90 protein-coding genes, 3 tRNA genes, 3 pseudogenes and 1 CRISPR repeat array (1 of these 97 running past the window's edge) are annotated in these 115,343 nt (G+C 72.8%); of the genes and pseudogenes, 52 read left to right on the top strand and 44 right to left on the bottom strand.

Translation table 11 applies throughout. The annotated features are described in order from the left end of the window. Nucleotides 1-328, bottom strand: partial view of a pirin family protein gene (locus Q0994_RS07170; RefSeq protein WP_299530486.1) — the start only. 359 nt of this gene lie to the left of the window's left edge; only the first 328 of its 687 coding nucleotides appear in the window; its start codon is at nt 326-328; the stop codon falls past the left edge of the window. 150 nt (nt 329-478) lie between these two features. Here Q0994_RS07170 and Q0994_RS07165 point away from each other — a divergent pair, with 150 nt between their 5' ends. The 5 genes from Q0994_RS07165 (at nt 479) to fabF (ending at nt 5,349) form a co-directional block, all read left to right on the top strand. After that, complete coding sequence (locus Q0994_RS07165) at nt 479-1,678, top strand: CdaR family transcriptional regulator (protein WP_299530483.1); 1,200 nt, start codon at nt 479-481, stop codon at nt 1,676-1,678. A gap of 89 nt (nt 1,679-1,767) precedes the next feature. Beyond that, on the top strand, nt 1,768-2,682 hold the full coding sequence (locus tag Q0994_RS07160) for an ACP S-malonyltransferase (protein WP_299530481.1): 915 nt from the start codon (nt 1,768-1,770) through the stop codon (nt 2,680-2,682). A gap of 13 nt (nt 2,683-2,695) precedes the next feature. Next, the gene (locus Q0994_RS07155) at nt 2,696-3,697 is read left to right on the top strand and encodes a ketoacyl-ACP synthase III (protein WP_299530478.1); all 1,002 of its coding nucleotides are present in this window, start codon (nt 2,696-2,698) and stop codon (nt 3,695-3,697) included. Nucleotides 3,698-3,760: 63 nt separating this feature from the next. After that, nucleotides 3,761-4,009, top strand: a complete 249-nt coding sequence (locus Q0994_RS07150; protein ID WP_266807180.1) for an acyl carrier protein — start codon at nt 3,761-3,763, stop codon at nt 4,007-4,009. 77 nt (nt 4,010-4,086) lie between these two features. After that, a complete protein-coding gene (gene fabF, locus Q0994_RS07145; protein WP_299530474.1) occupies nt 4,087-5,349 on the top strand; it encodes a beta-ketoacyl-ACP synthase II in 1,263 nt (420 codons plus the stop codon). Nucleotides 5,350-5,525: 176 nt separating this feature from the next. Here the strand turns inward: fabF and Q0994_RS07140 are convergent, their stop codons facing one another. After that, the gene (locus Q0994_RS07140) at nt 5,526-6,020 is read right to left on the bottom strand and encodes a DUF3145 domain-containing protein (RefSeq protein ID WP_299530472.1); all 495 of its coding nucleotides are present in this window, start codon (nt 6,018-6,020) and stop codon (nt 5,526-5,528) included. 381 nt (nt 6,021-6,401) lie between these two features. Here Q0994_RS07140 and Q0994_RS07135 point away from each other — a divergent pair, with 381 nt between their 5' ends. Beyond that, nucleotides 6,402-7,334, top strand: a complete 933-nt coding sequence (locus Q0994_RS07135; protein ID WP_299530470.1) for an SGNH/GDSL hydrolase family protein — start codon at nt 6,402-6,404, stop codon at nt 7,332-7,334. Nucleotides 7,335-7,345: 11 nt separating this feature from the next. Next, nucleotides 7,346-8,338: an aldose epimerase family protein gene (locus Q0994_RS07130; RefSeq protein ID WP_299530468.1), complete on the top strand. Its 993-nt coding sequence runs from the start codon at nt 7,346-7,348 to the stop codon at nt 8,336-8,338. Nucleotides 8,339-8,405: 67 nt separating this feature from the next. Here Q0994_RS07130 and Q0994_RS07125 read toward each other — a convergent pair whose 3' ends face one another. Next, the gene (locus Q0994_RS07125; RefSeq protein WP_299530466.1) at nt 8,406-10,916 is read right to left on the bottom strand and encodes a glycoside hydrolase family 3 C-terminal domain-containing protein; all 2,511 of its coding nucleotides are present in this window, start codon (nt 10,914-10,916) and stop codon (nt 8,406-8,408) included. A 194-nt stretch (nt 10,917-11,110) separates the two neighbouring features. On the opposite strand from Q0994_RS07125, the gene Q0994_RS07120 reads away from it, so the two are divergent. Continuing rightward, nucleotides 11,111-11,731 (top strand): TetR/AcrR family transcriptional regulator, encoded by a 621-nt coding sequence (locus tag Q0994_RS07120; RefSeq protein WP_299530464.1) that lies wholly within the window; start codon nt 11,111-11,113, stop codon nt 11,729-11,731. An 80-nt stretch (nt 11,732-11,811) separates the two neighbouring features. On the opposite strand, the gene Q0994_RS07115 is transcribed toward Q0994_RS07120, so the two are convergent. Beyond that, on the bottom strand, nt 11,812-12,642 hold the full coding sequence (locus Q0994_RS07115) for an EI24 domain-containing protein (protein ID WP_299530462.1): 831 nt from the start codon (nt 12,640-12,642) through the stop codon (nt 11,812-11,814). A 168-nt stretch (nt 12,643-12,810) separates the two neighbouring features. Between Q0994_RS07115 and Q0994_RS07110 the strand changes: the two genes are divergently transcribed. The 7 genes from Q0994_RS07110 (at nt 12,811) to Q0994_RS07080 (ending at nt 20,990) form a co-directional block, all read left to right on the top strand. Continuing rightward, the gene (locus Q0994_RS07110; protein WP_299530460.1) at nt 12,811-13,965 is read left to right on the top strand and encodes a mandelate racemase/muconate lactonizing enzyme family protein; all 1,155 of its coding nucleotides are present in this window, start codon (nt 12,811-12,813) and stop codon (nt 13,963-13,965) included. Then, nucleotides 13,962-14,981 carry a zinc-binding dehydrogenase gene (locus Q0994_RS07105; protein WP_299530457.1) on the top strand — a complete coding sequence of 340 codons (1,020 nt, stop codon included), beginning with the start codon at nt 13,962-13,964 and terminating at the stop codon, nt 14,979-14,981. The genes Q0994_RS07110 and Q0994_RS07105 overlap by 4 nt, the downstream gene beginning before the upstream one ends. Before the next feature lie 198 nt (nt 14,982-15,179). After that, entirely contained in the window at nt 15,180-16,154 is a 975-nt protein-coding gene (locus Q0994_RS07100; protein WP_299530454.1) for a hypothetical protein, read from the top strand. 5 nt (nt 16,155-16,159) lie between these two features. Then, nucleotides 16,160-17,266 (top strand): multiple monosaccharide ABC transporter substrate-binding protein, encoded by a 1,107-nt coding sequence (gene chvE / locus Q0994_RS07095; RefSeq protein ID WP_299530452.1) that lies wholly within the window; start codon nt 16,160-16,162, stop codon nt 17,264-17,266. Between the two features lie 44 nt (nt 17,267-17,310). Beyond that, complete coding sequence (mmsA, locus tag Q0994_RS07090; RefSeq protein WP_299531297.1) at nt 17,311-18,831, top strand: multiple monosaccharide ABC transporter ATP-binding protein; 1,521 nt, start codon at nt 17,311-17,313, stop codon at nt 18,829-18,831. Between the two features lie 6 nt (nt 18,832-18,837). After that, the gene (mmsB, locus tag Q0994_RS07085; RefSeq protein ID WP_299530449.1) at nt 18,838-20,085 is read left to right on the top strand and encodes a multiple monosaccharide ABC transporter permease; all 1,248 of its coding nucleotides are present in this window, start codon (nt 18,838-18,840) and stop codon (nt 20,083-20,085) included. 305 nt (nt 20,086-20,390) lie between these two features. After that, the gene (locus Q0994_RS07080; RefSeq protein ID WP_299530446.1) at nt 20,391-20,990 is read left to right on the top strand and encodes a DUF6313 family protein; all 600 of its coding nucleotides are present in this window, start codon (nt 20,391-20,393) and stop codon (nt 20,988-20,990) included. A 489-nt stretch (nt 20,991-21,479) separates the two neighbouring features. On the opposite strand, the gene Q0994_RS07075 is transcribed toward Q0994_RS07080, so the two are convergent. After that, nucleotides 21,480-21,908, bottom strand: coding sequence for an organic hydroperoxide resistance protein (locus Q0994_RS07075; RefSeq protein WP_299530444.1), 429 nt, complete (start codon nt 21,906-21,908; stop codon nt 21,480-21,482). Nucleotides 21,909-22,051: 143 nt separating this feature from the next. Next, complete coding sequence (locus tag Q0994_RS07070) at nt 22,052-23,071, bottom strand: NADP-dependent oxidoreductase (protein ID WP_299530442.1); 1,020 nt, start codon at nt 23,069-23,071, stop codon at nt 22,052-22,054. 248 nt (nt 23,072-23,319) lie between these two features. On the opposite strand from Q0994_RS07070, the gene Q0994_RS07065 reads away from it, so the two are divergent. Beyond that, on the top strand, nt 23,320-23,769 hold the full coding sequence (locus Q0994_RS07065; protein ID WP_299530440.1) for a MarR family winged helix-turn-helix transcriptional regulator: 450 nt from the start codon (nt 23,320-23,322) through the stop codon (nt 23,767-23,769). A 22-nt stretch (nt 23,770-23,791) separates the two neighbouring features. On the opposite strand, the gene Q0994_RS07060 is transcribed toward Q0994_RS07065, so the two are convergent. Next, the gene (locus Q0994_RS07060; RefSeq protein WP_299530438.1) at nt 23,792-24,472 is read right to left on the bottom strand and encodes a hypothetical protein; all 681 of its coding nucleotides are present in this window, start codon (nt 24,470-24,472) and stop codon (nt 23,792-23,794) included. A 270-nt stretch (nt 24,473-24,742) separates the two neighbouring features. On the opposite strand from Q0994_RS07060, the gene Q0994_RS07055 reads away from it, so the two are divergent. Then, complete coding sequence (locus tag Q0994_RS07055; RefSeq protein ID WP_299530436.1) at nt 24,743-25,309, top strand: hypothetical protein; 567 nt, start codon at nt 24,743-24,745, stop codon at nt 25,307-25,309. On the opposite strand, the pseudogene Q0994_RS07050 reads toward Q0994_RS07055, so the two are convergent. Then, a pseudogene (locus Q0994_RS07050) lies at nt 25,272-26,561 on the bottom strand (MFS transporter); the annotation flags it as partial. The gene Q0994_RS07055 and the pseudogene Q0994_RS07050 overlap by 38 nt on opposite strands. A 491-nt stretch (nt 26,562-27,052) precedes the next feature. Here Q0994_RS07050 and Q0994_RS07045 point away from each other — a divergent pair. After that, nucleotides 27,053-28,090, top strand: a complete 1,038-nt coding sequence (locus tag Q0994_RS07045) for a rod shape-determining protein (protein ID WP_299530434.1) — start codon at nt 27,053-27,055, stop codon at nt 28,088-28,090. 319 nt (nt 28,091-28,409) lie between these two features. Next, entirely contained in the window at nt 28,410-29,930 is a 1,521-nt protein-coding gene (locus Q0994_RS07040) for a GAF domain-containing protein (RefSeq protein ID WP_299531295.1), read from the top strand. Between the two features lie 97 nt (nt 29,931-30,027). Here Q0994_RS07040 and Q0994_RS07035 read toward each other — a convergent pair whose 3' ends face one another. Then, on the bottom strand, nt 30,028-30,459 hold the full coding sequence (locus tag Q0994_RS07035) for an Lrp/AsnC family transcriptional regulator (protein WP_299530432.1): 432 nt from the start codon (nt 30,457-30,459) through the stop codon (nt 30,028-30,030). Nucleotides 30,460-30,630: 171 nt separating this feature from the next. Between Q0994_RS07035 and Q0994_RS07030 the strand changes: the two genes are divergently transcribed. The 3 genes from Q0994_RS07030 (at nt 30,631) to Q0994_RS07020 (ending at nt 35,076) form a co-directional block, all read left to right on the top strand. Further along, nucleotides 30,631-31,842, top strand: coding sequence for a nitrate/nitrite transporter (locus tag Q0994_RS07030; protein WP_299530429.1), 1,212 nt, complete (start codon nt 30,631-30,633; stop codon nt 31,840-31,842). 221 nt (nt 31,843-32,063) lie between these two features. After that, nucleotides 32,064-33,623, top strand: coding sequence for an acyl-CoA synthetase (locus Q0994_RS07025; protein WP_299530426.1), 1,560 nt, complete (start codon nt 32,064-32,066; stop codon nt 33,621-33,623). 190 nt (nt 33,624-33,813) lie between these two features. Next, complete coding sequence (locus tag Q0994_RS07020) at nt 33,814-35,076, top strand: carboxyl transferase domain-containing protein (RefSeq protein WP_299530423.1); 1,263 nt, start codon at nt 33,814-33,816, stop codon at nt 35,074-35,076. Nucleotides 35,077-35,216: 140 nt separating this feature from the next. Here the strand turns inward: Q0994_RS07020 and Q0994_RS07015 are convergent, their stop codons facing one another. The 3 genes from Q0994_RS07015 to Q0994_RS07005 all read right to left on the bottom strand — a co-directional run bounded on the left by Q0994_RS07015 (nt 35,217) and on the right by Q0994_RS07005 (nt 37,533). Further along, nucleotides 35,217-36,521, bottom strand: coding sequence for an MFS transporter (locus Q0994_RS07015; RefSeq protein ID WP_299530421.1), 1,305 nt, complete (start codon nt 36,519-36,521; stop codon nt 35,217-35,219). Nucleotides 36,522-36,624: 103 nt separating this feature from the next. Further along, nucleotides 36,625-36,900, bottom strand: coding sequence for a helix-turn-helix transcriptional regulator (locus tag Q0994_RS07010; protein ID WP_299530418.1), 276 nt, complete (start codon nt 36,898-36,900; stop codon nt 36,625-36,627). Nucleotides 36,901-36,903: 3 nt separating this feature from the next. Next, a complete protein-coding gene (locus Q0994_RS07005; RefSeq protein WP_299530416.1) occupies nt 36,904-37,533 on the bottom strand; it encodes a hypothetical protein in 630 nt (209 codons plus the stop codon). A gap of 390 nt (nt 37,534-37,923) precedes the next feature. On the opposite strand from Q0994_RS07005, the gene Q0994_RS07000 reads away from it, so the two are divergent. Further along, entirely contained in the window at nt 37,924-38,313 is a 390-nt protein-coding gene (locus tag Q0994_RS07000; protein ID WP_299530414.1) for a WGxxGxxG family protein, read from the top strand. 510 nt (nt 38,314-38,823) lie between these two features. Beyond that, nucleotides 38,824-40,161, top strand: a complete 1,338-nt coding sequence (locus tag Q0994_RS06995; RefSeq protein ID WP_299531294.1) for a GH1 family beta-glucosidase — start codon at nt 38,824-38,826, stop codon at nt 40,159-40,161. Nucleotides 40,162-40,305: 144 nt separating this feature from the next. Here Q0994_RS06995 and Q0994_RS06990 read toward each other — a convergent pair whose 3' ends face one another. Further along, entirely contained in the window at nt 40,306-41,256 is a 951-nt protein-coding gene (locus tag Q0994_RS06990) for a discoidin domain-containing protein (RefSeq protein ID WP_299530412.1), read from the bottom strand. A gap of 11 nt (nt 41,257-41,267) precedes the next feature. Then, the gene (locus tag Q0994_RS06985) at nt 41,268-42,866 is read right to left on the bottom strand and encodes an alkaline phosphatase (RefSeq protein WP_299530410.1); all 1,599 of its coding nucleotides are present in this window, start codon (nt 42,864-42,866) and stop codon (nt 41,268-41,270) included. 531 nt (nt 42,867-43,397) lie between these two features. Between Q0994_RS06985 and Q0994_RS06980 the strand changes: the two genes are divergently transcribed. Together Q0994_RS06980 and Q0994_RS06975 are read left to right on the top strand one after the other, a co-directional pair. Beyond that, nucleotides 43,398-45,458 (top strand): DUF4139 domain-containing protein, encoded by a 2,061-nt coding sequence (locus Q0994_RS06980; protein WP_299530408.1) that lies wholly within the window; start codon nt 43,398-43,400, stop codon nt 45,456-45,458. Nucleotides 45,459-45,466: 8 nt separating this feature from the next. Further along, nucleotides 45,467-47,038, top strand: a complete 1,572-nt coding sequence (locus tag Q0994_RS06975; RefSeq protein ID WP_299530406.1) for a mucoidy inhibitor MuiA family protein — start codon at nt 45,467-45,469, stop codon at nt 47,036-47,038. 58 nt (nt 47,039-47,096) lie between these two features. Here the strand turns inward: Q0994_RS06975 and Q0994_RS06970 are convergent, their stop codons facing one another. The 5 genes from Q0994_RS06970 to Q0994_RS06950 all read right to left on the bottom strand — a co-directional run bounded on the left by Q0994_RS06970 (nt 47,097) and on the right by Q0994_RS06950 (nt 53,047). Then, nucleotides 47,097-48,554, bottom strand: coding sequence for a serine/threonine-protein kinase (locus tag Q0994_RS06970; RefSeq protein ID WP_299530404.1), 1,458 nt, complete (start codon nt 48,552-48,554; stop codon nt 47,097-47,099). A gap of 222 nt (nt 48,555-48,776) precedes the next feature. Further along, nucleotides 48,777-49,616, bottom strand: coding sequence for a MerR family transcriptional regulator (locus Q0994_RS06965; RefSeq protein WP_299530403.1), 840 nt, complete (start codon nt 49,614-49,616; stop codon nt 48,777-48,779). Between the two features lie 167 nt (nt 49,617-49,783). Then, nucleotides 49,784-50,617: an alpha/beta fold hydrolase gene (locus tag Q0994_RS06960; protein WP_299530402.1), complete on the bottom strand. Its 834-nt coding sequence runs from the start codon at nt 50,615-50,617 to the stop codon at nt 49,784-49,786. A gap of 94 nt (nt 50,618-50,711) precedes the next feature. Next, on the bottom strand, nt 50,712-51,560 hold the full coding sequence (locus Q0994_RS06955) for an alpha/beta fold hydrolase (protein WP_299530401.1): 849 nt from the start codon (nt 51,558-51,560) through the stop codon (nt 50,712-50,714). A gap of 338 nt (nt 51,561-51,898) precedes the next feature. Then, the gene (locus Q0994_RS06950; RefSeq protein ID WP_299530400.1) at nt 51,899-53,047 is read right to left on the bottom strand and encodes a serine hydrolase domain-containing protein; all 1,149 of its coding nucleotides are present in this window, start codon (nt 53,045-53,047) and stop codon (nt 51,899-51,901) included. A gap of 448 nt (nt 53,048-53,495) precedes the next feature. On the opposite strand from Q0994_RS06950, the gene Q0994_RS06945 reads away from it, so the two are divergent. Further along, nucleotides 53,496-56,609, top strand: a complete 3,114-nt coding sequence (locus Q0994_RS06945) for a BTAD domain-containing putative transcriptional regulator (protein WP_299530399.1) — start codon at nt 53,496-53,498, stop codon at nt 56,607-56,609. Between the two features lie 169 nt (nt 56,610-56,778). Here the strand turns inward: Q0994_RS06945 and Q0994_RS06940 are convergent, their stop codons facing one another. Together Q0994_RS06940 and Q0994_RS06935 are read right to left on the bottom strand one after the other, a co-directional pair. Further along, the gene (locus Q0994_RS06940) at nt 56,779-57,252 is read right to left on the bottom strand and encodes a Dps family protein (RefSeq protein WP_299530398.1); all 474 of its coding nucleotides are present in this window, start codon (nt 57,250-57,252) and stop codon (nt 56,779-56,781) included. Between the two features lie 340 nt (nt 57,253-57,592). Then, nucleotides 57,593-58,147, bottom strand: coding sequence for a sigma-70 family RNA polymerase sigma factor (locus Q0994_RS06935; RefSeq protein WP_299530396.1), 555 nt, complete (start codon nt 58,145-58,147; stop codon nt 57,593-57,595). Nucleotides 58,148-58,236: 89 nt separating this feature from the next. Here Q0994_RS06935 and Q0994_RS06930 point away from each other — a divergent pair, with 89 nt between their 5' ends. After that, nucleotides 58,237-58,428: a hypothetical protein gene (locus Q0994_RS06930; RefSeq protein WP_299530394.1), complete on the top strand. Its 192-nt coding sequence runs from the start codon at nt 58,237-58,239 to the stop codon at nt 58,426-58,428. Nucleotides 58,429-58,534: 106 nt separating this feature from the next. Here Q0994_RS06930 and Q0994_RS06925 read toward each other — a convergent pair whose 3' ends face one another. The 5 genes from Q0994_RS06925 to Q0994_RS06905 form a co-directional block, all read right to left on the bottom strand. Beyond that, nucleotides 58,535-60,727, bottom strand: a complete 2,193-nt coding sequence (locus Q0994_RS06925) for a radical SAM protein (protein WP_299530393.1) — start codon at nt 60,725-60,727, stop codon at nt 58,535-58,537. After that, nucleotides 60,724-62,112, bottom strand: coding sequence for an MFS transporter (locus Q0994_RS06920; protein ID WP_299530392.1), 1,389 nt, complete (start codon nt 62,110-62,112; stop codon nt 60,724-60,726). Before Q0994_RS06920 ends, Q0994_RS06925 begins: the two co-directional genes overlap by 4 nt. A 27-nt stretch (nt 62,113-62,139) precedes the next feature. Then, entirely contained in the window at nt 62,140-62,733 is a 594-nt protein-coding gene (locus Q0994_RS06915; RefSeq protein ID WP_299530391.1) for a flavoprotein, read from the bottom strand. Then, on the bottom strand, nt 62,733-64,097 hold the full coding sequence (locus Q0994_RS06910) for a radical SAM protein (RefSeq protein ID WP_299530390.1): 1,365 nt from the start codon (nt 64,095-64,097) through the stop codon (nt 62,733-62,735). The genes Q0994_RS06915 and Q0994_RS06910 overlap by 1 nt, the downstream gene beginning before the upstream one ends. Before the next feature lie 96 nt (nt 64,098-64,193). Next, on the bottom strand, nt 64,194-64,391 hold the full coding sequence (locus Q0994_RS06905) for an aroma-sacti cluster domain-containing protein (protein WP_299530389.1): 198 nt from the start codon (nt 64,389-64,391) through the stop codon (nt 64,194-64,196). A gap of 212 nt (nt 64,392-64,603) precedes the next feature. Between Q0994_RS06905 and Q0994_RS34130 the strand changes: the two are divergent. The 6 genes and pseudogenes from Q0994_RS34130 to Q0994_RS06880 form a co-directional block, all read left to right on the top strand. After that, a pseudogene (locus Q0994_RS34130) lies at nt 64,604-64,759 on the top strand (helix-turn-helix transcriptional regulator); the annotation flags it as partial. Nucleotides 64,760-64,762: 3 nt separating this feature from the next. Beyond that, nucleotides 64,763-65,140: an aroma-sacti cluster domain-containing protein gene (locus Q0994_RS06900; RefSeq protein ID WP_299530388.1), complete on the top strand. Its 378-nt coding sequence runs from the start codon at nt 64,763-64,765 to the stop codon at nt 65,138-65,140. Nucleotides 65,141-65,175: 35 nt separating this feature from the next. Next, on the top strand, nt 65,176-68,286 hold the full coding sequence (locus tag Q0994_RS06895; RefSeq protein ID WP_299530387.1) for an adenylate/guanylate cyclase domain-containing protein: 3,111 nt from the start codon (nt 65,176-65,178) through the stop codon (nt 68,284-68,286). Next, nucleotides 68,283-69,158, top strand: a complete 876-nt coding sequence (locus Q0994_RS06890; protein ID WP_299530386.1) for a S8 family serine peptidase — start codon at nt 68,283-68,285, stop codon at nt 69,156-69,158. Before Q0994_RS06895 ends, Q0994_RS06890 begins: the two co-directional genes overlap by 4 nt. Continuing rightward, entirely contained in the window at nt 69,142-69,696 is a 555-nt protein-coding gene (locus Q0994_RS06885; RefSeq protein ID WP_299530384.1) for a GAF domain-containing protein, read from the top strand. The genes Q0994_RS06890 and Q0994_RS06885 overlap by 17 nt, the downstream gene beginning before the upstream one ends. Continuing rightward, nucleotides 69,689-70,690: a RimK family alpha-L-glutamate ligase gene (locus Q0994_RS06880; protein ID WP_299530383.1), complete on the top strand. Its 1,002-nt coding sequence runs from the start codon at nt 69,689-69,691 to the stop codon at nt 70,688-70,690. Before Q0994_RS06885 ends, Q0994_RS06880 begins: the two co-directional genes overlap by 8 nt. 312 nt (nt 70,691-71,002) lie before the next feature. Here Q0994_RS06880 and Q0994_RS06875 read toward each other — a convergent pair whose 3' ends face one another. Together Q0994_RS06875 and Q0994_RS06870 are read right to left on the bottom strand one after the other, a co-directional pair. Continuing rightward, nucleotides 71,003-74,272, bottom strand: a complete 3,270-nt coding sequence (locus tag Q0994_RS06875; RefSeq protein ID WP_299530382.1) for a S8 family serine peptidase — start codon at nt 74,270-74,272, stop codon at nt 71,003-71,005. Between the two features lie 632 nt (nt 74,273-74,904). Then, entirely contained in the window at nt 74,905-78,654 is a 3,750-nt protein-coding gene (locus Q0994_RS06870; RefSeq protein WP_299530381.1) for a S8 family serine peptidase, read from the bottom strand. 193 nt (nt 78,655-78,847) lie between these two features. Here Q0994_RS06870 and Q0994_RS06865 point away from each other — a divergent pair, with 193 nt between their 5' ends. Next, complete coding sequence (locus tag Q0994_RS06865; protein ID WP_299530380.1) at nt 78,848-79,669, top strand: helix-turn-helix transcriptional regulator; 822 nt, start codon at nt 78,848-78,850, stop codon at nt 79,667-79,669. A 24-nt stretch (nt 79,670-79,693) separates the two neighbouring features. On the opposite strand, the gene Q0994_RS06860 is transcribed toward Q0994_RS06865, so the two are convergent. After that, nucleotides 79,694-83,788 (bottom strand): S8 family serine peptidase, encoded by a 4,095-nt coding sequence (locus Q0994_RS06860; protein WP_299530379.1) that lies wholly within the window; start codon nt 83,786-83,788, stop codon nt 79,694-79,696. 524 nt (nt 83,789-84,312) lie between these two features. Here Q0994_RS06860 and Q0994_RS06855 point away from each other — a divergent pair. The 3 genes from Q0994_RS06855 to Q0994_RS06845 all read left to right on the top strand — a co-directional run bounded on the left by Q0994_RS06855 (nt 84,313) and on the right by Q0994_RS06845 (nt 86,450). After that, nucleotides 84,313-84,690, top strand: a complete 378-nt coding sequence (locus Q0994_RS06855) for a hypothetical protein (protein WP_299530378.1) — start codon at nt 84,313-84,315, stop codon at nt 84,688-84,690. Between the two features lie 326 nt (nt 84,691-85,016). Continuing rightward, entirely contained in the window at nt 85,017-85,610 is a 594-nt protein-coding gene (locus tag Q0994_RS06850; RefSeq protein WP_299530377.1) for a TetR/AcrR family transcriptional regulator, read from the top strand. Nucleotides 85,611-85,712: 102 nt separating this feature from the next. Beyond that, on the top strand, nt 85,713-86,450 hold the full coding sequence (locus Q0994_RS06845; protein ID WP_299530376.1) for an NADPH-dependent F420 reductase: 738 nt from the start codon (nt 85,713-85,715) through the stop codon (nt 86,448-86,450). A 257-nt stretch (nt 86,451-86,707) separates the two neighbouring features. Here Q0994_RS06845 and Q0994_RS06840 read toward each other — a convergent pair whose 3' ends face one another. Continuing rightward, nucleotides 86,708-86,995 (bottom strand): cation:dicarboxylate symporter family transporter, encoded by a 288-nt coding sequence (locus Q0994_RS06840; protein ID WP_299530375.1) that lies wholly within the window; start codon nt 86,993-86,995, stop codon nt 86,708-86,710. Between the two features lie 33 nt (nt 86,996-87,028). Here Q0994_RS06840 and Q0994_RS06835 point away from each other — a divergent pair, with 33 nt between their 5' ends. Genes Q0994_RS06835 through Q0994_RS34125 form a run of 3 tightly spaced genes read left to right on the top strand, consistent with a single transcriptional unit; the run spans nt 87,029 to nt 88,068 of the window. Beyond that, a complete protein-coding gene (locus Q0994_RS06835; RefSeq protein ID WP_299530374.1) occupies nt 87,029-87,310 on the top strand; it encodes a type II toxin-antitoxin system Phd/YefM family antitoxin in 282 nt (93 codons plus the stop codon). After that, a complete protein-coding gene (locus Q0994_RS06830; RefSeq protein ID WP_299530373.1) occupies nt 87,307-87,570 on the top strand; it encodes a Txe/YoeB family addiction module toxin in 264 nt (87 codons plus the stop codon). Before Q0994_RS06835 ends, Q0994_RS06830 begins: the two co-directional genes overlap by 4 nt. A 36-nt stretch (nt 87,571-87,606) precedes the next feature. Further along, on the top strand, nt 87,607-88,068 hold the full coding sequence (locus tag Q0994_RS34125; RefSeq protein WP_363325533.1) for a hypothetical protein: 462 nt from the start codon (nt 87,607-87,609) through the stop codon (nt 88,066-88,068). Nucleotides 88,069-88,264: 196 nt separating this feature from the next. Here the strand turns inward: Q0994_RS34125 and Q0994_RS06825 are convergent. From Q0994_RS06825 to Q0994_RS06815, 3 genes are all read right to left on the bottom strand, one after another. Next, a tRNA-Ile gene (locus Q0994_RS06825) sits at nt 88,265-88,338 on the bottom strand. Between the two features lie 246 nt (nt 88,339-88,584). Then, nucleotides 88,585-88,657 (bottom strand) — tRNA-Asn (locus Q0994_RS06820). Nucleotides 88,658-88,662: 5 nt separating this feature from the next. Next, nucleotides 88,663-88,735 (bottom strand) — tRNA-Asn (locus Q0994_RS06815). A gap of 180 nt (nt 88,736-88,915) precedes the next feature. Between Q0994_RS06815 and Q0994_RS06810 the strand changes: the two genes are divergently transcribed. From Q0994_RS06810 to Q0994_RS06795, 4 genes are all read left to right on the top strand, one after another. Further along, nucleotides 88,916-89,236: a YtxH domain-containing protein gene (locus Q0994_RS06810; RefSeq protein ID WP_299531291.1), complete on the top strand. Its 321-nt coding sequence runs from the start codon at nt 88,916-88,918 to the stop codon at nt 89,234-89,236. A gap of 142 nt (nt 89,237-89,378) precedes the next feature. Then, on the top strand, nt 89,379-90,965 hold the full coding sequence (locus Q0994_RS06805) for an FGGY family carbohydrate kinase (RefSeq protein WP_299530372.1): 1,587 nt from the start codon (nt 89,379-89,381) through the stop codon (nt 90,963-90,965). Between the two features lie 258 nt (nt 90,966-91,223). Continuing rightward, entirely contained in the window at nt 91,224-92,957 is a 1,734-nt protein-coding gene (locus Q0994_RS06800; protein ID WP_299530371.1) for an ABC transporter ATP-binding protein, read from the top strand. Continuing rightward, complete coding sequence (locus Q0994_RS06795) at nt 92,957-94,885, top strand: ABC transporter ATP-binding protein (protein WP_299530370.1); 1,929 nt, start codon at nt 92,957-92,959, stop codon at nt 94,883-94,885. Before Q0994_RS06800 ends, Q0994_RS06795 begins: the two co-directional genes overlap by 1 nt. Before the next feature lie 168 nt (nt 94,886-95,053). Here the strand turns inward: Q0994_RS06795 and Q0994_RS06790 are convergent, their stop codons facing one another. The 6 genes from Q0994_RS06790 to Q0994_RS06765 all read right to left on the bottom strand — a co-directional run bounded on the left by Q0994_RS06790 (nt 95,054) and on the right by Q0994_RS06765 (nt 104,139). After that, nucleotides 95,054-96,313 carry an RNA polymerase sigma factor gene (locus Q0994_RS06790; protein ID WP_299530369.1) on the bottom strand — a complete coding sequence of 420 codons (1,260 nt, stop codon included), beginning with the start codon at nt 96,311-96,313 and terminating at the stop codon, nt 95,054-95,056. 323 nt (nt 96,314-96,636) lie between these two features. Beyond that, a complete protein-coding gene (gene dnaG / locus Q0994_RS06785) occupies nt 96,637-98,565 on the bottom strand; it encodes a DNA primase (RefSeq protein WP_299530367.1) in 1,929 nt (642 codons plus the stop codon). 175 nt (nt 98,566-98,740) lie between these two features. Beyond that, the gene (locus tag Q0994_RS06780) at nt 98,741-100,000 is read right to left on the bottom strand and encodes an NAD(P)/FAD-dependent oxidoreductase (protein WP_299530365.1); all 1,260 of its coding nucleotides are present in this window, start codon (nt 99,998-100,000) and stop codon (nt 98,741-98,743) included. A gap of 353 nt (nt 100,001-100,353) precedes the next feature. Continuing rightward, nucleotides 100,354-101,772, bottom strand: coding sequence for a deoxyguanosinetriphosphate triphosphohydrolase (locus Q0994_RS06775; RefSeq protein ID WP_299530363.1), 1,419 nt, complete (start codon nt 101,770-101,772; stop codon nt 100,354-100,356). A 272-nt stretch (nt 101,773-102,044) separates the two neighbouring features. Beyond that, complete coding sequence (locus Q0994_RS06770) at nt 102,045-103,034, bottom strand: sirohydrochlorin chelatase (protein ID WP_299530361.1); 990 nt, start codon at nt 103,032-103,034, stop codon at nt 102,045-102,047. A gap of 220 nt (nt 103,035-103,254) precedes the next feature. Continuing rightward, nucleotides 103,255-104,139: an HAD family hydrolase gene (locus tag Q0994_RS06765; RefSeq protein WP_299531288.1), complete on the bottom strand. Its 885-nt coding sequence runs from the start codon at nt 104,137-104,139 to the stop codon at nt 103,255-103,257. 313 nt (nt 104,140-104,452) lie between these two features. Here Q0994_RS06765 and Q0994_RS06760 point away from each other — a divergent pair, with 313 nt between their 5' ends. After that, complete coding sequence (locus Q0994_RS06760; protein WP_299531286.1) at nt 104,453-105,175, top strand: vancomycin high temperature exclusion protein; 723 nt, start codon at nt 104,453-104,455, stop codon at nt 105,173-105,175. A gap of 280 nt (nt 105,176-105,455) precedes the next feature. On the opposite strand, the gene Q0994_RS06755 is transcribed toward Q0994_RS06760, so the two are convergent. After that, the gene (locus Q0994_RS06755; RefSeq protein WP_299530359.1) at nt 105,456-105,797 is read right to left on the bottom strand and encodes a beta/gamma crystallin domain-containing protein; all 342 of its coding nucleotides are present in this window, start codon (nt 105,795-105,797) and stop codon (nt 105,456-105,458) included. Nucleotides 105,798-106,037: 240 nt separating this feature from the next. Between Q0994_RS06755 and Q0994_RS06750 the strand changes: the two are divergent. Continuing rightward, a pseudogene (locus Q0994_RS06750) lies at nt 106,038-106,399 on the top strand (hypothetical protein); the annotation flags it as partial. A gap of 407 nt (nt 106,400-106,806) precedes the next feature. Beyond that, nucleotides 106,807-108,542: a CRISPR direct-repeat array (repeat unit 28 nt; unit sequence GTGCTCTCCGCGCGAGCGGAGGTGGGTC). A gap of 118 nt (nt 108,543-108,660) precedes the next feature. Here the strand turns inward: Q0994_RS06750 and Q0994_RS06745 are convergent. Both Q0994_RS06745 and Q0994_RS06740 read right to left on the bottom strand, forming a co-directional pair. Further along, nucleotides 108,661-109,134, bottom strand: coding sequence for an NUDIX domain-containing protein (locus Q0994_RS06745; RefSeq protein ID WP_299530357.1), 474 nt, complete (start codon nt 109,132-109,134; stop codon nt 108,661-108,663). Nucleotides 109,135-109,376: 242 nt separating this feature from the next. Then, complete coding sequence (locus tag Q0994_RS06740; protein ID WP_299530355.1) at nt 109,377-109,607, bottom strand: hypothetical protein; 231 nt, start codon at nt 109,605-109,607, stop codon at nt 109,377-109,379. Nucleotides 109,608-109,710: 103 nt separating this feature from the next. On the opposite strand from Q0994_RS06740, the gene Q0994_RS06735 reads away from it, so the two are divergent. The 4 genes from Q0994_RS06735 to Q0994_RS06720 all read left to right on the top strand — a co-directional run bounded on the left by Q0994_RS06735 (nt 109,711) and on the right by Q0994_RS06720 (nt 113,443). Then, on the top strand, nt 109,711-110,541 hold the full coding sequence (locus Q0994_RS06735) for a helix-turn-helix transcriptional regulator (protein ID WP_299530353.1): 831 nt from the start codon (nt 109,711-109,713) through the stop codon (nt 110,539-110,541). Next, the gene (locus Q0994_RS06730; protein ID WP_299530351.1) at nt 110,538-110,744 is read left to right on the top strand and encodes a DUF397 domain-containing protein; all 207 of its coding nucleotides are present in this window, start codon (nt 110,538-110,540) and stop codon (nt 110,742-110,744) included. The genes Q0994_RS06735 and Q0994_RS06730 overlap by 4 nt, the downstream gene beginning before the upstream one ends. Before the next feature lie 230 nt (nt 110,745-110,974). Beyond that, entirely contained in the window at nt 110,975-111,181 is a 207-nt protein-coding gene (locus Q0994_RS06725) for a DUF397 domain-containing protein (protein WP_299530349.1), read from the top strand. Between the two features lie 171 nt (nt 111,182-111,352). Beyond that, entirely contained in the window at nt 111,353-113,443 is a 2,091-nt protein-coding gene (locus tag Q0994_RS06720) for a molybdopterin oxidoreductase family protein (RefSeq protein ID WP_299530347.1), read from the top strand. Here the strand turns inward: Q0994_RS06720 and Q0994_RS06715 are convergent. Both Q0994_RS06715 and cutA read right to left on the bottom strand, forming a co-directional pair. Beyond that, nucleotides 113,403-113,909 carry a gamma-glutamylcyclotransferase family protein gene (locus Q0994_RS06715; protein ID WP_299531284.1) on the bottom strand — a complete coding sequence of 169 codons (507 nt, stop codon included), beginning with the start codon at nt 113,907-113,909 and terminating at the stop codon, nt 113,403-113,405. The two genes, Q0994_RS06720 and Q0994_RS06715, sit on opposite strands and share 41 nt — an antisense overlap. A gap of 131 nt (nt 113,910-114,040) precedes the next feature. Continuing rightward, nucleotides 114,041-114,379, bottom strand: a complete 339-nt coding sequence (cutA, locus tag Q0994_RS06710) for a divalent-cation tolerance protein CutA (RefSeq protein WP_299530345.1) — start codon at nt 114,377-114,379, stop codon at nt 114,041-114,043. Between the two features lie 263 nt (nt 114,380-114,642). On the opposite strand from cutA, the gene Q0994_RS06705 reads away from it, so the two are divergent. Beyond that, a complete protein-coding gene (locus Q0994_RS06705; RefSeq protein WP_299530343.1) occupies nt 114,643-115,101 on the top strand; it encodes a DUF5990 family protein in 459 nt (152 codons plus the stop codon). Nucleotides 115,102-115,343: the final 242 nt, after the last annotated feature.

Here is a 115,343-nt window from a genome sequence, read left to right as displayed (position 1 = left end):
CCTTGTCGTTGCGTTCGACGTGCCGGACACCGGCGGCGGCGCTCAGGTGCTGGACGTCTCCGGCGCGTACGCGGGTGGTGTGGCCGGCCGAGTCGCGGTGGGTCAGCTCGCCCTCGGCCACCCACGTGACGATCTCGGTGTGGCTGTGCGGGTGTTCGTCGAAACCGGCCCCCGGGGCCAGGCGTTCCTCGTTGCAGGCGAGGATCGCGCCGAAGCGGAGGTTGTCCGGATCGTAGAAGGAGCCGAAGGAGAAGGCGTGGCGGGAGGAGATCCCGGCGTCCTCGTCCCCGCCCGCGTACCGCTCGTCGGCGCGATGTACGGAAATCACACGACCACGGTAGTCCTGTCCCGCCCGGCCCGTCCGGCCGCCCGCGCACCGGGGGGGCGTACGGCGGACCGGGCGCGTCCGGGCCCCGCTCCCCCGGCCCGCGTCGCCCCGCCCCACCGGACCGCCGGACCGATAAGGCAGTCTTGTGCTGTGCCCCGACCCGATCCCGCGCAGCCCGCTGCCAACAACACCCACCCGCATACCGCGACCCTGAAGCGGCTGGAGCAGTCCTCCGGCCGGCTGGCCGCGAACGCGATCGCCCGCATGGACGAGACGCTGCCGTGGTACCGGGCGATGCCGCCGGAGAACCGGTCCTGGATCGGCCTGGTCGCCCAGGCCGGTATCGCCGCGTTCACCGAGTGGTTCCGGCATCCGGAGACCCCGCAGGCCATCTCCACCGACGTCTTCGGCACCGCGCCCCGCGAGCTGACCCGGGCGATCACGCTCCGGCAGACCGTGGAGATGGTGCGGACGACGATCGAGGTCATGGAGACGGCGATCGACGAGGTCGCGGCGCCCGGCGACGAGTCGGTGCTGCGCGAGGCGCTTCTCGTGTACGCCCGTGAGATCGCCTTCGCCACCGCCCAGGTCTACGCGCAGGCCGCCGAGGCGCGCGGAGCGTGGGACGCCCGGCTGGAGTCGCTGGTGGTCAACGCCGTGCTGTCGGGCGAGGCGGACGAGGGGGCCGTGTCCCGCGCCTCGGCGCTCGGCTGGAACGCCCCCGAGCACGTCTGCGTGGTCCTCGGCACCGCCCCCGACGGGGACAGCGAGCTGACCGTCGAGGCGATCCGCCGGGCCGCGCGCGGCGCGAAGCTCCAGGTGCTGACCGGGGTGCTCGGCAACCGCCTGGTGGTGATCGCCGGCGGCAGCGACAACCCGCTGCGGGTCGCCAAGAGCGTGATCGGCCCGTACGCGGCGGGGCCGGTGGTTGCCGGGCCCGTGGTGCCGGACCTGCTGGCCGCGACCCGGTCCGCGCAGGCCGCCGCCGCCGGGATGAAGGCGTGCGCGGCCTGGCAGGACGCGCCGAGGCCGGTGCTGGCCGACGACGTGCTGCCGGAGCGCGCGATGGCCGGCGACCCCGCCGCCCGCGACCAGTTGGTGGAGGAGATCTACAGACCGCTGGAAGAGGCGGGGTCCGCGCTGCTGGAGACGCTGAGTGTCTACCTGGAACAGGCCAGCAGCCTGGAGGGCGCGGCGAGGATGCTCTTCGTCCACCCCAACACCGTGCGCTACCGGCTGCGACGTGTGACTGACGTCACCGGGTGGTCGCCGTCCGACGTGCGGTCCGCCTTCACCCTGCGAATCGCCCTCATCCTGGGGCGCTTGGCCGCGGCGGAGACGCAGTCCTAGACTTTTGTCGGTATTCAACAATTCCCCCGACGGTTCTTCGTCCCTGTCCCCACGGGCATGCGGGCCCGTCCGCAAGAGAGAGTGTGAGGGTGCTCGTACTCGTCGCTCCCGGCCAAGGCGCTCAGACGCCCGGCTTCCTGACTCCCTGGCTCGAACTGCCCGGCGCCACCGACCGCGTCGCGGCGTGGTCCGACGCGATCGGGCTCGACCTCGTCCACTACGGCACCAAGGCCGACGCCGACGAGATCCGTGACACCGCGGTGGCGCAGCCGCTGCTGGTAGCCGCCGGTCTCCTGTCGGCCTCCGCCCTCGACGCCTCCCCCGGTGTCGTCGCAGGTCACAGCGTCGGTGAGATCACCGCTTCGGTGTTCGCCGGCGTCCTCGGCGCCGAGGCCGCGCTGCGCTTCGTGCGGACCCGCGGGCTCGCCATGGCCGAGGCCGCCGCGGTGACCGAGACCGGGATGGCCGCACTGCTGGGCGGCGACCCCGAGGTCACCGTCCCGCACCTGGAGAAGCTGGGGCTGACCCCCGCCAACGTGAACGGCGGCGGGCAGATCGTGGCCGCCGGGACGGCCGAGCAGATCGCCGCGCTCGCCGAGGACAAGCCGGAGGGCGTGCGCCGCGTGGTGCCGCTGAAGGTCGCCGGCGCGTTCCACACGCACCACATGGCCCCGGCCGTGGAGCGGCTGCGCGCCGCCGCCGCGGACCTGTCGCCCGCCGACCCGTCCGTGACCTACGTGTCCAACGCCGACGGTGAGACGGTGGCCACCGGCGCCGAGGTCCTGACGCGGCTGGTCGGCCAGGTCGCCAACCCGGTCCGCTGGGACCTGTGCATGGAGACCTTCCAGCGGCTGGGTGTCACGGCACTCATCGAGGTGTGCCCCGGCGGTACCCTCACCGGGCTCGCCAAGCGCGCGCTGCCCGGTGTCAAGACTCTCGCGCTCAAGACCCCCGACGACCTCGATGCCGCCCGCGCGCTCGTGTCCGAGCTCGCGGGCGCCTAAGGAGCACGCGAGCATGTCGAAGATCAAGCCCAGCAAGGGCGCCCCGTACGCACGGATCATGGGGGTCGGCGGCTACCGCCCGACCCGTGTGGTGCCCAACGAGGTGATCCTCGAGACGATCGACTCGTCCGACGAGTGGATCCGCTCCCGTTCCGGCATCGCGACCCGCCACTGGGCCTCCGAGGAGGAGACCGTGTCGGCGATGTCGGTGGAGGCGTCGGGCAAGGCCATCGCCGACGCCGGGATCGACCCGGAGCAGATCGGCGCCGTCGTCGTCTCGACGGTGTCGCACTTCGCGCAGACCCCGGCGATCGCCACCGACATCGCGCACAAGATCGGGGCGGGCAAGCCCGCCGCCTTCGACATCTCGGCCGGCTGCGCGGGCTTCGGCTACGGCCTGACCCTCGCCAAGGGCATGATCGTCGAGGGCTCGGCCGAGTACGTGCTGGTCATCGGCGTGGAGCGGCTGAGCGACCTCACCGACCTGAACGACCGTGCCACGGCGTTCCTGTTCGGCGACGGCGCGGGCGCGGTCGTCGTCGGCCCCTCCAAGGAGCCGGCCATCGGCCCGACCGTGTGGGGTTCCGAGGGCGACAAGTCCGGGACGATCAAGCAGACCGTGGCGTGGGACGTGTTCCACGCCGAGCGGCCGGAGAAGTTCCCCGCGATCACGCAGGAGGGCCAGGCGGTCTTCCGCTGGGCCGTCTTCGAGATGGCGAAGGTCGCCCAGCAGGCGCTGGACGCCGCCGGGATCTCGCCGCAAGACCTGGACGTCTTCATTCCGCACCAGGCCAACATGCGGATCATCGACTCGATGGTGAAGACCCTGAAACTGCCGGAGCACGTCACCGTCGCACGCGACGTGGAGACCACCGGCAACACGTCCGCCGCCTCGATCCCGCTCGCGATGGAGCGGCTCCTGGCGACCGGTCAGGCGAAGAGCGGCGACACCGCGCTCGTCATCGGCTTCGGGGCGGGTCTCGTGTACGCCGCGACGGTCGTTACTCTCCCCTAGGCACAACCGGACCTTCCGGTCCGGACGTCCGAACCCAGCAGATAAACACCGAAGGAGCGCCACATGGCCGCCACCCAGGAAGAGATCGTCACCGGTCTCGCCGAGATCGTCAACGAGATCGCCGGTATCCCGGTCGAGGACGTCAAGCTGGACAAGTCCTTCACCGACGACCTGGACGTCGACTCGCTGTCCATGGTCGAGGTCGTCGTCGCCGCCGAGGAGCGCTTCGACGTCAAGATCCCCGACGAGGACGTCAAGAACCTCAAGACGGTCGGCGACGCCGCCGACTACATCCTGAAGCACCAGGGCTGACCCCAGTCCGTCGTGTGTCGCCACCCGGCGGTGGCGCCGCTGATTCACGACCCTCTACACGTGGAGAAGATTTTCCAGTGAGCCCGACCAATCGCACCGTGGTCGTCACCGGTATCGGCGCAACCACTCCGCTGGGTGGCGACTCCGCATCGACCTGGGAAGGGCTGATGGCCGGTCGCTCCGGCGTCAAGCCCCTCGAAGGCGAGCGCTTCGCCGAACTGCCCGTCCGGATCGCCGCGACCGCGGCCGTCGACCCGGGCGACGTCCTGCCCCGGCCGCTCGCCCGCAAGCTGGACCGCTCGGCGCAGTTCGCGCTGATCGCGGCCCGTGAGGCGTGGGCGGACGCCGGTTTCACCGGCAAGGCCGGTGAGGACGAGAAGATCCGGCCCGAGCGCCTGGGGTCGGTCATCGCCTCCGGCATCGGCGGTGTGATCACCCTGCTCGACCAGTACGACGTGCTGAAGGAGAAGGGCGTACGCCGCGTCTCCCCGCACACCGTCCCCATGCTCATGCCGAACGGCCCGGCGGCCAACGTCGGCCTGGAGGTCAACGCCCAGGCCGGCGTGCACACTCCGGTCTCCGCGTGCGCGTCCGGCGCCGAGGCCATCGGCTACGCGGTCGAGATGATCCGTACGGGCCGTGCCGACGTGGTCGTCGCCGGTGGCACCGAGGCGGCCATCCACCCGCTGCCGATCGCCGCGTTCGCCAACATGATGGCGATGTCGAAGAACAACGACGATCCGCAGAAGGCCTCGCGCCCCTACGACACGGGCCGTGACGGCTTCGTGCTCGGCGAGGGCGCCGGCGTGGTCGTCCTGGAGTCGGCCGAGCACGCCGCCGCGCGCGGCGCCAAGGTCTACTGCGAGGTGCTGGGCCAGGGCCTGTCGGCCGACGCCCACCACATCGCGCAGCCGGAGCCGAGCGGTCGCGGTATCGCCGCCGCCCTGCAGAACCTGCTGGACTCCACCGACCTCAAGCCGTCGGAGGTCGTGCACCTCAACGCGCACGCCACCTCGACGCCGCAGGGCGACCTGGCCGAGGTGAAGGCGCTGCGCCAGGTCCTGGGCGACGACCTCGACCACATCGCGATCTCGGGCACCAAGTCGATGACGGGTCACCTGCTGGGCGGCGCCGGCGGCATCGAGACGGTGGCGACCGTCCTCGCGCTGCACCACCGGATGGCCCCGCCGACCATCAACATCGAGAACCTGGACGCGGACGTGGACGCCAACATCGTCCGCGACGCCCCCCAGGCGCTGCCGGAGGGATCGATCGCCGCGATCAACAACTCCTTCGGCTTCGGCGGCCACAACGTGGTGCTGGCCTTCCGCAGCGTCTGACGGTGCACGGCACCTCACGGTGCACGGCGCCCGACCGTTGGTCGGCGTCCGGTTCCAGCAGAACCGTTTGAGCCCGCCCCTCCCGGATCGTCTCCGGCAGGGGCGGGCTCGGTCGTGTGCGCGGGGCGCGGCGGACGGGCCGCCCCGGACGAGCCGGTGCCCGGACGGCCCGGCCCTCAGACGACCTGGTGGAGCCAGCGGACCGGGGCGCCCTCGCCGGCGTGCCGGAAGGACTCCAGTTCGTCGTCCCATGGCTTGCCGAGCAGTCGGGAGACCTCCGCACCGAGGTCGCTCTCGCCGGCCGCGGAGCGGGCGAGTGCGGCCCGCAGCCGGTCCTCGGGGACCAGGATGTCGCCGTGCATGCCGGTGACGGCGTGGAAGATGCCGAGCGTGGGGGTGGAGCTGTAGCGCTCGCCCTCGGCGGCGGGGGTGGGCTCGGCGGTCACCTCGAAGCGCAGCAGGTCCCAGCCGCGCAGCGCGGAGGCGAGCTGGGACGCCGTGCCCGCCGACGCCTGCCAGGAGAACTCGGACCGCCAGGTGCCGGGTGCGGCGGGCTGTCTGGTCCAGTCGAGCTGGACCCGCACGCCGAGCACGCCCGCCACCGCCCATTCGACGTGCGGGCACAGCGCGCGGGGTGCGGAGTGTACGTACAGGACTCCACGTGTCGTCACCGGAACCTCCCGTGTGGGACGAGGTACGCCTTCCCCAGCGGCCTCGCGCCCCTACCGCCTCTGCCTGGCCGTATCCCGGGTCTGTCCCCAGGGAACAGCATCGCGATTTGATCTCCAGGAAGGTGACAATATGTGACATGAGGTGATGTATCGCACTTACCACGCGGGGTGGGCGCGCTTACGTCACTGGTTCGACGGGAAAAAGCTACCGTGCCCGAGGGCCGGTTGGGTGACGTACGGTCGTCCTGGCCCCTTGAATCCGGCGCATTCACCCGCGGGTGCGCATCGCCGCCCCGACCTGCGGTTGCGGGTCGGCCGGGGGCACGGGCCATGGGCATAGACCAGGGAGTACGGAGGTCCGGAATGCCGGGCAGGACTGGAATGCCGGAATCGACCGGGCGGGCGGGGCGGCTGACGGGGCGTCGGCGCGGGCGCGTCGCGGCCGTGACGGCGGCGGCGCTGTCGCTCGCGGTGCTGGCGGGCTGCACGAGCGGCGGCGACGACGGTCCGAAGAGCGCCCCCGGAAGCGGCCGTCAGTCCGCCGGCGCCGCCGCCCCCGCCTCCGCGTGGAACCGGGAGCCGGCCTCGGTCGCGGCGGTCGGCGATTCCATGACCCGCGGCTTCGACGCCTGCTCGGTGCTGGCCGACTGCCCGGAGGTGTCGTGGGCGACGGGCACCGACGCCTCGGTCGACAGCCTCGCGCTCCGGCTGCTCGGCCCGGCGCACATCCGGACCCACAGCTGGAACCACGCGGTGTCCGGCGCGCGCATCGCGCAGTTGCCGGAGCAGATGGCGGCGGCGGCGAAGGACCGGCCCGGCCTGGTGACAGTGATGATCGGCGCCAACGACGCCTGCCGGGCCTCGGTGGACGTGATGACCCCGGTGGAGGACTTCCGCGCCTCCTTCGAGGCGTCGATGCGCGCGCTGCGGTCGGCAGCGCCGAAGACCCAGGTGTACGTGGCGAGCGTGCCCGACCTGCACCGGCTCTGGTCGACGGGGCGTCAGCACGACCTGGTCAAGAAGATCTGGGCGCTCGGCATCTGCACCTCGATGCTGGGCGACGCGGACGACCTCGGCGAAGCGGCCACGGCCCGCCGGTCGGCGGTGCGGGACCGGGTGATGGCCTACAACCAGGTGCTGCGCGAGGTCTGCGCCAAGGACGAGCTGTGCCGTCACGACGGCGGCGCGGTCTTCGACTACCCCTTCACCGGGGCGCAGCTCAGCACCTGGGACTGGTTCCACCCGGGCCGGGCCGGCCAGGCCCGGCTCGCTGAGATCGCCTACCGCGCGGTGACGGCGAGGGACCCGGCGTAAAGTCCGTGATCATGGAGACGAGTACGACCACGGACACGGACGGCTTCGGCGAGACGGCGGACGGCACGGCCGTCGAGCGCTGGACCCTGGAGCGGGAGGGCACCCGGGTGCGGGTGCTGACCTACGGCGGCATCCTGCAGTCCGTGCGGACGCCGGGCCGGGACGGGACGGCGGACGAGATCGCGCTCGGCCTGCCGGACCTCGCCGGGTACGTCGCCCACGCCGCGCCCTACTTCGGCGCGACGGTGGGCCGGTACGCCAACCGGATCGGGGGCAGCGCCTTCGAACTGGACGGGCGCACCTACGAGATCACCGCGAACGAGGGGCGCAACCACCTGCACGGCGGCGCGCGCGGCTTCGACAAGCGGGTCTGGGACGCGCGGGCGGTCGAGGACGGCGTGGAGCTGTCCCTGGTCGCCGAGGACGGCGAGGAGGGCTTCCCGGGGCGCCTCGCGGTCACGGTGACGTACCGCCTGGAGGCGGGCGGGGCACTGCGGATCGACTACCGGGCGACGACGGACGCGCCGACGGTGGTCAACCTCACCGACCACTCGTACTGGAACCTGGCGGGCGCCGGCAGCGGCAGCGCGCTCGGGCACGAGCTGCGGATCGCCGCCGGGCACTACACGCCGGTGGACGGCGAGTCGTTGCCGACCGGCGAGATCGCGCCGGTGGACGGGACCCGCTTCGACTTCCGCGCGGCGCGGCCGGTGGAGGCCGGGTACGACCACAACTACGTGCTGGACGCGCCCGGCGAGGGCGTCGCGGCGGAGCTGTACGACGCCGGGTCGGGCCGGGTGCTGACGGTGCGGACCACCGAGCCGGGTCTCCAGCTCTACACCGCCGACCACCTGGGCGAGGAGACGTTCGGGCCGTGCGGCGGGATCGCGCTGGAGACCCAGCACTTCCCCGACTCGCCGAACCGACCGGCGTTCCCGAGCACGGTGCTGCGGCCGGGCGAGGAATTCGCGTCCACGACGGTGTACGGCTTCTCGGTGCGCTGAGGGGGCCTGCGCCGGGGTACGGGCCGCGCGCCGGAGCGCGGGGCCCGTACCTGCGTGCGCCCGGCGGCTATCCCTTGACGTCCAGGGCGGCGGTCAGGGTGACGTCGGTGAGCGAGCGCGCCGCCCGGACCTCGTAGGTGCCGGGGACCAGCGTCCAGTCGCCCGCGGCCTCGTCCCAGATCTCGAAGGAGCGCCGCTCCAGCGGGACGGTGACCTCGACGCTCTCGCCGGGCGCCGCCTCGACCCGCGCGAATCCGGCGAGCCAGCGGGCCGGGCGGTCGGCGTCGGGGCTCTGCGGGGCGAGGTAGATCTGCACGATGTCGCCGCCGGGCCGGGTGCCGGTGTTGCGGACCCGGACGGTGGCCGACCCGGGCGTGAGGTCGAGCGCCTCGTGCTCCCAGGTGGTGTAGCCGAGGCCGTGGCCGAAGGGGTACGCGGGCCTGGCGCCGGCCTTGTCCCAGGCGCGGTAGCCGATGAAGACACCCTCGTCGTAGGGGAGTCGGCCGTCCGTGGGGGCGGTCCGGCGCACCGGGGCGTCGTCCAGGGCGACGGGCCAGGTGGTGGGGAGCCGGCCACCGGGCTCGGCGGTGCCGAGCAGGACGTCGACGAGTGCGGCGCCGCCCTCCTGGCCGGGGAACCAGCTCAGCAGCACGGCGGCCACCTCGTCGCGCCAGGGCAGTTCGACCGGTGACCCGGCGTTGACGACGACCACGGTGCGCGGGTTGGCGGCGGCCACCGCCCGTACCAGTGCGTCCTGGTGGCCGGGGAGCCGCAGGTCCTTGCGGTCGAAGCCCTCGGACTCCACCTGCTCGGTGGTGCCGACGACCACGACGGCGGTGCCGGCGGCGCGGGCGGCCTCCACGGCGTCGGCGATCAGCTCCCTCGGGTCGCGCTGCGGCCCGAGGTGGACGAGGGAGAACGCCACGCCCCGCAGAGGGAGTCCGCCGGTGGGCGGGACGACGCAGTGCAGCGAGACCGGGACCGGTTCGCCCGCGGTCAGGGTGGCCCGGCCGCGTTCGGCCAGCGAGCCGAAGATGGCCTCCATCGGGTCGTCGGCGGAGGCGGGGGTCTGGACGCCCTCGAAGAGGGTCTGGCCGTCGACTGCGAGCGTGAAGCCGCCGATGCCGCGGGTTCCGAAGGTGTGCTCGCCGCTCTCGCGCGGGGTGAAGGTGCCGGTGACCTCGACGCTGTGCAGCGTCTCGTAGTCGACGCCTTCGGGCAGGTCGGCGCCGATCCACTGGATCTGCCCGCCGTACAGCGGGGTGCTGCCGAGGACCGCCCCGGAGGCGTCGCGGCAGACCGCGGTCAGCTCGAAACCCTGCTCGGCGACGGCCAGTTCGGTGGCGGGGTCGGCTCCGACGGTGTAGCTGAGCGCGCCCTCGGGGAGCGCGGCGGTGAGTCCGTCGAGCGGGGAGACCACGTGGTCGGGGAAGACCTGGGCGGAGCCGCCGCCGAGGATCCGGGCGTCCCGGGCGAGCGCGCCGATCAGGGCCACGGAGCCGTCCGAGTCGGCGGAGCCGCCGGAGCCGCCGAGCGGCAGCACGCCGCCGGCGTTGCGGACCAGGACGAACGAGCGGCGGGCGATCTCGCGGGCCAGCGCGTCGCCGTCGACGGCCGCGGGCAGGTCTGCGGGGTCCACGGCGGGCGGCGCGCCGTCCAGGGCGCCGACCCGGGCGGCCAGCACCAGGATGTTGCGTACGGCGGTGTCGACGTCGCTCTCCTCGACCTCGCCCGCGCGGACGGCGGCGGCGAGCGCCGGTCCGTAGACGGTGTCGGGGCCGGGCATCGCGGCGTCGAGGCCGCCGCGGATCGCGGCGGCGGTGGAGCGGGCAGCGAGCCAGTCGGAGACGATGAAGCCGTCGAAGCCCCATTCGCCGCGCAGCACGACATTCTGCAGGTACCGGTGCTCGGTCATCGTGGAGCCGTTGACCTGGTTGTACGCCGCCATGATGCCCCAGGGGTGGGCGTTCTTGACGATCCGTTCGAAGGGGGCGAGATAGAGCTCGCGCAGCGGCCGGGGGGCGACGATGTTGTCGACGGTGAAGCGGTCGGTCTCGGCGTCGTTGGCGACGAAGTGCTTGACGGTGGTGCCCACGCCCCCTTCCTGCACGCCGCGCACGTAGCCGGAGCCGATCTCACCAGTGAGGAACGGGTCCTCGCTGTACGCCTCGAAGTGGCGTCCGCCGACGGGTGAGCGGTGCAGGTTGACCGTGGGCGCGAGGAGCACGTCGACGCCCTTGCGGCGGGCCTCCTGGGCGAGCAGCCGGCCGGCCCGGCGGGCGAGGGCCGGGTCCCAGGCGGCGGCCAGCGCGGTGGGCGAGGGCAGGGCGACCGACGGGTCCTCGGCGGTCCAGCGCACGCCCCGGACGCCGATGGGCCCGTCGGACATGACGAGGGAGCGCAGCCCGACCGACGGGGCCGCGGGCAGCGACCACATGTCCTGGCCGGCCAGCAGCCGGGCCTTGTCGTCGAGGCCGAGGGCGGCGAGCGCCGCGTCGACGGCCGCCTGCCGGGCCGCCTCCGCGGCACCGGTGTCGCGGGCGTTGCTGGGGTCACTGGATGTGGACGCGGCTGCCACGGCCGTACCTCCTGGTCATCGCGGGTGGGCAGGGGGGTGCCTGCCGGCCGGTCCACCGTCGGCGGTGGACCGGTCTCCATGGTGACTCGTTCACCAGTAGATCGGTAGGTTTCGTGACTGTTACGTAATATTCAGAGGGCCGGGATACCGTACGGTCCTGCCGACGGGGATCCACTGCGGGGAAGGAACGGGACATGGCACGGGCCAGGAGCGAGGAGCGCCGGGCGGAGATCCTGGCCGCCGCGCTCACGGTGATCGCGGAGCGGGGCTACCGCGGCGCGACGCTGGGCGCGGTCGCGGAGCGGGTGGGGCTCAGCCAGCAGGGGCTGCTGCACTACTTCCCCACCAAGGAGGCGCTGCTGGTCGCGGTGCTGGAGGACCGGGACCGCTGGGACACCGGCGGCGGCGCGGCGCGCGGCGGCGGCGCGTGGCGCCCCGACCTGCTGGCTTCCCTGGTGGAGTACAACGCGATGCGCCCCGGCGTCGTGCAGACCTTCTCGGCGCTGCTCGGCGAGAGCGTCACCGAGGACCATCCGGCGCGGGAGTTCTTCACCACCCGTTACGTCCAGGTCCGCGCCGACATGGCGGCCTCGCTGCGCGCGGAGTACGGCGAGGTGCTGCCCGGCGGGCTCACGCCGGAGCGGGCGGCGGTGCTGATGGTGGCGGTGCTGGACGGCTTGCAGTACCAGTGGCTGCTGGACCCGTCGGCGGTGGACATGCCGGCCGCGTTCCGGGACTTCCTGGAGCTGCTGGAGGGGCCGGGCGCGGCGGGGCGGGCGGCACGGCGGGACGGGGAAGCCGGAACGCGGGACTGAGCGGCCCCGAGACCCACCCCGCTCTCGCCCCCGCCCCGCTCTCGCCCCCGCCCTGTTCCCGCGTCAGCCCTGTTCCCGCGTCAGCCGGAGACCGGCCGGAACGGGCTCCCGGCGTCCGGCCCGCCGCCACGGCGGGTGTCGGCGTCCGCGTCGGCGTCGGCGTCGGCGTCGGCGTCCGCGTCGACCAGGTCGCGGACCAGCAGCGTCGCCCCGGCGACCGCTCCCGGCATCAGGAACACCGCGACCACCGGCACCAGGAACGCGAGGGTGAGCGGTACGCCGAAGGAGAGCACCAGCAGCTTGCGGCCCCGGAGCAGGGCGAGCCGTTCGCGCAGTTCCACCCCGCGCCGCTGGAGCGCCACCGAGGTCAGCTCCTGGGCGAGGAAGTAGCCGGAGACGCAGAAGCCGAGGACCGGCACGACCGTCTGGCCGATCACGGGCACGAACCCGAGGGCGAACAGGACGATCCCGTACAGCGCGACCCTCAGCAGCACGCGGACGGAGTCGCGGGCCGAGATCCAGATCTCGCGTCCGAGCGACAGCCCCGACTCGGGGACCTCGCCGCCCCGGTCGCGGTCGACGTCCTCGGAGAGCGACTCGTAGAACGGCTGCCCCACCAAAAGCGTCACGGCGGTGAAGGTGATGACCGCGAGGAATATCCCGAACACGAAGACCAGCGCGGTCAGCGTGTTGCGGATCAGCCCCTGCCAGGGCGAGGACCAGTCGTCGGCGAACGGGGTCGCCCAGCCGGCCAGGTCGTCGGCGCCGTAAGCCAGCCCGACCAGCGCGCCCGCGTAGACCACGAGCGTGATGAGCCCCGGCAGCAGGCCGAAGCCGAGCTTCCGCCCGCGGCGGACGACCCACCGCTGCCCCTTGACCAAGTACCCGAAACCCGCCGCGAGATCGCTCATGGCGCCAGCGTACGTGGGCCCGCCGACGGTCCGCGCCGGGACCGTGCCCGGGTGCCGGGAACCGCTCTCTGCGCGAACCATTGACATGCTCCGGACCTCGTCCTACGGTCACGCCCAGCATTTCGAACGAGTGACGGTATTTCGAACAAGCCTGGAGGGCCAACTCCCGTGCGCATCACCGGAATCACCACCCATGTCGTCGGCACCCCGTGGCGCAACCTCACCTACGTCCAGGTGCACACCGACGAGGGCCTCACCGGTGTGGGCGAGACCCGGATGCTCGGCCGGACCGACGCCCTGCTCGGCTATCTGCGCGAGGCGTCGGCCAACCACATCACCGGCTCGGACCCGTTCGCCGTGGAGGACCTCGTGCGGCGGATGAAGTACGGCGACTACGGCCGGGCCGGCGAGATCGTGATGTCCGGCATCGCGGTGGTGGAGATGGCCTGCTGGGACATCAAGGGCAAGGCGCTCGGGGTGCCGGTCTGGCAGCTCCTCGGCGGCAAGGTGACCGACCGGGTGAAGGCGTACGCCAACGGCTGGTACACCACCGAGCGGACCCCCGAGGCGTACCACAAGGCGGCCACCGCGGTGCGGGAGCGGGGGTACCGGGCCCTGAAGATCGACCCGTTCGGGACCGGGCACTTCGAGCTCGGCCAGGAGGAGACCCGCTACGCGGTGTCGCTGATCGAGGCGGTCCGTGACGCGATAGGCCCGGACGCGGAGCTGATGCTGGAGATGCACGGCCGGTTCAGCCCGTCCACGGCGGTGCGGATCGCCCGGGAGATGGCGCCGTTCCGGCCCGCCTGGCTGGAGGAGCCGGTGCCGCCGGAGAACCTCAAGGCGCTGGCGAAGGTCGCCGGCAAGGTGGACCTGCCGATCGCCACCGGTGAACGCATCCACGACCGGATCGAGTTCCGGGAACTCTTCGAGTCGCAGGCCGTCGACATCATCCAGCCGGACGTCGGCCACATCGGCGGCATCCTGGAGGCGCGCAAGCTCGCGGCGACGGCCGAGACGCACTACACGCTGATCGCCCCGCACAACGTCGGCGGTCCGGTGCTCACCGCGGCCAGCCTCCAACTGGCCGGATGCACACCGAACTTCAAGATCCTGGAGCACTTCAACGACTTCGCGGACGCGGAGATCAAGAAGGTCGTGAAGGGCGCGCCCCAGGTCGACCCCGCCACCGGCTGTTTCGAGCTGTCGCACGCGCCGGGGCTCGGCGTGGAGCTCGACGTGGACGCCGCCGCCGAGTTCCCCCAGCAGCAGGCGAAGTTCGACCTGTGGGCCGAGGGCTGGGAGAAGAGGCAGCCGAAGTGAGCGCTCCGTCACGGGCGTTGACGGTGGAGCGGCCGGGCAGCCACCGGCTCGACCACCTGCCGGTGCCGGAGCCCGGCCCCGGCGAGGTCCGGGTGCGGGTGGCGGCGGCCGGGATCTGCATGAGCGACCGCGAGGTGTACGACGGCCGGCGCGCCCCCGGTTACGTCACCTATCCGGTGGTGCCGGGGCACGAGTGGGCCGGCACCGTCGAGGCGGTGGGCGAGGGGGCCGATCCCGCCCTGCTGGGGCGGCGGACCGTCGCGGAGGGGTTCCGCTCCTGCGGGCGGTGCGACCGGTGCCGGGAGGGCGAGACCTCGCTGTGCACCGCGGGGTACGACGAGACGGGGTTCACCCGGCCCGGCGCCTTCGCCGACCACGTGGTGGTGGCGGAGCGGCTGCTGCACCCGCTGCCCGACGACGCCGACCTCCGTGCCGCCGCGCTGCTGGAACCGGCCGCGGTGGTGGCCGCCGCCGTCCGGGCCGGCGCGCCCGAACCGGGGGCGCGGGTCGCCGTGGTGGGGGCGGGAACCCTCGGGCTGCTCGCGGTGCAGTTGCTGGCCGCGGTGTCGCCCGGCGAGCTGACCGTGATCGACCCGCGTGCCGAACGGGCTGTGCTGGCCATGGAGTTCGGGGCGGACGCGGCCCGTTCGCCGAAGGAGGCGGAGGAACTGCACGGCCGGTTCGACCTGGTGGTGGAGACGGCCGGGGCCCCGACGACCGCGGCGGACGCGTGCCTGCTGGCGCGGCGCGGTGGCCGGGTGGTGCTGACGGGGATGTTCGGCGCGGGCTCGCTGGGCATCGACCCGGTCCACCTCTCGGTGAGCCAGCTGACCGTGCGGAGCGTGTTCGGGGCACCGTCGTCGGCCTGGTCGTACGCGGTGCGGGCGTTCGCGGCCGGGGTGCTCGATCCCGCGCCGCTGATCACCCACACCTTTCCGCTGGAAGGGTTCGCCCAGGCCCTGGCGCTGGTGGGCAGCGGGGACCCGGCGACCGGGAAGGTGCTGCTGTGCCCGTGAACGGGACGGGGCCCCCGCCCCTCCTTCCGCCCCCACCGCCCTGATCAGGGACGCCGCGCCACGTCGCCGTACCCGTCCACGCACACGCCCGCGCACCCCGTCCGGTGTCCCGGACGCGCCGCGCACCCGAAGACGACCCGCCGGCCGTCGACCCGGCCCCCGCCGGACCGCTGACCGGCCGAACGCGAAGGACCAGCCGTGACCGACGCCCCGACCACCCTCCCCCGCCGTCCGGGGGAGGCCGCGCTCACCCCGCTGGGGCTGGGCGGACCGGCCCTCTGCCCCGAGGACGCCTCCCCGCATGCGTTCCCCGACGGCGGCCGCTGGCGCACCGAGGTGCCCTCCGTGGAGGGCCCGGAGGTGCTGAACACCGTGCTGGAGGAGGCCGGACGGCTCGGTGTCCCGGTGCACCGGATCAGCCAGGGCAGCGGCGTGTGGATGCTGACCGACGACGAGATCACCGAGATGGTGGGGCGCTGCACCGAACGGGACGTGGAGCTCTGCCTGTTCACCGGCCCGCGCGGCACCTGGGACGCGGGCGCCTCGGTCCGCACCGACTCCGGCGGCGCCGGACTGCGGGCGCGCGGCCACGACGCGCTGGCCGGCTGCGTCGAAGACGCCCTGCGCGCCGCCTCGTTGGGGGTGAAGTGCCTGCTGGTCGCCGACGAGGGGGTGCTGTGGACCCTGCACCGGCTGCGCGAGGCGGGCACGCTGCCTGCCGACACCACCTTCAAGGTGTCGGCGCTGATCGGGCCGGTCAACCCGGCCGCGTTCGCCGTCTTCGAGGGGCTGGGCGCGGACTCGGTCAACATCCCCTCCGACCTGACCCTCAGCCACTTCAGCGAGATCCGGCGGGTGTCGCGGGCCCCGATGGACCTGTACATCGAGGCGCCCGACGACCTCGGCGGCTACGTACGGATGTACGAGGTCGCCGAGCTGGTCCGCCGCGGCGCCCCGCTCTACCTCAAGTTCGGTCTCGCCAAGGCCCCCGGCATCTACCCCTACGGCCGCCACCTGCGGGACCTCGCGCTGAACACCGCCCGGGAGCGGGTCCGGCGCGGGCGTCTCGCCCTCGATCTGCTGGCGCGGCACGGCGCCGACGGCGACATGTCGCCGCTCGGCTCACGCCTCCCCGGCGCACTGAACCGGTTCCCTCTCACCCCGAAGGACTGACCCCCATGCGCAGCACACGAGCCGCCGCCGTGCTCACGGCCGTCACCCTGTCCCTCGCCCTCGCCGCCTGCGGCCAGAGCGGCGAGGGCGGCAGCAAGCAGGACAAGAAGGGAGCCGAGGGCGCCACGGTCGGCATCGCCATGCCCACCAAGTCGTCGGAGCGCTGGATAGCCGACGGCAGCAACATGGCCGCCGAATTCAAGAAGCTCGGCTACAAGACGGATCTGCAGTACGGCGAGGACGACGTCGACCAGCAGGTCTCCCAGATCGAGAACATGATCACCAAGGGGGTCGACGTCCTGGTCGTCGCCGCGATCGACGGCCGCGCGCTCGGCGACGTGCTGCGGCAGGCCGGCGAGCAGGGCATCAAGGTCATCTCGTACGACCGGCTGATCCTCGGCACCGAGAACGTCTCCTACTACGCCTCCTTCGACAACGAGAAGGTCGGCGAGCTGCAGGCCGGCTACCTGGTCGAGAAGCTCGGGCTGAAGGACGGCAGCGGAAAGGGGCCGTTCAACATCGAGCTGTTCGCCGGCTCGCCGGACGACAACAACACGCGGTACTTCTTCGAGGGCGCCTGGAAGACCCTCAAGCCGTACATCGACAGCAAGCAGCTCGTGGTCCGCAGCAAGCAGACGAAGCTGGACCAGATCACCACCCTGCGCTGGGACGGCGGCACCGCCCAGAAGCGCATGGACGACCTGCTGACCTCCGCGTACTCCTCGGCCGACGTGGACGCGGTGCTCTCCCCGTACGACGGGATCTCGATCGGGATCATCTCGGCGCTGAAGTCCGACGGTTACGGCACGAAGGCGAAGCCGTACCCGCTGGTCACCGGCCAGGACGCCGAGGTCGCCTCGGTGAAGTCGATCATCGCGGGGCAGCAGACCCAGACCGTGTACAAGGACACCCGTGCGCTCGCCAAGCAGGCCGTGCAGATGGCCGACGCGGTGCTGAACGACAAGAAGCCCGAGGTCAACGACACCACGACGTACGACAACGAGAAGAAGGTCGTGCCGGCCTTCCTGCTCGACCCGGTCAGCGTCGACAAGTCCAACTACCGCGCCGAGCTGGTGGATTCGGGCTACATCAAGGAGAGCGACCTCTCGTGAGCGGTTCCGCCCAGACAGTGGCCGGCGCTCCGCCCGTGCTGGAGATGCGGGCCATCGGCAAGACGTTCCCCGGCGTGCGCGCCCTCAGCGACGTGACCCTGACGGTCGCCGAGGGCGAGGTGCACGCGGTCTGCGGGGAGAACGGGGCCGGCAAGTCGACGCTGATGAAGGTCCTCAGCGGCGTGCACCCGCACGGGAGCTACGAAGGGGAGATCCTCTTCCGGGGCGATCCGTGCGCGTTCAAGGACATCCGGGCGAGCGAGGCGCGCGGCATCGTCATCATCCACCAGGAACTCGCCCTGGTGCCCTACCTCTCCATCGCGGAGAACCTGTTCCTCGGCAACGAGCACGCCCGGCGCGGCATGATCGACTGGAACGAGACGCTCCGTCACGCCGCCGAGTTGCTCGCCCGGGTCGGCCTGGACGAGCATCCGCAGACCCGCGTAGCCGATCTCGGCGTGGGCAAGCAGCAGTTGGTGGAGATCGCGAAGGCGCTCGCCAAGAAGGTGCGGCTGCTCATCCTCGACGAGCCGACGGCCGCGCTCAACGACGACGACAGCGAGCGGCTGATCCTGCTCATCAAGGAGCTGAAGCAGCAGGGCATCACCTCGATCATCATCTCGCACAAGTTGGGCGAGATCGCCGCCGTCGCGGACTCCGTCACCGTGATCCGCGACGGCCGCACGGTCGAGACGCTGGACGTGCACGCCGAGTCGGCGACGGAGGACCGGATCATCCGGGGCATGGTGGGCCGCGATCTGGACCACCGCTTCCCGCCCCGGACCCCGTACACCGGGGACGCGGGCGCGCATCCGGCGCTGGAGGTCCGCGACTGGACCGTGCACCACCCCATCGACCAGCACCGCAAGGTGGTCGACCAGGTCTCCTTCGAGGTCCGGCGCGGCGAGATCGTCGGTCTCGCCGGCCTGATGGGGGCGGGCCGCACCGAGCTGGCCATGAGTCTGTTCGGGCGCTCCTGGGGCCGCAACATCAGCGGCACGGTCCTGCGCGACGGCCGTGAGATCCGCACCCGCACGGTCCCCGAGGCCATGGGCCACGGCATCGCGTACGTCACCGAGGACCGCAAGCAGTTCGGTCTCAACCTCATCGACACCATCGGCCGCAACATCACCCTCGGCGCGCTGCCCAAGGTGGCGCGGCGGGGCGTGGTGGACGGGCACGAGGAGACCCGGGTCGCCGAGTCGTACCGGAAGTCGATGAACATCAAGGCCCCGAACGTCTTCGAGCAGGCCGGCCGGCTGTCCGGCGGCAACCAGCAGAAGGTCGTCCTCAGCAAGTGGATCTTCGCCGGTCCGGACGTGCTGATCCTGGACGAGCCGACGCGGGGCATCGACGTCGGTGCGAAGTACGAGATCTACACCGTCATCGACCGGCTCGCCGCGGAGGGCAGGGCGGTGGTCCTGATCTCGTCGGAACTGCCCGAACTGCTCGGCATGTGCGACCGCGTCTACACGATGGCCGCCGGGCGGCTCACCGGGGAGGTTCCGCGTGCGGAAGCCACCCAGGAGCTCCTGATGCGCCACATGACCCGCGACAAGAGGTAACGCCAGATGTCCCCCACGACCACCACCGCGGGCAAGTCGCCCGGCCCCGCCGACGCCCGTCCGGGGAGCGACGGCGCCCGGACCACCGGCGCGCTGCTCCTGGAGTCGGCCCGGCGCAACATGCGCCAGTACGGGATGCTCATCGCGCTCGTCCTGATCGTCGTGCTGTTCGAGATCTGGACCGAGGGCGTCCTGCTCCGGCCGAACAACGTCACCAACCTGGTCCTGCAGAACAGTTACATCCTGGTCCTCGCCATCGGCATGATGATCGTCATCATCGCCGGGCACATCGACCTCTCCGTCGGCTCGCTGGCCGCCTTCGTCTCGGCGGCCTGCGCGGTGATGATGGTCGAGCACGACGTGCCCTGGGTGCTCGCCCTCGTCCTGGCCCTGGTGCTGGGCGCGGTGGCGGGTGCGTGGCAGGGGTTCTGGATCGCGTACGTCGGCATCCCGTCGTTCATCGTCACCCTCGCCGGGATGCTGCTGTTCCGCGGCGGCACCCAGATCCTGCTGGGCAGCCGCTCGCTGGGGCCGTTCCCGGAGGGGTTCCAGAAGATCTCCACCGGCTATCTCCCGGAAGTCGGGCCGGAGACCAACTACCACAACCTGACCCTGCTGCTGGGGCTGGTGGTGCTCGCCGTCGCGCTGCTCCAGGAGGTCCGTGACCGCCGCCGGCAGCGCGCGTACTCCCTCGAAGTCCTTCCGAAGGGCCTGTTCCTGGCCAAGTGCGGGGCCATCGTGGCGGCGGTGCTCGCCTTCACGATGACCCTGGCGAGCTACCGGGGCGTCCCCGTCGTCCTGCTGCTGCTCGCGGCGCTGCTGATCGGCTTCGGCTACGTGATGCGCAACGCGATCATCGGCCGCCACGTCTACGCGCTCGGCGGCAACCAGGCGGCGGCGAAGCTGTCCGGGGTCAAGGACAAGCGCGTCATCTTCCTGGTCTTCGTGAACATGGGGGTGCTCGCCGCGCTGGCGGGCGTCGTCTACGCGGCCCGGCTGAACGCGGGCGTCCCGCAGGCCGGCACCAACTTCGAGCTGGAGGCCATCGCGGCGGCGTTCATCGGCGGTGCCTCGATGAGCGGCGGCGTCGGCACGGTCTTCGGCGCGGTCATCGGCGGCCTGGTGCTCGGCGTGCTCAACAACGGCATGTCCCTGGTCGGCATCGGCACGGACTACCAGCAGGTCATCAAGGGACTGGTGCTGCTGGCGGCCGTCGGATTCGACGTGTGGAACAAGCGGCGCGTGGGCGCCTGACCATCCGGCGCCCGGCACCGCACGGCCGCAGGGCCTCTCCCCGAATCGACTCGGGGAGAGGCCCTGCGGTGTTCCTGCCAGGCAGTCGCCGAGCTGGCCTCACCGCCTGAGTCTGAATTTCGCACCGGTGTGAGAGAGTTGGCGACGCCTTCGGTCCTCGTGGTGCAGAATTCCAGCCAGCCTTGAGGGCATGGCGCCCAGGGGGCGGCTGTGCGGACAAACGGGGGGCGCGCGTGTTCGGAGGACCCATACCGGTCCCAGGAGATCTGAAACTGGCCTCGGGAAAAGGCGGAGTCCGCCGCACCGTGCGACGGGCGTGGCGTTCCCGCAAGGCACTCAAGGGAGTCACCCAGTGGCTCATCGACTGGGGAGTCCCACTGGTGGCGGGCGCCACCGCTCTCTACGTGTACGCAGCGAGCGCCACCTCCCCGAGCTCCGTCTACCGGTCTTTCACCTTGATAGACGCCCCGGCGAAGCTCCCGCTGTGGTTGTCCTCCGTTGTCGGGTGGCTTCTCGTCCCGGCGGTCATCGGCGGCGTGGCAGGCCAGGTGATATCGCAGCGCATCAGCAATGTGAAGGCCACTCCGACCGCGAGGCTCTTCCGCAAGCGCCGGTGGGGGCAACGCCTTCGGCCCCCCGGAGTCATACCGGATCTGCGGAGGTATTTTCACGGTACGTACGCACAGCAGAATTTCGTCGACGCCTGGGTACGCGTCGCGCACCGCAACGACTGGTCGAGAGCACAGGACCACTGGGAAGTTTTCGTCCGAGACATGCTGTCCACACCGCAGTACGCGCACCTGGACAGGCATGAATGCCTCAAGCAGGCGAAAGACACCGCTCACCTGGGCCTGGTGATCACAGCCCAAGCGGGCATCTGCATCGTGTGCGAAAGGCGGCGCTGAGTGCAGTCCGAAGACGCTGTCGAGATAATCCGTGCCTCACTCGCTCTGGCGTTCCCCGGCGCGACCGTGGACGGCCTTTCGAAAGCGGCGGAACTCGTAGTCAGATGGGGCAGCGAAGGCGTGGCCGAGGACCTCGACCGGGCTCTCACGCGGCGCATGCTGGCAGACCTGACCGCAGTGACACAGAGCCCTGACATCGACCTCGCCGATCCGTACTGGGAACGCGGTGGACCACCCGCTCCCTATCGCACGTGGTCACGTCCCGCAGAGTCGGAGAACCTGCCTTTCCGTCGCCGCCCCCCGGGCCCGGACGATGTCATTCCGCCAGGTGGTCACCGGCCCGCCCCGCCCGCATCCGGCTCCTGAACTCGTCCCGCCCCTTCCTGAAGGGCAAGACGAGAAGCGCCGACCGGAAGAGACAACACGGCAGGGCCGTCGTCCCAGCTTTCCGGGACGGCGGCCCTGCGGTGCTCCTGAGGGTGCGGACGGTCAGCCGACCGTCAGCTCCACGTTGATGTTGCCGCGCGTGGCGTTCGAGTACGGGCAGACCTGGTGGGCCTTCTCGACGAGGGTCTGCGCGGTGGCGGTGTCGACCTCGGGGATGGTGACGTGGAGTTCCACGGTCAGACCGAAGCCGCCGTTGCCGTTCTTGCCGATGCCGACGTGGGCGGTGACCCGGGAGCCGGCGACGGACACCTTCTCCTGGCGGGCGACGACGCCGAGCGCGCTCTGGAAGCAGGCCGCGTAACCGGCCGCGAAGAGCTGCTCGGGGTTGGTGCCGTTGCCGCTGCCGCCCATGGACTTCGGCGGGTTGACGACGACGTCGAGGTTGCCGTCGTCCGAGGACACCCGGCCGTCCCGGCCGTTCTCGGCGGTGGCGACGGCGGTGTACAGGGGTTCGATGTTCTCGATGGCCATGCTGTTCTTTCCTCCTGCTGATGCGCCGCGGTTCGCGCCCACGGACCGCGGCGGCGTACGGACGAGTCTGCCGGGCGCCGGGCGTGCGGGGAAGACCCCGTACGCTCCGCCGCCCGCGTCGGACGGGGCGGGGGACGGTCGGACTAGGCGAGGGAGACGATCATCTTCCCGGTGTTCTCGCCGCGCATGAGACCCGCGAACGCCTCGAAGCCGTTCTCGATGCCCTCGACGAAGGTCTCGTTGTACTTGAGCTCGCCGGAGGCCAGCCAGCCGCCGACCTCCTCGACGAAGCGGGGGCGCAGGGCGGTGTGGTCGCCGACCAGCATGCCCTCCAGCCGCAGCCGCTTGCCGATGACCAGCGCGAGGTTGCGCGGGGCCGGGGTGGGCTCGGTGCTGTTGTACTGCGCGATCATGCCGCAGATCGCGGCGCGGCCGTGCACGTTGAACGACGAGATGGCCGCTTCGAGGTGCTCGCCGCCGACGTTGTCGAAGTACACGTCGATGCCGTCGGGGGCCGCCTCGCGGAGCTGGTCGCGGACCGGGCCCTTCTTGTAGTTGAAGGCGGCGTCGAAGCCGTACTCCTCGATGAGGACCTTGACCTTCTCGTCCGACCCGGCCGAGCCGATGACGCGGGAGGCGCCCTTGAGCTTGGCGATCTGGCCGACCTGGCTGCCGACGGCGCCGGCCGCGCCGGAGACGAAGACCGCGTCGCCCTCCTTGAACGAGGCGACCTCCAGCAGACCGGAGTACGCGGTGAGGCCGGTCATGCCGAGCACGCCGAGGTAGGCGGAGAGCGGCGCGACGCCGGAGTCCACCTTGGTCGCGTACTGGGCGGGGACCTCGGAGTACTCGCGCCAGCCGAGACCGTGCAGCACGTGGTCGCCGACCGCGAAGCCGTCCGCGTTGGTGGCGACGACCTCGCCGACCGCGCCACCGTCCATCGGGTGGTCCAGCTTGAACGGCGGGGTGTACGACTTCACGTCGTTCATCCGGCCGCGCATGTAGGGGTCGACCGAGAAGTACAGGTTGCGCACGAGGATGCGGCCCTCGGCGGGCTCGGACACCGGCGCCTCGCGCAGCGCGAAGTCCTCGGCCTTCGGCTCGCCGTGCGGGCGGGCGACGAGGTGCCACTCACGGCTGGTCTCGGGAAGTGCTGCAGACATGGGCTCGGGGTCTCCTCAACGTCGTGCGGATGGAACGTCGTACGGATGGCGTCGTGCGGATGAAGCCCTCCCCGGCGGGTAGGGGGTCGCGGAACGACCCCGTCCGGGCCGGTGGCGGACGCCCGGCGGGCCGCCGGGAACAGGGGTCCCGACGGGTGCCGGAAGCAGTGCCGAAAAAGCTTCATGACGTGAAACAACCATGCTCCTGCATATTTCACTTTGTCAAGTAACTGGGTATCCTGGCTTCCATGGCCACCCCGCGCACGGACCCCGTCACCCTCGAAGTCGTCGAGCTGATCGGCACCGTCGTCGCGCGCTACTACGAGGAGTACGACCGGGCCGCCGCCGCCCACTCACTGACCGGCGCGCAGGCCCGCGTGCTGGGCCTGCTCTCCCTCGAACCTATGCCCATGCGGAAGATCGCGCAGAAGCTGAAGTGCGAACCGTCCAACGTCACGGGGATCGTCGACCGGCTGGAGGTGCGCGGTCTCGTCGAGCGGCGGCCCGACCCGTCCGACCGCCGGGTGAAACTGGCCGCACCGACCGAGAAGGGCTCCCGCACCGCCCGCGAGCTGCGCGGATCCCTGCACTTCGCACGGGAGCCGCTGGCCGGCCTTACGCACGCCGAGCGCACGGTGCTCCGCGATCTGCTGCGGCGGATGGTCGGGGACGACGCCCCGGACGCGGTCGCGCCCTGACTCCGACGGCCCGTGCGGACCGTCAGCACCACCACTCGAACCAGGAGCACGAGGGCTCCGCCGGTGACACGGCCGGGGTCGGGGTGGGGCTCGGCGCGGCAGAGGTGGGCGGGGGCGTGGCGGAGGTGGTGGCCTCGGTCGGCGCGGCGGTCACCGGCGTACCCGTGGGGGCCGGGGGCGCCGGGGGCGGGGCCGTGGTCGTCCGCACGGCGGGCGGGGAGGAGCCGGCCGCGGGGCCGGTCGCCGACGACGGGGAGCCGGTCCTCTGTGCCGGGCGCGGCGCCGAGGCGGACGGCGCCGGGCCGGTCGCGGACGCGGAGACCGGGACCGCGGAGGGGCCGTCGGCGGGGGCGGAGCTCCCGGTCCGCCCGCTCGGCGGGGGGACCGGACCCGGCGCGGCGCTCTCCTCGGCGGTGTCGTCGTGCAGCATCTCGCTGATCCCGCCGCCGTCCGGCTCCACCGCCAGTTCGGCCAGGCTGAGGGCACCGGCGGCCAGCACGACCCCGACGACGGACAGCAGCACGGTGCGGCGCCGCCGCCGGTGCGCCCGGCGCGCACGCCTCCTCGGCGGCTTCTCCCGCTCCGGCCGCCCGCCGGGCGGCACGGCGGCGGACCCGGCGGTCAGGGCTTCGGCGGGGGTGCCGCACCCCGCGCAGGCCAGAGCGCCGTTGAGATGACGTCGGCACGGGGTGCAGTAGTCCATGGCGTCCGAAGCGTAAGCGGGCCCGCGGCGCGCGAAACCGTCACCGGCGTGAGGATCCTGTGAGAAACCGACGGCCGTCCCCGTGCCGTCGCCCCCCGAACGCACCCCCGTCCCACCGCCCCCGCCCGCCCCGCCCTCCGCACGGCCTGCCCACCGCACGGCGGGTCCGCCCGGCCGCCGCACGGGGCCACCGCCGTACGGGGACCGCCGCCCGCCGGAGCGTTCGCCGCACGCGGGCCGACCGCTCCGGACACGGGGAAGATGGACGCCATGACCGCCCACGCCCCGTTCGGGCCGCTCCAGTTCCAGCTCGTCCTGCTCCGTCGGATGGCCGACCACCAGCCGGATCTGGTCGAGGACGCCCGGCACGAACTGAGCGCCTCGCTCGCCGACATGCGCGAGGCGAACCGCCGGTGGCAGGCGATGGTGCGCGGCCCCGGCGGACGCGGCGTGCTGCGCCGCTACCGCTCGGTCCTCGGAGAGCCCGAGCGGTCCGTACGACGGCGGGTCGGGGACCTGGAGTGCGACGCGCTGACCTGGCGGGTGCCGCTCTGGTCCGACCTCCGCTTCGAGGTGATGGCCGGACCGGGCGGCGCGGTGTGGAACGCCTGGCTGGTCCGCGCCCCGGGCGCCCCCGCCCCCGCACTGCGGTCGGCGGCCGACCTCGCGCCCTGGTCGTGCACCGTGGACGAGGTGGCGCGCGCCTTCGACCCGGTCCGGCCGATGGAGGGCAGCGCCCCGACCCGCTGGGCGCTCGCCTTCACCGACCCGGCCACCGGCGCGCCGCACGTCGCGGAGTTCACCTGGGGTCTGTTCCAGCGGCTGCTGCCGGGCTGACGGACCGTGGCGGCAGCGTCCTGCCCAACCGGGCGAGCGGCGACAGGAGCATCAGCAGCGGCGACAGCATCATGCCCGCGGCCGCTGCCAGGAGCCCGGCGCGCAGGCCCCACTCCAGCCCGAGGAACCCGCCGAGCAGCGAACCGAACGGCGTCAGCCCCATCCCGAGGCAGGTGATCGTGGCGGCCACCCGCCCCTGCATCGCGTGCGGGGTGACCGCCTGCCGGATGCCCATGACGGTGACGTTGACCAACTGCCCGAAGGCGCCGAAGACGAGGTTGACGAGGACGAGGACGGCGATCGTCGCCGTGCCGGAACCGTGCAGGGCGGGCACGGCGAGCAGCGCCCCGTCGCCGATCGCCGCCGCACCGACCAGCACCGGTCCGTGTCCGAGCCGGGCCGGCAGCCGGGCGGCGAGCAGCGAGCCCGCCAGCGCGCCGGGCCCGGTCGCCGCGAGCACCAGCCCGACCGTGGAGCCGGACAGCCCCAACTCCCTCGGCAGGAAGAGCAGATAGACGGTCATTGTGGCCGCCAGGAAGAACTGGAAGGCCGCCGAGGCGAGGCACACGGTCCGCAGCGAGCCATCGCCGACGACCAGCCGGACCCCCTCGGCGATCCGCCGCCCGACCCGCACGGGCCGCCCCGCTGCCCGCTTCCCGCCGGCCGCGCCGGGGACCGGCTCGGTGCGGCGCATGGAGCGGGCCGACAGGTACGACCCGGCGAAGAACAGCGCCGCCGACCCGAGGGCGACCGGCGCGGTCCCCAGCGAGACCAGTGCGCCGCCGAGCGCCGGCCCGCCGATCTGGGCGGCGGACCGGCTGCCCTCCAGCGCCGCGTTGCTCCGGGTCAGCCGGTCCGGCGCCACCAGCCGTACCGCCGACGCCTGGTAAGCCACGTCGAAGTAGACCGACAGGGCGCCCACCGCGAAGGCGAGGGCGTACAGCACCGGCAGCGACGGCCCGTCGAGCCCGCCGACGAGACAGCCGGCGGCGACCACGATCAGCAGCAGGGCGCGCCCGGCGTCCGCCGTCATCATCACCGTGCGGGTGCGCCACCCGTCCACCCACGCGCCGACGAACAGCGCCAGCAGCAGCACCGGCGCCTGGCCCACCGCCCGCAGGACGCCCAGCTCACCGGGACCGACGTGCAGGGTGACGACGGCGAGCAGCGGAAGGAGGACCAGCGTCGCGTGCTCCCCCACCTGGGAGGCGGTCTGGCAGGCCCAGAGGCGACGGAAGTCACGGTCCCCCCACGGGCCCCGTGCTCCGCGGGAACGGAACGGATGGGCGGAGAGTCGCGGATCGGGTACGGCACCGGGCACGGGCGGCACGGAAGACCCCTTCGGTCGCGGGAACGAGGGCCCGCCGGCCCGCGCGCACGCCGGAGGGACGCGCCGGTGACCGGGCGGGAAAGGACTCGCTGTGCCGCGCTGCGGAGGCGGCACGCGATGACGGGCCGCGCAGTGCGGCCCTCGATGTCAACGCGCGCCGGGACGACCGGGCATGTTCCGCTCCTCGGGGGTCTGGTCCGCACACCCTAGGGCCGGCCGGACCGCCGCGGAACCGAATTTCACCGGCTCCCGCACGACAACCCCGGCAGCCCTCCGCGGGCCCCCGGCCCCCGCCGGTTCCGGGCCCCCGACGGCGTACCCCAACGCGCGCCGGGGCCGGGGCCCCGCGACGATGCGAAGGACAGCCGGCTGCCGCCGGTCCGCCCCCTCCAGCGCTCTCGGGAGACCCTGCCGTGACCGTCAGTCTTGAGCAGTTGCGCCGTTGCCACGTCGCCGTCGACCTCGGGGCCGCGAGGACCCGTGTATACGTCAAGGGGCTCGGGCTCGTCGTCGACGAACCGAGCGTCGCCGCCGTCAACACCCGTACCGGCTCACTGATCGCGGTCGGGGCGCTGGCCGAGCAGATGACCGGCCGTACGCCGGGTTACATCCGGGTGGTGCGCCCGGTGTCCGGCGGCACCGTCGTCGACATCGAGATGGCCCAGCGGATGCTGCGCCACCTGCTGGGCGAGAAGCTCCGCAGGCAGTTGCGGCGCAAGCCCCGGCTGCGCGCGGCCGCCTGCACCCCCCACGACAGCGACCCCCTGGCGCAGCGCGCGACGGTCGAGACGCTGGTCGGGCTCGGGGCCCGGCGGGTCGAGTTGGTGGACACCCTGATCGCGGCGGCCGTCGGCTGCGGGCTGCCGGTCGAGCAGCCGACCGCCACCATGATCATGGTGTGCGGGGCGGCCGCCACGCAGATCGCGGTGCTCTCGCTCGGCTCGATCGTGACGGCGGTGCGCATCCCCGTCGGCGGCGAGGCGATCGACCGCGCGGTCATCCAGCACCTGCGCCAGCACCACCAGTTGATGCTGCCGAGCCAGTCGGTCCGCCCGCTCCAGCTCGCCCTCCGCGGCAACGGCCTGACGCTCCAGGGCCCGGCGTTGACCGAGATCCACGGCCGCGACGTGGCGACGGGCCTGGCCCGGACGGTGCAGGTGGACACCGCCGCCGTGCGGCAGGCCATCCACACCCCCCTCACCGCCGTCCTGGACGGCCTCGGCAAGGTGCTGCGCGACTGCCCGCCGGACCTGGTGGCCGACCTCGCGGACCGGGGCATCATGATGGTCGGCGGCAGCGCGCTGCTTCCAGGGTTCGACCAGATGCTGCGCGACGCGACGGGGATGCCGGTGCACATCGCGGAGCGGCCCGACGTCTGCTCGGTGCTCGGCCTCGGCGCCATGCTGGAGGGCAAGATCGAGCCGATGGTCCTCAACCCGCTGGCGGGCTGACCCTCCGGATCGGGCGTTACCCATGACGGACGACCGCGTGCCTCCCGAAAACCACCGGAACGCCGAGAACGCCGCGAGCGCTGAGAACGCAGAGCACGCCGAGAGCGCCCAGCACGCCGAGAGCGCCGGGAACACCGGGAGCGCCGCCGGCACCGGGAACACCGATGACCCCGGCGCCGACAGCGCCGGGGTTTCCGGCCGCCGCCCCGGCCCCCCGGAACGTCCCGGCACGGCCGCGGACGATCCGCCCGGCTCCGCGGCGGAGCGCCGCACCGACGGGGGCCCGGCGGACGACGAGGCGTCGGGGACCCGGCTGGCGATGCTGCTGGAGGCGATCCTCACCGTAGGCTCGGACTTGGATCTGCCCGGCACGCTCCAGCAGATCGTCACCACCGCCGCGGCCTTGACCGACGCCCGCTACGGGGCTCTCGGGGTGCTGGACCAGGAGCGCGGCCGGATCACCGAGCTGTACTCGACGGGGATGACCGCGCAGGAGCGGGAGCGGATCGGCCATCTGCCCGAGGCCCGCGAGGGCGTGCTCGGCGTCCTCCTGCGCGACGCCCAGCCACTGGTCGTCAAGGACCTCGCCACCGACCCCCGTTCGGGCGGGATGCCGCCGGGGCACCCGCCGATGCGCACCTTCGTCGGGGTGCCGGTCCTGGTGCAGGACGAGGTCTTCGGCAACCTCTACCTCGCCGAGAAACGTCACGGCCACTTCACCACCACCGACCTGGCGCTGCTGCGGTCGCTCGGCACCAAGGCGGGCATCGCGATCGGCAACGCCCGGCTGTACGGGACGGTGCGACGGCGGGAACGCTGGATCGAGGGCGCGGCGGCGGTCACCACCGCACTGCTGTCCGGCACCGACGCGGGCGAGGCGCTGCTGACGGTCGCCGAACGCGCCCGGGTACTGGCGGACGCGGTGGCCGGGGTGATCCTTCAGCCCACCGAGGCGGGCGGGATGAAGATCGTGGCCGCCTCCTCACCCGACGACCCGGACGGCATCGTCGGCGCGGTCATCGAACCCGGCACCCCGGTCCTCGAACAACTCCTGCGCGGCGAACCCGTGTTCATCGAGGACTCGGCCACCGACCCCCGCATGACGACGCCGGTGCGCTCGCGCTTCGGGCCCAGCATGATGCTGCCGCTGCACGACGACGGGCGTCTGCTGGGCACGCTGGCGCTGCCCCGCCGCCGCGGCGACCGCCCGTACACCTCCGCCGACCGGCTGCTGGCCACCCAGTTCACCGCGCACGCCGCCCTGGCCCTGGTGATGGCGGGCGCCCAGCACGACCGGGAGCAGCTCGCGGTGTACGAGGACCGCGACCGGATCGCCCGCGATCTGCACGATCTGGTGGTGCAGCGGCTGTTCGCCACCGAGATGCTGCTCGAGTCGGCGCGCCGCAGGTCCGGGCCGGGCGCGGCCCACGACCTGCTGGGGCGGGCGGTGGACGAGCTGGACTCGACGATCCAGGAGGTCCGCACCGCGATCTTCACCCTGCAGCAGCCGCCCGCCGAGGCGCCGGCGACGCTGCGCGGACTCGTGCTGCGCGAGACGGCGGGCGCGGGGGCGGTGCTGGGGTTCCAGCCCTCGGTCCACTTCACCGGCGCGGTGGACGCGCTGGTGAGAGAGGAGGACCGGCAGCCGCTGCTGGCGGCGCTGCGCCGGGCGCTGGCCGCCGCCCACCGCAGGCCGGGGGTGTCGGCCATCGAGGTCGAGGTGGACGTGACGTCGAAGCTGGCCGACGGGCGGGCCGCGGTGCGGCTGATGGTCGCGGACGACGGCACCGAGGAGGACGGCACCCCCTCGGCCACCGTGACCTGGCAGGCGGCGCTCTGAAAGGGCCCCCTCCGTGGGCAGATCGCGCCCTCCGGCACAGATCCGGGCGTGCGGGTCCGGGCGCGCGGGTCCGGGCGCGCGGGTCCGGGCGGGTGGGTCAGCGCGACGGTGCGGCCCGCAGTGCCACCCGCGTGTTGGAGTGCGCGACGCCCGCGTCGCGTTTGAGCCGCTTCAGCAGGGCGTCCAGGGCACCCGGGTCGGCGGCGGTGGCGCGGACGAGATAGTCGTGCGGCCCCGTCACGTGGACCAGCTCGGTGATGCCGGGCAGCATCAGCACGGCCCGTTCGAACTCCTCGTTGGTGGTGTCCAGCCGCAGCGACACGTCGATGAAGACGACGAGTCCCGACCGGGTGTCGGCGGCCGGGTCGATGATCACGGTGAATCCGCGGATCACGCCGTCGCGCCGCATCCGGCGCACCCGGTCCCCGGCGGCATTGGCGCTGAGGCCGACGCGAAGGCCGAGGTCGCGGTACGAGATCCGCGCATCCTCCTGGAGGATGGCGAGAATTTCCCTGTCCAACCGGTCCATACCGCGATTGTCGCAGCATTTGGTGGTTCGTGACGGTGGAGCGCCCGCGGGAGCGGCCATTGCGACCGCCCCGGCCCCGTGCGGCGCACCGGGCTCCGGGCCTCCGCGACACGTCCCCCGTACGGCGCAGTCCGACGCGCAACCGTCTTCGGCCCGCCCTTGACTGACCCTGTGGACACCACCGTGAAGGCCCCCGCGCCCCGGGCCGACAAGCCGTCGGCCGCTGCCTACCGGAATCTCGTCGTCGCGACGGTCGGTTTCGCCCTCACCTTCTGGGCCTGGAACCTCGTCGCACCGCTGTCCGGCGAGTACAAGGACGGGCTGGGGCTCAGCTCGTTCCAGCAGTCGTTCCTGGTGGCGGTGCCGGTGATCGTCGGCTCACTGGGCCGTATCCCGGTGGGCGCGCTGACGGACAAGTACGGCGCGAAGATCATGTTCCCGGCGGTCTCCGCGCTGACGATCATCCCGGTGCTGCTGCTGATCCCGGCCCGGGACACCTACTGGGCGATGCTCGTCGTGGGCTTCTTCCTGGGACTGGGCGGCACGACGTTCGCCATCGGCATCCCGCTGGTCAACTCGTGGTTCCCGCCCTCCGACCGGGGGCTGGCGCTGGGCGTCTTCGGCATGGGCATGGGCGGCGTGGCCCTGTCGGGGTACTTCACGCCCCGCCTCGCCAAGCACTTCGACAACCTGCCCAACTTCGTCGTGGCCGGAGCGCTGGTGGTGTTCGCGCTGCTCGCCGCCGTGATGCTGAAGGACCGCCCGGACCGGGCGGTCCCGCAGGACAGCCTGGGCCACCGGCTGGGCGAGGCCGGCAAGCTGCGGGTCACCTGGGAGCTGTCGGCGCTGTACGCGATCGGCTTCGGCGGCATCGTCGCCTTCGGCGTGTACCTGCCGACGTATCTGAAGACCTGGTACGAGATGTCGCCCACCGAGGCGGGCACCAAGGCGGCCGGGTTCGCACTGGTCACCGTCATCTTCCGGCCGATCGGCGGCTGGCTGTCGGACCGCATCCACCCGGCCGTGGTGACCGCGGCGGCCCTGCTGATCTGCGCGCTGATGGCGATCGTCCAGGCGTTCGACCCGGACCTGAATCCGCTCGGCACGATCGCACTGCTGGTCATGGCGGCGGGGCTCGGCATGGCCAGCGGCAGCGTCTTCGCCCTGGTCTCCCAGGTGACCCCGCAGCCGAAGGTGGGCAGTGTGACCGGCATCGTCGGCGCCGTCGGCGGCCTCGGCGGCTTCGTGCCACCGCTGGTCATGGGCGCGATCTACAGCGCCAAGGACAGCTACTCGATCGGCTTCATGCTGCTGTCCGACCTGGCGCTGGCGGGCGCGGTGTACTCGTACGGGCGGATGCGCTCCCTCAAGCGCGACGCCTGACGCCGGGCCCGCCCCGCGCCGGGACACCGGGCCGGCGGGCCCCGGCGTGGCCTCCGACCGCGGAACCGTTCACCCGGCACGGGCGTCGTGGCGGGATCAGCCGGGCACCTCGCCTTTCCCGACCGGAGCAGCCAGGCAGGCGTCGCACCACCTCACACGCGGCTCGGCGCTCGCGCGGGAACGGATGTACGGCGGAGGGCTCGGGCTCTATGGTCGGCGGTGTGACCCCACTTCTTCCCGCACTCCAGGACCCCTCCCACCCGGCGGCCGCCCGCGAGGCGGTCCGCTTCGGCGGACTCTCCCTCTCGTACGCCGGGCTGGCCGCGCTGTCCGGCGGGCTCGTGCCCCGGATCGCGGGCGCGGGCCGGGTGGCCGTCTGGGCCACGCCCACCGCCGAGACCGTCGTCGGGGTGGTGGCGGCGCTGCTGGCCGGCGTACCGGCCGTGCCGCTCAACCCGAAGACGGGCGCACGGGAACTGGCCCACATCGTGGCCGACAGCGCGCCCGCCCTGGTGCTGGCCGCGCCGGACGTCGAACTGCCCGAGGCACTGGCCGGCGTCGAACGCGTCGATGTGCTGGTGGAAGGTGAGCCGGCGGATGGCACGTCGGTGGCAGGCGTGTCGGCGGATGGCACGTCGGTGGATGGCCAGCCGGTGGAAGGCGGCTCCGGGCCGTCGGGGGCGACGGACGCGGTGTTCGCCGAACCGTCTCCGGAGTCCGCCGCGCTCGTCGTGTACACCTCCGGCACCACCGGCCCGCCGAAGGGCGCGGTCCTCCCCCGCCGGGCGCTGGCCGCCAGCCTGGACGCTCTGGAGGACGCGTGGCAGTGGACGGACGACGACGTCCTCGTGCACGCCCTGCCGCTGTTCCACGTGCACGGCCTGATCCTCGGCGTCCTCGGCCCGCTGCGCCGGGGCGGCTCGGTACGCCACCTCGGGCGGTTCAGCGCCACGGGCGTGGCCCGGGAGCTCGCCACCGGCGGCACCATGCTGTTCGGCGTGCCGACCATGTACCACCGGCTGGCCGAGGTGCTGACCGCGCCGGATGCGGACGAGGAGACCGCGGCACTCACCAAGGCGCTGGCCGGGGCCCGGCTGCTGGTCTCCGGCTCGGCGGCGCTGCCGGTGCACGACCACGAGCGGATCGCGGCGGCCACCGGGCGCCGGGTCATCGAGCGGTACGGCATGACGGAGACGCTGATGAACACCGGCGTCCGGGCCGACGGCGAACCCCGACCCGGCACCGTCGGTCCGCCGCTGGCCGGTGTCGAGCTGCGGCTGGTCGAGGAGGACGGCACGGTACTGACCGGCACCGACGTGATCGGTGAGATCCAGGTACGGGGCGCCAACCTCTTCAGCGGTTATCTGAACCGGCCTGAGGCCACTGCCGAGGCACACGCCGAGGGCGGTTGGTTCCGTACCGGCGACATGGCGACGCTCGACGCGGACGGCTACGTGCGCATCGTGGGACGCAAGGCCACCGACCTGATCAAGAGCGGCGGTTACAAGATCGGCGCGGGCGAGATCGAGAACGCGCTGCTCGACCACCCCGGGGTCCGCGAGGCGGCCGTGACCGGCGAACAGGACCCGGACCTGGGTGAGCGGATCGTCGCCTGGGTGGTCCCCGCCGACCCGGCCGCGCCTCCGGGCGAGCAGGAGCTGGCCGACCATGTGGCGGGACTGCTCGCGCCGCACAAGCGGCCCCGGACGGTGCGCTACCTGGACGCGCTGCCCCGCAACGATCTCGGCAAGATCATGAAGCGGGCCCTCGGTGGCGGCTGAGGGGACGGCGCGGCGGTGGACGGCCCGTGAGGCCGTCGCCGCCGTCGCCGACGCCGGGTCCTTCACCGAGCAGCGGCCGGAGGCCGGTGGAGTGGCCGGAGGCGGCGGAGTGGCCGGAGGCGGTGCGCGCGGCGTTGAGGGTGGCGGTGCGCGCGGCGTTGAGGGTGTTGGTACGCGCGGCGGTGACGGTGTGGATGGGCCGCTCGCCTGGGCCGGTTACGGCGGGTCGCGGGAGCGTGCCGCCGCCCGGACCGGTGAGGACGAGTCCGTGCTGTACGGCACGGCGACCGTCGGCGGGCACCGTGCCGTACTGCTGGCCTTCGAGTTCGGCTTCCTCGGCGGCTCGCTGGGCCGCGCCACCGGCGACCGGCTGACCGCCGCCTACGCGCTGGCCGAGGCCGTACGGGCGCCGCTGGTCTCGCTGGTCGCCACCGGCGGCAGCCGGATGCAGGAGGGCATGGTCGCCCTCACCCAGTTGCAACGGGTGGCCGCCGCCTCGGTTCGGCTGAGGGCGGCCGGTCTGGCCCAGATCGCGGTGGTGCGCGACCCGACCACCGGGGGCGGCTGGGCCACCGTGGGCGCGGGCGCCGACGTGGTGCTGGCCCTGCCGCAGGCGCAGGTGGGCTTCGCCGGTTCCCGCGTGCGGCCGGCGGACGCCGATCCACGCGCCTACTCCGCCGAAGGGCAGCTGGCCGCCGGTCAGATCGACGCGATCGTGGCGCCGGACGAACTGGGGACGGCGCTGGCGGGGTGGCTGGAGGTGCTGGACGCGTCCGCCGTAGCCGGAAGGCCCGCTCCGGTGCCGGACGCAGTGTCGGACACGGCGCTCCCGGCGACCGGCTGGGACGCCGTCCAACAGGCGCGGGACACCGCCCGGCCGCGCGCCGAGGCGTATCTGGACGTCTACTTCCGTCGGCGGATGCCGCTCGTCGGCGACCGGTGCGGCGCCACCGACGCGGGGGTGCTGTGCGGGTTCGGGATGCACGGAGACCTGCCGGTGGCGTACGTCGCGCAGCGCGGCACCCCGACCCGCCCGGCCGGCTACCGGACCGCGGCCCGGATCGTCCGGCTCGCCGACCGGCTCGGCATCCCGGTGCTCACCCTGGTCGACACCCCGGGCGCGGCCAACGACGCGGAGGCGGAACGGGCCGGTGCGGGTGCGGCCATCGCGGACGCCTTCGGGGCGGTCGCCGGGGCACGGGTGCCGATCACCACGCTCGTCATCGGCGAAGGCGGCTCGGGCGGGGCGCTGGCGCTGGCCTCGCCGGACAACACCCATGTGACCCCGGACAGTTACTTCTCGGTCATCGCGCCGGAGGCGGCGGCAGCCATCCTGAAGCGCGGTCCGGACGAGGTCCGCGCCACCGCCGACCAACTGCGGTTGCGACCGCAGGATCTGGTCGAACTGGGCATCGCCCGCTCGATCGTGGGGGTCGAGGACCGGGAACGCTAAGGTCCGGGGGCGGCGGGGTCCGGTCCCGATCCCCGCAGTCCCGCCGCGGCCCCCCTGCCGTGCCGTCGCGGCTCCGTCTCCGTCCCGTCGTGCCGCGTCTTCGTCCCGACCGTGCCGCCGCCTCCGGCCGCAGCGGGTTCCTACGGCTGGGGGGCGCGGGCGTCGTAGTGGAGGAAGGAGCGGCGGCGGAGGGTCAGCAGGGTCACCGCCAAGACGCAGGCGACTCCGCCGCCGGTGACGGCCACGGCGGGGGACGTCAGGTCCGCGACCGATCCGGCCAGGAAATCGCCGAGCCGGGGGCCGCCGGCGACCACGACGATGAAGACGCCCTGGAGCCGTCCGCGCAGGTCGTCGGGGACCGCGGCCTGGAGCATGGTGTTGCGGAAGATCATCGAGATGGTGTCCGCACAGCCGGCGAGGGCCAGGAAGACGAGTCCGAGCCAGAGCTGGCGGGTCAGGCCGAAAACCGCGATGGCCGCTCCCCAGGAGCCGACCGCGAGCACCACCGCGAGCCCGTGCCGGTGGACGCCGCCCAGCCATCCGGAGAACACTCCGCCGAGCAGCGCGCCCAGCGCCGGGGCCGCGACGAGCAGTCCGGTGGTCTTTGCGTCGCCCCCATACCAGACGACCGCGACGACCGGGAAGAGCGCCCGCGGGTGGGCGAGGACCATGGCGCAGAGGTCGCTGGCGAACGTCATCCGCAGATGGGGGCGGGCGGCGAGGAAGCGTAGTCCGTCCCGCACGGAGGCACGCTTCCGCTCGGCACCGCCGACGCCCTCGCCGCTGCCGTCGCCGTCGCCACTGCCCCCGGACTGGTCGGGCAGCATCGCCGGGAGCCGCCACATCGCGTAGAGCGAGGCGGTGAACGTGACGGCGTCGACCGTGTAAGCGGCCCGGTAGCCCCACCAGCCGACGATCAGGCCGCCCAGCATCGGACCGACGAGTGTGCCGGTCGTACTGGTCATGGAGGAGAGCGCGTTGGCGGCCGGCAACTGCTCGGGCGGCAGCAGCCTGGCGATCATCGAACTCCGGGCGGGTGAGTTGAGCGCGAAGCAGACTGCCTGAAGCGCGACGACGGCGTAGAGGAACGCGACCTGCTCCACCCCGGCGACCGTCGCCGCCACCAGCGCCACCGAGAGCACGAACGAGCCGAAAGCGCTGACCAGACCGAGCTTGCGGCGGTCCACGCTGTCGGCGACGGCACCGCCGTAGAGGCCGAACACCACGAGCGGGACGAACGAGCAGAAGCCGATGAGTCCGACCGAGAAGGCGGATCCGGTCAGGTCGTAGACCTGGAGCGAGACCGCCAGCGCCGTCATCCCCTGACCGATCCAGGAGACGGTGTTCCCGAACCACAGCCGCCGGTAGTCGGGCGAGGCGCGCAGCGGGGTCAGGTCGGCGAATATACGCGTGCGGGGTACAGCTTGTTTGCTCGTTTCGGTCACGCAGGATGGTAACGGCCCTCCCGCGAGGATCGGCAGGCCGGGTGACCAGCGCCCTGACCACCCGGACCGTGCCCCCGGTGGGGGCAGCGGTGCGGCGAGGTCCTCAGGAGAGCTGGTCCGGCCCGTCGGGCGCCGGCGGGGCGTGACGGTGATCGGGGACGTAGCCGAGGAGGTCGCCGGGCTGGCAGTCCAGGACCTCGCATATCCGGGTCAGGGTGGTGAAGCGGATCGCTTTGGCGCGGCCGTTCTTGAGGATCGAGAGGTTGACGTTGGTCACGCCGACGCGGTGGGCCAGCTCGGTCAGCGTCATCCGCCGGCTCACCAGCAGGGCATCGAGGTGCACCTCGATGCCGTGTCCGGCCTCCGTCTCTTCAGTCATCCGTCACACGGTCCCCTCAAGGTCTTCCCGCATCGCCGCGCTCGCCCGCATCATCCGGGCGAAGGCCAGAAGCCCGAGCGCGGAGAGGACCGGGTAGTAGGGGAATGCCCAGAAGGCGCTCCAGGAGGACCGGCCGTAGGGCTCCTCGGCGAGCGTCCGCAGCAGTGCGGTGCGGGTGATGGTCTGCACGATCTCAGCGACGACGCTCACGGTCAGTATCCACCAGCCCAGCGCCCGGAGGCCGTTCGCCACCCGCACCGTGTGCATGCCCTCCCTGGCGGCCGAGCGCAGCAGGCGGTGCACCAGATACACGCCGCCGAACACCAGGACGTACGAGGCGAATGCGCCCAGCCCTTGCAGCAGGTGCTGGTGGACGGTGGGATCGGAGGCGCAGTAGCGGGGTATGACGTCGGTCTCCGCGCCGCCGGCGCCGGGGTACAGGCGCCTCACGCCGTCGAGCGAACCGCCGGCCCAAGGGGTGGCGAGACACACCGCGCCTCCCAGCCAGCCGGGGCGCACCCCGGTGCCGAGAACGGCCAGGAGCAGCGAGGCCAGCAGCAGGCCCACCATGATCAGCCACACCCCGGACGCGAGTCCTGACAGCCGTCTCAGCACCCTCATGTTCTCGTTCATGTGCGCCCCCGTATCGTTTATCGTTGTTATCGAAAAACGATACACAGGCGGAACGCGGTCCGCCAGCCCCTCGACCGGGTGACCTCCCGAAAGCGGCATTGACCACGGCCGCCGTCAACGCCGCGGGTCGCAGGGCGAGGGGCGGCGGGGCGCCCCACCCCATGGACACGCCCGGCGGGGCGCCCCGCCCCGCGGGCGCGCCCGTCGGCCCGCGGACACGTCCGACGACCGTGACGGCCCCCGGAGCGTCGCCCGCTCGTCACCCGTTCGGCCCCGCCCGGAGCGACCCGGAAGGCCTGCGGGCCTTCACTGGGACGAGGGTCAGCAGACCCCCGGCCACGCATCCGCCCCAGGCGGACGACGAGGCCCCCGCCCCGAGAGGAAGCCGCCATGCGCAGGACCGCAGCAGCCCTTTCCCTGACCGCCGCGCTCACGCTGGCACCCGCGGCCCCGGCACTGGCCGAGGCGACCGCGGCCGCCCGGACCCCGGTCTCCACGTCGGCCGTCACGGCCGCCACGCCCACGCCGAGCGTCCCGAGCGCGCCGAAACCCGAGAAGAGCAGCGGGGGATGGGGCCTGTGGGGCCTGGCCGGCCTACTCGGACTTCTGGGGCTGATCCCCCGGAAGCAGAAGACACCGTCCCCGTCGCGTCGTCATGCCAGCGGCCCGACGGGGACGGTCAACTCCGCGCAGACGACCGACACCACGGACACCGGGCCGGGTTCGCCGGGCAACGACACCCGTGGGTGGCCGGGCAACGAGCCGCGCGGCGACCGCTGACCCGGCTCCCCGCACCCCTCGGGCCGCCCCGCCACGGGTTGCCCGGCCGGCCCGCATCGGCGCCCGGCGACCGGACCTCCCCGGGTCCGGTCGCCGGGCGCCGTCGCGCGCACCCCACTGCCGGTGGCCGCGGGAGTGACCGCGCGAAGGCGGCTCCGGCGGCGGCGACCGCCGCCGACCCACCCCGCGACCACCGCCGCACCACCCCGCCCCGCTCCCCCGCGACCGCTTCCGAGACCTTGACGCCACTTTCTTCGCGACTTAACTTACGACCTGAACTAGCGCGTGTCGCGCACCGGTTGTCCCGTGCGCCGCTGAACCCGAGCCGGGCCGTCACCGATGCCGGCCCACTTTCGAACCGTTCACGAAAGGCCGCCCGTGGCCCACTCGACCGATCTCTCCGCCGACCCCGCCCCCGGCTCCGCATCCGATACCGCCGGGACGCCCGCCGCCGCTTCCACCGCTTCCGCCGTCGCCACCGCCCCCGGTCTCCCCGAGGAACTCGCGGCCCTGCCGCACGACTTCGCCTGGGGCACCGCCACGTCCGCGTACCAGATCGAGGGCGCGGTGGCGGAGGACGGCCGTTCCCCGTCGATCTGGGACACCTTCTCGCACACCCCCGGCAAGATCGACAACGACGATCACGGCGACCGGGCGTGCGACCACTACCACCGGTGGCGTGAGGACATCGGGCTGATGCAGCGGCTCGGCGTCAACGCCTACCGCCTGTCGGTCGCCTGGCCGCGGGTGGTGCCGGGCGGCGACGGCCCCGTCAACGAGAAGGGGATCGCCTTCTACGACCGCCTGGTGGACGGCCTCCTCGAAGCCGGCATCACCCCGTCCGTGACCGCCTACCACTGGGACCTTCCGCAGGTGCTCCAGGACCGCGGCGGCTGGGTCTCGCGCGACACCGCGTACCACTTCGCGGAGTACGCGTCCGTCCTCGCGCAGCGCCTCGGCGACCGGGTCCACCACTGGGCGACGCTCAACGAGCCGCTCTGCTCGGCGTGGATCGGGCACCTGGAGGGCAAGATGGCCCCCGGCGTCCAGGACATCGCCGCCGCGGTGCCCGCCTCGTACCACCTGCTGCTCGCCCACGGGCTGGGCGCCCAGGCCATCCGCGCCGCCGCGCCCGGGGCCAGGGTCGGCATCGTCAACAACCTGTCCACGGTGGCCCCGGCCTCCGACCGGCCCGAGGACGTCGCGGCGGCCCGGCGGATGGACGGCCACACCAACCGCTGGTGGCTGGACCCCGTCCACGGCCGGGGCTTCCCCGCCGACATGGTCGAGGTCTACGGGGTGCCGCTGCCCGAACGGGCCGGTGACCTGGAGACCATCGCCGCGCCGCTGGACTGGCTCGGCCTCAACTACTACTTCCCCGCGGTGGTGGCCGACGACCCGCAGGGCCCCCACCCCTTCGCCCGGCAGATCGAGCGCCCGGACCGGCCGGCCACCGGCATGGGGTGGGAGATCGACGCGAACGGCATCGAGGAGCTGCTGCTGCGGCTCACCCGCGAGTACGGGGCGCGGTCGATCTACGTCACGGAGAACGGGTCCTCGTTCCCCGACACCGTGCTGCCGGACGGCACGATCCGCGACGAGGGGCGCACCCGCTACCTGGAGGACCACCTCGCCGCGTGTGCCCGCGCCGCCGCCCAAGGAGCGCCGGTGGAGGGGTACTTCGCCTGGTCGCTGCTGGACAACTTCGAGTGGGCGTACGGCTACGACAAGCGGTTCGGGCTCTACCACGTGGACTACGCGACCCAGGAGCGCACCCTCAAGGCCAGCGGCCACAGGTACGCCGAGATGGTCCGCGCCCACCGCGGCGGTTCGGGCGGCCCGGCCTGACCGGTCCCCGCGCCGGACTCCGCCGGCCGCCCGCGCCGTTCACCGGGCGCGGGCGGCCGGCGGGCCCCTGCCCATGAGGCCCCCGTCGGGCGGTCCTGCCGCCCCGGTGGGAGAACCGACCGGCGGGAGAACCGACCGGCGGCCCTACTGGGGTGCGTAGGCCTCCACTTCGAGTATCCGTGAGTAGTCCGCGCTGTTCGAGGCGTGGACGTAGATCCGGATCGCGTCCGTGGCGACCGGGTCGAAGGTGGTCACCACGCGTTCGAGGGTGTTGGCGCGGTAGGAGCCGACGGTCAGCCAGTCGCCGCCGGACCTCACCTGGACGTCGAAGTCCTTGATGCCCTGGAGCGCCGCGGGCCGCGCCGGGGTGCCGTAGGTCACGGTCTCTATCCGGCCCAGCTCCACCGGCTCGGGCCACTCCACGGCCAGCCAGTCGGGGAAGACCGCCTTGTCACCGTCGTTCCAGCCGTAGCCGGAGCCCCAGTGGCGGTAGTCGCTGTCCCCGTCCACGGCGGCGCAGGTGGTGAAGTTGCCGTGGGTGGAGGACGCGGTCACCTTGCGGCCGAAGGCGAGGTCGACGCCGGGGCCGGGCTCGGGCACGGCCTCGACCGTGAGGGGGACCACGACCTTCTGCCGGCCGCTGACCGCGGTCAGGTCGTAGGAGCCCGCGGGCGTGCCCGGAGGCACCCGTACGGACACCTGGCGGGTCACCGGGCGGTCCGGGTCCGCGGCCGGCAGGTAGGTGGAGAACACCTGGTCGGACAGGGTTATCGGGGCTTCGGCGGTCAGCGTCGCGTCGGCGAACACTCCCGCCGTACCGGTGTTGGTCATGCTGACGCCCCACTTCGTCGGGCGGCAGGCGAGTTCGGATCCGGTGAGGCTCGTCGGGGACGCCGACAGCACCACCCCGCCGGCCGCCTTCGCCGGCGCCTTGCCGACGGCGGCCGCTCCGGTGCGTCCGGCGGCGGCCGGGCGGGGGGACGACGGGCCGGTGGCGGCGCTCGCCTTCTGCGCCGAGCCGCCGGTGGCGAGGGTGCCCGCCGCGATGACGATGAAGGCGACCGCGGTCACGGCGCCGTTTCTGCTGCTCTTCACGTCCGGCCTCCTCAGGCCTGCTGCACGGCGGGGACGCCGTCCTCGACGGCCAGGACGGTCCTGCTGCTCACGGTGCCGTCGGGCACGGTGACCCGGTCGCACACCCGGTGATCGGCCAGCCAGAGGTCCGGCGTGATCTCACAACTGACGTATCCGCGCTGGACGTTGCCGAACTTCATGTGCGGGTTCTCGTCCAGCAGGACCTGCCCGCCGGCGTCCAGGTCCTGTCCGTCGAGGCCGGAGGAGATCGACGTGCCCACGAACTCGGTCGCCACCACGCGGGAATCGGGGTCGTGGAAGTCGAGGGCGAGGTCGCCGGCGACGCTGCGGTGGAGGTCGCCGGCGAGGCTGACGACGTTGCGGACCCCCCGGTCGGCGATGCCGCCGAGCAGCCGGTCGCGGGAGGCGCTGTAGCCGTCCCAGGTGTCCATCGGAACGGCCACGTTCGGGCCCGACACCGTGTCGAGCAGGGTGATGGCGGTCTGGTGCCCGAGGACGTTCCAGCGGGACCGGGAGCCGGCGAGCCCGTCCAGCAGCCAGCGCTCCTGCGGGAAGCCGAGGAGGGAGCGCGCCGGGTCGGCGGTCGCGTCGTTCGGCGCCTTGGTGCCGTCACCGTTGGCCTGGTCGTCGCGGTACTGGCGGGTGTCGAGCATCGAGAACTCGGCGAGCAGCCCGTAGTTCAGCCGCCGGTGGAGCTGCATGCCGGGCCCCTGCGGGAGCCGGGAGGCGCGCAGCGGCATGTTCTCCCAGTACGCGCGGAAGCCGTTGGCGCGGCGCACCAGGAAGTCGTCCACGGTGCTGCCGTCACCCGCTGCGGCGCCGGCCCAGTTGTTGACCACCTCGTGGTCGTCGTAGACCACGATCCAGGGGGCGGAGTGGTGGGCGGCCTGGAGGTCGGGGTCGAGCTTGTAGTAGGCGTACCGCTGCCGGTAGTCGTCCAGGGTCATCGCCTGGCGGGTGTTGTGCTCGTCGCCGTCGCCGGGCCGGACACCCCGGTCGATGCCGAACTCGTAGATGTAGTCGCCGAGGAACAGCACGACGTCGTGGCGGCGGGCCGCGAGGTCGCGGTGCGCGGTGAACCAGCCCTCCCAGATCGCCTGGCAGGAGGCGAAGGCGAGCGAGAGGCGCGGCACCATCTGCCGGGGACCGGGGGCCGTCTTGGTGCGTCCCACCGGGCTGACGAACTTTCCGCAGCGGAACCGGTAGAAGTACTCGCGCCACGGCTGCAGACCGCGGACGTCCACGTGGGCGGTGTGGTTGTACTCGGGGACGAGCTGGGCCGTACCGCGCCGTACGACCTTGGCGAACCGCTCGTCGGAGGCGACCTCCCACTGCACCGGGTAGGTCCTGCGGTCCATGCCGCCGAACGGGGCGAGGGGGTCGGGCGCCAGCCGGGTCCACAGGACGACGCCGTCCGGCAGCGGGTCGCCCGAGGCGACGCCGAGGGTGAACGGGTCGTCCCTGAGCGGGGCGGCGGGGGCGGCGGAGGCCTCGGAGGCACTGGGGAGGGCGCCGGACAGGGCGAGGGCGGCGGCGGCAGCGGTGACGGTGACGAACCGTCGACGTGTGGCTGCCGTGAGCGCCGGGGGTGGAGCGAGTCTGGAAGTCACTCGTTCACCACAGCGGAGCCTCGTGAACACGGGGCGTCCGTCAAGGATCCGTCGACGGGCGATGAGCCGACTCCTTGTTGTCAGGGCCCCGACACGCGGGGTAACGGTGGGCGGACACGGCCGACATCCCGGCGGACCGGGCGGAACGACGGCCGGACGGACCGGAGCACCGGTCCGGGGAATCCTCGGTCCTCCTCGGGCAGGGCGCCACGGAACCCGGTGAGGCGTGCGGACGCCGTACGGCACCGGAAGGCTTGCGCCCCCGGAGTCTGGTGGAAGTCTGCCGGGATCGGACGGCGAGATCGTCGGGCACGGCGACTTTCCTCCGTCCGCTGAGCCGTACGGCCTACCGGCAGCGGTGCCGGACCGTTTCCGCAGGTGCCGAACCGGACGCGGCGGCAAGAGCCGTCGCGGCGACACCACCTGACGGGCCGTCAATGCCGTCCGCGGCCGCCCCTGTGATCCGGCCCCCGTTCCCCGGCCCTCCGGGCGTAGGCTTCCCCCGACATGGACGCGGCGGGGGCGGAGCACATGACGGCAGATCCGGCACGGTGGGATTCGACTCTCGACGCGGTCGTGGTGTACGCGCAGGGCGCGCTGTGCCGGCGGCTGGCCCGCGGCAGCGTGCCGCCGGACGGCCGGGTGCGGATACCGGGACTCCCGCGCTCGATCGACCCCGGCTCGCTGCGGGCCACGGTGCTGGGCGCGCCGGGCGTACGCGTCACCGAGGCTCGGGTGGAGGTCGAGGCCGGATCGGCCGGCGCGGACGCGCCCCACGAGCTGCGCCGCGAGGCCGAGCGGCTGAACGAGGTGTGCGCGGCGGCGCGCGGACGCCGGGACCGGCAGCTGGTCCGGATCGAGGAGGCGGGGGCTCTGCGCCCGGTGCCACCGCCCCGCGAGCCCGAGGATCCGCACCGGCGCACCCCGGTCGACGCGTGGCTGGCGCTCGCCGATTTCGTCGACGAGCGGCTGACGGCGCTGCACGACCGCTTGGACGAGCTGGAGGAAGCCCTCCGCACCGCCGAGCACGCGTACGCGGTCGCCGCCGACCGGCTCGCCCGCGCCTCCACCGACGCGCCCGCGGCCCACGTGGAGACCGCGGTCTGCGCGGTGCTGACCCTCACCGGGCCCGCCGACGGCTCCGGCGGGGCCGACGCCGGGGCCGAGGCCGGAACCGGGGCCGAGGTCGAGGTCGAGGTCGAAGTGGAGCTGGAGTACGGGGTGCCGGGCGCGGTCTGGGCGCCCGCCTACCGCCTGGCGCACCGGCAGGGCGACGGCGAGGGCCGGCTGGTACTGCGCGCCTCGGTGGCCCAGCGGACCGGCGAGGACTGGACCGGGGTGCGCGTCGCCCTGGCCACCGCCGACCTCCGTCGTCGCACCGGACTCCCGCGCCTGCGCTCCGTCCGGATCGGCCGGGGCCAGCCCGCACCGGCGCCCTCCGGCTGGCGCGAGCCCCCGGCCGGGCTCGCCGACCTCTTCTCCGGGTACGACGCGGCGGGTCCCGGGCCGGCCGCACCCCCTCCGCTCGCCGCCGGGAAGGCGCAGGCGTCCGTCGCCGCCCGCGCGGTGCCGCCCCCGGCTCCCCGGAGCCCGGGCGGTCCGCCGCCGCCCGCCCCCGTGGCGGGCGGCCCTCCTCCGTCCTTCGCCGGCGCCGCGCCCGCACGGGCCGCCGCTCCGCGCACGGCCGCACCCCTCTCCGCGGCCCCCGCGCCTCCCGGCCGCGCGCCCACGCCCCCGCCGCCCCCGGCGGACGGGCCGCGGCAGCCGAGCGACATGCAGCTCGACTACGCCTCCCTGGTCCTGCGGGGAGCCGACGAACCCGCCGGGCGGCGCGGCCAGTTGTTCCCCGCGGCGGCACCCGACCCGGTGACCGCCGAACACCGGCGCCGGGCCGAGGCGGTGGCCCGTACACCGCTGCCGGGACGGGCGGTGCGGCCCCGCGAGTCGGCGGGCTCCTTCGACCACCGGTTCGACGCCGCCGCCCGCGCCGACATCCCGTCGGACGGAACCTGGCACACCGTCACCGTGGGCGAGATCCCGGTCGGCCTGCGTACCGAGTACCTCTGCGTCCCGTCCGTGGAGCCGACCGTGTACGCCACGCTGGTGCTCACCAACTCCACCGGACAGGCCCTGCTGGCCGGCCCGGTGGAGGTCACCCTCGACGGCGAGTTCCTGCTGACCGCCGCGCTGCCGACGCTCGCCCCCGGCGGCACCCGCCGGGTCGGCCTGGGCCCGGCCGAGGGCATCCGGGTCACCCGGCGCACCCAGGTGCACGAGTCGACCGCGGGCCTGCGCAACCACGTCACGGTGCTCGACCACCGCGTCCACGTGGAGCTGGCCAACCGGCTCGCGGCGCCGGTCACGGTGGAGGTGCGCGAACGGGTGCCCGTCACCTCCGACCCCGACGTCCGGATCGAGGAACGGCCCGGATGGAGCGTGCCCGACGAGGGCGCGGGCCCCGACCGGCACGCCCCGGGCACCCGTGTCCGACGGCTGGAGCTGCCCTCCGGGGCCACCGCCGCGCTCGACGGCGGCTACGAGATCCGCATCCCGGCCGGCAAGACCCTGGCCGGCGGCAACCGCAGGAGCTGACGCACCCCATGTCCACGCCCCCGAAGCCGATCGCCCTGCCGGTCACCGCCGTCACCTGCCTGGAGGACCGCGCCCACGTCGAGCGCACCGCCGCGCTCGACCTGGCGGCCGGGGTCCAGCGTCTGCGCCTGGGTCCGGTCAGCGCCCTGGCCGTCGACCGGACCCTGCACGCCGAGCTGACCGCCGGATTCCCGGCGACCGTGCTCGACGCGCGGATCGTACGCACCTGGACACCGCGCGGCCCCCGGCCGTCCGCGGACGACGACTCCGCCCTGCGGCTGCGGGCGCACGCCCTCGAAGAGGAGCGGCGGGCCCTGGAGCACCGGTGCGACCGGCTGCGCACGCGCCTCGGTCTGCTCGGGCGGCTCGCCGACGACCTGCTGCGGGACATCGCCGAGGGCGCGGGCCGCGGCGCGTGCGAACCGGAGCGCTGGACCGCCGAACTGGACCGGCTGGACGCCGAGCGCGACACGCACGGCGAGCGGTTGCGGGCGCTTCAGGCGCGTTCCGCCGAGCTGACGGCCGAACTCGATGCCACCGGACGGGCGATGGACCTCGCCGAGGAGGAACCGGCGGAGCTGCTCGGCCACATCGAGCTGACGGTGGACGCGGCGGCGGCCGGTCCGGCCGGGCTCCGGCTGAGCCATCTCACCCCGTGCGCGCTCTGGCGCCCCTCCTACCGGGCCGCCCTCGTCGGCGACTCGCTCACCCTGGAGACCGACGCCACGGTCTGGCAGCGCACCGGCGAGGACTGGACCGGCGTACGGCTGACCCTGTCGACGTCCCGCTCCGCCCTGGCGGGCGATCCGCCGCGACTGGACGAGGACCGGCTGACGCTCCAGGACCGTACCCCGGCCGAACGCCGCACGATCCAGGTGGAGTCGCGCGAGGTGGAGCACGCCGACCCGCTCTCCCCCGAGCCGCCCGGAGCGCGCACGCTGCCCGGCGTGGAGGACGGCGGCGAACCGCGGGTGCTGCGCCCCGCCGCGCCGGTCTCGGTGGCGGCCGACGGGCGCGCCCACCGCATACCCGTGTCCGTGTTCACCACCGCCGCGCCCGGCGAGTACGCCTGCGCGCCGGAGCTGTCCCCGCTCGTCACACGGGTGGTGCGGTTCGACAACCTGTCCGGCCACGCGCTGCTCGCCGGGCCCGTGGACCTCGTCCGGGGCAGCGGTTTCGCGGGGCGGTCCACGCTGGACTTCACCGCCCCCGGCGCCCGCGCCGAGCTGGCCTTCGGCAGCGGCGACGACCACCGGGTGGTGCGGGAGACCGAGGAGACCCGTGACTCCACCGGCCTCACCCAGCGCACCGTGATCACCCGCACGGTCCGGCTGCACCTGTCCCGCTTCTCCGCCGCCGGGGAGCGGGGCGAGCGGACCGTGGTGGTGCGGGAGCGGATCCCGGTGTCCGAGGTGTCGGCGGTGGAGGTGCGCGTACGCGAGGACGCCTGCTCCCCGGTGCCCGACGCGGTCGACGCGGACGGCATCGCCCACTGGTCCGTGCCCCTCCCGCCCGGCGGGCGCCGGACCCTGACCCTGGTCTACGAACTGTCCGCGAGCGCCAAGGTGTCCGGCCTCTGAAGCCCCCGTGCGTGTCCTCCGCGGAGACCCCCGCGCGGGCAGGCTGATCAGGCCCTCGCTACGGGCGGGGGCCGCACGCCGGGACGCATCCGGAGCGGTCCCGCCCCGGATGGTCCGCCGTGTCCCCGGCCGCCTTCTTGGCCAGGCCGGGCGGCAGATGCGGGGTGGCGGACGCCCCGGCGTCCTGCGTCGCCGCCGTACCGTCGGGCACGCCCCGCTCCGGCGTGACCGGGGGACCGGTCGAGCCCATCGGCTCCGGCAGGGCGCCCCCGGACGCGTCCGCCCATACGTCGACGGGGGCGTCCGGACGCGGGGAGGACGCCGCCGGGGACGCCGTGTCCACCGCTCCCCCGCCCGCGGACGCCGCCGTTCCGTTCTCCGACCGCTCTGCCTGCTCCGTCTGCTCCGTCTGCTCTGCGGCGGGGGTGTCCGAGGCGCTGGACGCGCTCCGGCCGTCGCCGCCGGGTGCGGAGGCGCCGGTGGCGGCGAAGGCGGTCACCGCGACGGCAGCCAGCGCGGCGGCCACACCGGCGAGCGCCAGGCGCCCCCGCACGGGCGGCATCCGGCGGGTGGACCCCGCCCCGGCGGGCGCCGGGCTCCGGTGCGTGTGCTCGGCCGTGCGCGGCGCTCCCCGCCCGGCGGCGACCAGACTGGTGGCAGGCGCTTCCGGCGCGAGCACCGTGCGCTCCTCGTCGGCCAGCGCGGACAGCGCGCGGGCGCAGTCCCGGGCCGTCGGCCGGTCCTGCTCGTCCAGGCTGGTCATGTCCCGTAGCAGCGAACCGAGTCCGCCGGGCAGGCCGGGGGGCAGCACGGGCGCCCGGTGCAGCCGGGCGATCGCGGCCTCCAAGGGGATGCCGTCGTACTCCAGCCTGCCGGTGAGGCATTCGAGGAGCACCAGGCCGAGCGCGTAGACGTCGGCGGCCCGGCCGACGGGGCGGCCGAGGACCTGCTCCGGAGCGAGGTAGGCGGCGGTGCCGACGAGCGTCCCGGACGTGGTGCGGGAGGTCTCGTCCAGCATCCGCGAGATGCCGAAGTCGATGAGGTGCGGGCGTCGGGCCGCGTCCAGGACGATGTTGGACGGCTTGACGTCGCGGTGCACGATGCCCGCTCCGTGCGCGTGGTCCAGGGCGCGGGCGACGCCCGCCCCGACGGAGGCGGTCGCGCCGGGGAGCAGTGGCTCCTCGGCGATCCGCTTGCGCAGGTTGTCGCCGTCGATCAGCCGCATGACCAGGAAGGCGCGTCCGTCGTGCTGCCCGGTGTCGTAGGCGGTGACGAGGCCGGGGTGGTCCAACCGGGCCAGCATGACGGCCTCGTTGTGCAGGCTCTCCTCGAAGTCGACGCCCGCGTCCGGCCGGAAGACCTTGACCGCCACCGGCCGCCTCAGCCGCAGGTCGAACCCCCGGTGCACGTACGCCGCACCGCCCGAGCCGAGCATCCCGTCCAGACGGTACCGGCCGCCCACCACCTCGGCGGTGCACCGGGACGCGGCGTTCTGTGCGAAGTCCCGAAGCCTCATTCCCTCTCCCACTGCGTCGAGGGCGGGTGCCCTGGCCGGGCCGTTCCCGGCGTGCCTCGGGACGCGGGTACCCCTATGTGGCGGGAGTACCCCTGTGGTGGTGCCGGCGGGTTCCGGGGACCGGGTTACCGGGTCCTGCAGCGGTGGTAGGGGTTCCGGGCCACGTACACGCCCGGACCGCCGAAGCCGACGATGTCCGGCAGGCCGCCGAAGATGCGGTCGTCAGTCGTCGCCCGACTCGTGGAACTCCTCGACGGCCATGGCGGTTTCGACTCCCTCGGGGTGCAGCAGATGGCGGGTGCGCGAGGTGTCGACGTAGGCGGCGTGCAGGGGGTGGGTGAGCAGGCGCGAGAGCGCGGTGGCGTGCTTGGCCATCGAGCTCCTGCCCGGCACGAAGACCGCCAGTTCGTTCCGGGACTCGAACGTCTCCACCGCGAAGCCGGCGGGCAGCGCCGCCAAGGCGCCCTCGCGTGCGGTGACGGGGACCGTGACCAGCCAGTGCGGTCCCTCGCCGGCGAGCATGCGGCTCCTCTGCTCCGGCGTCCCGGCGGCCAGGGTCCGCCACGGCGTCCCCACCGCCCCGGCCCCGCACGACTCCAGCGCCCCCACCACGTCCCGGACGGTGGCGGCGACCGTGGCGTCGGCCGCGTCCCAGTCGTACCGGGCGCCCCCGGAGGACGGGCCCGGCACGGGCTTCGACACCACGGTCGTCCCGTCCACGTGGCGCAGGACCGGTTCGGGGGGCGAGGCGAGGAGCGCGCTCACGTCCGCGATCGCCTCGTCCTCGGCCCGGCGTCGGAGCCGTACGTCGGACACGTGCTCCCGCAGGAGGGCCGCCGCCTCGTCCGGACGGTCGAGCGCGCGTCGGACGAGCGGCACGCCCATGCCCGTGCCGCGCAGGGCGGTGATCAGCATGGCCCGCTCGACCTGCCCGAACGCGTAGGAGCGGTAGCCGGTCCGCCCGTCGACGCCGGCCGGGACGAGCAGGCCTTCGGCGTGGTAGTGCCGGAGTGTCTGCGGCGTCAGGTCGCACATCTCGCTGAACTCACTGATCGACAACATGACGCCATCCTCGGCTTTGCGGCGACTGCAAGGTCAAGTGCCGGACGCGCGTCCGGGGAACGGTGTGCGCGAGGGGCCCCGCACGGCGGGCCCCCGGTCCCGAGGGCCCGCCGACGGTCCGGGCGCCCACGTCCACGCCCGGCGGCGGGCAGGACGTGGGCCGGGTGTCACTTGGCCAGGAACGCGAGGAGCGCTTCGGAGACTTCCCGGGCGTGGGTCCACAGCAGTCCGTGGGGCGCGCCGTCGATGACGACGTACTCGGCCTGCGGGAGCGCCTGGTGGAAGCGTTCTCCGGTGGCCTCGATGGGCAGGATGCGGTCGGCGGTGCCGTGCAGGATCAGAGCCGGGACGTCGATCTCGGAGACGTCGGCGCGGAAGTCGGTGGACCAGGTCGCCACGCAGGCGAGGGACGCGTACGAGGAGGCGCCGGCGGCGACGTTCCAGCTGTTGCGGACCGCTTCCTCGCTGATGCGGGTGCCGAGGTTCTCGTCGAGGTTGTAGAAGTTCTCGTAGAACGCGGTGAAGTAGGCGTAGCGGTCGGCGGTGACGGCCCTTTCGATGTCCTCGAAGACGGCGCCGTCGACGCCGCCGGGGTTGTCGTCGGTCTGGAGCAGGAACGGTTCGAGGGAGGCGAGGAAGGCGGCCTTGGCGATCCGGCCGGAGCCGTAGGTGCCCAGGTAACGGCCGACCTCACCGGTGCCCATGGAGAAGCCCACCAGGACGACGTCGTCCAGGTCGAGGGTCTCCAGGACCGTGTTCAGGTCCGCGGCGAAGGTGTCGTAGTCGTAGCCGGTGGTCGGCCGGCTGGAGCGGCCGAACCCGCGCCGGTCGTACGTGATCACGCGGTAGCCGGCCGACAGGAGCGCGGCGGACTGCTTCTCCCAGGAGTGGCCGTCGAGCGGGTAGCCGTGGATCAGCACGACCGGCTGCCCGCTGCCGTGGTCCTCGTAGTAGAGCTCGACGCTGGTGGAGTTTTCCTGGTCGACGGTGATGAACGCCATGGTGGTTGCTGCCTTCCGGTGGAACTGCGGCTGAGGGTGGGTGCCCGGTCGGGCACGGTGGTGCGGTGCGGGGTGCGGCAGGCGGAGCCGCGGGTCAGCGGACCGTGCGGGCGGCCTGCTCGACGATGCGGGTGACGGCCTCGGGGCGGGACACGGACACCGCGTGGGACGCGTCGACGGTCGTCGTGCGGGCCTTCGCACGGGCCGACATGAAGCGCTGGGCGGCCACGGGGATGTTGCGGTCCTCCGTGGTGACCAGGGACCAGGAGGGGATCGTCTTCCAGGCGGCGCCGGTGGACTTCTCCTCCAGTGCGGCGGCGGCGATCGGCCGCTGCCCGGCCGCCATGAGCCTTGCCCTGTTTGCGGGCACGTCCGCGGCGAACTGCGCGCGGAACTTCTCCGGCTCGATGTACACGTCCGCGCCCCGGCCGCCGTCGGGCAGGGTGTAGTCGACGGACTCGATGGCCTGGCCGAGGGTGCTGCCGGGGAACTTGTCCGTCAGTCCGAGCGAGCTCTCGCCCGCGTCGGGCAGGAACGCCGCGATGTAGACCAGGGCCTTCACCTTGGTTTCGAGGCCGACGGCGGCCTGGCTGATGACGGTGCCGCCGTAGGAGTGGCCCACCAGCACGACGGGCCCGTCGACGTGGTCGAGGACGCTGCGCAGGTAGGCGGCGTCGGTCGCCGGACCGCGCAGCGGGTTGGCGGCGGACACCACCGGGTACCCCGCGCGCTGCAGCCGGGAGACGACACCGTCCCAGCTCGCGGCGTCGGCGAACGCTCCGTGTTCGAGCACGATCGTGGGACGTGCCGAGGGGCGGGGCTCGGGGGACTCCGCGGCGGCCGCACCGGGCAGGGCGACGGCGGCGGCGGACAGCCCCAGGACCGCGGCGATGCCGAGCAGCGTGGATCTGCGGCGGGGACGGGCGAGGCGGGTGATGCGCATGGGTGGAGTCCTTCTGGTCGGTTCGACGGCCTCGACGGGCCGTGTGAAGGGGTGAGTGGCTGCGTGCGGAAGACGACGGGGCACCGCGCGGGTGGCTCCGCGGTTCCGTGCGTCCGTCCCGGACAGCGGGCCGGGGAGCGGAGCGGCCGGGCCGGCGGGCTTCCGGGGCCGGCGGGCTTCCGGGCTACCAGCGGCTGCTGCTCGCGGGTTCCGCAGGACGGCCCCGTCCGGTCGCGGGAGCGGAGCGCCTTCCGTCCTGTCCTACGAGGGGAGGGCCGGACCGGTTCACCGGGCAGCGGGCCGGGGAGCGGAGCGGCCGGGCCGGGACGCGTGCGCCCTCAGTCGGAGGACGCCAGAGAGTCGTAGACGTGCCTGAGGTAGCTGTGGGTGCGCTCCGAGCCGAGGATTCCGTCGCCCACCCGGTTCATCGTGTAGGCGAACGTGACACGCCGGTCGAGGTCCATCATGACGATCGAACCGCCCCGGCCGACCCAGAAGCAGATCTTTCCGGTGGGCATCTGCGGCATGGTCCTCGGGTCGGCGAGCGCGTAGCCCAGACCCCAGCGGACGGGGACGCCCAGGAACAGGTCGACGCCGTCGGACTGCACCTCGAACACCTTGTCCACCGTCTCCGCGGAGAGCAGCCGGAGGCCGTTCACCTCACCGCGCCGGGAGAGGACGGACAGGGCACGGGCCAAGCCCCGTGCGTTGCCGTGTCCGTTGACGGCTCCGAGTTCGGCGGAGCGCCACCGCGGGGTGTCCACGTGCTCGTCACGGGCAGGGCTCCCGAGGAGCGTCCTGGTGAAGATCCCGTCGGGATCGAGGCCGGCGGGGAGGCCGGAGAGCTGCGGCGGCGCCACCAGATCGGCGATACGCGGCCAGTCGGCCGGGCGCGCGCCGATCTGGACGTCGGCCCGGGCCGGCCCGGCGATCTCGGTGTCGACGAACTCCGTCAGCGTACGGCCGCTGACCCGGCGGACGAGCTCTCCCACCAGTTGTCCCTGCGTCTGCACGTGGTAACCGGAAGCCGAGCCCGGCTCCCACCAGGGCGCCTGAGCGGCGAGCCGGGCGCTCGCGGTGGGCCAGTCGTAGAGGTCGTCCATGGTGAAGGGCTGCTGCCAGCCGGAGAGTCCCGAGGTGTGGGCCAGCACGTGCCGCACCTCGATGTCCTGCTTGCCCCGGGCGGCGAACTCGGGCCAGTAGTGGGCGACCGGACGGTATAGATCCAGCGCCCCCCGGTCGACGAGGACGAGGGCCGCGAGGTTGGTGAGCGTCTTGGTCGTCGACCACATGCTGACCAGCGTGTCCCGGTGCCACGGCACGGTCCGCGCCGCGTCCGCGTGGCCGCCCCACAGGTCGACTTCCATGACCCCGTCCACGTCGACGGCGATCGACGCCCCCAATTCCTCCCCGGCTTCGAGGTGCGCCGCCAGCGCCGCCCGCACCGGGGCGAACCGGTCCGTGCTCGTTCCCTCTACGACGACCATTTCTTCTCCACTCCGGACGACAACCGTACGACCGTTCGACGGAAGGAACCTCGCACCGGTTCACGTATCGCAGCAGGTCATGACATCTGTTCACCTGCCGCTTCCGGGCACGGACCGGTTGTTCGCGCCGCCGTGCGACCCCGCGCGGCCCGGGGCGGAGGCGTCGGACGGGCGCCTCACGAGCCGTCCGGCCCGGTCCCCGTCCGGCCGGCGACGCCTGCCGGACGACGACGCCCTGCTAATGTCCTGTCCGATATGCGGGAAGCGGACAACGGGGTCCTCGTCACCCCGTCCCCCGCGCCACCCCGGCGGACATGCCCCGGTCGGCGGGGCCGGAGCCGGTTTCCTGCACCGCGCGCCCCGGCCTCCCCGTGCCGGGCTCCGGCCGGGTGCGTGCCCCAGGGGTGACGCCGCGTCGTGCGAGGTTCTGGTGGGTACGGTGACAGCTGTGGGGCAAGGTCTCGACTTCGGCGTGCTGGGTCCGCTGGAGGTACGGCGGGCGGGAGCCCTGCTCGACCCGGGCCGGCGCAAGCAGCGGCTGCTGCTGATCCGCCTGCTGCTCGCCGACGGCCGGGCGGTCTCGACGGACACCCTCCGTGAGGACCTCTGGCCGCAGCAGCCGGAAGGGGAGCCGGTCGCGGCTCCCGCCTCCTTGCACGCCCACGTCAGCAAGGTGCGCGCGGTCCTGGAACCCCAGCACCTTCGCCGGCGGGGAGTCTTCGAGACGCTGGTCACCGAACCGCTGGGCTACGCCCTGCGCGTGCCGCCCGAGAACCGCGACACCGTCCGCTTCGAGCGGGCCGCTGCCCGGGCACACCGGTTCCTGGACCAGGGCCGGCCCGACCGGGTCGTGGAGGAGGCCGGCCACGCCCTGGACCTGTGGCGCGGCACGGCGTTCGCCGACGCGGCGCACCACCTGTTCGCCGCCGACGAGACGGCCCGCCTGGAGGAACTGCGGCAGACGACGCGCGAGATCCGCACCACCGCGCTCCTTCTCCAGGGCCGGATCACCGAAGCCCTCACCGCGGCGCAGGAGATGACCACGCGGCACCCTCTGCGGGAGACCGGCTGGGCCCTGCTGCTGCGCGCCCTGTACCTCGCCGGCCGCCACCCCGAGGCGCTCCAGCGCTACACCGATCTGCGCCGGCACCTCGACGACGAACTCGGCCTCGAACCGGGCCCGCCGCTGCGCGCCCTGCACCAGGGCATCCTCCACCACGACCTGCCGCCCCTGCACACGGCCGGCCGGTCCACCGGCACGATGACCGGGCACGGCCACCGCCCGGCCGGGACCACCGCGTCCGGGGCGCCCGACGGGGGCGGTGCGACCGCGCCGGACGGTCGGCAGGCCGACGGCCGGCCCGACCGCGCGGACGCCGGGTCCGACGCGGGCGGCACGACGGCCGCGCACGCCGAGGGAGCCGTGCCCCGGCGACCGGCGCGCCCCGCGCAACTGCCCCGGAGCCTTCCGGTGTTCGCGGGACGGGCCGCCGAGGGCGCATGGCTGTCCGCGGTCAGCGGTGCACCGGGCCGCCCCGGACCGGTCACCGCGCCGGCCGTGGTCATCAGCGGTGCTCCCGGCGTCGGCAAGACCACTTTCGCCGTCCACCACGCGCACCGGGCGGCGTCCTCGTTCCCGGACGGGCAGCTCTTCGTCAACCTGTGCGGATTCCATCCGCACGCACCCGCCGTCGATCCGGGCACCGCACTCCACGGCTTCCTCACCGCCCTCGGCGTCCCCGCCCCGAGCATCCCCGAGGACACGGACGACCGGAGCACGCTCTTCCGCAGTCTCCTCGCCGACCGGCGGGTCCTCCTGGTCCTGGACAACGCCCGCGACGAGCAGCAGGTGCGCCCGCTGCTTCCCGCGGGAGCGGGCTGCCTCACCCTGATCACCAGCCGCAACCAGCTTCCCGGTCTCCTCACGACCGACGGCGCCAAGCCCCTGAGGCTCGCGCTGCCGTCGCAGGCCGAAGCGCACGAGGCACTCGAACGACGGCTCGGAACCGAACGGCTCGCCGCCGAGCCCACCGCCACCACCGACCTCATCCGCCTGTGCGGGCGGCTCCCCCTGGCCCTGGCCGTGGTCGCCGCCCGTCTGGAACTCGACCCCTCGCTGCCGCTGCACGCCGTGGTCGGCGACCTGCGGCACACCGACGGCGGCCTCGAAGCGTTCGCAGGTTCCGACACCACCACCGACGTACGCGCCGTCTTCTCCTGGTCCTACCGGTCGCTGGACGAGCACTCCGCCCGGCTGTTCCGCCTGCTGGCGCTGCACCCGGGCCCCCACATCACCGCCCCCGCCGCCGCGAGCCTGGCGGGTCTGCCCCTGGCTCCGACCCGCCGCGCACTCGCCGGACTGCTCGGCTCCTGCCTCGTGGAACAGCCGCTGCCCGGCCGCTACGGCCTGCACGACCTTCTGCGCGGCTACGCCACGGAGCTCACGCACACGCACGACACCGGCGAGGGACGCCGGCACGCCACTCTCCGGGTTTTGGACCACTACATGTTCACCGCCTGGGAGGCGAACCAGTTCCTCCGGCAGGACACGTCGCCCGACCTCGACCTCGGCGTCCCCCACCCGGGCGCCACGCCGGAACCCCTCACCACCGTCACGCAGGCGACCGGATGGCTCGACGCCGAGCACCGGGTGCTGTCCGGGCTGCTCGACACCGCCGTGGGCCAGAGGCTCGACCACCGGACCACCGGTCTCGCCTGGTCGCTGAAGGAGTACTTCAACCGACAGGAGTTCTGGCCCGAGGCCATCGCGGCACTGGCCCCCGCCCTCGACGTGGCCCGACGTCGCGGCGACCGTCTCGAAGAGGGCCGCTGCCTGCGGCACCTGGGCGGCGTGCACGGTTACCTCGGCCACCAGGAGGAAGCCCTCCAGCAGTTGCGACGCGCCACAGAGATCTTCGAGGAGCTCGACGACGTCGGCGAACAGGCACGCGCCCACTACGTCACCGCGTGCGCGCTCTTCCTTTTCGGGCGGACACCGGAAGCCGTGGCGTTCTGCGAACGGGGGCTGGAACTGTCCCGCGAGACGGGCGAAGAGCTGTGGCTGGCGGAGTGCCTCCTCGAACTCGCCTGGTTCCACTCCAACCTGGGGAACCTCGAACAGAGCCTCCGGTACAGCGAAGAGGGCATCGCCCTGTTCCGGCGCCTCGACGCCCCCTGGCAGCTCGCCCAGGCGTGGGACATCCTGGGCCACACCCTCCGGCTGCTCGGCCGCTACGAGGATTCAGCGGCCACCTACCGGCGGGCGACGCGGGCGTTCGCCGGACTGGGCGACCACCGGAACGCCATCGGCACGCTGATGCGGCTCGGCGACACCCGGCTGGCCATGGGCGACCAGGAAGGCGCACGCGCGCACTGGGCGGACGCCCTGGAGGACGCCGAGGCACGCAAGATGTCGCACAGCGCCCAACAGGTCCGCGACCGGCTGACCGCCCTCGACATGGACGAGGACCCGGTGCCCCCCGTGCCGGAGAGGGTGGTGGGGAACCACAAGGTCCCGGTTCCGAGGGGCGCCAGCCCCGCACTCCAGCGCACGCACGGGTAGCGGCGCGGTCCCTGTCCCGCGCTCCCGGAGGGCTCCGGCGACGACCGGACCGTCCGGGACGGCAGCGGGAGCGGACCCGCGCCCGGTCCGGGACGGCATCCCGTCCGGGACCTGAGCACCGGTCCGTGCGACAGGGGCCTCCCGCCCGGCACCGTCCCGCCCGGACCGGTCAGATCTGGTTCTCCGCCCGGAACATCCAGTTCTGCTTCTCCAGTTCGGCGGTGAGTCCGATGAGGAGGTCCTGCGTGACGACATCCACCTGGCCGGTCTCCTCGATGCGCCCGCGCACTCTCCCGATCACCGCGGAAAGCGCGTGCACCAAAGCCTCCACGGCATCCGTGTCCTTGATCCAGCCCGACGCCGAAGCGGGCACGCCACTGGTGGCCGCGACGGTCGAGGCCCGTCCGTCCGGGCTGACGCCCAGGGCGGCCGCCCGCTCGGCCACCGCGTCGGCGTGGTTGCGAGCCGTCGTGGCGACCTCGTCGAGCTGGACGTGGACCGAGCGGAAACGCGGGCCGCGCAGGTTCCAGTGAGCCTGCTTGGCCACCAGGGACAGGTCGAGAAGGTCGGCCAGGGTCGCCTGCAGAGCAGCCCCCGCCCTCTCGCGGTCGCTCGTCGTCGGGTGGTTGCTGATGACCGTCACAGGAGTGCGGTCCTTTCGTGAGTGGCGTCGGCGTCCGGGTAAGGACGCCGACGAACGCGGTCCACGGAGACGTGCCGCAGCCCGTGTCCGTGCGGGCGCCGACGGGCCCTCAAGGCTGAGAACGGCGGTGAGCCCGGCTGAGTTCAGCTCACCGGCACGCAATCCCGTACGCCGCGAAGTCCGGGCACGCCACACCGGCCGCTGCCCGCTGAACCCGAAGGCGGCCGCGCGGGCGGGGAACGCGGGGCCGCACACCTGCCGCACCGACCCACCGCCGGCGTCCGCAGCGGCGGCGACAACGGCTCGCGGAGCCCCGGACGTCCACGTCGTCGCGGTGCGGCTACACCCCCACGATCCCCTGTTCCGCCAACACCTTGCGCAGGGCCCGCGTGGCGTAGAAGGCACGGCTCTTGACGGTGCCGGCCGGTATGCCGAGGTGCTCGGCCGCCTGGGTGACGCTGCACTCCAGGTAGTACATGAGGCGGATGACGGTGCGCTGCTGCTCGTTCAGCTCGCCCAGTGCCTGCCACACCACGTGGGAGGTGAGGGTGGACGCCGTGCTGTCCTCGGAGGCGTCCAACTCCTCGACGGGCAGCAGTTCCAGGGGCCTGACCCGGCGTGCCCGCTGATGGTCGATGACCAGGTTCCTGGTCACGGTGAACAACCACGGACGGAGGCTCTCGCTGCGGGTGCCCAGGAACCGGGCGTGCTTCCAGGCGCGGGCCGCGGTCTCCTGGAAGATGTCCTCCCCCTTGTGCCAGTCACCGTCCAGCAGGCGCGTGGCGTACCGGACGAGCAGGGGGCCGTACCGGTCGTAGATGTCCCGTACGAAGGCGTCGCAGTCGGCGTCCGGTACGAGGTCGCGGGCATCCGCCCGCGTGGTGGTCCCGTTCATGCGTGGAGCTCGATCCTGTCAGGGGTTCCTCGGCGTGCTCACACACTCGTCGGAACCCCTTGGCGGGACCTTGTCGTTTCCTTGCCGCTGTGCCCGACGATCTCCGGGAAGTGGTGGGACGGGATCTGGTGGTGCCGGCCGGGGTACTCGATCAGCTCCTCGGGGTCGGGACATCGCTGACGCGGCGGGGTGCCGCTCCGGGCGGGCGGATCGGCAGAGCCGGATCCGGCGGTCAGCACGACGACGACGCCATTCTCGCCGTGCGCCGCGTGGCCGGCTGAAGCGTCGTCCCCGCGGGTACGCGCACCGGCCAGGACGCCTCACGGCCGGGCGGAGACGTGCGGCCCAGCGCCGACCGCGGTGCCCGCCCGGCCGCCCCGGGCGTTCTCACACCCGGGCCTGCGTCGCGAGCATCACGCGCAGGGCGCGGGTCATGGCGTTGTCCGTGCCGAAGTCCACCCCGGCGGGCACCTCGACGAGGCCGCCATGGGCCAGGACCAGGACGCCGCAGGTCCCGGGGCGGGCCGTGCCGGGGCCGTCCAGCCAGTCCTCGTACGCGCCGGACGTGGTGTCGAGGTGCGCCCTGCTCCTGCGGCTCACCTCGGCCATCAGCTCGTCGACACCGGTCAGTCCGTCGACGGAGGCGAACGGGACGCTCACCACGGGCTCCTCGACCAGGCGGACACGGGGCTCCTTCCCGCGGCCGGCCTCCTCGGGCGCCTCGGGCAGCAGTCCCCGGCCGAAACGCGCGAAGTAGAGCAGGGTGTGCGCGGAGTCGATGCCGCCGAGGAAGGGGCGATCGAAGTTGGTCCTGCGGTTGCCGGTCGTGTACTCGCGGGGAATCCGCGGGTCGTCCGGCACCGGCCAGTGGACCTCGCCCGTCTCCCGGTCCCGCCAGGGCACGTAGCGCCGGATGTCGTCGGAGGCGGACAGCGGCATCAGCTCGATCCCGAAGCGGCCGGGGTCCTTGGCCACGATGGAACCGGGCGTCAGCGAGAACACCCCGATGCCCGAGGTGGTCCACAGCTTCTCGTGCTGGTGGAGGAACTCGTACGTCGCCAGCGCCTCCGTCCGGGTTTCGGTGGGGAAGCCGGTGAAGCCCATCATCTGGGCGGCGATGCCGTTGCGTGCCAGTTCGCTCAGGACGTCGGGGACGACGTCGATCCCGACGCCCTTGTCGATGAGGTCGAGGATCCGCTGGGTGCCGGACTCGTAGCCGAAGGAGATCGCGACGCAGCCGGAGGCCGCGAGGAGTTCGCCCACGGCACGCTTGGGGAACGTGCGTTCCAACCGCAGCTCGGCGGCCCATCGCAGGTCCAGGGCCGACTCCGCGAGGGCGGCGGCGAGGTCGCGCAGGTAGCGGGGGGACATGGCGTCCACCGCGAAGTACAGGGTCCTGCCGTAGCGGCTCGCCTCCCGCAGGTCCTCCAGTACGGCGGCGACGGGGCGTTCACGCGACGGCGAGGTCGGCCGGTCGGTGTTGAGGCCGTAGTCGCAGAAGGTGCACTTGTTCCAGTAGCAGCCCCGGGTCGGGCTGTAGAGGATCACCGGCTCGGGTGCCCAGTAACGCTCCCAGTCCCACACGTCGTACGCCGGGGAGGCGAGCGTCGCCACACTGCCGTACGCGATGTCGGGGGTGGGCCGGCGCCTGGTCATCACACCGGCGATGGCCTCGAAGGCGTCGCCGCCCCGGACCGCGCCGTCGCCGACCGCGTCGAGGATGCCGATGAGGGCGGTCTCGCCCTCGCCGGGGACGATCAGGTCGGCGTCCTGGAAGACCCGCCACGGGGCTGCGGCGTCCGGGGCGTACTTGACCACGTCGCCGACCTCGGTGCCGCCGAACACGATCACCGTGTCGGGCAGCACGCTGCGGATCAGGCGGGCCATCCTCAGGGCGACGGGCAGCTGGCTGGTGTAGTTGACCGACAGGCCGACCACCGCCCAGGGGCGTTCGCGCAGCTTCGGGACGAACTCGTCGGCGAAGTACCCCTCGAAGGGGCGGGCGACGGCCGCCGGGACCGCCGGGTCGGAGAGGTCCGCCGTACTGCACAGGTTGACGACGGACTTCGCCCGCATCGAGAAGCCGTCCGCCGCGCCGGGAGGCATTTCCAGGGCGATCAGGTCCCACCACCGGCTCATCACCGCGACCGCCTGGGCGTAGGTCGGGGGGTGGTAGAAGTCCTCGGGGTCCTGGAACACGCCGATCGCGTCGCGGGCCGATGTGGCGGTCAGGCCCTCGGCGGCCAGCGCCTGCCGGTAACGGATCTCGTCGTGCCGGCGCGGGGCGGCGGACCTGGCCTCGATCGCGGCGCGGGCGCGGCGCGCGGCGGCGAGCACGGCGCCGAAGCGCTCGGGGTCGGCGAGGTAGGTGAAGGCGTCGATGTTGGCGTCCACGCAGCCGTACTCGGTGTGGCCGGCCTCGCGGGCGGCGCCCACGAGGTACGGGATCGAGTGGTAAGCGGTCGTCGGGTCCGTCACCGGCGGGTTGACCAGCAGGTAAGCGGTGGACCCGCCCGGCCGCCGACCGTGGTCGGGCTTTCCCTCGAACCGCGGCATGCCCAACGGGACGAACACGCTCATCGCTGTGACTCCTGACTGTTGTCCTGCCGTGGATGCGTGGCGCGGGCGGCCGGCACGCCGGGCGCGGGGCCGCTCGCCGGGACCCCCGGCGGTACGGGGAACGGCGGTACGGGGAACGGTGGGGCGTACTCGGTGCCGGAGCGGTGGTCGCGGAAGGCGCGCTGGGTGAGCGCGCCCAGCACGGACAGGGCGATGGCCGCGCCCGCCACCGGGAAGAACGGGGCCGCGCCGAGGTGGCGGACGCCGAAGCCCGCCACGGCCACGGAGATCGGGAAGGTGCCCATGACGGCCAGCATGACCAGGCTCATGACCCGGCCGATGAGTGCCGGGGGCGCCCAGACCTGGAGCAGCGTCACCACGACGATGTTCTGCCAGCCACTGGCCAACGCGTAGACGCACACGCACACCGCGGCGCCGACCAGGCCCCCGGCGTACGGGACGGCGCCCAGGGCGATGCCCATGACGACCGCGAGGGCGGCGAAGAGATAGGCGGGCGACTCCACCGGCCGGCTGCGGGCGGCCACCAGCGAACCGGCCAGACCGCCCAGGCTCAGGCAGGTCAGCAGGACGCCGTAGCCGGTGGCGCCCATGCCCTGGTGGGCCAGTTCGGGCAGGGCCACCTCGATCGTGCCGTTGAAGGCCAGGTTGCAGACGAGTGCCACCACCAGGACGACGTGCAACAGCCTTCCGTGGCGCAGCAGTTCCATGAAGGGGATCTCGCGGACCGGGGGTTCCTCGGCGCCCGCGGGCCCGTCCTTCTGCGGCGCGTCCGTATCCGCGCCGGAGCGTATCCGGGCGAGCACCAGCGCCGACACGAGGAAGGACGCGGCGTCGACGGTGAGCGCCAGGCCCGCGTCGAAGGCGGCCACCAGGGCGCCGCCCGCCGTCGGCCCGAGGAGTCCGCCGACCTGGTTGACCATGGTCGACAGGGCGTTGCCCCGGCCCAGGTCCTCCTTGGGCAGCAGGGCGGGCAGAAGGGTGTACGAGGCGGGGATGAAGATCCCGGAGCAGGCGCCCAGGACGACGGCGATGGGCGCGAGCTGGGCCAGGGTCGGGGTCCCGGTCGACGCGAGCACCGCGAGGATGCCCACGGCCACGGCCCGCACCAGGTCGGCCGCGAGCATCACCCGCCGGCCGCCGATCCGGTCGGCCACCACGCCGCCCAGCGGAATGGTGACGACGCGGGGGATGCCGTAGCAGGCCAGGACCGTGCCGAGCAGGACGGGGCCGCCGTCACCGGAGAGAATCAGCCACGGCAGCGCCACGGCGTAGCAGTAGTCGCCGACCGTGGAGGAGAGCTGCCCGGCGAGCAGCAGCCGGAAGCCGCGCACCGACATCGGCCCGCTCGTCACTGCCGTACGGAACCTCTGTCTGGCTGGTGCCACGTGTCCTCCTCCTGCTGATGCCGGTGGTCAGCCGCCGAGCGGGCCTACGTCCAAGTCCAGGAACTCGCGGATCACGGCGGTCACGGTGGTCGGCGGCGGCAGCCCGAGGTCCTTGCGCACTTCGCCGGCGGCGATCTGCCAGGCGGGGGCGAGCACCGGGTCCACCACGGCGTGGCCGTCGGCGCGCAGCCGGGCCACGTTGCGGCGGACGGCGGGGCGCTCCCACATCAGGCTGTTCATGCTCGGAAAGAACAGCACCGGGCGCTCATGGGCGAGCAGCGCCGAGCTGAGGAGTCCGGAGGCGAGTCCGTGGGCGGCCTGGCCGAGCATGTTGGCGGTGGCGGGCAGGACGACGAACCGGTCCGCCCAGACGGCGGGGGCGACATGGCCGGTCGTCAGTTCGTCCTCACCGTCGCAGGTGACGTCCCGGCACAGCAGCCGCATGGTGGCGGCCGGGACGAGCACGGCGGCGGAGCGGGTCATGGCCATGCGGATCTCGACGCCGGGTCCCAGGCCGGTGCGCAGGGCCATGAGGTACTGCGGAACGGCGAGCACGTTGGCGGAGCCGCACACCCCGATGAGCAGCCGGCGAGGGGGGTCCGGGACTGCCTCCGCCGTCATCACCGGGCTCCGGCGGGCTCACCGGCCGCTTCGCGCAGGCCGCATTGGGCGGCGATGAGATCGAGCCTGTCCTGCACGTTGTACTTGTAGCTGGGGCAGGGCGGATGGCCCTCCTGCCAGGCCTTGGGGCAGGCGCCGCCGCAGGTGGGCATGAAGACGCAGCCCTTGCACCAGGTGGTGCCCGCGGCGATCTCCTCGTTCCAGCCGTCGAAGGGACCCAGCGGCCGGACCGGTTCGGTGCCCGCCCGGTCGATGTGCGTCAGCGGGAGGGTGCGCTCGGCCTCGGGGACGAGGGGGTACTCGCTGCACGAGAAGATGTTGCCGGTGCTGCTGATGATCTCGGACGAGCGGGTCGTGGCGGGGCACAGGACCTCCCGCGCGGTGGTCGGCATCAGCTGCGTGTGCAGCCCGTGCCCGGCGAGCAGCCGGAGCCACCCCGTCTCGCGCTGGGCGAACTCGTGCTTGGACACCTCGATCGCCGACACGTCGTTTCCCCACGAGTGCACGGGAAAGATCGCGAAGGAGACGCGGGGGTGGCTGAAGCCCAGCTCCGCCATCAGCTCGATATAGCGGGGCACGGCGTCCTGGTTGTGTACATCGACATTCGTCCGGAACGCGAAATGGGTGGTGCCCAGATCCGGTTCGTCGAGTACGGAACGCACGGCGCGCACGATGTTCCAGAAAGATCCTCGTCCGCTTTTCAGCGGCCGGTGTTCATCGTGTATGTCCGGCGGCCCGTCGATCGTGATCTCGAAATGGGTGACCCCGCAGGAACGGATGAGCGTGATGATTTTCTTCGCGGTGAGGAGGGAGCCGTTGGTGACGATCACCGAGGAGTAGGCGACCCCGTTTTCGGCGGCGGCGGCGACAAATTGGGGGGCGAGGTCGCGGATGACCGCGTAGCCCATCATCGGTTCGGCCCCGAACCAGTCGATGCGGGCGCTCCGGGTCTCCGGGGCGGTCACGGCGCGCAGCACGCGGTCGCGGACCCGGCTGCGGTGGTCGCGGGACAGCCCGCCCCGGGTGTGCTCCTGGCCGCAGTAGGCGCAGCCCATGTTGCAGTAGGAGGTCGGCAGGAGGGCGATGTGCACGGCCGAACGTTTCGCCGACGCGCTCCGGTTGCGGTCGAGCACGGCGGACAGTTCGTCCTCGCCGGCCGGTACGAGCACCTGCGCCGCCCGCAGGGCGCCGGTCCAGGCCGGGGTGAGCGCACCGACGTCGCCGGCCTCCAGGGCCCGCGCGGTGGGGAGGTCCACCGCGACGGTGCTCGCGGTGCGGGTGCTGTAGGCGAGCCTGACGGGGACGCCGGTGGTGTCGGCGTACGCGCGGTCGCTCAGCACCAGGTATCTGCTGACTTGGTCCATCATCACGCTCCCACTGGGTGTCCTGGCGCTCGGCGGTCCGGCGCGCCTTGTCCGGCGGGTCCGGCGGTCGTGCCGCCGGACCCGCCGGTTCTGGAATCAGCAGAGGACGTTGACCTGGTTGTCCTTCACCTGGCCCTCGACCGCGGCCGACACGGCGTTGAGCCGGGCCTGGATGGAGCCGAGGACCGCGACCTCGTCCGGGCTGAGGGCACTGAAGACATCGCGCTCGGACTCCGACAGCAGGTCGACCGGGGTGCCGGCGCTGCGCAACGCGTCGAGGGGTGCTTGCGACATGGGTCACTCCTTCAAAGGGGCGGTCACGGGCTGTTACAAGGGCAAGGCTGCTCCGGCGCCCCCCGGGTCCACATCCCTCGAATGACTATGAATCCGGTGGCAAGTGATCCATTTAAAGGCATGCTTGTCCGGAGCATGGCCCGCAGCTACTCTCGTTTCCCTGAAGCGCGGTGTTTCACGGCCGGTCAACGCTTCGCTCACCGAATTGAGGGGTGAAGAGTTTGACCAGACGTGAAATTCTGATCGCTTCGCTCGTGGCCGCCGGCTCCTCGAACCGGGATATCGCTGCGGCCCTGTGCATCAGCCCGCACACGGTGGCGGCCCACTTGTGCAACATGCTCCGGAGAACGGGCGCGTCGAATCGTACGGAAATGATTGCGCGACTGTACGCCCAGGGTGCTCTGCTCCAGGGGATCTGGCCGCCGCTGCCCGCGGACGAGCGGAAGCGGCAGGAGGCCCCCGTGGCCGTCGGCGCCCTCGCGGCGGCAGCGGTCGCGGAGCACTCCATCGGACCGGCCGGCGTCCGCCTCGACTGGCCGCACTACGAGAACGAGGTACCGGTAGCCATGCCCTTCGACGCCCTGCACGCACTACGTGAGGCCGGCCACCCGGTGGACCTGCTGGCGGTCGAGCAGCGCTCGGTCCTCTCGGCGCTCAGCGAGCACGAGGTCCAGATCCTCAACTCCGTCAAGGAGCGGCTGGAAGCGGTCTCCGGTGAGGTGGAGGGACAGGACCTCAAGCTCCTGTGAACGGCGCCGCGCGGTGCGGCGGTTGCCGTACCGCGGTGCCGGACGCAGCCCGGTTCTGCCCGGAGTGCGGCACACCGGTCGTGGGGGCGCCCACGTCGGACAGCCGCAGAATCGTCACGGCGCTCTTCATCGACCTCGTCGGCTCGACGGTGCTCGCCGAGACCCTCGACCCCGAAGCGCTGCGGCGCACGATGGACCGGTACTACCGGGCCTGCACGACGGCCGTCACCGAACACGGGGGCGTGGTCGAGAAGTTCATCGGTGACGCCGTGATGGCCGTCTTCGGCGCGTTCGTCACCCACGAGGACGACGCGTTGCACGCGGTCCGGGCGGCGTGCGCCGTCCGGGAGGCCGTGACGGCCATCGGGTCCGGTGCGGGAGGGACCGGTGCCGGAGGGTCCGGTGCGGGGGTGCCGCTGGACACCCACTGCGGGATCGCCTCGGGAGAGGCCGTGGTGGCGGGCGCACTCGGCGGCGCGGCCAGGGTGGTCGGGGACGTCGTGCACACCGCCGCCCGCCTCCAGTCGCACGCCGGGCCGCACGAGATCCTCGTCGGCGAGGAGACGGCCCGCCTGGTCGGCGGCCGGGTCCGCATGGAGGCTGTCGCACCGCTGCGGGTGAGGGGCAAGCGCGAACCGGTCGCCGCCCGGCGGGTCCTGTCCGTCCTCGACGCGGCGAGCCGGGAGGACCTGGTCCCGCTCGTGGGACGCGACGGTGAACTACGGCTCCTGCTCGCCGAGTTCGCGGAGATCCGGGGCGAGCGCCGCAGCCTCCTCGTCACGGTCGCCGGTCCCCCGGGCATCGGCAAGTCACGCCTGGTGCGGGAGTTCCTGGGCCGCGCCGGGGAGGAGGCCGTCGTCCTGAGGGCCGGCTGCCAGGCGTACGGGGCCGGCCCCGCCCACCGCCCGCTGGCCGAGGCCGTCCGGTCGCTGCCCGGCGGCTGGGAGGAAGCGCGGGAGGCGCTGGAGACGCTGCGCCCCCGCGCGGACCGCGCCGTCACCGCCCTCGCCGTCGCCCTGGGCATCCGCACCGAGAGCGGGCTCCCGGTGAGCGTCGACGAGATCGGGTGGGCGTTCCGGCGGCTCCTGGAGGCCCTGGGCCGCGACGCCCCGGTGATCCTGGTCCTGGAGGACTTCCAGTGGGCGCAGCCGACCCTCTCCGAGATGGTCACCGATGTCGGCACAGGTGCTCGGGACACCCCGCTGCTGGTCATCCGCGTGGCGCGCGCCGAGCCGGGCGCGGTGCCGGCCGGGGACCTCGTCCTGCGTCTCGACGCGCTGCCGCCCGCGCAGACCGGGCGGCTGGTGGGACTGCTCGCGGACCGGGCGGAGGTCGCCGCGCAGGAGGCGGTCGCCACCGAGAACGACCTGGCACGGGTCGTGCGGGAGTGCGACGGCAACCCGCTGTTCGCCGAACTCCTTCTGGAGAACCTGGCCGGCCACCGGAGCCTGGACCAGGGCGTTCCCACATCGATCCGGGTCCTGTTGACGGCGTGGCTGGACCGGCTGCCGACCGCCGACCGGGCCGTGCTGGAACGAGCGGCCGGGGTGGGCGGGTCGTTCTCCGTCGAGGACGTGCGCGCACTCGCCGCGAACGAGCCGACGCTGGCGGGCGCCGCCCTCGACGACTCCCTGGCCAGGCTGCTGCGTTCCCGGGTGATCCACCTGTCCGGCCCGCCCGGCACGTACCGGTTCACCCGCGCACTGGCCCGGGACACGTTGTACGAGATGACCTCCAAGGCCCGGCGCGCGGCCTGGCACACCGTGCTCGCGGACCGGCTCGAAGGCCGCTCGCCCGACCCGTCCGCGGAGGGCGACCTCGCCCATCGTCTGGAGTCCGCGTGCCGCCTGCTGTCCGAAGCCGATCCCGGCGATCCCGGGCTGCCCGCGCTGACCGGGCGGGCGGCCCGCGCCCTGGTGGCCACCGGGTACCGGGCGCTGCACCGCCGGGACCTGCCCGCGGCCGTCTCGCTGATGGAACGCGGGCGCGGTCTCACTCCGGACGGCGACCCGCAGCACCGGGTGCTCGCCGCCCGCATCACCGACACGTATGCCGCGCTGGGCCGTTGGGACAGCGCCCGGCAGGCCGTGGCGGAGGCGGAGCGCAGAAGCGGGGACGACACCCCGACCCGGGACACCTGCGCCATCCTGCGGCAGCTGATCGCGCTGCGCTCGGGCGGAGCGGAGCCCGCCGGCACCCCGTACGCCCCGTACGCCCCGGGTGCCGCATCTGCCGTGCCCGGTCCGGCGGACGACCTGAGCTGGTGCAGGCTGCACCAGCTGTGTTCACTGCGGAGCTTCGCCGAGGGCCGGGTCGGCGCGGCGGAGGGCTCGATGCGTGACGCGCTCTCCCGGGCGCGCGGCCTCGGCGACACCTACGAGGGGAACCGCATCCTCGCGTCGATCTGTGAGCTGACGCAGTGGTCGCCGACCCCCCTCACCCGGGCCATCGAGCTGTGCGAGGAGCTGGTCCGGCGGTTCGACGGCGACCGGAGCCTGCTCGTGCCGGTCCTGCTGACCAGGGCCCGGCATCTGGCCCTGTCGGACCGGGTGGACGCGGCCCGCGAGGACATCGCACTGGTCCGCAGGCACTGCGACGACCTGGCACTGGCCCTCGGAACGTTCGCGGCCGCCCAGACGGCGGGGTTCGTCGAGTCCCTCGCCGGGGCACACCTGCCGGCCGCCGGCCACTACACGGCCGCGGCGGACGGGCTCGCCGCTCTGGGGCAGACGCGGACGGCGGCCACCCTGCGCCTGTACGCGGCCCGGGAGCGGTTCTGCGCCGGGGAGAGCTTCGGTCCGGACGCGGCCGAACTCGCCGGGCCGCCCGCGGACCGGCCGGAGGAGACCCGTACCCGTGCCGTCCGGCTGGCGCTGCGGGCACGGGTCCGGGCGCGGGCCGGGGCGTACGCGGACGCGGTCGGGGATGCCGAGCGGGCGACCGCCGCCCTCGACGGCACCGACGACCCCTGCCTCATCGGTGACGTCTGGTTCGAGGCGGCCCGGGTGCTGGACGCCGCCGGTGAACCGGAGCGCGCCCGGCACGCCGCCGGGCGGGCGCTGGACGCCCTGACGGCGAAGGAGGCCGTGCTCCCCGCCCGGACGGTACGGGCGTGGAGCGCGGCAGGACCGGGGGCGGACCGATGAGCGATCCACCCTGGAGACGGCCCTCGCGGCCCTACACGCCGGGCGTGCCGGCCTGGGGCGTGACGAGGGCGCAGGCGCACGAGACGTTCGCGTCCGTCCCCCTGGAATCGGTCTCCCCGGAGTGGGCGTGGGGCGGATCCGACGGTTCCGGGGTCCGGGTGTGCGTCGTGGACAGCGGGGTCGAGAGCGGCCACCCGATGATCGGCCCCGTCGACCTCGCCGTGACGGCCGTCACGGCCGAGGACGGAGAGGTGCAGATAGTGCCGTGCGAGGCCACCGACCACGCCGGACACGGCACCGCCTGCGCCGGGGTGATCCGGTCCCTCGCACCGGGGGTCTCCCTCTCGTCCGTCCAGGTGCTGACCGACGGCAAGACGGGCAGTGGCCCGGCGCTCATCGCCGGACTCTCCTGGGCCGTCGAGCAGGACTTCGACATCATCAACCTGAGCCTGGCGACGACCCGGCCGGCCCTGACCGCGCAACTCCACGAGCTCGCCGACCGGGCCTACTTCCGCCGGTGCGCCCTCGTCGTCTCCGCGCACAACCGGCCGGTGCCCAGCTATCCCTGGTCGTTCTCGTCGGTGATCTCCGTCGCGAGCCACGACGAGGACGATCCGATGACGTACTACTACAACCCCGCGCCGCCCGTGGAGTTCCACGCGCGCGGTGTACGCGTCCCCGTGGCGTGGCCCGGCGGCGGGACCATCCGCTCGACCGGCAACAGCTTCGCCGCCCCGCACATCTCGGGCCTGTGCGCGCTGATCCTCGGCAAGCACCCCTGGCTCACACCGTTCCAGCTCAAGACGGTGCTGTTCCTCTGCGCCGGGAACACCACCGGTCGACTTGGAGGTGCGCATGACGAAACCCGTTGACGCCGCGACGCCGGTCGAGCGTCGCCTGCTGCAATCCATCGTGGAGGTCGCGCGCCATGCCTTCGCCGCCGCGGCATCCTCGATCTTCCTCATCGATCCGGAGACCGGCGACCTGGTCTTCGAAGCCGTGGCCGGCGAGGGCGACGGCCAGCTCGTCGGTACGCGTTTCCCGGCGGGGACCGGCATCGCCGGCTGGGTCGCCTCGTCCGGTCAGTCGATGCTCGTCGACGACCTGCGCGAGTCGCGGCACTTCTCGGGCGAGGCCGCCGCGTCCACCGGGTACGTGCCCGACAGCATCATGGCCGCGCCGCTGTTCGGCGACGACGAGTGCGTGGGTGTGCTGGAGGTGCTGGACAAGGGCGCCGGCGGCGCACGGGAGATGGCGGACGTCGAACTCCTCGGCCTGCTCGCCGACCAGGCCGCCATCGGGCTCGAACTGCTCACCCGACTGCGCGCCGCCGAGCCGAGCAACCGCTCCGACAAGGCCCTGCGGCTGCTGGAGATGGCGGAATCGCTGCTGGCCCCGACCCATGGCTGAGCGGTGCGTCCTGCTGCTCACCCGCCGGGACGACGGGGAGGCGACCGAGGCGTCCGCCCTGCTGCGCCGCATCGGGGTGCCCGTGCACCGGCTCGACGCGGACGGCCTGGCGGACGTCCGGGCCGTCCACGGGCCGGACGGTGTACTGACCCTGGACGGACACCGGTTCGCCCCGACGGTGACCTGGCTGCGCCACTATTCGCTGCGGGCCGCGCCGGACGGCCCGCCGGACGGTCCGGCCGGCGGGCGGATGGTATACCGGGACGCGTGGACCGCGCTGGCCCGGCAACTGGCCGACGTCTCCCCGGCCGCCATCGGCGCCGCCGACCCGGGGCAGTTGGTGCAGCGTGCCCGAGCGCGGGCGCTCGGTGTACGCGTCCCGCGCGGACTGGTCACCACCGACCCGGCGGACGCGGCCGGGCTGCTCCCGGCCGAGCGGTACGTGCTCAAGGTCCTCGACCGGCACTACGTGGAACCGGAGCCCGGCCGGCTCGACTGGTACCTGCCGCGGGTCCTGGACGGGGACCGGCTCGCCGGCCTGCCCGGTGTGCCCCGGGGCACCCCGGTGATGCTCCAGGAGTACGTCGAGCACGACGCCGAGTACCGGGTCTACCTCGCCGGGGACGAACTGCACGCCTTCGAGGTGGTCAAAGAGCACCCGGAGGACATCTGGATCCGCCCGGACGAGGTGGTGGTGCGCCAGGTCCGGCCCCCGGCCGCCGTGGCCTCGGCGACACGCGCCATCGCCCGGGAGACCGGTGCCGCCTTCGGGGCGTTCGACTTCCTCCGGGCCCGGGACGGGGGCGAGCCGGTCTTCCTGGAGATGAACGCGCACGGCGACTGGCACTGGTTCGAGCGCAGAGCCGGCGTCGACGTGGTGACCCGTGCCGTGGTGCGGACCGTACGGGACCTGCACCGGGCCGCCGCCGGTCACGCGCGCCCGGCCGCGGTCAGCCTGCTTGCCTTCCTCGGCGCGGGCCGGGTGCACGGGTGACGCAGCCGGCCGCCACCCCGGAACGAGGGCCCAGGACTGCTGGTCGTTGACGCACGACGCGGGGTTACCCGCCGTGCGGAGCCCGCAGACGCAGGAGGGGCAGGACTCTGCCGGTGCGGGGTCCTGCCCCAGCGGGGGCTGATCCGCCGCGTCGGTACTGGCCCGGAAGGGCTTCGCCGCCCACCTGAACGGGGCGTGGCGTACGTACGTCATGTCGTGTCCTCGCCACTCCGGGAGGACCACCGCCCCTCAGGCCCCGGAGGCGGGCGGACCGGGCCCCTGACGAAGGACCCGATCCGCTCACCGCCTGTTCTACCCTCGGGACTTGTTGACCTGGAAGGCCCGGGTGACGGTCTGCTTGACCGCACTGCCGTCGCTCGCCGCGACGGTGGCCCGCAGGGTTGCGTACGAGGCGCCCTCGGGTGCGGTCAGATCGGCGTGCGAAGGCGCTCCGTGCCGGCCCGGTGTGATCTTGACCGCTCGCCAGCTGGCACCGTCGTCCCAGCTGACCTCCAGGTCGGCCCGACCGATCGTGGCCTCGACGGCACCCGGTGCACGCTGGACATCCACGTCCACACGCGTCGTGGCCTGGCGGGGGGCGCCGCCGGAGGCGTCGAGGCCGTGCGGGGTGAACCGGACGGCCATGAGCGGCAGGACGGTTCCGGCGCCGTCATCGGTGTCCGAGTCGAAGCTCCACTCCGACTGCACCCGCGTGGACAGTGCAGCGTAGGGCTGGTCCCGGGTGATGTCCGCGTCGAGCGTGCAGCGACCGGGGCCCGCGGGGGCCGGGATCGTCCTGGCGCTGCCGATGGCATTCCACTCACTCACCCTCTGGCCGTCCTTGGCCAGGGTGAGGGTGCCCGAAGCACCCCAGTCGGACCCGCCGCGGCTCCCGTCGCCGTCGACGAACCACGGCGTGCCGGCCCAGATCACGGAATTGTTGACCCGGCGGGCGGGCGCGGCCGGGAGCGCCGGTCCGACCACCGCGGCTGCGAAGTCCAGGCGGCGCAGGGCGCGCGGGCCGAACGTCTGCGTCGAGGTCGCGAGGGACTGCCGCCCGGCGATCGAGGCCCGGTCGAGCCATTCGCCCGGTGTGCGGTAGTCACGCACGGTCGAGGGGAAGCGGACCGCCTGGTCGACGAAGAGAGGGAGCAGGACGTCGTCGTCCGGGGTGGCCGCGGTGGTGCCTGCGGCGGGGGCGCCCTGGGCGTTGAGGTGGACACGCACCTCGGTCAGGTCGCGGCGTTGGACCGAGAAGGCGGGCCGGGCCGGGACACCGCCGTGCCAGGTGCGGGCCACGTGGTAGAAGAAGGGACTGGGTGCCTGCGACGAGGCGCCCTCGGCCGCGAACACGGCGAACGTACGGTACGTGGCGTCCGCCTCGGCGAACGGCGTGGCGTACAGGGTCTGTCCGGCACGCTCGCCGGTGGTGACCACGCTCAGCGTGTACGTCCCGGTGCCGGCGGGCAGTGCGAGCGCGGCCTGTACGGCCGTGGCACGAGCGGCCGGGTCGTGGACGTCGACGGCGACCGGGACGGCGGTGCGGGCGTCGAGGTCGACCGTGGTGTCCCCGACCGGGGTGACGGAGGCGGCGGCCATGGTGGTGGTGCGCTCCGTGCCGGTGCCGCTGTTGATCGTCATGCCGATCCAGTACTGGGCCTCGGGCACGGTCACCGCTCCGGTCCCCGCGGTGAGGCGGACCGGGTAGCGGTCGCCGGTCCAGCGGTTGACCAGCAGGGCCGTGCCGGTGGCCGGCGTGCCGTCGCGCTGCTCCGCGTGGAGCGTCACCCGGTGGCTGGGCACGGGGCTGTTGACGGCGAGGATCGTGCGGGTGACCGGCGTGCCACCCTGCGAGGCGGTGAGGACCGCGGACCAGGGGCCGTGCGGCAGCAGGGTGGCGCGGGTGGTGACGGTCGCGGTCGCGGTGCCGTGCGCGGGGACGGTGACCTGGTCGCGGTCGACCGAGAAGTGCTCGATGTTGCCCGGCTGCGCGGTGGGCGACAGGGGCTTCTCGAAGGCCAGGTCGAGCGTCGTGTCGCTGTCACCGGCGTTGGTGAAGGTGACGGTGCGCTCGGTGTCCTTGCCCGCGCCGTCGGACCAGCCGGCCGTCGTCGTCAGGTTCGCCGGGGAGGCGAGGACCGTCTGCCGCGCGGCACTGCCCACGTCGACCCGGCCGGTGCCCTGCTGGTACGGCGAGCGCTTCGCGTTCGGCTCGGCGCTGTTCATGAGCGCCGTCTTGATCTGCTCGCCGCTCCAGTCGGGGTGCGCCTGCGCGACGAGTGCGGCGGAGCCCGCCACGTGAGGGGTCGCCATCGACGTCCCGCTCTTGGCGGTGTGGCCGCCGCCCGTCTTCGCGGCGACGATGCTGACGCCGGGTGCCGTGATGTCGGGCTTGACCGCGTTGTCGCTGGGGCGCGGGCCGCGGCTGGAGAACGCGGCGAGTTCGTCGTCGGCGTCGACCGCGCCGACGGCGAGGGTGGCGTCGGCGATGGCGGGGGCCCCGACCGTGCCGGTGCCGTACTCGCCGTCATTGCCCGCGGCGACGACGAACAGCGTGCCGCTGCTCGCCGACAGGTCGTTGATGACCGCGATCGCGGGGTCCGTCTCGTCGGCCGGCCCGCCCAGGCTCATGTTGACGACCTTGGCGTGGACTGTGTTGACGGCCCAGTCGATGCCGGCCAGAACCGCCGAGGTCGGGCAGGAGCCGGTGTTGTCGCACACCTTGCCCACGGCGAGCGACGCGTCGGGGGCCACACCGCGGTAGGTGCTGTCGACGCCGGCGATGGTGGAGGCCACGTGGGTGCCGTGGCCGTTGTCGTCCTCGGCGGTGTCGCCGCCGAGGAAGTTGGACGAGACCGTCACTCTGCCCGCCAGGTCCGGGTGGTCGGAGTCGTAGCCGCTGTCGAGGACGGCGACCGTGACGCCCTTGCCGGTGTATCCGTCGGACCAGGCCTGCGGAGCGTTGATCTGCGGAACGCTCCGGTCCAGGGCGACATGCATCCGGCTGTCCAGCCACAGCTTGTCCCCGCCCCCCGCGAGCGAGCGGCCGGTGCCTGCGGTCAGGCGCTTCCAGGTGCTGACGGCGTCGGTGCCGTCGTGCGGGTCGAGTGCGGTCAGACCCAGGCGGGGTATCGCGCGTCCGGGGTGGGCGGCCGCGCCGACCGCATCGCGGGCCCTGCTCGCGGCGCCCGCACCCTTGGCATGCTGAACGATCATCCCCACGGCGCCGGAGGCGGTGGTGCCCCTCGTGCCGTATCCGGCGTCCAGCAGCGCCTTGACCTCGAAGAGGCGGGAGTCCAGCCGGCCCGCGGCGAGCAGCGGCTCGGCGTCCGCGGGCACGACACCGATGTCGCCGTTCCCCACGGAACTGGTGGTGAAGGTGACGTTCTCCCGGCCGGGCCCGGGGGTGACGGTGGCCGAGCGGATCTCGGCACCGGAGCGTTCGACCGTCACGGTGTCGCCGGTGGGCAGCGGCACGGTGAACGTGGTGGCCGCCGGCGTACGGGCTTCGGCGGCCGGTCCGGACGGGTCTGCCGCGTGGGCGGCAGTGGCGGGTAGGGCGGGTATGAGCGCTGCCAGCATGCCGGCAGCGGCTGCGGCGGATCTGACGTGCACGGAGAGGACCTCCAGAGATCGCAGAGCGAGGACGGGTCGAATCCTCGCAGCGCGGGGGCCGCCAACCCGGCCTGCTGCGTGGCGACTTGACGACGCGTCGTAGACCCGCCACCGCCCGCCGCAAGGGCCTGGGCGCAGAAGGGGGGTGCCGCGCGGTCAGTCCTTGCAGTCCGGTGGGCGAGCTCGGCGCCGTCCCGGTCATGCACCCCGCAGCACCATCTGCGTACCGACGACGGCACCTGACCGCGATCGGCGAGACGGGTCGCCGGTACCACCCGGCGGGCCGCTGCCCGCAGGCGGGTGTCCCCGTCGTCTTCTCCTCGGCCGCGCCCGCCGCACCGTGCTGGGCACGGTCCCCGGGGACGAGTCGCCGCGCCTGCCGGTCGAAGCCGGTCTCCACCCCCGCACCGCGCGGCGGCCCCGCACGTCCGCCGCACCGGCATCTCCCTGTCGTACCGGGTCCGCAACCTGGTCTTCGCGGGCTTCGCGCCGGTCACCGCCGTGCGGCTGTCCTCGCTCGGGGGCGGTGCGTACTGGCCGCCCGCCGTCGCGTCGCACGCCGCGGGGCCGGCCCGGACGGGCCGGCCCCGCGGCGTCCCTCAGCGGACTTCGTACGCGCGGACCATGGTCTGGCCGACCCGCGCCCCGTGCCCGTCGGCGAGCGTGACGCGCAGATGGACGAAGGTGCCCGCGGGCGCGTCGCCCGGCACCGTGGCACGCCACGCCCCGTGGGACCGTCGCACGTCCGCCGTACGCCAGTCGGTGACCGTGTCCGTGGTGGTCTGGTCGCCGTAGGCGTACCGCACCTCGACGTCCTCCAGCGCGACCGGGCCGTCCGCTCCGTCCACGACGGCGCCGATGCCCATCGTGGTGCTCTCGCCCGCCGGTCGCGTGTTGCGGAGGTCCGACGGGAGGTCGAGGACCGGGACGAGCAGGCGCTGGGCGCCCTGGTCGGCGGCGCCGGAGCGGAAGTCCCACTCCGTGCTGTACGCCAGTCCGGTGCGGTCGGCGGCCGACGCGGGGCGGCGCCAGGTCTGACGGAACGTCACGTCGGCGCTCTCCCGCGGCAGCTGGAAGGCGCCCGACACCAGAGGCTGCGGTTCACCGTTCACCAGAAGCTGCCGGGTGCCGTAGTCGTTGCGGGCGAAGGTGGAGTCGTGGCCGCCCGCGTCGCCGAACGGGGCGACGGTGAAGCCAAGCCGGTTGCTGTCGCGGGACATCATCGCGGCGCTGTAGGTGTTGCGCACGGAGCCGTACGGCGACTTGTACCAGTACGCCGTGGAGCCGCCCTGGCGCATCGTGCGCGGCCCGTCGTACGCGGTGCCGCCGGTCGTGCCGAGGTCCCGGCGCATCAGGGTCGTCCAGGTCAGGCCCTCGCTGCCCGACGGGGTGAAGAACTCCGTGCGCTGCTGCGGGGCGTGCAGCGGCAGCGTCGTGCCGCCGGCCCACAGGCCGGCCATACCGGGCAGCCCCACCTGCACGTCGGACCAGTACGTGGCGTCGGCGGTGGCCTGCTGCACGTGGTAGCGGGCGTCGATGACGGCGAGCCTGCTGTCGCGTATCCGCTGGGTGCCGGGCCGGATCGCGCCCTTCGAGACGTGCGCCAGGTTGTAGACGTACGGGCTGCGGGCGATGGCGGTGCCGGACCAGCCGACCTTCGCCGAACCCGACGGCCCGGCTTCGGCCTTGAGGGTGAGCGCGTCGTCCCAGGTGATCGTGGCCTGCGGGACACCGCCCTCGGGGCCGGTGATCTGGAAGCGGCCCTCGCTGTCGGGGACGGCGGCCAGGACGCCGACGGCGCCGGCCTTCGCCGCGGCCGTGTCCCAGGCGTAGGCGTTGCCGCCGCCCGGACCCGCGTCGACCAGGACGACCTTGTCCTTCAGGTCGTGGGCGGCGAAGTTGGCGTCCGTGCCCTTGCCGATCGCGACGACCTCGGCTGCGCCCTGGCCGTCGAACTCCGTCGCCTTCTGGACCGGCAGGGAGTCCAGGACCCGCCCGCCGCCCGACGTGAGCCGGGCGGGCGGAGCCGTCTGCCGTGCCGAGGCGAGGAACGTGACCTTGTCGGCGTGCCGGACCGGCTGGGCGTAGATCGCCTTGGCGTACGACGGGACGGAGGTGGCGTATCCGGCGAGCACACGGCCTGCGCCGTCCAGGCCGTAGGACAGCCCGATCGCGAACCCGCTGGGCCGGCTCGCGCGCTCGGTGTCCCACGCGACGCGTTCGGCGTCCCGTGCGTCGAGGGTGACCGTCGTGTCGCCGGAGACCGTGAGCTCCGGCCGGTAGAGCTGCGACACCGAGGCCACACTGCCGACGTTGCCCGGCTCGTCACGGGTCATGATCAGACCGCTGAGGGAGTACGTGCCGAGCGGCACCCGGATCGTGGTACTGCCCGCGGCCGGATAGCCCAGGGTGTACCGCTTCGCGCTGTCACGGTGGTCGTCGAACAGCTGGAACGCCGACGGGGACACCGCCGGCTCGCCGTGCCGGTCGAGGCCCTTGACGGTCAGGTCGGCCGACGGCACCTCCAGGTGCACGCCGAACGGCACGGTGACGCGCACGCCGTGCGCGCCCGTGCCGACGAGGCGGCCGGTGAGGGTGCCGTAGTCACCGGCGTCGAGCTTCGCCGCGGGGTCGATGCGCACCGGCACGTCGGCGGTGCCGTTCGCGGGGACGGTGACCCGGGTACGGGCGGCCGAGGCGAAGCCCCGGACGCGGGAGCCGTCGTCGCCGCGGATGTCGCTGACGGCGAGGGTGAGCGTGACGTCCTTGTCCGTGACGTTGGTCAGCGTGACCGCGTGGTCGACCGGGGCGAGGCCGGCCTGCGGGTACGCGAAGTCACCCAGCAGTGGATTCGGGTCGCCGACGACCGGCTGAGTGGTCGCCCGGGCCACGTCCATCGGGCCGGCGCCCTGGTCCAGGACGGGGGCGTCGGTGTCCTTGGCCGACGAGGTGAGCAGTGCCTTGAGACGGGCCGGCGCGAGGCCGGGGTGCTGCTGGAGAAGGAGGGCGGCGGCGCCGGCCACGTGCGGGGTGGCCATCGAGGTGCCGGACATCGACCGGTACGCCTGGGCGCCCCGCCCGCCCGAGCGGGCGGCGACGACGTCGACGCCCTGGGAGGCGATGTCGGGCTTGGCGTTGATCCCGTCGGCGGAGGGGCCACGGCTGGAGAAGGGCGCGGTCTCGTTCGTGCGGTCGACGGCGCCGACGGTCAGGGCGCTCGGCGCGCAGCCGGGCGTGGAAACGGTGCCGCGCAGGGAGGCGTTGCCCGCCGCGATGACGAACAGGGCCTTGTCGCTGAGCCGCTGGACCGCTTCGACGTCGGGGCCCGAACAACTGGTGGAGCCGTCGGCGCCGAGCGACATGGAGACGACCTGCGCGCCTTCGGCGACGGCCCATTCCATGCCGCTGACGATGCCGCTGAGTGTGCCGGAGCCGTCGTCGCCGAGCACCTTGCCGACGAGCAGCCCGGCACCCGGCGCCATCCCCGCGTACTGGCCGTCGGACGCGGCTCCGGTGCCGGCGATGGTGGAGGCGGTGTGGGTGCCGTGACCGGTGCGGTCCTCCGCGTCCTGGCCGTGGACGAACACCTTGGTCTGCGTGATCCGGCCGGCGAGGTCGGGGTGGGCCGCGTCCACGCCTGTGTCCAGGACGGCGACCTTGACGCCGGAGCCGTCGAGCCCCGCCCTGTGGGCGGTGCCCGCCCCGGTAAGCGGGACGGTCGGGGTGCCGAGCGGGTCGGCCGCGGCGCCCTTGACCTTGGCGTCCAGCCAGATCTTGGTGACGCCGCCTGCCGAGCGTGCCGAGGCCTTCGCCGGGGTCAGGTCGCGCCACGCGTCGGCGGTGGACTTCTTGGTGACGTCGAGGCCGGCGCCGCCGATGGATTCGAGCGTGACGGTGGTCCGCGTTCCGGGGCGGGCGGTACGCGGCGCGCGTCCGCCCGCGTACTCGACGATCACCGGCACGGTGGCGGAGTGCGTGTCGTCATAGCCGTCGGCGACGAGCTTGCCGATGTCGAAGAGCTGTGCGTCGACGAGGCCGGCGTCCACCAGCTTCTCGACGCCCTGCGGGAAGACGTAGGTGCGGGTTCCGTCCTGCCAGACGGCGGCGGGATGGTCGGTGCCGTCCACGGGACGGGGCGCCGCCGACAGGATCCGGCCGTCGGGGGCCAGTCGCGCGTCGACCACGTCACCGGTGACCAGGGTGACGGTCACGGTGCGGGCGACCGCGTCGGCCGTGCCGGCCGCCGGGGTGGCCTCGGCTCCGGCGTGCGCCGCGGGTATGCCGACGGCCATCAGGGCGACGGTCGCGAGGCCGGCGGCCGTGGACCGCCATGGTCGGGTACGTCTCACAGAACAGCTCCTGCCGAAAGGGACGGTGAACCAGCAGCGTCGCCAATGTGGCGCGTGTATGGGCGTGTTCGGGCTGGCGAGTGGCCGCCATGACGTAATCCCGACATCGGCGCCACCTCGGTTCCGCGGACCCGGGAAGCCCTGATGAGGGGGCCCATGGCCCTCCGCTTCCCGCAGCGGCGAGACTGGGGGCATGTCGTCCGTCCCAGAGAAACCGTCCCCCCGGCCCACGGGCACCGCCGCGTCCGCCCCGGACATGCGCGCGTCACTCGTCGAGCTCCAGGACCAACTGCGCGGAACCGACGCCACGCTGAGCCGGCTGCTGAGCCGGTGGCACCCGGGCGGGGGCGGGGACGAGGAGTACGTCGTCCGGGTCTGGGAGAGCCGCGAGGAGCAGGCGCGCCGGATCTACGACATGGAGTACTCCGCCCGTACCTCGCTGTTCGGCTTCCAGTCCGGGGCCAACACGGTGGCCCCCGTCCCGACGACCCTGCCCGACGGGCCCGAGGGACAGGGGGCGGACGGAGCCGGGCCGCCGATGCGCAAGGACGGCAATCCGGATGCCTCCTACCGCATCGTCGTGGACCGCGACTTCCTCTCGGAGCCGGCCGCGCTGCGCGCGCTGGACCTGCGGGTGGAACGGGGTCACCATGTCCGGGTCGTCGACCAGCCGTTGATCAAACTGCTCATCGCGGACGGCGAGACGGCCATGGTCCAGGTGGAGCCGGGACGGTCGCTGGAACTGCGGCCTCCGCTCGTGGTGCTGGCGACCGAGCTGTTCGAGTCGGTGTGGCGCCGCTCGCGCCCGTATCTGCGCGAGGACGGCGACCTGAGTCCCACCGACCGCCGCATCCTGCAGCTGATGCTGTCCGGGCTCACGGACGCGGCGACGGCCCATCAGCTGGGCACGTCGCCGCGTACGGTGCAGCGCCGGGTCCGGGCGCTGATGGATCTGGCCGCCGTGACGTCACGTGTCCAGCTGGGCTGGTACGCGATGCGCAACAACTGGGTGTGAGCACCCGTCGCGACGGCCGTCCGGCTACATCAGGTCCAGGTAGTCCTCCAGCGACTTGCCGCGCAGGCGCTTGACCGGGTCGGTGTACCGGTCGGACCTGCTGTTCTGCGCCAGGTAGTTGTCCTTGACCCAGGCGAGGTCCTTCGCGCCGACGGTGCCGTCGTGGTCGATGTCGGCGGCGCGGCCGGCCGTCCCGCGCGCCGCGTACACGGCGGCGGCGTCCCTGACGTCGACCACGTCGTCGCCGTTGACATCACCGGCGACGAGGGCGGCCGCCGAGCCGGCGGTGTTGCCGGCCACACCCCAGGTGCCGTCCAGGCCGAGGTCGATGTCCTCGGTCCAGGTGAAATGGCCGGGCACCGTCACCCGGAACCGGTACGGCTTGTCGGACGGCGTCAGCCCGCTGACGGAGATCCGGCCGGTCTTGTCCAGGGCCACCTCGCGGCTGGCGCCGTCGGGTGCGGTGAGGGTCGCCTCGATGCCGTCGGCGGTGTGGTCGCGGACGTTGTCGTACGCGCCTTCCCGGGTCAGCAGGGCCTGGACGGCCGGGCGGGCGACGAAGGTCGACGTCGGGTTGAGCATCCGCACCGCACCGTAGAACTGGATGTTGAGGTTCGTCTTGGTGCCCGCCGTGTCGACGGCCGAAGTGCTGCCGGTGCTCAGACCCGCGTTCGACGTCACCGTGCCACCGGTCACCTCGTACGTCACCTTCAGCAACGGCATCGAGTCGCCGCTGAGGCCCGCGCTGTCGGCCACGTCGAAGGAGAGCGTGCTGTACGAGGACGATCCGGCCGGCACGTCGGTGCGGCGGATCTCGGACGGGCCGTGTGCCTTCAGTTCGTCGGTCGGTTCGATGCCGACGAGCTTGACGTTGCGGTCGTCGTAGCGGAACTGCGAGGTGAACGTCTTCCAGTTCTTGAGCTCGTGGGCGGTCAGCGTGTACGTGACACGGTCCCCGGCCCGCGCCGAGGACGCGCTCGCGTCGCCGACCACGTAGGGCGTGCCCTTCCTCATGATGTTGATCTGGCGGATACCGCTGATGTTGCCCGCGGCGTCCGTGGGCCACAGCTTGAGATTCGCGACAGGCGGGCCGACGGGCAGCTTGACCTGCCCGTTCACGGTCCCGTCGGACCCCACCGGGAGACGGTTCTCGGGGGCGTTCGGGCTGTAGAGCGAGTAGTACAGACGGTTGTCGGCCTGACCGATGTCGAGGCCCGCGTCACGGATGTCGTCGGCCTGGGCGTCCAGCAGGGAGCCGGTCACGTGGAACGACGTGGCGTCGGCGGCCCGCTCGATGACGGTGGGGTGGGCGGAGTCCCAGGCTCCGTAGGCGTCCTGGTACACGGGCAGTTCGGAGTCCACGTACACGTCGCGCATTTCGCTGTCGGTGCCGCCGGCGGCGTCCGTGCCGACGATGCGCAGCTTGTAGTGGCCGTCGGCGATGAAGCGGCCGCGCGGGTCGAACGGGGTGGCCTTGTCACCGGTCGACGGGAAGTACCAGGGGCCGACCGTCGCCGGGCCGTAGAGGACGCCCTCGGTGAGACCGACGGTGTTGATGCCGCCGATGTACCCGAGGTCCTTGCCGTCGGCGTCGGTGAGGAAGATGTCGACGCTGCGCAGCTGTCCGGCCATCCGCAGGTTGAAGGTGGCCGCCCCGGAGCCGACGGCTCCCTGGTCGGAACCCCGCCCGGTCGACATGACGGACTTGGTCATGTCGACCTCCGCGAACCCGGACTCGGCGACGCGCATGCCGAACGGGACGTGCAGCGCGGGCAGCCGGCTGCCGCCGCGCGGTGTCAGCGTGACCGTGCCCTCGTAGTAGCCGGCCGCGGCCCCGGCGGGCACGCGCAGGACGGCGGTGACGGACTTCTTGGCGCGGGCTCCGACCGTGATCCGGTCGCCGGTGGTCAGGGCGATGTGCGCGGCGTCGGCGTCCGCGGAACTGCCGGAGCCGCGGCTGAAGGCCGTGCGCACGTCGTACGTGACGGGCCTGCCGCTGTCGTTGACCACGCGCAGGGTGCGCTTGAGGTTCGTGGCGCGGCCCACCGGGAGCACGCCGAGGTCCAACGCGCCGGTGACGGCGTCGACTTCGGTCTGCGTGCCGTCGACCGTGACGTGCGGGGTGGTCTCCGGGACCTGTACGGCGGTGGTGGCGTGCACGGCCGCGTACGGGTCGATCGCTCCGGCGCCGGCCTCGAACACGCTGACGTCGCCGGGCAGGGCGGTCGCCGTGTTCATCAGCGCCGTCTTGATGGCGTCGGGGCTCAGTCCGCGGTCGTGCTGGAGCATCAGCGCGGCGGTGCCGGCGACGTACGGCGCGGCCATCGAAGTTCCGCTGAGGCGGGCGTACGCATAGGTGTAGTCGTCGCCGGCCGGGTCGACGATGTCGGCCGGGACGGACGACAGGACGCTGACGCCGGGCGCGGTGACCTCGGGCTTGATGGCGGCGCTGCCGTAGACCGGGCCGCGCGAACTGAATTCGGCCAGCGTCCCGTCGCCGAGCCGGAAGGTCCCGGCCGGGGCGAACGAGACCTCGGCGCCGGCGGCCGTCAGTGCGGCGCCGTCCGCCGCGGTCAGCGAGAACGCCGGTACGTAGTTCGGGTTCTCACCGATGTAGTGCGGGATGTGCCCCTCGGTGGCGTTGTCGTTGACGAGGAGAACGGCCGCGGCACCCTTGTCGTTCGCACGCCGCACCTTCTCGTCGAGCGGGATGCCGCCGCGGCGGATCAGGACGGCCTTGCCGGTGACGTCCTTGCCGGTGTATCCGGCGGCGGTACCTGTGCCCGCGTCGACGACCGCGAGGGATCCGTCCGCCAGCTTGTCGAGGGCGTCGCCGTAGGGCTGGGCGAGCAGCCGGCCCTGGGCGGTCGCCGATCCGGCGGTCAGCGTGTACGCGGGCAGGGTCAGCGGTTCGGAGTGGGCGCCGACCGTCAGCGGGAGGGCGGCGGCGGCCGGCGTGGCGACGGTGCCTGCCTTCGGCCCGCTGTTGCCGGCGGCGATGACGGTGGTGACGCCCGCGAGGACGAGGTGGTCGGCGGCTATGGACTGCGGGCTGAGCGGGTCGTTGATGGCGGCGCCCAGCGACATGTTGACGACGTTCATGCCGTCGTCGAGCGCCTGGTCCATGGCGGCGATGATGTTGCTGGTGCGGCCGCTGCCGTAGGGGCCGAGGACGCGGTAGGCGTGGACGGAGGCACCGGGTGCGACGCCGTGCGCGGCGCGCGCCTTCGACTCGGCACCCTGGCCGGCGATGATGCCGGCGACATGGGTGCCGTGCTCCGTGTAGTACGTGGAACCCTGGCTGGTCTCGGCCTGGCCGGACTCCTTCCAGTCCTCGTACGTGGTCTCCATCGGGTCGGCGTCGTCGTCGACGAAGTCGTAGCCGCCCTCGTACACGTTCTCGAGATCGGGGTGCCGGTAGTCGATCCCGGTGTCGATGATGCCGACCTTGACACCCTTGCCGGTGATGCCCTCGGCGTACAGGCGGGCCACGCCGTCATCGGCGCCCTCCGTCTGCGGGCCGACGGATCCGGTGGCCTGCGGGTCGGAGAGCGCCTTCACCGTGCTGTCGGGCCACACCGATGCGACCTCGGCGTGGTCGAGCAGCTCGGCGACCCGGTCACCGGGCAGGCTGAGGCTGACGCCGTCGAAACTGTGGGTGTAACTGCGGTGCAGGCGAGGCGCCTCGGACTTCCGGCCGGACTTCCCCGCGGCTGCTTGCTTTTCGGGGAACATGTTCTTCAGCACGTCGCGGAACGTGCCCTGTGCCTCGGTCACCGCAGCGCGCGCGTCCGTCTCGCTGAGACTGCGCCCCTCGGCGGCCGCCAGCAGACGCGCGGTCCGGGCGGGCGGCGTCCGCAGTTGCACGATGACGTCGACGGGGTCGGCGGACTTCAGCGCCGCCTTGTCGGTGACATGCAGTCCACCCATGTCGAGCGTCGCCATGCGGTGCAGCGCCTGTCGCTCCTCGGCATCCAGGGAGGCGAGCACGCTACGGGCGCTCGGTACGGTGCCCGGGTTCGGTGCGGCGACGGCCGCGGGCGCCACGCCCGCCACGGCGGCAAGGACAGCGGCCGCCATCACCAGGGACAGGTGTCTTTGTTCCGGGACGTGCGTCATGTCTGCCTCGCTCCGCTCTGGGCTGCGCCGGGGACGTTCGCACGATCATCGGTGCGTGACGGAGCCACACGGAAGGGCGACCGGTGGCGGAATCACGACGTGTCGTCAAACCGCCATCACCGGGTCGGCACCCGCATCAAGGGCGGTCGGACCGAAGCGCCAGGCGTCGGACGACGCTGTGCGGACGGGCAGGGCCCTTGGGGTGACCGGTCGGCCCCCGGAGGGCGGCGGCATGGGGCGGCCTCTTGCGGGAGAAGCGCGCCGCAGCTGTGTACCAATCTGGTGCCGACGCCCCGATGGCAGAGGTGACGCGGGTGTCCACACGGGATGATCACCTTGTTCTTTACACCTGCTTGGCTTCTGAGTGCACTTCGGGGGACCTCTTGTACCGCTTCACCCGCCGCACTGGCAGTTCTCTGACTGCCGTCGCGCTGATTGCCTGCATGGCATCCGCTTGTTCTGACTCGCCTCCGGCGTCCAAGGCTTCGCAGCCTGAGAAGGCGGCGAGCTCCACCGCGGCTCCCATGGCGCAGCCGCCTTCCCGGGCCGGCAGGGAGCAGCTGAACGAGGAGGCCCGCTCCTTGCTCACCATGGCGGAGCGCCTGGCGTCGGGCGATAAGGGGTTGGTCTCGGCGGGAACCCTCGCAGTGCCCGGGCAGAACCTGGACGAGACCATCGAGTCCGGTACGGCCCTGCGGGTGGAGGTGGCGTGTGCAGGGGAAGGCTCGGTCACCTTCACGGTCTCCTCAGGCGCCGCCAGGACAGCTGAGCGCGTGGACTGCACGCAGCCGATGACGAACGGGTTCGACTTCACTGCGGCCGGGCCGAGTCTCGCGATCCAGGCGGACTCACCCGAGGAAGACAAGGTAGGCACCGCCTACATGGTGAGCCACGTTTCCTGAATCGATCAGGCTGCGGCCCTGGATCCGGATTCGGAGCACGTCCCGCAATCCGCTGGGCGGTTGTCCTGACGTGCGTGTGGGTTGCGGCGAGATCACGGGCAGGCCCCTCAGTGCGTACGTGCACCACAAGATCGCGCACGGTGCTTCACCGAAGACACCGGTCGGCTTCCTCCGCCGAGGGGCCCCAGATGCGGGCGAGCCTCCTTCCCGCTCCTGGAAGACGTCGACCATTTGACCGGATGCCGCCTCCGCTTTACGCTCGAAGGCATGCGGAGGCCGCTTCCGTTTTTGATGCGGCCACGGGGTTATCGTCATGAGGAGGGCACATGAACGTTGGCGAGCAGCCGGGGCGTAAGCCCCGCGCGGACGTCCAGCGCAACCGCGCGGCCCTTCTCGAGACCGCGCAGCGTCACTTCCTGCAGCATGGGGTCGGCACCTCGCTCGAGGCGGTGGCCAAGGAGGCGGGCGTCGGGCCCGGCACGCTGTACCGGCACTTCCCCACCCGGGAGGCGCTGCTGGCAGCGGTGCTGCAGACGCGCTCCGAGGAACTGGTAGCTCGCCAGGCGGACATTGAGCGCCTGGGCGATCCGGCCGAGGCGCTGGAGCAGTGGCTGCGGGCGATGGAGGAGTACTTCAGCGCCTTCAGTGGGCTGCCGGACCCGCTCATGGCTGCGGCCAGGGCTCAGGAGCCGGACAATCCGCTCACGATCCCCTGCGGCATCCTCGTCACCGCCACCGATCAGTACGTGGAAGCGGCGCAGGGCGCGGGGCGCGTACGCGCGTCGGTGCGGGGGCACGACCTGTTCCTCGCTGCCTGTTCCGTTGCCTGGATCAAGGGCACCGGCATGGAGGCAGAGTCGCTCGATCGCCTCCGTAACCTCATCGCGAGCGGCTACCGAGAGCGCGACGTCCAGGCGTAAACCGCCAACCCTTCACCCCACCCCACACACTCTCAAGCGGCCACCCCGGCCATTGCGCGTGCGCTGCACCCGGACGCAGCGCAACCTCCTCAAGGACAAATCATGAAAATAACTGTTATAGGCACTGGTGCCATTGGTGGGAACCTCGCCGCCAAGCTCGCCGCAGCCGGTCACGACGTCCAGGTGGCCAATGCCCGCGGCCGCGAGGCCGTTCGAGCGGAGGTGCTGGAGTCCGGGGCCCGCGTGGCGGACCTCGCCGACGCTGTCCAGGGCCGGAACGTCATCGTCCTGTCGATCCCGTTCGGGGTGGCGGGGAAGCTGGCGGAGTTGTTCGCGTCGGTGCCCGAGGAGACGGTGGTCATCGACACCTCGAACTATTACCCCGGCATGCTCAGCGAGCCGATCGAGGCGGTGGACAACGGCCAGGTGGAGAGCGTGTACACCGCCGAGCTGCTCGGCCGCCCGGTGGTCAAGGCGTGGAACGCCGCCCTGGCCGAGACCCAACGGACCAAGGGCGTTCCGGCCGGAACCCCGGGCCGTATCGCCATCCCCGTCGCGGGCGACTCCGAGAAGGCCAAGAAGGTGGCCATGCAGCTCGTGGACGACACCGGCTTCGACCCCTACGACGCCGGTGCGCTGGCCGACTCCTGGCGCCAGCAGCCCAACTCCCCCGCCTACTGCACCGAGCTGTCCCTGGACGAGCTGCCGACGGCCCTGGCCGCGGCCGACCGCGTCAAGGACGTGGCCGTCCGCGACAGCCTGCCGGAACGCTTCGCCGCCCTTCCGGACGACCCCACCGTCGACGACGTCGTCGAGATGAACCGCGCCGCCCACCGCTGAGGCAGCCGACGCGCCTCTCGTGTCCGCAGCGGCACGAGAGCCGCATCGGCACACCGCGAACACACACGACGAGCACGAACAGCGGCGCTCACTTCTGCAAGGTCGTGGGCGCGTCGGGCCGCGCCTGCTCAGAACCGTGCGTGCCTGATCCATGTCGATGTCCTTCTCCCACTTGCCGATCACGGTGGTGGCGACGGCGTTGCCGAGGACGTTGATGAAGACGCGGCCCTCGTTGAGGATGAGGTCGATGCCCACCATCAGGGAAAGCGCGGCCAGGGGCACGTGCCCGACCGCGGTGACGGTGCTGGCGAGCACGATGAACCGCCGCCCGCGATTCCAGCGGTCCCCTTGCTGGTGAGCATCATGACGCCGACCATGATCAGCTGCTGCTGCCAGGAGAGGTCGATGCCCATGGCCTGGGCCAGGAACAGGGAGGCCATCGTCAGGTAGACGGCGGAGCCGTCCAGGTTGAAGGAGAACCCGGAGAGGATGACGATGCCGACCACGGGCCGGCCGATGCCGAGCGGCGGATCGCAATCAGCCACACGGGGATAGCGCTGTACGTTATCGTGTACATCATGAAGACGATGAGTGTCACCGAGCTGCGCGCGGGCATCGCCGACGCCCTCGACGCGGTGGAGAACGACGCCGAGGAGCTGGTCATCACCCGGACTGGCCATGAGCCGATGGTCGTCGTCTCGCTCGCCGAGTACGAGGCACTGAAAGAGACCGACTACCTGCTGCGGTCGCCCGCGATGGCCGAGCGCCTGCGCAGGTCCATCGAGCAGGACCGGGCCGGCCACGGCGCGCTCCGCGAGCTGGTGGATCCCGATGACGAGGGCGGGCGGGGCGCCGCGTGAAGGTGCTGTTCGTCGGCGACGGCTGGAACGACTACCTGTGGTGGCAGGAGAACGACCGCAAAATACTGAAGCGCGTCAACCAGCTGATCGCCGACATCGACCGGGGCGGCCACGAAGGAATCGGCAAGCCCGAACCGCTGAGGAACGACCTCTCCGGCTACTGGTCGCGGCGCATCAACTCCGAACACCGACTGGTGTACAGCATCGATGAGAACGACATCATCCACGTGGTGGCGTGCCGCTTCCACTACGAACGGTGAACCAGGGCATACCCATGGGCCAAGCCTCGGCTCTCGATGGCGCCCGTCAGCCTTCGCAGGACGCAGGCACGGGCTCACGATCCACGTGACCAGGGCGCGACCGTTCGCTCGGGGTCGTGTCTGACGCTGAGCACGGTCGTGACCCCCTGCTCCATGATGACCTCGCGGGCATACGCTCCTGAGAGCGAGCATCGCCCCTACCCACCGCACGAGGTCAGGAATCCAGGCAACGCACGCTCAGCCAGGCGACCTCCAGGTCGCGGTGGTCGAAGAAAAGCTACGTGCCGACTTCCGGGGTGGCGATGGCGTCCTCTGGGCCTCGGTGAGCTCAAAGCCGAGGGCGCCGATGTTCTTCGGCGCCCAACGAGACCCCCGGTCGGCAGGAGGCTGTCGACAACCGCAGGCATCAAAACCCTCACCGGTCACACCGGCGAGGTGCATTCAGTGGCGGTCTCGCCTGACGGAACCCGGCTCGCCACTGGCGACATGGGCCGGTAGGTGCGGCTGTGGATCGCCCGCAACGCTCCCACGATCACGAGGGCATCAAAAGACCAGGTCACAGCCGTGCAATACCTGCTTGGAAAGACCGAAGCCCCGTGTTCGCCGTACTTGCGTGCGGCGAACACGGCACGCGGAACGCCCCCCGGAAAACGCGTTTCCCCAGGTCAGAACGATTCTGCCTGGGGATGCTGGGTGGGGCGGGTGGGACTCGAACCCACGGCCGACGGATTATGAGTCCGCTGCTCTAACCGGCTGAGCTACCGCCCCTTTTCGGCGTGGCGCGCACATGTGTACGCGCCGTCTGCCGCAGCATAGCCGGTCATACGATCTCTCGCTCCGACCGGTCCGCATCTCTCGATCATGAGGACCGCGCTGCGTGCTGCCCGGTTCCGCCGGAGCCCGTCACCACCCGAACGTGTCACGGCCGGGGTCCCGGAAGGGGCCCTGGAGGAGGTGCCGGAAGACCGGGGACGAACACAGAAAGAGGACCCCGAGGGGCCCTCTTCCCGACCGCTCCCCCGACTGGACTCGAACCAGTAACCCTCCGGTTAACAGCCGAATGCTCTGCCAATTGAGCTACAGGGGATCGCGCTCCCCCGACTGGACTCGAACCAGTAACCTGCCGGTTAACAGCCGGCTGCTCTGCCAATTGAGCTACAGGGGATTGCTGCGTACACCGAATCGAACCTACCTGGCGGCTGCCGGGCGGCGCGCGTTCGCTGCGACACATACATTAGCGCAAGCAGGGGGGTGCTTTGCCAATCGGTTCCGTGCGGGGTGATCTCGCGTGGTCGCGGGTAGGCGAGCAGCACACGTCCCATGCAGCGAAGGAAGGGTGACCGCCATGCGGTACCGGCTCACGTTCATCGCCGGCCTCGCTCTCGGCTACGTGCTCGGCACGAAGGCCGGGCGCGAGCGTTACGAGCAGCTGAAGAAGACCGCGCGGCAGGTGGCGGGCAACCCCGCCGTGCGCAACGCCACCGAGACGGCCGCGCAGAGCGGCCGCGAGTTCGCCGGCAAGGCGTACCACTCGGTGAGCGAGAAGGTGGGAGACAGCCACTGGAGCGACCGGGTTCCCGCCTCGGTCGCCGACCGGGTCCGGTCCCTGCGGGGCCGGGCCGGGCACAACGGCGTCGAGGACGACTGGGGCACCACCAACACCTGACCCAGCACTTCGCCCGCCGCGGCCGCGGGGCGCACCGGCAGTCACCAGACGCCCGGTGCGCCCCGCGGCCGTCGTGCGTCCCGGACCGGACCACGCGGCACCGGTTACGGGAAAGGGGCCTGGGTGCGGCAGAATCCTGGGTATGGGCATAGTCGCCGGCTTGGACAGTTCTTCCGCCTACACGCACATCGTCGTCTGTGACTCGGACACGGGAGCGGTCCTGCGGCAGGGGTACGCCGCGCACCCCGGTGAGGCGAGATCGACCGAGGTCGATCCGCAGGCATGGCTTCTCTCGCTGGGCGAGGCGGCCGGCGGCGGGCTGCTCGAAGGCGTCTCCGCGATCGGCGTGGCCGCGCAGCAGCACGGTCTGGTGCCGCTGGACCGGCAGGGCAACGCGGTGCGTCCGGCGCTGGTGGGCAACGACCGGCGGGCGCAGGTCGCCGCCGCCGATCTGATCGACTCGCTGGGCGGCCGGGAGGCCTGGGCCGAGGCCGTCGGGTCGGTGCCGCAGGCCGCGCAGGCGGTGGCGAAGCTGCGCTGGATGGCGCGGAGCGAACCGGAGAACGCCGAGCGGGTCGCCGCCGTCCTCCAGCCGCACGACTGGCTGGTGTGGCAGCTCCTCGGCCGTCCGGCCCGGCGCACGACCGACCGGGGCGCCGCCTCCGGTACGGGGTACTGGTCCGCGCACACCTCCTCCTACCGCCCCGATCTGGTGGAGCTGGCGCTCGGGCACCGGGCGGCCCTGCCCGAGGTGCTGGGTCCTGCCGACGCCGCCGGGACCACGCCGGAGGGCCTGCTGATCTCGGCCGGTACCGGCGAGACGATGGCCGCCGCGTTCGGGCTGGGCGTCGCCGCCGGGGACGCCGTGGTGTCGCTGGGGGCCTCCGGCTCCGTGATGGCGGTCCACCACGAGGCGCTGACCGACCCGTCGGGCATGATCACCTCCTTCGCCGACGCCACCGGCATGCACCTGCCGGTCGTGCACACCTCCAACGCGGTGCGGGCCCTGCGCGGGACCGCCGAGATGCTGGGTCTGGAGGGCGGGTTGGAGGAGTTGTCGGAGCTGGCGCTGAAGTCGACCCCGGGCGCCTCCGGACTGGTGCTGCTCCCCTATCTGGAGGGTGAGCGCACCCCGCGGCTTCCGCACACCGCGGGCACACTGTCCGGGATGCGGCGCGAGTCGATGAAGCCGGAGCACCTGGCGCGGGCGGCGTTCGAGGGGATGCTGTGCGCGCTGGCCGACGCGCTCGACGTGCTGCGCGGGCGGGGCGTCGAGGTGCGGCGGGTGTTCCTGCTGGGCGCGGCGGCCGAACTGCCCGCGGTGCAGGCGATGGCCCCGTCGGTGTTCGGTACGCAGGTCGTGGTGCCGCAGCCCGCCGAGTACGCGGCGATCGGCGCGGCCCGGCAGGCGGCGTGGGCGCTCGGGGTGTCCGAGGGCACCCTGGACCCGCGCACTCCCCCGGCCTGGCGCGGGGCCGCCGCCCAGGTGCTGGAGCCGGGCGAGGAGCTGGCCGTGGGCCGTGCGGTGCGTCAGCAGTACGAGGCCACGCGGGACCAGATCCATCCGGGGGCGTTCGACGGGGTGGAGCGGGGCGCGGGGGCACCGGGCGGATCCGTTCGGGGCACCGGCGGGGAGCCCGTCGCGCCGCCCGCTCCGAGGGCGCCCGCGGGCGACCACCCGACGCTGATGGGCGGCCCGTCGTGGGCGGGCGAGGTCACCGGAGGCTGAGTGAGGCGTACGGCTGGGGCGCGCGCCCACGGTTGAGGCGCGTTGCCGGGGCTGAGGCGTACGGCCGGGGCGCGTTCCCAGGGCTGCGGCGCGCGGCCGGGGCTGAGGCGTACGACCGGGTCCGCCGGGGCGCACGACCGGCGGGTCCGGTCCGCTCCCCGCGTTTTGACCGCAGCTTGGGGAAAAACGTTCGCGGTCGTGGTGGAGCGTGCCCGAAGATGGGTCGGCCTCTGCCGACAGCCGACCCGAGAGTTCCGAGTGCTCATAAAAATTCTGCGGGCCCGCCTGGGTCCGTACCGAAAAGCCATCGTGCTGCTGGTCTTCCTCCAACTCCTCCAGACCTGCGCCTCGCTGTACCTGCCCAGCCTCAACGCGGACATCATCGACAACGGCGTCGTCGAGGGTGACACGGGGTACATCCTGAGGTTCGGCGCTCTGATGATCGCCGTGAGCGTGCTCCAGGTGCTCTGCAACGTCGGCGCGGTGTACTACGGCGCCCGGACCGCGTCCGCGCTCGGGCGCGACCTGCGGGGCGCGATCTTCGACCGGGTGCAGTCGTTCTCGGCCCGCGAGGTCGGGCGGTTCGGCGCCCCTTCGCTGATCACCCGTACGACCAACGACGTCCAGCAGATCCAGATGCTGGTGCTGATGACGTTCACGCTGATGGTGTCGGCGCCGATCATGTGCGTGGGCGGCATCGTGATGGCGCTCGGGCTCGACGTGCCGCTGTCCGGGGTGCTGCTGGCGGTGGTGCCGGTCCTGGCGATCGCGGTCAGCCTGATCGTGAAGCGGATGCGCCCGCTGTTCCGGGCCATGCAGGACCGGCTCGACGCGGTGAACCGGGTGCTGCGGGAGCAGATCACCGGCAACCGCGTGATCCGGGCGTTCGTGCGCGACGGATACGAGGAGGAGCGCTTCCGCGGCGCCAACACCCACCTCACGGACCTGGCGCTGTCCACCGGCCGGCTGATGGCGCTGATGTTCCCCGTCGTGATGACGGTCGTGAACGTCTCGTCCGTCGCCGTGGTCTGGTTCGGCGCCCACCGCATCGACAGCGGCGGCATGGAGATCGGTGCTCTGACGGCGTTCCTCGCCTATCTGATGCAGATCGTCATGTCGGTGATGATGGCCACCTTCATGTTCATGATGGTGCCGCGCGCCGAGGTGTGCGCCGAGCGCATCCAGGAGGTGCTGGGGACGGATTCCAGTGTCGTCCCGCCGGTCGCCCCGGTGCTGGAACTGCGCCGGCACGGCCATCTGGAGATACGGGGTGCGGAGTTCCGCTTCCCCGGTGCGGAGGAGCCGGTGCTGCGTGACGTGGCGCTGGAGGCGAGGCCCGGGGAGACCACCGCGATCATCGGTTCGACCGGCAGCGGCAAGTCGACGCTGCTGGGCCTGGTGCCCCGGCTGTTCGACGTGACCGCGGGCGAGGTGCTGGTCGACGGCACCGACGTGCGGGAGCTGGAGCCGGCGCTGCTGGCGAAGACGGTGAGCCTGGTGCCGCAGAAGCCGTACCTCTTCTCGGGGACGGTGGCGTCGAACCTGCGGTACGGGAAACCGGACGCGACCGACGAGGAGCTGTGGCACGCGCTGGAGGTGGCGCAGGCCAAGGACTTCGTGGAGCGGCTGGAGCTCGGCCTGAACGCGCCGATCGCGCAGGGCGGGACCAATGTGTCCGGCGGGCAGCGGCAGCGGCTGGCGATCGCCCGGACGCTGGTGCAGAAGCCGGAGATCTACCTCTTCGACGACTCGTTCTCGGCGCTGGACTACGCGACGGACGCGGCCCTGCGCGCCGCACTGGTGCGGGAGACCGCCGGGGCGACCGTGGTGATCGTGGCTCAGCGGGTCTCCACGATCAGGGACGCCGACCGGATTCTGGTGCTGGACGAGGGGCGGGTCGTGGGTTCGGGTACGCATCGCGCACTGATGGACGGCAATGAGACCTACCGGGAGATCGTGCTCTCCCAGCTGACGGAAGCGGAGGCCGCGTGATGGCGGGCCCGGGTGGACGTATGGCGGCGGGCCCGACCGAGAAGTCGATGGACTTCAAGGGCTCGGGGAAGCGGTTGCTCAAGCGGTTCGGCGTGGCGAAGGGCGCGCTGTACCTGATGCTGTGCGCGGGCGTGGTGAGCGTCGCGCTGTCGGTGGTCGGGCCGAAGATCCTCGGCGCGGCGACCGACCTGATCTTCGCGGGGGTCGTCGGCCGGCGGATGCCGGAGGGGACGACCAAGGAGCAGGCGATCGCGGCCCTGCGCGACAAGGGCGACGGCGGTCTGGCGGACATGCTGTCCGGCGTCGACTTCACGCCGGGCCAGGGCATCGACTTCTCCGCGGTGGGCACCGTCCTGCTGTGGGTGCTGGTGATCTACGTCGGCGCGGGGCTGACGATGCTCGTCTCGACCCGGCTGTCGATCAGGATCATCAACCAGGTCGTGTTCCAGCTCCGCGAGGACATCCAGACCAAGCTGGCGCGGCTGCCGCTGTCGTACTTCGACCGGGCCAAGCGCGGCGAGGTGCTGAGCCGGGCGACGAACGACGTCGACAACATCTCGCAGACGATGCAGCAGACGATGGGCCAGCTCATCAACTCGGTGCTGACGATCGTCGGCGTGCTGGTCGTGATGTTCTGGATCTCGCCGCTGCTCGCCCTGGTGGCGCTGGTGACGGTGCCGCTGTCGGCCGTGGTGGCGGCGCGGGTCGGCAAGCGGTCGCAGCCGCACTTCGTGGAGCAGTGGAAGGTCACCGGCAAGCTCAACGCCCACATCGAGGAGATGTACACCGGGCACACCCTGGTAAAGGTCTTCGGCCGCCACGAGGAGTCCGCGGAACTGTTCGCGGAGCAGAACGAGGCGCTGTACGAGGCCGGGTTCAAGGCGCAGTTCAACAGCGGGATCATGCAGCCCCTGATGATGTTCGTGTCGAACCTGAACTACGTGCTGGTCGCCGTGGTCGGCGGGCTGCGGGTGGCGTCGGGCACGCTGTCGATCGGTGACGTGCAGGCGTTCATCCAGTACTCCCGGCAGTTCTCGATGCCGCTGACGCAGGTTGCCTCGATGGCCAACCTGGTGCAGTCGGGCGTCGCCTCGGCCGAGCGCGTCTTCGCGCTGCTGGACGCGGACGAGCAGGGCGCCGACCCGGCGCCGGACGTCGCCGAGCGTCCGGCGGAGCTGACCGGCCGCGTGACGCTGGAGAAGGTGTCGTTCCGCTACGAGCCGGAGAAGCCGCTCATCGAGGACCTCTCGCTGGACGTGGAACCGGGCCAGACCGTCGCGATCGTCGGACCGACCGGCGCGGGCAAGACCACGCTGGTCAACCTGCTGATGCGGTTCTACGAGGTGACGGGCGGCCGGATCCTGCTGGACGGCGTCGACGTGGCGAAGATGTCGCGCGACGAACTGCGGTCCGGCATAGGGATGGTGCTCCAGGACACCTGGCTGTTCGGCGGGTCGATCGCGGACAACATCGCGTACGGCGCTTCGCGCGACGTCGACCGGGAGGAGATCGAGGAGGCGGCGCGGGCCGCGCACGCCGACCGTTTCGTCCGCACGCTCCCCGACGGCTACGACACGGTGATCGACGACGAGGGCACCGGGGTCAGCGCGGGCGAGAAGCAGTTGATCACCATCGCGCGGGCGTTCCTGTCCGATCCGGTGATCCTGGTGCTGGACGAGGCGACCAGTTCGGTGGACACCCGGACCGAGGTGCTGATCCAGAAGGCGATGGCGCGCCTGGCGCACGGCCGGACCAGCTTCGTGATCGCGCACCGCCTCTCCACGATCCGGGACGCGGACGTGATCCTGGTGATGGAGAACGGTTCGATCGTCGAACAGGGCTCGCACGCCGAGTTGTTGGCGGCGCAGGGTGCCTATGCCCGGCTGTATTCAGCCCAGTTCGCCCAGGCGCTGGCCGAAGTGGACTGACGCGTCCGGCCCGTCCGGCCCGTCCGGCCCGTCCGGCCCGACTGATCCGTCGGGCCCGTCGGGTCCGTCGTGGCGTGGTGACACCGGCCCGGTCCGTGCTTCGCGCACGGGCCGGGCCGGTGCCGTTCCCCCCGGCGTGCGGGATGTCCGTCCGCCCCCGGTCCGGTCTCAGTCGAGGTAGCCGCGGAGCTGGTCCGCGTAGGCGTGGCCGCGCAGCTTGCTGAGGGTCTTGGCCTCGATCTGCCGGATGCGTTCACGGGTGACGCCGAAGAGCCGGCCGATCTCCTCCAGGGTGCGGGGCTCCCCGTCGTCGAGGCCGTAGCGGAGCTGGACGACCTTGCGCTCGCGTTCGTTGAGGCAGGAGAGCACCGCTTCCAGGTGTTCGCGCAGCAGCAGGAAGGCGGCGGACTCGGGGGGCGAGGGGGCGTCGCCGTCCTCGATGAGGTCGCCGAACGCGACTTCGTCCGCCTCCCCCACCGGCGCGTGCAGTGAGACGGGTTCCTGGGAGAGCCGCAGCACCTCGGTGACGCGTTCGGGGGTGAGGTCGAGCTGGGCGGCGACCTCCTCGGGCGCCGGCTCGACACCGCGCTCCTGGAGCAGGCGGCGCTGGACGCGGACGACGCGGTTGATCAGCTCGACCACGTGCACCGGCACCCGGATGGTGCGGGCCTGGTCGGCGAGGGCGCGGGACATGGACTGGCGTATCCACCAGGTCGCGTACGTGGAGAACTTGTAGCCGCGGGCGTAGTCGAACTTCTCGACGGCTCTGATCAGGCCGAGGTTGCCCTCCTGGACGAGGTCCAGCATGGTCAGCCCGCGGCCGACGTACCGCTTGGCGACGGAGACGACCAGCCGGAGGTTGGCCTCGATGAGGCGGCGTTTGGCCGCGCGGCCGAGCACCACCAGCCGGTCGAGGTCGTGGGCGTCCCGGAGGCCGGGTTCCGGGGTGCGGGCGAGCCGCTCCTCCGCGAAGAGACCGGCCTCCACCCGGCGTGCCAGCTCCACTTCCTCGGCCGCGGTCAGCAGCGGGATGCGGCCGATCTCGCGCAGGTACTGCCGGAACAGGTCGGACTGGGGGCCGTACCGGTCGGCGCGGGTCCGTGGCTCCGGGGCCTCGGCGTCCTCCGCCGCCTCCTCCAGCACGGCGTCCGGGGACGGGGACAGCGGCGGGGACGGGGAGAGGGGCGGGGACGGGAACGACTGGCGGTCGGACCACTCCCCCGGCTCGGGCTCCGGGTCCGCGCGGACCGCCTGCGGGCCGCCCTCCGGATGGTGCGCGGCCCGGCTCTGGGAGGGGATGGCCGGCGCGTGCTCGGCGTGCAGGGCCGGTGCGGCGGGCAGCGTCGGCGCGGGGTGGGGCTGCGGCGCGTGGGGCTGTGCGGCCCTGCGGGGCTGCGCGGTCCGGGTCTGCACGGTCCAGGTCTGCACGGAGGCGACCTCCAGTCGTTCGCTGCCGGAAAGCGGAAGGGGGCCCGCCGGAGCGGACCGGTGCGTTCCGTCCGCCCCCGTCGGGGCCGACGCGTTCCGTTGGGGCTCCGGACCGGCCCGTGGGACCCGCCCGACACCGCCGTCCAGTGTGGCGTACGACACATCACCGCCACGAGGGGTCGGCGGTGACTTTTTGCAAGCGGGAGGTGACGCGGTGATCGCGAAAGCACGCGCGCGTGCCACGGCGTCGTGCCGCCCGAGGCGGAGCGGGTGTGGGACTGCGAGCCGGCCGGGTGTGGGTCGGAGAGGGGAAACGGTGGGGGTCAGAGGGCGTCGGTGCCGTGGGCGCGGAGCGCCTGGGCGTACTGCTGGAGGACCCAGACCTCGTTCTGCGCGGCGGCGAGGTGGTCGGGGGCGACGTTGCTGCCGAGACGGGCCAGGCTGCTCTGCACGTCGTCGATCCTGCGGTCCACGGCCCGCACCCGGACCTGGACCAACTGCATGCCCGCGTACGTCTCGTCGATGGACTTGCCGTGGAAGACCTCGACGGCCAGCTCGGTGACGAGGTTGCGCACGGTGTCGTTGGGCGCGGCGTCGAGGACGGCGGCCAGGTAGTCGCGGGGCTCCACGGTGCCCTGCTCGGCGCCGCCCGCCTGCGCGATGCACTCGCGCACCGCCGCGTAGGGCGGGGCGGTGAACTCGTCGGAGCCGTACGCGTCGAACGCCGGGGAGACCAGGGCGGGCTTCTGGAGGGCGAGCTTCAGCAGTTCGCGCTCGGTGCGGTGGGCGGGGCTGCGGAGGTTGAGCGCGGGGCCGGACCGGGCGGCGGGGGCCGGGATGTCCTCCGGGCGACCGCCACGGCCCTGTACCTGCCCCTGCCCCTGGCGGCGCTGCCCGTTCTTCCCGCCCCGGTCGCCGCCGTCGCGCGCCCACCGGGCGAGCTGGGCCACGCGGTGCACGACGTACTCCTGGTCGAGAATGCCGACCAGACCGGCGAGCTGGACGGCGACCTCCCGCTGCACGCTGCTCGTCTTGATCTTGGCGACGACGGGCGCCGCCTCGTCGAGGGCGGCCGCGCGGCCCGCCGGGGTCTCCAGGTCGTACCGGGCGACGATCTGGCGCAGCGCGAACTCGAAGAGCGGCGTCCGGGGCTCCACCAGGTCGCGCACCGCGTCGTCGCCCTTGGCCAGCCGCAGGTCGCAGGGGTCCATGTTGTCCGGGGCGATGGCGATGTAGGTCTCGGCGGCGAACTTCTGGTCGTCCTCGAACGCCCGCAGCGCCGCCTTCTGACCGGCCGCGTCACCGTCGAAGGTGAAGATCACCCGGGCGCTGCCGTTGTCCATCAGGAGCCTGCGCAGGATCTTGATGTGGTCGTTGCCGAAGGCGGTGCCGCAGGTGGCGATGGCGGTGGTGATCCCCGCCAGGTGGCAGGCCATCACGTCGGTGTACCCCTCGACGACGACGGCCCGGCTGACCTTGGCGATGTCCTTCTTCGCCAGGTCGATGCCGTAGAGCACCTGGGACTTCTTGTAGACCGGCGTCTCGGGGGTGTTGAGGTACTTCGGGCCGTTGTCGTCGTCCCGGAGCTTGCGCGCCCCGAAGCCGACGATCTCCCCGGAGGTGTCGCTGATCGGCCACATCAGCCGGCCGCGGAAGCGGTCGATGGGCCCGCGGCGGCCGTCCTGGGACAGGCCGGAGGTGATCAGCTCCTTGTCGCTGAACCCCTTGCCGCGCAGATAGCGGGTGAGGTGGTCCCAGCCGGCCGGGCTGTAGCCGATGCCGAAGTGGGCGGCCGCGGCCTGGTCGAAGCCGCGCTCGGCAAGGAACCTGCGGCCGATCTCCGCCTCGGGCCCTTCGAGCTGCTGGACGTAGAAGGCCGCCGCCGCCTGGTGCGCCTCGATCAGCCGGATGCGTTCGCCGCGCTGGTGGGAGGGGTTGTAGCCGCCCTCCTCGTACCGCAGGGTGATGCCCGCCTTGGCGGCGAGGCGCTCGACCGTCTCCGAGAACGTGAGGTGGTCGATCTTCATCACGAACGCGATCGTGTCGCCGCCCTCCTGGCAGCCGAAGCAGTGGAACAGCCCCTTGGACGGGCTGACCTGGAAGGAGGGGGACTTCTCGTCGTGGAAGGGGCAGAGTCCCTTGAGGTTGCCGCCGCCCGCGTTGCGCAGCTGGAGGTACTCGGAAACGACGGCGTCGATCGGGACCGCGTCCCGTACCGCCTTCACGTCCTCGTCATTGATCCTGCCTGCCACGCGTGAAGTCTACGGGGGACGGGAGGCGTCCGGACCCGGCGGCCGGGGCGGGCCCCCGGCCGGACCGTACGGGCCCCGCCGGGGCGGCCGGGGCCGCGCGCCGGGACGGTCCGCACCGCCCCGGACGGCGGCCGGGGCCGGTGCGGCACGGTCGCCGGGGCCGGTGCGCCGCAGGTCAGAGCAGGGACGACAGCGGGACGGACGGGTCGGACAGGGCGTCGGGGTCGACGCGGGCGCCGCTGCGGATCAGCTCCTGGACGGGGTCGGTGACGTCCCACACATTGACGTTCATCCCCGCCAGCACCCGGTGGTCCTTCAGCCAGAACGCGATGAACTCGCGCTTGCCGGCGTCGCCCCGGATGACCACCTGGTCGTAGTGGCCGGGCGGGGCCCAGCCCGAGTATTCGAGGCCCAGGTCGTACTGGTCGGAGAAGAAGTACGGCACCCGGTCGTACGAGGTCTCCCGGCCGAGCATGGAGCGGGCGGCGGCCGGCCCCCCGTTCAGCGCGTTCGCCCAGTGCTCGACCCGCAGCCGGGCGCCGAACAGCGGGTGCTCGACGGCCGCCACGTCCCCCGCCGCGTAGATGTTCGGGTCCGAGGTGCGCAGCGCGGCGTCCACCGCGATGCCGCCGCCGGCCGACCGGTCCGCCAGCTCCAGTCCGGCGGCCTCCGCCAGCGCGGTGCGGGGCGCGGCCCCGATCGCGGCCAGGACGTGGTGGGCCGGGTGCTCCTCCCCGTCGTCGGTCCGCACGGCGAGCACCTGCCCGTCCTGCCCGACGATCTCCGTGAGACGCGCGCCGAAGTGGAAGCGGACGCCGTGGTCGCTGTGCAGGTCGGTGAAGATCTGCCCCAGCTCCGGCCCCATCACCCCGTGCAGCGGGGTCGGCTCCGCCTCGACGACGGTCACCTCCGCGCCGTAGCCGCGCGCCGCCGCCGCGACCTCAAGACCGATCCAGCCCGCCCCCGCGATGACCAGATGGCCGTTGTCCCGGCCCAGACCGGCCAGCACGTTCCGCAGCCGGTCGGCGTGGGCGAGCCGGCGCAGGTGGTGGACCCCGACCAGATCGGTGCCCGGCACCGGGAGCCTGCGCGGCTCGGCGCCGGTGGCCAGCAGGAGCTTGTCGTAGTGGATCACCGTGCTGTCGCCGAGGTGCACGGAGCGTGCGTACCGGTCGACGGAGGTGACGGGCTGACCGAGGTGGAGTTCGACGTCCGACGCCGCGTACCAGCCGCGCTCGTGCACGAAGACGCTGTCCCGTTCCGCCTTCGCGGCCAGGTACCCCTTGGACAGGGGCGGCCGCTCGTAGGGATGGTCCCGCTCGTCGCCGATCAGGATGACCCGGCCGCCGAACCCCTCCGCCCGGAGTGTCTCGGCCGCCTTCGCTCCCGCCAGACCTCCGCCGACGATGACGAACGTCCTGTGTGCGTCCACCACGTGATGCCTCCTCAGTACTGTTCTGCGCGGCGCCGTCCCGCTGCGAGCGTCCCGCACACAGCGTGATGGCGAAAGAGGGTGTGCCCCGTACAGCTCACACCCTGTCGCTGTGCGCCGGTTCCCCGGGGGTCGCCCGCACGTTCCCAGCAGATCACCCGCGCCCCCGACCCAGGAGGTCGGCGCGCCCCCTCAACGGCAGGTCCCGCCCTGCGGGGGAGTTCCGGGCGCGGGGGCGGTGTCGGCGGGGCGGGACGGGACGGCGGGCTCGGTGCGGGGCGCTGCGGCGCGGTCTCCTCAGTGCGGGGCGGGCGGTCTCCCCAGTGCGGGAGCGGGGCCAGTGCGGGGCTGGCGGGTCAGTGCGGGGTGGAGGTGAGGCGGCGGTGCAGGGAGCGGGCGGCGGCGTCGGTGAGGGCCGCGATCTGGTCGACGAGGACGCGCTTGCGGGCCCGGTCGTCGTCCGCCGCCAGGAACAGCGCACGGAACTGCGGCTCCAGCCCCTCGGGGGCACGGGTGGTGAGCGCGGCGGCGAGTTCAGCGATGACGATCCGCTGGTCGGCCCGGATCGCCTCCTGTTCGGCGCGCTGCATCACGTACCGGTCGGCGACCGCCTTGAGCATCGCGCACTCGTGCTGGACGGCACGCGGGACGACGAGTTCGGCGGCGTACCGGCCGAGCCGTCCCGGCCCGTAGAGATCACGGGTGGCGCTCTCCGCCGCCTGGCAGAACCGGCCGATGAGCTGGCTGGTGGCGTCCTTCAGCCGGGCCTGGGACACGGCGGAGCCGTCGTAGCCGTGCGGCCACCACTCCTCCGCCGTCAGCCGGTCCAGCGCCTCGGACAGCTCCGCCGGGTCGGTGTCCGCCGGGACGTACCGGCCGAGGGCGACCGAGCAGATCTCCTGCCGTTCGGCCTCGACGGACAGGCAACCGGGGTCGATGTGACCGGCGTGCAGTCCGTCCTCGAAGTCGTGGACCGAATAGGCGACGTCGTCGGACCAGTCCATGACCTGCGCCTCGAAGCAGGTACGCCCGGCCGGCGCGTCCCGGCGGGCCCACTCGAACACCGGCACGTCGTCCTCGTACACCCCGAACTTCGGGGAGGCCGGATCGTCGGGACGGCCGCCGCGCGGCCACGGGTACTTGGTGGCGGCGTCCAGCGCGGCCCGGGTGAGGTTGAGCCCGACGCTGGTCGGCTCCCCGGTGCGGGGGTCGCGGACGAACCGCTTCGGCTCCAGCCGGGTCAGCAGCCGCAGCGACTGGGCGTTGCCCTCGAAGCCTCCGCAGTCGGAGGCGAAGTCGTTGAGCGCCTGCTCCCCGTTGTGCCCGAACGGCGGGTGGCCCATGTCGTGGGAGAGGCAGGCCGCCTCCACCAGGTCCGGGTCGCACCCCAGCACCGCCCCGAGCTCGCGGCCGACCTGGGCGCACTCCAGGGAGTGGGTGAGCCGGGTGCGGGGACTGGCGTCCCAGGACAGGCCCCGGGTGCCGGGCGTGACCACCTGCGTCTTCCCGGCCAGCCTGCGCAGCGCCGCGGAGTGCAGCACCCGGGCGCGGTCGCGCTGGAAGGCGGTGCGGCCGGGCCGCTTGTCCGGCTCGGCGTCCCAGCGCTCGGTGTCGGCGTACGTGTAGGGGGTCGCCTGCGGGTGGGGCGGCTGGGGCAGGGCGGCGGCGGTCTGCGGGCGGGGGCCGGCCGGTGCGGGGGCACTCTGCGCGCCGGTCTGTGCCGAGGCGTTCTGCGCGCCGGCCGGTGCGTGCGGGGTCGCCGGTGATCGCGGCACGGCCCCCGCGGTGGGGGTCCGGTCGGCCGGTGTGCCCGGTGCCCGATGTGCTCCGTGTGCGCCCTGTGTCCCGTCCATACTCCCGACAGTAGCGACCGGGACCGACAGCGTGTCGTGGGCTTGCCCTGCTCGCGGGGTCCTGCGGGTGAATTCGGGGGGCGGCCCGCGCCTTTCGGACACCGGCCCGTTCGCCGCCGGGGCGGGGAAGCCGGACGGCGGGTGCGGTCGGCCGGGTGCGATCGGCGGAGTGCGATCGGCCGGGTGCGGGTCGCTCAGGCGAGGGCCGCGAGGGCTGCGCCCGTGGCGAGGGTGTCGGGGACTGGGGGTGCGGCGGCCAGGGCCGAGTCGTAGCGGTGCAGCAGCAACCGGGCCATCGCGGGGTGCGCGCCCAGCGGGGCGGCCGCGATGCCGGGCGCGGCGTCGGCCGCGGCGGTGGCGAAGCGACCGGGGGCGGCGAAGTAGGAGGCGACGGCGACCCGGTGGTGACCGCGTGCCGCCAGGGCCCGTACCGCTACGGGCACGGTCGGGGTGGCGGCGGAGGCGTACGCGGGGACGACGGGCACCCCGCGGAGCCGCTCGGACAGCATCCGAGCGGTACGCCGGGTGTCGACCGCCGACTCCGGGTCGCGCGACCCGGCCGCCGCCAGCACCACGGCCGCCCCGCCTGGCGCGGGCCCGTCGGCCGGCCAGCCCGCCTCCACGAGCCGCCCGTACAGCGCTTCCACCAGCAGCGGGTGGGGCCCGAGCGGGGCGGCGATCCTGGTACGCAGCAGCGGCGCCCCGGCGGCGGCGAGCGGCAGGTCGTGCTTGACGTGGTGCCCGCGCCCGAGCAGCAGCGGTACGAGGACGGCGTCGCCCCGCCCGAGCCCGGCGAGCGTGTCGGGCAGCAGGGGCGCGTTGAGTTCGATGTGCCCGAGCCGTACGTCGAGGCCGGGGCGCAGCTCGCGGACGAGGGAGAGGAGTTCCTGAGTGGTACGCAGGGCGCGCGGGTCCCGGCTGCCGTGCGCGACGGCGACGAGCGCGGGAGGAGCGGTGCGGGGCGCTGTGCGAGGGCCCGTACGGGTACCCGTACGAGGTCCAGTACGGGTACCCGTACGGGGTCCAGTACGAGATCCGTTCGGCGCTACGAGGCTGAGGCGGGCGGCCTGGTCGGTGGGCCGGGAACCGAGGTGCGTGGCGCTGTCAGGGCTGTCGGGGCAGGCGTGGTGGCCGCCGTCGCGGGGGGAGGGCTCGCGGCTGGGGTTCTGCGCCTGATCCGTCATACGTCGATGGTGCCGGACGGAGGTTGCTGGTCCGTTGCCCGGCGGTCACGCCCTTTTTCCACCCCCTCACGCGGGACGGGGACGCGATGACAGGTGGCGGAAACGGGGCCGGTGGGCGGTGGGGGCGGTGGGCAGCACGTCGGTGGGGGTTCGGTGGGGCCGGGGCATCGAGGGTCGGGCAGGACCAGAGGTGGTCGGACAAGGACCGGGCGGCAAGCGATCAGGCGGGGGTCGTCTGCGTGTCCGCCGCCGTACCGGCCCGCTCGGCCGGAGCCAGGACCGTGCCCGCGCCCGTGCCCGCGCCCGTAGAGGTACCCGTCCCGAACAGGCGCTCCAGCACGGCCGCGACTCCGTCCTCCTCGTTGGTCGAGGTACGCAGAGAGGTCGCGGCGAGGACGGCGGGGTGGGCGTTGCCCATCGCGTAACCGGCCCCGGCCCAGCCCAGGACGGCCAAGTCGTTGGGCATGTCACCGAAGGCGACGACCTCGGCGGCGGACACCGACCAGCCGGCGCACACCTCGGCCAGGGTGGACGCCTTGGTGACGCCCGGCGCGCTGATCTCCAGCAGTCCGGGGCCGCCGGAGTGCGTGACCTGAGCCCACTCGGGGGCGACGACCCGGGCGAGGGTCATCAGGGTGTCCGCGTCGATGCTGTCGGACCACGCCAGCAGCTTGGTGACGGCCACCCCTGAGCGCCAGAGCGCCTCACGGGACGGCACCGGCATCTCGGCCGCCTCGTCCCCCGCGTGCCGCAGCCCGAAGGCAGGCTCAAACAGAACCCGGGTACCGGTCTCCAGGGCGAAGGCGATGCCCGGCACGGCCGCCGTCAGCGCATCGGTGACCCGGCGAACGGTGTCGGGGGCAAGCACCCGGGAGGAGAGGACGGCACGGGAGGCGAGGTCGTACACGTCCGCACCGTTGCTGCACACGGCGGTCCCGGTCAGTCCCGTCGCGGTCGCGAGCCGGTCCAGATACCTGGGCGGCCGGGCCGTCACCACCACGACCTCGGCGCCCCCGCCCCGAGCCGCGTCCAGCGCCCGCAACGTGCGCGGCGACAACGTGCCGTCGCGGCGCAGCAGGGTCCCGTCGAGGTCGGTGGCGACCACACGCGGGCGAACGGCGGGCGCGCAGGTCGGAGGCAGGTCGGAAAAGCGGTCCGTAGCGGTCATGCGCCACATGATGCCCGGCCCCTCCCTCCTCCGACCTGCGCTTTTGGCAAAATGTTCGGGGCTGGCGGAAACCCTGGGCCGTGATCACGCGTCCGACAGGTGGAGAGCGCCACGCGGTCCCTGTCCCGCGCCGGCCGGGAGGGATACCGTGCGAAGACCGCAACTACCCAGGATCTCGGAGCTGTCGGGGCGGTTCCGGCCACCGTCCCCGTCACGACCACCGTCCTCGTCACTGTCCCCGTCCCGGCTCCTGTCGGCCGCGAGGTCACGCACGCCGCGGAAGTTCGCGGCGCGCCTCGCGGCGCTCGTCCCGCGCACCCGACGCGGTCAACGCCGCGCGTTCCAGGGCCTGCTGCTCGCCTGCGTCCTGGCGCTCACTCCGATGACGTGGATGTACACGGCGGCCGACACGCACGTGCGGACCGCCTCGGACGTTCCCGCACAAGACGTCGCCGTCGTCTTCGGCGCGGGCCTCTGGGACGGTAAGCCGACGCCTTACCTCGCCCACCGGCTGGACGCGGCAGTGGACTTGTACGAGGCCGGCAAGGTACGGGCGGTACTGGTCACGGGCGACAACAGCCGCACCGAGTACGACGAGCCGGACGCGATGCGCACCTACCTCACCCAGCACGGCGTGCCCGACGACCGCATCGTCAGCGACTACGCGGGCTTCGACAGCTGGGACTCCTGCGTCCGCGCCAAACGCATCTTCGGCGTCGACCGCGCCATCCTGGTGAGCCAGGGCTTCCACATCCGCCGCGCCGTCACCCTCTGCCGCTCCGCCGGCATCGACGCCTACGGCATCGGCGTGGACGATGTACACGACATCACCTGGTACTACGGCGGCACCCGCGAAATACTCGCCGCCACCAAGGCCGCCCTCGACGCAACCCTCCGACCCGACCCACACTTCCTCGGCCCCGAGGAAGACGGAATCGAGGCAGCACTGTCGGGGGACGGGGAAGGGCGGTAGGCGAGGGACGGCAGCGAGCGAGACGGTCGGCGATCCCGCTTGAGCAACTTCCCTGAGCGCGGCTCCCCTGCCGGAGACCATGTGCGGTGCGGTCGAGCGCGGGAAGTGCAATTGCGTGCCCCTGGGAAGGCTATGGCCGGGCCAACTACCGTTCGGGGAGGCGTCCGCGCTCGGTAGCGAGCCGGGCCCGGCTGCCGTGCAGACGCGGTCGTGCCGCTGAGGCGGTGTCGAACACCTCCCTCAACGGCACGGTGGCTACGTCGTGCAGCCGTGTGGGGTGCTACCAGATCCTGATCTTCGTGATCTTGTGAATGGGCTCGCCGGTGACCTTCCCGTAGCTCCACTTCTCAATGGTCTCGCTGGTCGTCGACGCGCCCAGCTTCGGCACGTATTCGAACGTGACCTTGTTGTTGCCGGTCCAGATCTGGTCCACGCCGTAAATCGCGACGCTTTCCGTGCCCGCGTTGGCGAAGCAGAGGGAGCCGCCCGAGTTGTGAACCGTCAGGTAGCCCGATTCGTTACAACCGACGCGGTTGATGGCGGACGCCGACGAAGCCGGCAGCACAACGGCGATGGCACCGGCCGCCGCGACTACCGCGAGACGTGTGAGGAAGCGCTTCACTGGTGAGTTGTTCCTTCCGTGGTGGGTGTAGTGCCGCCGTGGACCACAGGGCACGGCGGCAACGCAGGGACGCACGCGCGTCCAACCAGCGCAACGTGGAGGACGGCACACCGGTTCACCACGTGAGAGAGCTGCTTCGGATGCGGTCACAGCCCTCGCGGGGCCTGCTGGCCTCTCGCCCGAAGCGCGTCCGCCACACTCCCGGCAGAACGCCGGAGCCACGGAACGCGGACGCAGGCAGTTCGCCACCGGCTTGACGCGGCAGCGGAGTTGTACGGAGCAGGGAAGGTGCGGGCGGTACTTGCCGCGGGCGTCCATAGCCGTACCGCATACGACGAGCCCGACGCCATGCGCACCGACCTCACCCAGCGCGGCGTGCCCGACGACCGCACCTTTGGATATGGACCGCGCGATCCCGGTGAGCCAAGGCTTCCACATCTGCCGCGCCGTCACACTCTGTCAAATTTGCCGGCATCGACGCCTACGGCACCGGCGTGCACTACCTCACCTGGTGCCACGACGACACCCGCGAAATCCTCGCCGCCACTAAGGCCGCCCTCGAAGAAACCCTCCACCCCACCCCGCACTTCCTCGGGCCCCGAAGAAAACGCAGTCGAGGCACCACAGCCGGGGGACGGGAGAGACGGTGGGCGGGTACGACCGGAGCAAACGAAAGCCCCTCGCAGCCCCGGACCCCACACCTAGACTTGACCGACCGGGGAGGGCACTGTCGGTAGTGAACGTGGGCAGCATCACCGCTGGTCACTTCAGGCGGCCTGCACGCCAACGGCCCCCAACCCACAACGAAATCTTGATCCCAGGCGTTGGATGCGAGGAAGTCCTCTCGATGCTCGAACGAAACTACGGCTCGACGCAGACGAGGCAGCTGTTGCCGAGTAGCGCGACCCGCACTCGGCACTCACTGCTGCGTGCTGGACATCCAGGCCCGGCCACTCCGAACGAGAGTCAAGAAAGAGCAAAGCCCCTCTAACGTGCCAGGTCAAAAAGGGTGCTCTCCGCGCGAGCGGAGGTGGGTCGGCCCCGGCGGACACGCCGGTTGTCCGCCCGGAGTGCTCTCCGCGCGAGCGGAGGTGGGTCGTTCCATTCCTCGGCGATCTGTCGGACGGCCGGGTGCTCTCCGCGCGAGCGGAGGTGGGTCGCAGGACCGCGACCAGGCCGTGCCGCATCCCCGTGCTCTCCGCGCGAGCGGAGGTGGGTCGATGCGTCACTATGTCTCAGCGAGAACGACATAGTGCTCTCCGCGCGAGCGGAGGTGGGTCGGACGTCGGGGCCGTCGAGGGTCTGCGCTCGATGTGCTCTCCGCGCGAGCGGAGGTGGGTCGCGCGCCGGCAGAACCCGGCGGCGCCGCTGACCGTGCTCTCCGCGCGAGCGGAGGTGGGTCGACTCCTGCGCGACCATCACCTTCGGGACCCCGGTGCTCTCCGCGCGAGCGGAGGTGGGTCACCCATCAACAGGATGGCAATGCAATCGCCGTAGTGCTCTCCGCGCGAGCGGAGGTGGGTCCTCCCTTTGTGCTTCCGCAGATCGCCCCGGCGTGTGCTCTCCGCGCGAGCGGAGGTGGGTCGGACCTGTGGCGCTCGCAGATGGTGCGGCGCACGTGCTCTCCGCGCGAGCGGAGGTGGGTCGACCTCGCCGGAGGAGCAACAGAACTCGCGCTCGTGCTCTCCGCGCGAGCGGAGGTGGGTCGCATCGCCGATGGCGCGGATCACCTGGGCGGATGTGCTCTCCGCGCGAGCGGAGGTGGGTCGCTGGACCCGGTATCGGTCCCGGCCCCGGACGAGTGCTCTCCGCGCGAGCGGAGGTGGGTCGTACGGCGGGTATTCCTACGCCAGCGACCCGAAGTGCTCTCCGCGCGAGCGGAGGTGGGTCGGCCGATTCGATCTTCGCGTAGGTGGTGTCGCGGTGCTCTCCGCGCGAGCGGAGGTGGGTCGTACTCGGGATCGACGCTGCCCCGCATGTCCCAGTGCTCTCCGCGCGAGCGGAGGTGGGTCGCTCATGGACGCGCAGAAGGGCTTCACGTCGGCGTGCTCTCCGCGCGAGCGGAGGTGGGTCGCTGCGGGCCGTCGCGCCGAACGAGCTGAGCGCGTGCTCTCCGCGCGAGCGGAGGTGGGTCCCGCCGGGGCGTTCTGGCTCTCGTACGCCCACCGTGCTCTCCGCGCGAGCGGAGGTGGGTCGATAGAGCGAACTGGGCCCAGTTTCGCGGTGAGGTGCTCTCCGCGCGAGCGGAGGTGGGTCGTTGCCGGGCCACCGCGACCGCGGCCTGTGTCGGTGCTCTCCGCGCGAGCGGAGGTGGGTCGGCGGCCGGCATCGGCTCGTCGCCGTGGGCGAAGTGCTCTCCGCGCGAGCGGAGGTGGGTCGTCCGGGTCGTCGGTGAGCGCGGCGTGCTGGTTGTGCTCTCCGCGCGAGCGGAGGTGGGTCGTCGTGATGCTCGTGCCCGCGCTGCCGAAGTTGGTGCTCTCCGCGCGAGCGGAGGTGGGTCGGAAACCGCCATGGGCACTCTGGAGAAGGTCGCGTGCTCTCCGCGCGAGCGGAGGTGGGTCGTCCTACAAGGGCCAGTCGATGACCCCGTTCCAGTGCTCTCCGCGCGAGCGGAGGTGGGTCGGGGCGGCCGACCCGGTCGGCGCGGATGCCCTCGTGCTCTCCGCGCGAGCGGAGGTGGGTCGCAGGGCTACGTCCTCCGGCTGGAGCCGACGAAGTGCTCTCCGCGCGAGCGGAGGTGGGTCGGCGCGGGGACAACGGGCAGGGCCGGGTCCAGCGTGCTGATCGCTGAAAACGAGGCCGGGTATGCCGTTCACCGACCCCGGCCCCGTCCGCCGGTCGAGGACGCGGCCCCGCGCGCCACCTACACGGGTTCACCCAGTCCCAGAAGGGGCAAGCCGAGGCCGTGGTCGTGCGCGGCGACCGCGTGGCGGATGCGGCGCTCCTGGTGGGGCAGGGCGTAGGCGTCGAGTTGGTCCAGGGAGACCCACCGCAGGCCGACCAGTTCGTGAGCGGCACTGTCCGGGACGGTCACACGGGACGCCTGCTCGGCGGTCAGCGTGCCGCCGTCGCAGACGAGGTCGAAACCCTCGGTCGCACCCGTCTCGGGGTTGGCCGGCACGTGATCGAGTGCGAGGAGACGGGTAAGCACGCGGGTGAGTCCGGTGTCCTCGCACAGTTCACGTGCACCCGCGACCGCGATCGGTTCGTCCGGGCGGACTTCCCCTCCGGGGAACTGCCACCCGAGCGTGTGTAGGCGCCTGACCAGCAGCACATCGCCCTCGGGGTTTCGGATCAGGACCACGGCCCCGATGCGACGGGCGGGAGCGCCGACCATGTCCACCTCCGCACGTACCGGAGGACGTACCGCAGGGAGACCTCCGTGCGGCGCGTGACGTGCAGACTCCCGGTGGCCTGAGACCTGGTGACGTCGGCGCAGGACGCGCCAGTCGACCGCACGGCTCAGGTCCCCGGCAGTTTCGGCGTCCGCCTCCGCACCATCGATTTCTCTGCACACGAGGCAGTCTGCAGAATCGGCCGAGGACTGCGCCCCGCCCGGAGAAGGGTCGATCATCTCGTTCACCGGAGGGCACCCCGACTTCTCTCGTTGTCCCGTGCGACTCCCGCGCGCATGCGCTCCTCGGGGGTGGCCGGCCGCACGTGGTCCGGCTCGGCCTCCCATTCGCGTCCACCACCGAGCGGACGCAAAGACCAGTACGGGCCGGAGAAACCCTTGAACTCCCCGATGCGGTCCTGCCGCCCGGTGTCTACGACGACGGTTCCGGGGGGCGGAAGCGATGACGCGAACATGGGAGATACCTCTCTGTAGCCATTCCACTACCAGGCGGCTCAGCGTGGCCTACAGTTCAGGAGTCGGCAACTCAACAGCGGTGATGGGTAAGTTGAAATACAGATGGTCAACCGAAAAGAACTTGACCCTGAACAGTCGCCGAGCGCGGCATTCGGCGCCTTACTGCGCAGGCTGCGTGATGATCGTGGCTGGACGCAGACCGAGTTGGGGAAACGGATCGGATGTACGGGCGCACACGTCTCGGCCGTAGAAACTGGACAGCGCTCACCAACTCAACAGTTCACGGCAGGCGCTGACAGGGCTTTCGGCACCGGTAATCGACTGGAGCGACAGAGTCGGGCATTGCGACGCACCGCTCTGCTGGAGGGGTATCCGGAGTACGTTGCCCACGAGGCTCGCTCGGTAGAGATCAGGCTCTACGAGGTCGGTGTCATCCCTGGAATCCTGCAGACGCCCGAGTACGCCGAGGCCCTTACAGCCCGTTCCGTGGAGCGTGGTTCGATCACACGCGAGCAGGGGAACGAGCGCAACGCTCTCATCGCCGAGCGCCAAGCATCAGTCCGGCGAGGCCCGCCGCCTCTGATCTTCGTCGTACTGGACGAGAGCTGCCTCAGGCGCCCCGTGGGCAACGCCGCCGTCATGCGCGGCCAGTTCGAGCGGCTGCTGGCGTTTGCTGCACTACCGAACACCGTTTTCCAGGTCGCCCCGTTCGCTTTGGGCGACCGGCGCCCCCTGAGCCTGCCGCTCTACATCCTGACCATGGAGAACCGTTCGCTGATCTCGTACGCCGAGTCCGCACAGCGTGGCCAACTGGAGCGCGACACCAAATCTGTCGTACCTCTCCTCACCATCTATCATCAGTTGCAGTGTGAAGCGCTGTCGCAGGCGGCGTCCGTGGCCATGATCCAGCAGATGCGAAAGGGCACACCATGACGCACGCGTCACCCTCTTGGTTCACGTCCTCCTACAGCGAGAACGGTGGTGCCTGCGTCGAGATCGCCACGAACACCGTCGCCACCCGCGGCGTCGTCCCCGTCCGTGACTCCAAGAACCCGGCCGGCCCCGTCCTGGACGTCGCCGCCACCGCCTTCGCCGCCTTCGTGGCGGGCGTCAAGGCCGGAGACCTCACCCGCTGACGGAACAGCCCGCCCCCGCAGCGCCACCCGCCGCAGCCCCGCCCCGCGCCCGCCGCACACCTCACCGAGGGGCTGCGCCCACCCCACCTCACCGCGCCCCGTTCCCCCCGCTGAGGTGCGCGTACCGCTGGTGTAACCGGATTACTGCGGGGATACCGTCAGTTGCAGGGCGAGTCGCTGACACAGGCAGCAACCGTGGCAATGATCGAACAGGCACGAAAGGGCACCCCGTGACGCAGGAGTCTCCCCGTTGGTTCACGTCCTCCTACAGCAGCAACGGCGGTGACTGCGTCGAGATCGCCACGAACACCGTCGCCACCCGCGGCGTCGTCCCCGTCCGTGACTCCAAGAACCCGGCCGGCCCCGTCCTGGACGTCGCCGCCACCGCCTTCGCCGCCTTCGTGGCGGGCGTCAAGGCCGGAGACCTCACCCGCTGACGGAACAGCCCGCCCCCGCAGCCCCGCCCCGCCTCCGCCGCACACCCCACCAAGGGGTTGCGCCCACCCCACCCCACCTCACCGCGCCCCGTTGCCCCCGCTGAGGTGCGCGTACCGCTGGTGTAACCGGATGCCGGGCCGCCCGTAATACCGGGCTCGCAGGCTGGGCGCATGACCAGCGTCGAGGCTGCGGCCACTCCGACCCACTGCCCGTACTGCGCCCTGCAGTGCGGGATGAATCTGCGACCGGTGGCGGGCGATGCCGTGGCCGAGGTGGTGGAGCGTACGGACTTTCCCGTGAACCGCGGGGCGCTCTGCGGCAAGGGGCGTACCGCGCCCGCCGTGCTGGCGTCGGCGGTGCGGCTGACCGGGCCGCTGGTGCGGAACGGGGCGAGCGGTGAGCTGGAGCCGGCCGGGTGGGACGAGGCGCTGGCGCGGGTCGCCGAAGGACTGCGCGGTACGCGGGCGGTGCACGGGGCCGACGCGGTGGGGGTGTTCGGCGGGGGCGGGCTGACCAACGAGAAAGCCTATCTGCTGGGGAAGTTCGCCCGGGTGGCGCTCGGTACCTCGCAGATCGACTACAACGGGCGTTTCTGCATGTCGTCGGCGGCCGCCGCGCACCAGCGGGCGTTCGGGCTGGACCGGGGGCTGCCGTTCCCGCTGGAGGACATCCCGCGTACCGGGTGCGTGATCCTGGTCGGGTCGAACCTCGCGGAGACGATGCCGCCCGCCCTCCGGTATCTCACCGAACTGCGGGCCAACGGCGGCACGTTGATCGTGATCGATCCGCGCCGTACGCGGACCGCCGAGCAGGCCGATCTGCATCTGGCGCCCCGGCCGGGCACCGACCTGGCGCTGGCGCTCGGCATGCTGCACCTCGTGATCGCGGGGGGCCGGGTGGACGAGGAGTTCGTACGGGAGCGGACGAGCGGCTGGGACGAGGCGCGGGCCGGGGCGATGGCGCACTGGCCGGAGTGGGTGGAGCGGATCACCGGGGTACCGGTGCCCCAACTGCGTGCGGCTGTTGATCTGTTCTGCGATGCGGAGTCGGGCATGGTGCTGACCGCACGGGGGCCGGAGCAGCAGTCCAAGGGCACCGACACCGTGGGCGCCTGGATCAACTTCTGTCTGGCGACCGGGCGGGCGGGCCGTCCGCTGTCCGGGTACGGCTGCCTGACCGGGCAGGGGAACGGCCAGGGCGGCCGTGAACATGGGCAGAAGGCGGACCAGTTGCCCGGTTACCGCAAGCTCACCGACCCGGCCGCCCGCCGTCATGTCGCGGAGGTGTGGGGCGTGGACCCGGACTCGCTGCCGGGTCCCGGACGCAGTGCGTACGAGTTGCTGGACGCGCTCGGGCAGGACGTGAAGGCGCTGCTGGTGATGGGGTCGAACCCGGTGGTGTCCGCGCCGCGTGCCGGGCACGTGGAGGAGCGGCTGCGGTCGCTGGACTTCCTGGCGGTGGCGGACGTGGTGCTGTCGGAGACGGCAGCCATGGCGGACGTGGTGCTGCCGGTGACGCAGTGGGCCGAGGAGTCGGGGACGACCACCAATCTGGAGGGCCGGGTGCTGCTGCGGCGGCGCGCGGTGACGGCTCCGGAGGGTGTGCGCAGCGACCTGGAGGTGCTGCACGGGCTGGCCGGACTGCTCGGGCACGGGAAGGGGTTCCCGGTCGAACCGGAGGAGGTCTTCGACGAGTTGCGGCGGGCGTCGGCCGGCGGTCCCGCCGACTACGCGGGAATCAGTTACGAGCGGATCGCGGCGGAGGACGGGGTGTTCTGGCCCTGTCCGGAGCCCGCGCACCCGGGGACGCCCCGGCTGTTCCTGGACCGGTTCGCCACCGAGGACGGGCGGGCCCGCTTCGTGCCGGTGCAGCACCGGGCGTCGGCCGAGGAGACGGACGCGGCGTATCCAGTGGTGCTGACCACGGGCCGGGTGGTGTCGCAGTACCAGTCGGGGGCGCAGACCCGTCGGGTGGCGGAGCTGAACGCGGCGGCGCCGGGACCGTTCGTGGAGATGCATCCCCGGCTGGCGGAGCGGATCGGGGTGGCGGAGGGGGAGCCGGTGGCGGTGACCTCGCGTCGCGGGCGGGCGGTGGCTCCCGCCCGGATCACGGTCGGCATCCGGCAGGACACCGTTTTCATGCCGTTCCACTGGGCGGGCGAGGGCCGGGCCAACACGCTGACCAACCCCGCGCTGGACCCGGTCTCACGGATGCCGGAGTTCAAGGTGTGCGCGGTCCGGGTGGAGGCGGCCGGCGGGTGAGCCAGCGTCCGTCGGGGATGGGTACCCCGCCGGCGTGCAGGGAGCGGGTGACGGCGGCGGCCGCGAGGTAGACCCAGGCGAGTACGGTCCGGCCGTCGGGGAGTTCGACGGCGCGGGTCACCCGTTCGTAGAGGTTGCGGGGGTGGCCGGGGCCGAGGAACTCCTCCAGCGAGTCGAGGAGCGCGAGGAGTTCGCGGTAGCCGTCGGGGGCGGCGGTGACGAGGGTGCCGTGCACGACGGCGTCGCCGTCGATCGCGTACGGGTAGCCGGGGCCGTCGTAGAGCACCGCGCCGCGCAGCAGCGCGGTCTCCTCGCGGGCGCTGCGGCCCCGGATGAACATGTCGTGGTTGGGCTCGCCGGGGAGCAGCGTGCCGTAGACGAAGAACGGCTGCTCGGTGGTGGGAGCGTGTCCGGGGGCAGGGGGCGCGGGGACGGCGGGAACGGTGGGGTCGGCGGCGGGTGCGATGGGGGCGTGTCCGTGTGCAGGGGGCGCGGGGACGGCGGGAGCGGCGGAATCGGCGACGGGGGTGGCGGGGGCGGTGGAGCCCTGGAGGGCGTCGGCCGCCGGGCGGCTGCCCTCGCGGTCCCCGGTGGCCGTCACAGCGCCGCTTCCGGTGCGGTCTCGGCGTTCACCCAGGCGAGATAGCGGGCGCTGCCGCGCACGATGGGCGTGGCGATGATCTCCGGAGTGTCGTAGTCGTGGGCGGCGTCGAGGTACTCCTCCAGTTCGGCGTACCGCCCGGCCGAGGTCTTGAAGAGCACCTGCCATTCCTCGCTGCTCTCGATGGCGTTCTTCCAACGGTAGACGGAGGTGACGGGGGCGGAGATCTGGGCGCAGGCGGCGAGCCGGGCCTCGATCGCACCACGGGCCAGCTCCCGCGCCTTCTCCTCGCTGTCCGTCGTGGTCATTACCGTCAGCCATGCGGGCGGCGTCATCGTCGGGCTCCTCCGGGTGCGGGGGTGGGGGCGGGGCTACGGGGTCCCGCCTCGGTCCGATTGTCGCCCGCCGTGGGCGGGTGCGCCGTGGTGGCGGGCGACTCCGGGCGTGGCACGGCCGAAGCACGCAGCCGGGCGGAGGGAATGGCCCGCCGGCGGAAGTGGCGGACCGGGGCCCGCCGGGAACAACAGCCTGAGGCCGCCGGGGACGCGGCGGACCGACGGCGGTCGGGCGGGGCTGCGGGGTGCGCGACGATGGGGGCATGGAGATCTGCATCGAAGCCTCCGACCTCCCCGGTTCCGGCCCCGGTTTCGCGTGTGCGCCGGAGGCCGGCCCGGTGTACGTCGGCGTGCAGCGCAAGGACCGTCCGGGCGAGGTGCTGGAGCCGCACCGGGGTGACGCGCCGTCGGCGGTGTGGACGCTGGAGTGCGTCGCCCGGACCACGGCGGACGGCGTCGAGCTGACCGGACGTTACGTGCAGGACCGGCTCGGCGGCAGGTTCGTCTACCTCTCGTGGGGGACGCTGGACGGGCACGGGGTCTTCAGCATGTTCCGGCGCGCCAAGCTGATGCTGGCGGACGTGGACGCGGCGGTACTGGACGCGGCGGCCGGTTCCGGCCGGCTCGTCGCGCGGCTCGGGCTGAGCGACGCGCGCGGAGGGCCACTGTGCGGGCGGGTGCGACCCGGCGACGTGGCCTGGACGGCGGAGACCCCGGGCTGACGGAGACCTCGGGCCGGCGGGTCACCTCCGGTCGGCCGGGTGCCGCACCGCCCGGCCGTGCGAAAGGGCGACCGGACGCCCCGCCGCAAAGCCTGGTGAACGACGCCGCCCCACCAGGCCGGGGGGGTGCCTCTATGTAGTTCGTCAATCCCGTGCTGCCGGTTCCGGGGGTGTTGGTCTCTTTCATGCGGCGAGGGTGACGGCGGGGGTTCGGGGTTCGTAGAAGGTGCCGTCGCGGAGCA

Source organism: uncultured Streptomyces sp. (assembly GCF_947488945.1).
Classification (GTDB): Bacteria; Actinomycetota; Actinomycetes; order Streptomycetales; family Streptomycetaceae; genus Streptomyces.
Note: the sequence above shows the minus strand (reverse complement) of the source record. Positions and strands in the feature narration are given on the sequence as shown.

What these genes read in the sequence shown, in the direction of transcription:
- Q0994_RS07155 (WP_299530478.1), top strand. Translation starts at nt 2,696, where the DNA reads ATGTCGAAGATCAAGCCCAGCAAGGGCGCCCCGTACGCACGGATCATG.
- Q0994_RS07150 (WP_266807180.1), top strand. Translation starts at nt 3,761, where the DNA reads ATGGCCGCCACCCAGGAAGAGATCGTCACCGGTCTCGCCGAGATCGTC.
- Q0994_RS07135 (WP_299530470.1), top strand. Translation starts at nt 6,402, where the DNA reads ATGCCGGAATCGACCGGGCGGGCGGGGCGGCTGACGGGGCGTCGGCGC.
- Q0994_RS07130 (WP_299530468.1), top strand. Translation starts at nt 7,346, where the DNA reads ATGGAGACGAGTACGACCACGGACACGGACGGCTTCGGCGAGACGGCG.
- Q0994_RS07120 (WP_299530464.1), top strand. Translation starts at nt 11,111, where the DNA reads ATGGCACGGGCCAGGAGCGAGGAGCGCCGGGCGGAGATCCTGGCCGCC.
- Q0994_RS07115 (WP_299530462.1), bottom strand. Translation starts at nt 12,642, where the DNA reads ATGAGCGATCTCGCGGCGGGTTTCGGGTACTTGGTCAAGGGGCAGCGG.
- chvE (WP_299530452.1), top strand. Translation starts at nt 16,160, where the DNA reads ATGCGCAGCACACGAGCCGCCGCCGTGCTCACGGCCGTCACCCTGTCC.
- mmsA (WP_299531297.1), top strand. Translation starts at nt 17,311, where the DNA reads ATGCGGGCCATCGGCAAGACGTTCCCCGGCGTGCGCGCCCTCAGCGAC.
- mmsB (WP_299530449.1), top strand. Translation starts at nt 18,838, where the DNA reads ATGTCCCCCACGACCACCACCGCGGGCAAGTCGCCCGGCCCCGCCGAC.
- Q0994_RS07075 (WP_299530444.1), bottom strand. Translation starts at nt 21,908, where the DNA reads ATGGCCATCGAGAACATCGAACCCCTGTACACCGCCGTCGCCACCGCC.
- Q0994_RS07070 (WP_299530442.1), bottom strand. Translation starts at nt 23,071, where the DNA reads ATGTCTGCAGCACTTCCCGAGACCAGCCGTGAGTGGCACCTCGTCGCC.
- Q0994_RS07065 (WP_299530440.1), top strand. Translation starts at nt 23,320, where the DNA reads ATGGCCACCCCGCGCACGGACCCCGTCACCCTCGAAGTCGTCGAGCTG.
- Q0994_RS07060 (WP_299530438.1), bottom strand. Translation starts at nt 24,472, where the DNA reads ATGGACTACTGCACCCCGTGCCGACGTCATCTCAACGGCGCTCTGGCC.
- Q0994_RS07055 (WP_299530436.1), top strand. Translation starts at nt 24,743, where the DNA reads ATGACCGCCCACGCCCCGTTCGGGCCGCTCCAGTTCCAGCTCGTCCTG.
- Q0994_RS07040 (WP_299531295.1), top strand. Translation starts at nt 28,410, where the DNA reads ATGCTGCTGGAGGCGATCCTCACCGTAGGCTCGGACTTGGATCTGCCC.
- Q0994_RS07035 (WP_299530432.1), bottom strand. Translation starts at nt 30,459, where the DNA reads ATGGACCGGTTGGACAGGGAAATTCTCGCCATCCTCCAGGAGGATGCG.
- Q0994_RS07010 (WP_299530418.1), bottom strand. Translation starts at nt 36,900, where the DNA reads ATGACTGAAGAGACGGAGGCCGGACACGGCATCGAGGTGCACCTCGAT.
- Q0994_RS07005 (WP_299530416.1), bottom strand. Translation starts at nt 37,533, where the DNA reads ATGAACGAGAACATGAGGGTGCTGAGACGGCTGTCAGGACTCGCGTCC.
- Q0994_RS07000 (WP_299530414.1), top strand. Translation starts at nt 37,924, where the DNA reads ATGCGCAGGACCGCAGCAGCCCTTTCCCTGACCGCCGCGCTCACGCTG.
- Q0994_RS06980 (WP_299530408.1), top strand. Translation starts at nt 43,398, where the DNA reads ATGACGGCAGATCCGGCACGGTGGGATTCGACTCTCGACGCGGTCGTG.
- Q0994_RS06975 (WP_299530406.1), top strand. Translation starts at nt 45,467, where the DNA reads ATGTCCACGCCCCCGAAGCCGATCGCCCTGCCGGTCACCGCCGTCACC.
- Q0994_RS06970 (WP_299530404.1), bottom strand. Translation starts at nt 48,554, where the DNA reads ATGAGGCTTCGGGACTTCGCACAGAACGCCGCGTCCCGGTGCACCGCC.
- Q0994_RS06965 (WP_299530403.1), bottom strand. Translation starts at nt 49,616, where the DNA reads ATGTTGTCGATCAGTGAGTTCAGCGAGATGTGCGACCTGACGCCGCAG.
- Q0994_RS06960 (WP_299530402.1), bottom strand. Translation starts at nt 50,617, where the DNA reads ATGGCGTTCATCACCGTCGACCAGGAAAACTCCACCAGCGTCGAGCTC.
- Q0994_RS06955 (WP_299530401.1), bottom strand. Translation starts at nt 51,560, where the DNA reads ATGCGCATCACCCGCCTCGCCCGTCCCCGCCGCAGATCCACGCTGCTC.
- Q0994_RS06950 (WP_299530400.1), bottom strand. Translation starts at nt 53,047, where the DNA reads ATGGTCGTCGTAGAGGGAACGAGCACGGACCGGTTCGCCCCGGTGCGG.
- Q0994_RS06935 (WP_299530396.1), bottom strand. Translation starts at nt 58,147, where the DNA reads ATGAACGGGACCACCACGCGGGCGGATGCCCGCGACCTCGTACCGGAC.
- Q0994_RS06925 (WP_299530393.1), bottom strand. Translation starts at nt 60,727, where the DNA reads ATGAGCGTGTTCGTCCCGTTGGGCATGCCGCGGTTCGAGGGAAAGCCC.
- Q0994_RS06915 (WP_299530391.1), bottom strand. Translation starts at nt 62,733, where the DNA reads ATGACGGCGGAGGCAGTCCCGGACCCCCCTCGCCGGCTGCTCATCGGG.
- Q0994_RS06910 (WP_299530390.1), bottom strand. Translation starts at nt 64,097, where the DNA reads ATGGACCAAGTCAGCAGATACCTGGTGCTGAGCGACCGCGCGTACGCC.
- Q0994_RS06905 (WP_299530389.1), bottom strand. Translation starts at nt 64,391, where the DNA reads ATGTCGCAAGCACCCCTCGACGCGTTGCGCAGCGCCGGCACCCCGGTC.
- Q0994_RS06900 (WP_299530388.1), top strand. Translation starts at nt 64,763, where the DNA reads ATGATTGCGCGACTGTACGCCCAGGGTGCTCTGCTCCAGGGGATCTGG.
- Q0994_RS06890 (WP_299530386.1), top strand. Translation starts at nt 68,283, where the DNA reads ATGAGCGATCCACCCTGGAGACGGCCCTCGCGGCCCTACACGCCGGGC.
- Q0994_RS06885 (WP_299530384.1), top strand. Translation starts at nt 69,142, where the DNA reads ATGACGAAACCCGTTGACGCCGCGACGCCGGTCGAGCGTCGCCTGCTG.
- Q0994_RS06880 (WP_299530383.1), top strand. Translation starts at nt 69,689, where the DNA reads ATGGCTGAGCGGTGCGTCCTGCTGCTCACCCGCCGGGACGACGGGGAG.
- Q0994_RS06875 (WP_299530382.1), bottom strand. Translation starts at nt 74,272, where the DNA reads ATGCTGGCAGCGCTCATACCCGCCCTACCCGCCACTGCCGCCCACGCG.
- Q0994_RS06865 (WP_299530380.1), top strand. Translation starts at nt 78,848, where the DNA reads ATGTCGTCCGTCCCAGAGAAACCGTCCCCCCGGCCCACGGGCACCGCC.
- Q0994_RS06860 (WP_299530379.1), bottom strand. Translation starts at nt 83,788, where the DNA reads ATGACGCACGTCCCGGAACAAAGACACCTGTCCCTGGTGATGGCGGCC.
- Q0994_RS06855 (WP_299530378.1), top strand. Translation starts at nt 84,313, where the DNA reads ATGGCGCAGCCGCCTTCCCGGGCCGGCAGGGAGCAGCTGAACGAGGAG.
- Q0994_RS06850 (WP_299530377.1), top strand. Translation starts at nt 85,017, where the DNA reads ATGAACGTTGGCGAGCAGCCGGGGCGTAAGCCCCGCGCGGACGTCCAG.
- Q0994_RS06845 (WP_299530376.1), top strand. Translation starts at nt 85,713, where the DNA reads ATGAAAATAACTGTTATAGGCACTGGTGCCATTGGTGGGAACCTCGCC.
- Q0994_RS06835 (WP_299530374.1), top strand. Translation starts at nt 87,029, where the DNA reads ATGAAGACGATGAGTGTCACCGAGCTGCGCGCGGGCATCGCCGACGCC.
- Q0994_RS34125 (WP_363325533.1), top strand. Translation starts at nt 87,607, where the DNA reads ATGGCGCCCGTCAGCCTTCGCAGGACGCAGGCACGGGCTCACGATCCA.
- Q0994_RS06810 (WP_299531291.1), top strand. Translation starts at nt 88,916, where the DNA reads ATGCGGTACCGGCTCACGTTCATCGCCGGCCTCGCTCTCGGCTACGTG.
- Q0994_RS06805 (WP_299530372.1), top strand. Translation starts at nt 89,379, where the DNA reads ATGGGCATAGTCGCCGGCTTGGACAGTTCTTCCGCCTACACGCACATC.
- Q0994_RS06795 (WP_299530370.1), top strand. Translation starts at nt 92,957, where the DNA reads ATGGCGGGCCCGGGTGGACGTATGGCGGCGGGCCCGACCGAGAAGTCG.
- Q0994_RS06770 (WP_299530361.1), bottom strand. Translation starts at nt 103,034, where the DNA reads ATGACGGATCAGGCGCAGAACCCCAGCCGCGAGCCCTCCCCCCGCGAC.
- Q0994_RS06745 (WP_299530357.1), bottom strand. Translation starts at nt 109,134, where the DNA reads ATGGTCGGCGCTCCCGCCCGTCGCATCGGGGCCGTGGTCCTGATCCGA.
- Q0994_RS06740 (WP_299530355.1), bottom strand. Translation starts at nt 109,607, where the DNA reads ATGTTCGCGTCATCGCTTCCGCCCCCCGGAACCGTCGTCGTAGACACC.
- Q0994_RS06735 (WP_299530353.1), top strand. Translation starts at nt 109,711, where the DNA reads ATGGTCAACCGAAAAGAACTTGACCCTGAACAGTCGCCGAGCGCGGCA.
- Q0994_RS06730 (WP_299530351.1), top strand. Translation starts at nt 110,538, where the DNA reads ATGACGCACGCGTCACCCTCTTGGTTCACGTCCTCCTACAGCGAGAAC.
- Q0994_RS06720 (WP_299530347.1), top strand. Translation starts at nt 111,353, where the DNA reads ATGACCAGCGTCGAGGCTGCGGCCACTCCGACCCACTGCCCGTACTGC.
- cutA (WP_299530345.1), bottom strand. Translation starts at nt 114,379, where the DNA reads ATGACGCCGCCCGCATGGCTGACGGTAATGACCACGACGGACAGCGAG.
- Q0994_RS06705 (WP_299530343.1), top strand. Translation starts at nt 114,643, where the DNA reads ATGGAGATCTGCATCGAAGCCTCCGACCTCCCCGGTTCCGGCCCCGGT.